Raw genomic sequence first — 113,387 nt, 5'->3', positions numbered from 1 at the left:
CAGCGCCCTGCAATCTTGCGCATGGTTTTTTTGTTTCCGGGGGGTCTGCCTTCGATCATCTCATGAAAGAAGATACCCATGTTTACCAAGCATTCCGTCGAGATCGACTGGGGTGGGCGTCCGCTCAGGCTGGAAACCGGCAAGATCGCCCGCCAGGCTGACGGCGCCGTCGTCGCCACCTATGGCGAGACCGTCGTGCTCGCGACCGTCGTCGCCGCCAAGGCGCCGCGCGAGGGCGTCGACTTCCTGCCCCTGACCGTCGACTATCAGGAAAAGACCTACGCCGCGGGCCGCATTCCCGGCGGCTATTTCAAGCGCGAGGGCCGTCCGACCGAGAAGGAGACGCTGGTCTCCCGCCTGATCGACCGCCCGATCCGCCCGCTGTTCGTCGATGCCTGGCGCAACGAGACCCAGGTGATCGTGACCGTGCTGTCGCACGACATGGAGAACGATCCGGACATCGTGGCGCTGGTCGGCGCGTCGGCCGCCCTGACCTTGTCGGGCGTTCCGTTCAAGGGTCCGATCGGCGCGGCCCGCGTCGGCTTCGCCAATGACGAATACATCCTCAATCCGACCCTCGACGAGATGGCCGACACCCAGCTCGACCTGGTCGTCGCCGGCACCTCGGACGCCGTGCTGATGGTGGAATCGGAGGCCAAGGAGCTCAACGAGGACATCATGCTCGGTGCGGTGATGTTCGGTCACCGTCACTTCCAGCCGGTGATCAACGCGATCATCGAGCTCGCCGAGAAGGCCGCCAAGGAGCCGCGCGACGTCGCGATCATCGACAACGGCGCGATCGAGAAGGAGATGCTCGGGATCGCCGAGCAGGACCTGCGCAACGCCTACGCGATTCCGATCAAGCAGCAGCGCTATGCTGCCGTCGGCGCCGTCAAGGAAAAGGTGATGGCCTACTTCTTCCCCGAGGGGCAGGAGCCGAAATACGACAAGCTCCGGATCGCCGCCGTGTTCAAGGAGCTCGAGGCCAAGATCGTCCGCTGGAACATCCTGGACACCGGCAAGCGCATCGACGGCCGTGACGCCAAGACGGTGCGCAACATCGTCTGCGAGGTCGGCGTGCTGCCCCGCGCCCACGGTTCGGCGCTGTTCACCCGCGGCGAAACCCAGGCGCTGGTCGTAACCACGCTCGGCACCGGCGAGGACGAGCAGTACATCGACGCGCTGTCGGGGACGTACAAAGAGACGTTCCTGCTGCACTACAACTTCCCGCCCTACTCCGTCGGTGAGACCGGCCGTCTCGGCGGCACCAAGCGCCGTGAGATCGGCCACGGCAAGCTCGCCTGGCGCGCCATCCACCCGGTGCTGCCGCCGCATCACGAGTTCCCCTACACCACGCGCGTGGTGTCGGAGGTGACCGAGTCCAACGGTTCGTCGTCGATGGCCACCGTCTGCGGCTCCTCGCTGGCGCTGATGGATGCAGGCGTGCCGCTGAAGCGGCCGACTGCGGGCATCGCGATGGGTCTGATCCTGGAAGGCAGCCGCTTCGCCGTGCTGTCCGACATTCTCGGCGACGAGGACCATCTCGGCGACATGGACTTCAAGGTTGCGGGCACCGAGAGCGGCATCACCTCGCTGCAGATGGACATCAAGATCGAGGGCATCACCGAGGAGATCATGCGGGTTGCGCTGGGCCAGGCCCGCGAAGGCCGCATCCACATCCTGGGTGAGATGTCCAAGGCGCTGACCGCCGCGCGCGCCGAGCTCGGCGAATACGCGCCGCGCATCGAGACCTTCAAGATCCCGACCGACAAGATCCGCGAAGTGATCGGCACCGGCGGCAAGGTGATCCGCGAGATCGTCGAGAAGACCGGCGCCAAGGTCAACATCGAGGACGACGGCACCGTGAAGGTCGCCTCCAACGACGGCGAGGCGATGAAGGCCGCCATCAAGTGGATCAAGTCGATCGCCTCCGATCCGGAGGTCGGCCAGATCTATGACGGCACCGTCGTCAAGGTGATGGAGTTCGGCGCTTTCGTGAACTTCTTCGGCACCCGCGACGGCCTCGTGCACATCTCGCAGCTCGCCGACAAGCGCGTGCAGAAGACCACCGACGTCGTCAAGGAAGGCGACAAGGTCAAGGTCAAGCTGCTCGGCTTCGACGACCGCGGCAAGACCCGGCTGTCGATGAAGGCGGTCGACCAGACCACCGGCGAGGATCTCGAGGCCAAGCAGAAGGACGCGCCCGCCGAGGCGCGCGAAGCCGCCGGCGAGTAAAGCCGGGGCACCATTCGAGTGAAACACAAAGGGCGGCTTTCGGGCCGCCCTTTTTTGTTGTCCTATCGGTCGCGCACCCTCGCGCGTCCCGGGTCACGGCTGCGGATGCAGAGGCCGTCACCCCGCTTAAGGTCACCCACATGCACCATCCTATCATCCGCCCTGCCCGCCCGGACGAATACGACGCCGTCGCCAGGCTCTGGATGGAGAGCTGGTGTTCGACGGGCCTGGAAACGCAGAGCGAGAGGCTGCTCGCGGTCCTCAGGGAGCGCGTGCCGCGCGAAGTCGCCGGCGGTTGGAGCCTGTATGTCGCCGACGACCGCGGCGGCCTCGCGGCGATGCTCGCGATCAACGTCCCCACGCTCTATCTCGACCAGCTGATGATCGCCCCGTCCCATCAGGGCCGCTCGCTCGGCCGCCGGCTGCTCGCCTTCACCCGCGAGCTGCTCCCCGACGAAGTGTGGCTGCGCTGCGCGAAGGGCAACGACAAGGCGTGGCGCTGGTACGAGCGCGAGGGCTTCGTGCTGGAAAAGGAGGAAGCTGACCCGCTGCACGGCCGGATCATGAAATACTATCGCTGGAAGCGTGACGGTCAGGCGGCGGCCTCCTGATCGCAGAGCGTGCAAGCGCAAATCTTGCGCGTGGCGACCGGAAACCGTTGCGTGCGCCTTCGCAGGCGAACTAAGTTCGAGTTCCCGACGACCTTGCATTCTCGAACCGTCCCCATGTCCGTGCCGCTCCTGCCGATCCGCCGCCTTGCGCTCGTCGTCCTCGCCGCTGCCTTCGCAACCGGGGCTTGGGCCCAGGCTCCGTCAGCAACGGCGCCCAAGGCCGCCCCCGCGGCCAAGAAACCCTCCGGAAAGACAAAGGCGATGGCGAAACCAGGCGCCATCGAAAGCGGTCCGTGCCGTCTTGGCGTCATTGCCGCACTCGGCGACCAGCTCGCCGTCAGCAAGTTCGGCCTCACCGTGTTTGAAATCGAAGAGGACGAAGTCACGTTGCCGGGATGGGGACTGGACGACCTCGCCATGGCGCGCGTGCGCGCGGCCACCGGCGGCGACCCGGCCGTGCACAGGATCGGCTATCCAAAAGGCGCGTTCGAGCCGTACTACCATCCGACGTCGCGCTTCCTGCCCGATCCGAAGGAGAGCCTGGCCTCGATCGTGCGCAACGTCACCACGAATGCCAACTGCGCACGCTACCTCGTCGTCACCAGGTTCGAGACGACCATTCCCAACACCACCCTGAGGCTCAGAGGCATCGGCGCCTACAATCAGGGGGTCGGATCGATCCTCAGGCACTCGCATCTGTTTGCGAACGTCAACATCACGCTCATCGACGGCCAATCCTACGAGAAGATCAGCTCGTTCTCGGCGGATACCGGCGCCAGGCTGGCCGAGACCATGAGGCTCACCGAGGATCCTCTCAACAAGCTCAACAATGCCGACTTCCCCGAGCCTCTCGCGGCTGCGGCCTCCAGCACCGTCCTGCGCGAGCGGCTGCGCACCCTGGTCGCGGCGAAGCTCGATCGCGACCTGCCGAGCTATCTGAAGATCGAATGATGCCGTCGCCCGCGTTCACACGGTTCGAACGAGCTTCATTGGCCCAATCCTCTCCCTTATGCGACGAGCTCTCCCAGTGACAATCTCTCGCCGACTGGCGCCGCTGTTCATGGCCGTGATCTGGTCATGCACCAATGCCCTGGCGCAATCGGCGCCGGCGCCGCTGAATGCCAAAACAACGCCAAAGACCGCGGGCACCGCTGCCAAGGCAGCCAAGCCCAACGCAGCCAAGCCGACGACGGCCCTCCGCGAGGGCGGACCGTGCGAGGTCGGGGTGATCGCCGCGCTCGGCGATGTCTTCACGGTGCAGAAGAACGGCATGACCCGCCTGGGCAACGAGTACGCCGAAGTGCCGGTGTCCTGGGGTTTCGACGACATCGTCTACACGCGTGTGAAGGCAGCCGCGGGTGATAGCGGGATCCGCCGCATCAGCGTCCCCAGGGGCGCATTCGATCCGTTCTATCAGTCGCCACCGGTCAAGGCCGAGAACGGGAAGCTCACGCCCATCGTCAGGAAGGTGGCCGGCACGGCAGGGTGCGCTCGCTACCTCGTGATCACCCGCCGGACCGACAGCGAACCCTCGACAAACGACGAGGTTACCGGCGTCGGTGTCATCAACCGGGGCGAGGGATTCGGCCGGATCAGCCACGTCTTCACCATGATCGATATCCAGCTCTATGACGGCGCGACGTTCGAGACGCGCGAGCCTGCCACGAGCTCCAGATCGCTGCTCTCACGGCTGACGTCCGGCGTCGGACCGCCGTCTCACGCCGGGGACGTCGACAACTCCGCATTCCCCGCTTCGCCGCCGGAGGCTGCGAACAACAATGTGCTGCGCGACATGGCGCGTTCGATGCTCAAATTCCGGCTCGACCAGCGCTTGCCGGCCTATTTCGGGCGCGAATAGAACGACGAGCTCGGCGCGTCACAGCCTGATCTTCAGCACCGCGTGGCCCGACTGCTGGACGAGACCGGACGATGTCGCGTTGATGCCATAGCGGATGCTGAGGTCGAGCCGGTCGTTGCCGGCGGCCACAAGACCAAGGCCCGCCGAATAGATCCATGGCGACAGGCCGAGGCCGTGGGTGACGAAGCTCTCGCCGCCGCCCGAGAACGTCGCGCGGATCTGCAATGGCTGATTCAGCGTGTTGTAGCCGACGCCTATATCGCTGGTCAGACGAATCTGCCTGGTGGGCGCGTAGACCGCTTTCAGCTGCGCCGTCGTCACGAGCTCCTGATAGATCTGAGGATCGACGTTGAGGCTGAAGCCGCCGGCACCGTTCTCGCCGTAGGAATTGCTGCGAACCGTGCCGTAGTCCAGGCGCAGTGCTGGAACGAGCGCGAATCCGTCCTGCAGCGGAATGCGCGTCTTGATGCCTGCGCCGGCATGGCCGCTGTAGGAGCGATAGCTGCCGCCGGCGGATGCGCCCATGAAGCTCAGCGACCGGTTTTCGCCGTTATCGGTCGATCCGCCATCGAGCTGATAGTCGAAGAGGACATCACGGGTGATCGCGTAGGCTCCATAGAGCCCGAGCTGATAGGAGGCGAGACCGAGACGGTTCGGCACGGCCGCGTCGCTTCCGGTGATCGTGTGATGAGAATAACCGAGAACGCCGCCAATGATGGCGCGGGACGAGACTGCGACGTCGGCGCCGAACGCCAGACCGCCGCCGGAGGCGTCATAGCCGGGAACGCCATCGCGTCCCGTCTGCTGCGCGGTGCTGCCGAGAGGCTGCATCCAGACATTGCGACCAGCGGCCCAGCCGATGCTGCCGACATCGTCGAGCCTGTTGGTCATCGTCTGCCGGAACGCCTGCTGGCTGACATGGGTCGCCTGCGAGGCCGCCCCGGTCAACACCGGCAATGTCTGCTTCACGGCAGCGCCGAGAGAAGGGCCGTCGAGATTGTCGAGTGCGGCAAAGCCTGAGACCATCGATCCGGTCCAGCCGGCCGACGTCATCGACAGCCGGTACAGCACGTCAGCCGCTTCCAGTCCGACGCGGCCGCCCGCAGACCGCAGCGTATCCGCATAAGGCCGGATCAGCGACATCGTCGCCAGTCCTCCGGTCAGGTTTCCGGTGAGGTCGTAGGTCGACACCAGCATCTGCGCGCCTGCGGCGTTGCCGCTCGCCGTGCCATAGAGGCTGGTCAGGGTGCCGCGCGAGAGGGTGTTGAACAGCACGCTGCCCTCGGGAGTCACCGAGCCGAGCAGCGTGAAGCCGGCCGCGGCGCTGCCGGGCGGCGCGACGCCCGCACCCCAGAAATAGCCGTTCTGATAGTTGGTGATGACGAAACGGCCCGGCGCCTGCGTGCCGAACAACGTCGGACTGACGATCCGCCAAGGCGTGCCGGCGGTCCACGCCCATTGCGGCACGGAGTTGGCCGGCACCGGTGCCGAGGGCGGCGGCGTGAAGGTCGCGGGATCATAGGGCAGCATGTAGGCCCAATGCGTCACCAGCAGGCTGTCGCCGGTGATCATCTGCATTTCCATGCTGGTCACGCCGTTGACGTTGCGCATATAGCCGAGTCCGACCGTCACGGTGCCGCCGCCGGTCGGCGTGAACAGCATGGTGATCTGGCCGCTGGTGGTGACGAAGCCCTGGATGGTCGAGGTGTCCGTCAGCAGCGCCAGCCCGATCCTGAGCTGCGCGACGCTGGTGCCGGTGAAGGCGCCGTTGGTCGCGGTGCCCAAGGTCCACAACGTCTGGTCACCGATCGGGACCGGATTGGAGAAGCCCGTCTTCGGCGACATGTACGCGAGCAGCTGCGCCGTCGGCACATACCAGCTGGTGTTGGAGATCGTGGAGTCCCAGACGCTCGATTGCGCCTGCGCCGGCCCGGCGCCCCCTGCCACAAGCGCAATGCCGGTCATCGCGCAGAGAGCGATGACACGGGCCTTCGAACGCAGCATCAATCGCCCCCACGACTTGTCTTGCTGCCGGCGCGAGCGGCTGGCTGACGGCCGCGGCCGATGCACCGGTCATGATGCATCGCAGCGTCGTCGCAACAACCAACACGAGTTGCGCCAATGCTTCCTGATTAGCCGTTCAGGAACATTGTCTTCAACTGGGAAAATTTGGGTCGATCGGGGGACGGAGTCTCGCGTTCCCCTGATACCGCCGATGCGCGCGGAGGTCAGTCCGCCTTGAGATCCTCGGGGCGCGGCATCGAGATCACGTTGTAGCCGGAATCGACGTAGTGGATCTCGCCGGTGACGCCGCCGGACAGCTCCGACAGCAGATAGAGCGCCGAGCCGCCAAGCTCCTCCAGGGTCACGCCGCGACCGAGCGGCGAGTGCTTCTGCTGGAAGGCGAACATGAAGCGGGCATCGCCGATGCCCGAGCCCGCCAGCGTGCGCACCGGGCCGGCCGAGATCGCGTTGACACGGATGCTGCGGCGGCCGTAGTCGGCGGCGAGATAGCGCACCGAGGCTTCCAACGCGGCCTTGGCGACACCCATCACGTTGTAGTTCGGCATCACGCGGTTGGAGCCGTCGAAGGTCAAGGTGATCATGCTGCCGCCGCTCTCCGGCATCAGCTCGGCGGCGCGCTTGGCGATCTCGGTGAAGGAGAAGCAGGAGATCAGCATCGTGCGCGCAAAATTCTCGCGCGAGGTGTCGGCGTAGCGGCCCTTGAGCTCGTTCTTGTCGGAGAAGGCGACCGCATGGACGACGAAGTCGAGCCCGCCCCAGGCCTCGCGCAATGTGGTGAACACGCCGTCGACGCTGGCGATGTCCTCGACGTCGCAAGGCAACACGTGCTTGACGCCGAGCTCGTCGGCGAGCGGACGGACGCGCTTGCCGAGCGCGTCGCCCTGATAGGTGAAGGCCATCTCCGCGCCATGCGCAGCCAGCGTCTTGGCGATGCCCCAGGCGATCGAATGGTCGTTGGCGATGCCCATGACCAGGCCGCGCTTGCCTGCCATCAGTCCCTGCATGATGTCTCTCCTTCGTCATGCCGGGATCGACCCAGCCAGGATGATCGTTCCGCCTTCGAGACGCCAATGGCCGGACATCGGTGCGAAGAATGAGCTTCGCGCTGCTGCCCGGCCATGACGCCGACGAAACCACTGCTGTTGGAAATCTTAGGCGTCGAGCTGCTTGAACACCAGCGTCGCGTTGGTGCCGCCGAAGCCGAACGAGTTCGACAGCACGGTGCCGAGCTTGGCGTTGTCGATGCGCTTGCGCACGATCGGCATGTCGGCGAAGGCGGGATCGAGCTCGGTGATGTTGGCGCTCTCGCAGATGAAGCCGTTCTTCATCATCAGCAGCGAATAGATCGCTTCCTGGACGCCGGTGGCGCCGAGCGAGTGGCCGGTCAGCGCCTTGGTCGCCGAGATTGGCGGACATTTCTCGCCGCGGCCGAACACCTTGCGGATCGCCTCGATCTCCGGCGGATCGCCGGCCGGCGTCGAAGTCGCATGCGGATTGATGTAGTCGATCTTCGTCTTCACGGTCGACAGCGCGAGCTGCATGCAGCGCTCGGCGCCTTCGCCCGACGGCGCCACCATGTCGTAGCCGTCCGAGGTCGCGCCGTAGCCCACGATCTCGCCGTAGATCTTGGCGCCGCGCGCCTTGGCGTGCTCGAGCTCTTCCAGCACGAGGACGCCGGCGCCGCCGGCGATCACGAAGCCGTCGCGCGTGACGTCATAGGGCCGCGACGCGGTCGCAGGCGTGTCGTTGTGCTTCGACGACATCGCACCCATCGCGTCGAACAGCACCGACAGCGTCCAGTCGAGCTCTTCGCAGCCGCCGGCGAACATCACGTCCTGCTTGCCGTACTGGATCATCTCGTAGGAATTGCCGATGCAATGATTGGACGTCGCACAGGCCGAGGAGATCGAGTAGTTGACGCCCTTGATCTTGAACCAGGTCGCCAACGTCGCCGAGGCCGTCGACGACATTGCCTTCGGCACGGCGAACGGACCGACGCGCTTCGGGCCCTTGGTGCGGGTGATGTCGGCCGCTTCCACCAGCGTGCGCGTCGATGGCCCGCCTGAGCCCATGATGATGCCGGTTCTGACGTTGGAGACGTCGGTCGGCTCCAGCCCGGAATCGAGGATGGCCTGCTCCATGGCGACATGATTCCACGCCGCCCCCTCGCCGAGGAAGCGCATGGCGCGGCGGTCGACCACATCGGCGGGATTCAGCGTCGGCGCACCTTGCACCTGCGAACGAAAACCAAGCTCGGCATATTTCTCGGCGCGGGAGATACCGGACTTCGCCTCGTACAGGCTGGCGAGCACCTCCTGGGTGTTGTTGCCGATCGATGAGACGATGCCCATGCCCGTGATGACAACCCGCCTCATGATGTCCGCCTCACCTTGCTCGTGTGTTGTGTTGCAGCCGTGCCTGCTGCACTGTCTGTGGTCGCAGCCTGCCGGTTCAAGTCGGCGCGGCGCCCTGCTTGAACAGGCCGACCTTCAGGTCCTTGGCGCGATAGATAATCTCGCCATCCATCGAAAGCCACCCGTCGGCAATACCGAGCACCAGCTTTGAGCGCATCACGCGCTTGATGTCGACGTTGTACACAACCTTGCGGGCGGTCGGCAGCACCTGGCCGGAAAACTTGAGATCGCCGAGGCCCAGCGCACGGCCGCGCCCCGCGCCGCCGGTCCAGCCGAGGTAGAAGCCGACCATCTGCCACATCGCATCGAGGCCGAGACAGCCCGGCATCACCGGATCATTCTTGAAATGGCAGCCGAAGAACCAGAGATCCGGCTTCACGTCGAGCTCGGCGCGGACGACGCCCTTGCCGAACTCGCCGCCGGTCTCGGAGATCTCGACGATCCGATCGAACATCAGCATCGGCGGCAGCGGCAGTTGTGCATTGCCGGGGCCGAACAGCTCCCCGCGGCCGCAGGCCAGCAGGTCCTCGTATTCATATGCGCTGCGCCGATCCAGCATGCTTGGTGGCCTTTCTCAACGATCCCCGGTGGAATTTGTGCCGCGCGACATGGACCCTTCCCGCGCGCCGCCCCCTTCCGCGCCGCGCTGGCCGGTCATCGCGTCGGCACGAAGGCTGGGCCATCGCACTTGGCGAACATGACCGCTGTCAGCGGCGGGCCTAACGACGCCTGGATTCGCGCACATGGCCATCACGGCCGGCGGCGCTCACCATGGCAGGGCAAATCGGGTCCGGGCGCTCTCTAACATAGAGGATTGCGGCGTCAATGCGCGTATCCAGGTAAATCGACGCAGCACCAGGGCCGGCGCCCGAACCGGGCGGCAAATGCAGTTTAGGAGCGTTCTAGATACGTTAGTTGCGATAAGCTTGCATCTGAATGGGTTTCTTCCTATATCGGTTGTGGATGAGAGCGAGATTGTGCGGTGCTTGAAGTGGATGTCAGCAACAACGCCTCGATGAGTGGTCATGACCGCGGCAACCCGGATCTCGGGAACGGCCGGCAGCCAGCACTCAATGGCTGCCCATGGCACGACGTCAACGAGATGCTGCAGGCGGCCGGGCTGCGCCCGACCCGCCAGCGCATGGCCCTCGGCTGGCTGCTGTTCGGCAAGGGCGCGCGGCATCTGACCGCCGAAATGCTCTATGAGGAAGCGACGCTGGCCAAGGTTCCGGTCTCGCTCGCCACGGTCTATAATACGCTGAACCAGCTGACCGACGCCGGCCTGCTGCGCCAGGTCAGCGTTGACGGCACGAAGACGTATTTTGACACCAACGTCACCGCCCACCATCACTTCTATCTCGAGAACAACCACGAGCTGGTCGACATCCCGGACCAGCATCTGGCGCTGTCGAAGCTGCCGGAGGCGCCCGAAGGTTACGAGATCGCCCGGATCGACATGGTCGTCCGGCTGCGCAAGAAGCGCTGAGCCTCCGGAAGGTCTTCATCGAAGCACCATGCCCGCACCCGCTGCGGGCATTTTTGTGTCGGGAGCGCGTCAGGATGGAGGTCAGCGCATTGCGCTGACCTGGGCCTTCAATTGACCTGCTCGTCGGCGTAGACGCCCCACAGCCGCTGCTGCTGGATCCAGCCTTCGAAACCATTGCCGAGCACGCGGCACCAGCCGTTGCCGCATTTCTTCACCTGCGCGACAACGCCGGCCTGCAGCCGCGCGGTGACCGCGCTGGTCGCGTCGGCGCTCTCGTAGATCGGGGCGAGATCGTCCTTGTTCTTCATCGTGACCACCGCCGTGCGGCGCCCCGACAGCAACGAGTGATAGACCCACCCCTCCGAGCCTTCGGAATCGCGCACGCGGCGCCAGTTCTCATATTCCGCAGTGATCTCGACCGGCAGGCCGGAGCGCGTATAGACCCAGGCCACGTCGTTGTCCTTGGTCGGACCGGCGCGAACGTTCACATGATCCGACTTCAGGCTGACATAGCGCGGCACCGGCAGGCCGCTGGTGGTGAGAACGGAGTCCTTCGCCGCAACGCCGCCCCTGCCGACGGCAACGTCGAACAGACAGACCAGCAGCACCACGACAGCACCGAAACGCCACAACGTCAATTTACTCAACTCACTCTCCCTCGAAAGGATCGACCCGCGCTCCGATCAAAGCGGATTACGTTGCGATCCTTCGCCCGATCCCCATCGAACCGCCCGGCTGCCCCCCTTCGTGCTCGGAGAGGGCTTGCCGAAAGCGCCAGTCCCGACCTGCCGTTGGCTTCTTGTCTTGGCCGGGCCTTCTGCTAGACAGGACCGAACACAAGCGGCCAGGAAGCGCCTGAGAATCGCTCGCGAAGCCCTGTCAGGGACGGATCGGCCCACCTGCGAGATCCGACACGACCAGTCCAGGGAAGCGCCGCTCTCAGGCGACGACGGTAGTTTCGGCGAACCCGGTTAATGAGGTCTGAAGGATCTCATGAGAGCAGCACATGTCAGGTAGGAAAAAGCCCCTCGTCGTGGTGACACGCAAGCTGCCGGACTCGGTCGAGACGCGCATGCGCGAGCTGTTCGACGCCAGGCTCAATCTCGACGACGAGCCGTTGAGCCAGGAACAACTCGCCGACGCCGTGCGCACCGCCGAGGTGCTGGTTCCGACCGTCACCGACCACATCAGCGCCGACATCCTCAATCAGCCCGATTGCAAGCTGCGCATGATCGCCAACTTCGGCAACGGCGTCGACAACATCGACGTCGCGGCGGCGGTGGCGCGCGGCATCACCGTCACCAACACGCCGAAGGTCCTTACCGAGGACACCGCCGACATGACCATGGCGCTGATCCTCGCCGTGCCGCGGCGGCTGATCGAGGGCGCCTCGATCCTCACCGAGGGCAAGAACTGGGCGGGCTGGTCGCCGACCTGGATGCTCGGCCACCGCATCGGCGGCAAGCGCTTGGGCATCATCGGCATGGGCCGGATCGGCCAGGCCGTGGCGCGGCGTGCCCGCGCCTTCGGCCTGCAGATCCACTATCACAACCGCCGCCCGGTCGCTCCCGTGATCGCCGACGAGCTCGGCGCTACCTACTGGGAGAGCCTCGACCAGATGCTGGCGCGGATGGACATCATCTCGGTCAACTGCCCGCACACGCCGGCGACGTTCCATCTGCTGTCGGCACGCCGGCTGAAGCTGATCCGCAAGGACGCCTACATCGTCAACACCGCACGCGGCGAGGTGATCGACGAGGAGACGCTGACGCGGCTGATCGAGGCCGGCGACATCGCCGGCGCCGGTCTCGACGTGTTCGAGCACGAGCCCGCGGTGAATCCGCGCCTGGTCCGGCTCGCCAAGGCCGGCAAGGTGACGCTGCTGCCGCACATGGGCTCGGCCACCATCGAAGGCCGCGTCGAGATGGGCGAGAAGGTCATCATCAACATCAAGACCTTCCTCGACAACCACCGCCCGCCGGACCGCGTGCTGCCGAGCATGTTGTAGGCCGGTCACTCGACCCCATAATCAGCGTCGCCGCTGCGAACGCAGGGACCCGTACCGCGTAATGCCCGCGTGGGACATCGCTGGTCGTCATCGTCTCGTTCACGCTGGTGGTTATGGGTCTCGGCTCAAGGCCGGGACGGCAGCTGGGTGCGGGGCGCCCGCGCGCTTCCGCCCCTCCCCGACGAACGCGACGAACGCCGCCAGCGCCGGCGGCGGTTGCCGGCGGCTCGGGTAATATAGATACGGTCCGGGGAACGGCGGGCACCAGTCGTCCAGCACGCTGACGAGGCGGCCTGCCGCCAGCGCATCGCGCACATGTCCCTCGAATGTCGCCCAGTAGCCGACCCCGTCGCAGGCGGCACGGAAGGCCAGACCGAGCTGGACCGCGATCAGCCGGGCCGGCGGCGCGATCCTGATCACCTGCCCGTCCTTCTCGAACTCCCAATCCAGCATCGCACCGGACGAGAAGCGCGTGCGAATGCAGCCATGCTGCAGCAGGTCGCGCGGATGCGCGGGACGGCCATGCTGCGCCACATAGTGCGGTGAGGCGACGATGGCGTAGCGCTGCGTTTCGCCGAGCGGCACGGCGATCATGTCCTGCGCCAGGTGCTCGCCATAGCGCACGCCGGCATCGAACCCGGCCTGCACGATGTCGACGAAGCCGCTGTCGGCGACGATCTCGAGCTCGATCAGCGGATAGGCCTGAAGGAACGGCGCGACCATCGGCGCCAGCACCAGATCGACCGCGGGCGGCGGCGCATTGATGCGCAGGCGCCCCGCCGCGACCTGCTGCTGGCCGCGCACCTGATGGATCGCCGCTTCGATCTCGCACAGCGCCGGCTCGAGCCGTGCCAGCAGCGCCTCGCCGGCCTGCGTCAGGCCGACGCTTCGCGTGGTCCGGTTGAGCAGCCGGGCGCCGAGCCGCTGCTCCAGCTCCTTGAGCCGCTGGCTGAGGCTGGATGCCGCGAGGCCCTGCTCGCGCGCAGCCCGGCGGAAATTGCCGCTGCGAGCCACGGCAGCGAAGGCTTGAAGATCACGGAGGTCCGGCTCGCTCATTGTTCGATATGTTGAACAGTCCATTCGAAATTGTCCAGCTTATCGAACCGAGGAAATGCGCCGATATCCGCGTTGTCCGGGCGGGCCAGCAGGCCGCCTGCGCCAGCAAGAGGAGATTGATCATGCAAACCCGCCAACTCGGCTCGACCGGCCCCGACGTTTCGGTCATCGGACTAGGCTGCATGGGCATGTCGGACTTCTACGGCCCCACCGACCGGTCCGAGAGCATCGCCACCATCCACGCCGCGCTCGACGCCGGCATCACGCTGCTCGACACCGGCGACTTCTACGGGATGGGCCACAACGAGATGCTGATCCGCGAGGCGCTGGCGTCCGCAGGTCCGCGCAACGTCCGGATCTCGGTAAAATTCGGCGCGCTGCGCGGCCCCGACAGGAGCTGGCTCGGCTATGACAGCCGGCCCGAGGCCATCAGCACCTTCCTGTCCTATTCGCTGCAGCGGCTCGGCGTCGACGCCATCGACATCTACCGCCCGGCGCGGCTCGATCCCAAGGTGCCGATCGAGGACACGATCGGCGCGATGGCCGAGCTGAAACAGGCCGGCTACATCAGGCATATCGGGTTGTCGGAGGTCGGTTCAGAGACGATTCGCCGGGCGCACAAGGTGCACCCGATCTCGGATCTGCAAATCGAATATTCGCTGATCTCGCGCGGCATCGAGAGCGACATCCTGCAGACCTGCCGCGAACTCGGCATCGGCATCACCGCCTATGGCGTGCTGTCGCGCGGGCTGATCAGCGGGCACTGGTCGAAGGACCGCGCCAACGCTGCCGACTTCCGTGGCCATTCGCCGCGCTTCAGTGGCGACAATCTCGATCGCAATCTCAGCCTGGTCGACACGCTGCGCAGCCTGGCAGGCGAGGTCGGCGCCACGCCGGCGCAAGTCGCGATCGCCTGGGTGGCCGCGCAGGGCAACGACATCGTCCCGCTGGTCGGCGCCCGCCGCCGCGACCGTCTCGACGAGGCGCTCGGCGCGCTCTGCGTCAAGCTCACCGAGATCCAACTCGCCGCGCTGGACAAGGCGTTCCCGATTGGTGTCGCCGCCGGAGAGCGCTATCCGGAGGCGCAGTTGGTGCATATGGACAGCGAGCGCGGTCAGCCGGGCTGAGCGTCATGCGAGTCCAGGTCGCGCAACAAACTCGGTGTCGTCCCCGCGAACGCGGGGACCCATACCGCGTGATGTCTGGAACAGGCAGATGACCCGTTCCGCGCGCCTCATTGCATACACGGAGTATGGTCCCGGATCGGCGCCCGACGACGCGTTGCGTCGCCGGGCTTGTCCGGGACGACAGTGAATTTGTGGCGCGCCTCTCGACTCAAGCGGCCGTCACTTCCGATGCGCGCTCAAGTCCGCAATGACAGGTCCATCACCGTTCAGCGGATTCGTCGGATCGCGCCCATAGCGCAGGGTCTCGAACCGCATCGTGCGCGCATCCAGCATCAAGAGCCGTCCCACCAGCCCCTCGCCGAAGCCGACGATCTCGCGGATCGCCTCCAGCGCCATCATCGAGCCGAGCATGCCGGCGAGCGCACCCATGACGCCGGCTTCGGCGCAGGCGGGCACCGTGCCGGGCGGCGGCGGCTCGGGGAACAGGCAGCGATAGGTCGGATTAAACTGGCCCTTCTCATTCCGCTCATGCGCGCGGATCGTCGTCAGCGACGCATCGAAGGTGCCGAGCGCGCCGGTGATCAGCGGCTTCTCGGCCAGAAAGCAGGCATCGGAGACGAGATAGCGGGTGTCGAAATTGTCGGAGCCGTCGAGCACGAGATCATAAGCGCCGATCAGATCGAGGGCGTTGTCGGCATTGAGCCAGGTCCGATGCGCCATGACGCTCACATGCGGATTGAGCGCGTTGATGCGCTCGGCAGCGCTCTCGACTTTGGGTCTGCCGATGTCGGGGGTCGCATGGATGACCTGGCGCTGCAGATTCGACAGCGACACGACGTCGTCGTCGACCACGCCGATCGTGCCGACGCCAGCCGCGGCGAGATACATCAGCGCCGGTGCGCCGAGGCCGCCTGCGCCGACCACCAGCACCGCAGCGCGCTTCAGCGCCGCCTGACCGGGACCACCGACATCGCGCAGCACGATGTGACGGGCATAGCGCTCCACTTCTTCGTCGCTCAGCATCGTTCCACCACGCCCTTCCGCTGCCGCACCGCTGTCAGCCCATTGCCGGCCCATGGCGAAGACGGCGGATCTCCGCACTGAACCCTCGCCGGATTGTGACCGACCAAGCAGATGTGCTTATTTAGCGGCGCGGCAAGAGCATCGGGATTTGTCATGAGACGGCTGGCCACGGCAACCTTCATCTGCGGGATCGCCGCATGCGCGTCGGCGCAGGCACAGACGCCGCAGGGCGCGTCGCCGGGCGCCAAGCCCAAGCCCGTCGCGACCCAGCCGGCGCGCCCGGGCGTGCAGGCTCCCGCCGACACCGCCAATGCGATGAGCCAGGCCGAGCGGCTCGCGCTGCAATCCGATCTCGCCTGGGTCGGCCAGTACAATGGCGCGATCACCGGCGACGTCAGCGAGCGCATGGTCAACGCGATCAAGGAATACCAGAAGCTCGTCGGCGGCAAGCCGACCGGCGTGCTGAACCCGCAGGAGCGCGCCGTGCTCGCCGACACCGCGCGCCGCAAGCAGGAGGGCGTCGGCTGGAAGCTCGTGACCGAGCCGGTCAGCGGCGCACGGCTCGGCATTCCCGCAAAGCTGGTGCCGCAACAGACCAGCGACGGCACCGGCTCGAAATGGACCTCGCCCACCGGCACCGTGCAGGTCGTGCTGTCACGCCGCAAGGAGGCGAACCCGACCACCGCGGCGCTCGCCGACCGCGAGAAGAAGGAGCCCGGCCGCACCGTCGACTACAGCGTGGTGAAGCCCGACTTCTTCGTGCTCTCGGGCCTGCAGAACCTGAAGAAGTTCTACATCCGCGGCACCTTTCGGGGCGACGAGGTGCGTATCCTGACCATCCTCTACGATCAGGCCACCGAGAACACGGTCGAGCCGGTCGTGATCGCGATGTCGAGCGCTTTCACCGCGTTTCCGTCGACATTGGCCGCGCAGCCCGCGCCACGGCGCCGCGTCGATTACGGCACCGGCATCATCGCTACCCAGGACGGCGCCATCATCGCCGATCGCGAGGTGACCGATGCCTGCGTGGCGATCACCATTCCCGGTTTCGGCCATGCCGAGCGCGTGGCCGAGGACAAGGAGCGCGGCCTGGCGCTGCTGCGCATCTACGGCGCGCGCGGCCTGAAGCCGCTGGCGCTGTCGGGCGGCAGTGCGAAATCGTCGGTCGACATCGTCGGCATCGCCGATCCGCAGAGCCAGGGCGGCGGTGCCGCGATCAGCACCGTCAAGGCGCAGCTCGCCGGCAATGGCGCCGGCGACGCCTCGCTGGCGCCGGCGCCCGGGCTCGGCTTTTCCGGAGCGGCGGCGCTCGACGGCGACGGCAAGTTCGCCGGTGTCACCTTGCTCAAGCCCGGCGTCCTCGCCGGCACGGCGCTGATCCCATCGACGCAGGTCGTGATGGTCAGCGCCGATGCGACGCGCGCCTTTCTCGCCACGCATGGCGTCAAGCCCGACGGAACCTCGCTCGACGCCAAGGCGGCGACGGTGCGCGTGATCTGCGTGCGGAAGTAGCGCCTGCGCCAAACCGGTCCGGCATCGCGATCATGCCGCCGCGCCCTGCGGCGCGGCGGCGTTTACGCAATGTTAAGCATGTCGTTTTAGAAAAAATTAAGGGCCCAACGGCGGCCGGCGGGGATCGGACGTGCAGCATCGCGACTGCATGGGATGATGCTCGGCGATGCCGATCGCTCGCCCGCGGCTCGCTGCCACTCAACTTCCTAGCACCTTGCTATCAACTCGGAACGGCTCCCGCCGTAGTCAACCGGTCTGTGCAGGCACAGGCCGAGCGTGAAATAGTTCGAACAGTTTTGTCGGCGTGCTGATTCGGACCACCGCGATCGCTCTTCATGAGTTGGATCGGGCCGGGACTGTCCTGAGCGAGAATAGCTCTGCACCGCGATCGCGATGCGCTCAGCTTTGGCGTTCTCATAAGTTCCGTCAACATCCGAAGGACTGTCTCCCGATGTACACGATCGTTTTGGCCACGCAGAAGGGCGGCAGCGGCAAGAGCACGCTGGCGATTGGTCTGGCCGTGGCGGCCCAGCAGGCCGGCCACAAGGTGCGCGTGATCGAGACCGACCGTCAGGGCACGCTGACCAAATGGCAGGCGCGCCGCGCCGCGAGCGAGCCGATCGTCGAAGCCGTCTACGATGCCAAGACGATCGAGCCTCGCCTCGAAGCGCTGGCCCGCGACGGCGTCACCCTCTGCGTGATCGACACCGGGGCCGGCATCACGGCATCCACAACGGCCGCGATCCGCCACTGCGATCTGTGCCTCATTCCGGCGCGTCCGAGCGTCGCCGACATCGAAGCGACGGCACCGACCTTGAGCGTCGTGCGCGCCTGGCGCAAGCCGTTTGCCTTCGTGCTCAACCAGGCCCCGATCCGCGGCGGCCATCGCGTCACCGATGCGACGACTGCACTCGACGCCGACGCGCCGCGCGACATCGCAGAAGTGCTGGCGCAGCCCTTCATCATGATGCGCAACGACCACCAGGACGCGCTCGCCGCCGGTCTCGGCGTCAGCGAATTCGATGCGGCCGGCAAGTCGGCGCAGGAGATTCGCAGCCTGTGGCGCTGGACCGCGGGCAAGCTCGCCGGCGACCACGTCATGCATGACGCTGGCGAGCTGAAGGACGCGAGCGAGCACGCCGAGGTCGAATTCCCGATCATGCTGACGCCGCCCGCCGAGGAAGCGAAGCTGCCGGTGACGCGGGCCTACCCGACCTGGGCCGACAATGGCATCAACTGGAAGGCGGGGCTGTAAAGGCGGGCTGTGGTCGTCATCGGATACGAGCTACCGCAAATGCGGTGCGCTCCCTCGCCCCGCAAGCGGAGCGAGGGAAACATCACCGACCGCGGGATCGAGTCCACCGAATCCAACCGGGCCTAGCGCTCTCCAGCCTCGCGCATCTCCAGCTGCTTGATCCGCGCATCGGCGCGACGCAGGCGGCGGCATAGCTCGCGATTGATGTTCTGCAGCACGATCACATAGGCGTGGATGTCAGCCTTGTAGAAGGCATACAGCTTTTGCGCCGTCAGCTCGTACAATACGGTCGGCGCTTCCGCGACGACGGTGGCCGATCTGTTCTGCATGTCGAGCAGGGTCATCTCGCCGAAGAAATCGCCGGGCTCGAGACGCGACATATGGATCGCAACGCCCGTCTCCAGGCGCTCGCTCACCTCCAGCGTGCCGCTGTGCACGACGAACATCGAACGACCCGCCTCGCCTTCGGCGACGACCACGGCGCCGCTCTCGAACTCACGCGCGACCAGCATCGAGACCAGCAGATCGAGGCTCGCATTGGGCAGGCCGCCGAAGAACGGCGTCGCGAGCAGGAATGCTTTCAGATCGGGCGAGCTGACAGCCATGGCGGCAGTATACCCCCACCCCCGTCCGTCACAAGCAGACTGGGGCAAGCCGGCCATGCCGGCTCGTCGGCCGCTGCATCACTTCTGGCACTTCGGGCACCAGAACGTCGACCGCCCGTTCTGCACGAAACGCTTCACCACGCCCTCGCAGCCATCCGTCCGGCACGGCTCGCCCTCGCGGTCATAGACCTGGAACGAGTGCTGGAAATAGCCGAGTTCGCCTGATGTCTGGCGGTGATCGCGCAGCGACGAGCCGCCGGCGCGGATGGCCTCGTTGAGCACGGCGTGGATCGCTTCCACCAGACGCCTGGCGTGATCCGTGGGCTCGCCCTTCTTCGTTGCCAGCGTTGCCGCCAGCCGTCGCGGCGACAGATGGGCGCGGAACAGCGCCTCGCAGACATAGATGTTGCCGAGGCCGGCGACGACGCGCTGGTCGAGCAGCGCCGCCTTGAGGCTGGTCTTCTTGCCGGCACAGGCGCGCGCCAGCATGGCGGCATCGAATTCGTTGCCGAGCGGCTCGGGCCCGAGATCCTTCAGGTGCGGCTCGGTCTCGATCTCGCCGCGGCCGATGATCTTCATGAAGCCGAAGCGGCGCGGATCGTTGAACACGATGTCGGCGCCGGACGACATGTGAAACACGACATGGTCGTGCACGCTGTCCTTGCCGCGCGGATAGTGAAACTCGCCCGGCGTCTCCTCGTGCTCCTGCTTGATCACCCGGAACGAGCCGGACATGCCCAGATGCATCAGCAGCACGTCGCCGGAGCCGAGGTCGGCCAGCAGATATTTGGCACGCCGGCCGAGACCCCTGACGGTCTGGCCCTGCAGGCGCTTCGCAAAATCGGGCTGGAACGGAAACCTGAGATCGCCGCGCCGGGCCTCGGCCTTGACGATGACGGCGTCTTCCATGACGGGCTGCAGCCCGCGCCGGACGGTCTCGACTTCGGGCAGCTCAGGCATGCCGGCTCATTTCACCTTTTGCATCCGCGACCATTCACCTTGTCCGACTGACGTGATAGCGCCTTGGCCGCATCAGCGCTATGGTGCCGTATCGGAGTAAGGGTGATGGATCAGCCGGACCAAACCACTCATTTCGGCTTCAGGGACGTGCCTCTGGGCGAGAAGCAGACGCTGGTGAACGACGTGTTTCACAGCGTGGCGTCGCGCTACGACCTGATGAACGACCTGATGTCGGGCGGACTGCACCGCGTCTGGAAGGACATCATGATCAACACGCTGAACCCGCCGAAGAGCGATGCGCCGTTTGCGCTGCTCGACGTGGCCGGCGGCACCGGCGACATCTCCTTCCGCGCCGCCAGGAAGGCCGGCGCCGGCTTCCATGCCACCGTGTGCGACATCAACAGCGACATGCTCGAGGTCGGGCGCCAGCGGGCGCTGAAGCAATATCTCGACGACAAGGTCTCGTTCGTCGAGGGCAATGCCGAAAAGCTCGCTTTTCCCGACCGCTCCTTTGACGCCTATACGATCGCCTTCGGCATCCGCAACGTGCCGCAGATCGAGCTCGCGCTCGCCGAGGCCTTCCGCGTGCTCAAGCATGGCGGCCGCTTCCTGTGCCTGGAGTTCTCCACCGTCGAGATGCCAGGGCTCGACAAGCTCTACGACCTGTTCTCCTTCAATGTCATTCCGCAGCTCGGCCGCGCCGTCACCGGCGATGCCGAGTCCTACCGCTACCTCGTCGAATCGATCCGCCAGTTTCCGCGCCCCAGCGCCTTCGCCGAGATGATCTCGGCGGCCGGCTTCTCCCGCGTGTCCTGGCAGACCCTCTCCGGCGGCATCGTCGCGCTTCATTCCGGCTGGCGTTTGTGATCTCCGCACTCACCCACATTACGCGGCTCGCCCGGGCCGCCTTCGTGTTCGCGCGCGAGGGCGTGTTCGGCGCCGTCGATCCGAGCCTGGCGCCGCCGCCGGGCCAGCTCGCGCTGAAGCTGGCGCGCCTCGTCGAGCGCCCCGGCGCCAAGTCCGGGCCAAGATTGTCGCGGGCGCTGGAGCGGATGGGCCCGGCCTATCTCAAGCTCGGCCAGTTCCTGGCGACGCGGCCCGACGTCGTCGGCGTCATCATGGCGCGCGACCTCGAATCGCTGCAGGACCGGCTGCCGCCATTCCCGCAGGCCGAGGCCGAGGCGGTCATCGCCACCGCGCTCGAGCGCCCGATCAGCCAGCTGTTCACGCATCTCGGTCCTCCGGTCGCCGCCGCCTCGATCGCGCAGGTGCATCGCGGCGAGGTCGAGCGCGACGGCATTCGTCGTCCAGTCGCGGTGAAGGTGCTTCGGCCGAACGTCGCCTCGCGCTTCCGCCGCGACCTCTCCGATTTCTTCTTCGTCGCCGAAAAGGCCGAGGCGCATTCGTCGGAGGCGCGGCGGCTGCGGCTGGTCGAGGTCATCAACACGATGTCGCGCTCGGTCGCGATGGAGATGGACCTTCGCCTGGAGGCCGCTGCGCTCTCCGAGATGGCGGAGAACATCAAGGACGATCCGGACTTCCGCGTACCCACGGTCGACTGGGATCGCACCGCCAACACCGTGCTGACGATGGAGTGGATCGACGGCATCGCGCTGAACGATCACGCCCGGCTCGCGGCGGCCAATGTCGATCTGCCCGACGTCGGCCGCAAGGTGATCCAGAGCTTTCTCCGCCACGCGCTGCGCGACGGCTTCTTCCACGCCGACATGCACCCGGGCAACCTGTTCCTGGACCAGCAGGGACGGCTGGTCGCGGTGGATTTCGGCATCATGGGCCGGCTCGGCATGAAGGAGCGGCGCTTCCTCGCCGAGATCCTGCTCGGCTTCATCACCCGCGACTATCGCCGCGTCGCCGAAGTGCATTTCGAGGCCGGCTACGTGCCGCCGCATCATTCGGTGGAGAATTTCGCACAGGCCATCCGCGCCATCGGCGAGCCGATCCACAACCGCACGGCCGAAGAAATCTCGATGGCCAAGCTGCTGACCCTGCTGCTCGAGGTCACCGGCCTGTTCGACATGCGCACCCGGCCGGAGCTGATCCTGCTGCAGAAGACCATGGTGGTGGTCGAGGGCGTCGCGCGCGGCTTCGATCCCAAGCTCGACATCTGGAAGGTCGCCGATCCCGTGGTGCGCGAATGGATCGAGCGTAATCTCGGCCCGCTCGGCCGCATCGAAGGCGCCGTGTCCGGCGTCGGCGACCTGGTCCGGCTCAGCGCGACCCTGCCCGTGCTCGCCGCCCGCGCCGCCGCCGTGCTGGAGCACATGGAGACCATGACCCGCGACGGCCTGCGCCTGTCGCCGGAAACCATCGCCGCCATGGGCCGCACCGAAGGCAAGAAGAGCCGCTGGCGCGCCATCGCGCTATGGGTCATCGCGCTGACCTTCATCGGCATTCTGTTCGCGGTGCTCAGGCTTTAGACTCGCAGCCTGGGCAAAGGCGCAGGGCCGCCGCCCATGGCGGCCGCTTTGCCCACCTTCCTCTGATTGCACTGCTGTCATTTTCTGCTAGCATTGCCTTCACAAGGGCAATGCTGGGGAGGCGGTCATGGCGAGCCTGACCATCCGCAAGCTGGACGACTCTCTCAAGACTTATCTGCGACTGCGCTCGGCGCAGAACGGGCGCTCCGTCGAAGAGGAAGTCCGGGTCATCCTGCGCGCGCTGATCGAGCCCGCCGATCCATCCGAGCCGCCGATGGCGCCGCCTGCTCCAGCCAACCTGTCCGCTCCGCTCGTCCCCCAGCCCGGCCAGGCGCGCGAGGCTCGCGTCACCCTGATCATCGGCGGCGGCATCGCCGCCTACAAATCGCTCGACCTGATCCGGCGGCTCAAGGAGCGCCACATCCACGTCCGCTGCGTGCTGACCAAGGCGGCGACGCAATTCGTGACCGAGCTCGCCGCATCGGCGCTGTCGGGAGATCGTGTCTTCACCGATCTTTTCGACGCGCGCAGCGAGTTCGACGTCGGCCACATCCGGCTCGCGCGCGACTGCGATCTCATCGTGGTGGCACCGGCGACCGCCGACCTGATGTCGAAGATGGCGCACGGCGCCGCCGACGACCTCGCCAGCGCCATCCTGCTCGCGGCGAGCCGGCCGATCCTGCTGGCGCCGGCGATGAACCCGATGATGTGGAGCAATCCGGCGACGCGCCGCAACGCCGCGACCCTGCAGCGCGACGGCGTCCAGATGATCGGGCCGAACGCCGGCGAGATGGCGGAGAAGGGCGAGGCCGGTGTCGGCCGCATGGCCGAGCCGACCGAGATTGCGGACGCCGTCGTCGCCATGCTCAAGCCGCCTGTGCCGCGCCCGCTCGCCGGCCGCCGCGTACTGATCACCGCGGGCCCGACCCACGAGCCGATCGACCCGGTGCGCTACATCGCCAACCGCTCCTCCGGCAAGCAGGGCTTTGCGATCGCCGCCGCCGCGCAGGCCGCCGGCGCCGACGTGCGGCTGATCGCAGGACCGGTGGAGCTTGCCGACCCCAGGGGCGTCAGCGTCACCCACGTCGAATCGGCGCGGCAGATGCTCGACGCCGTCGAGGCCGAGCTGCCCGCCGACGTCGCGATCTTCGCCGCGGCGGTGGCCGACTGGCGCGTCGCCAATGAGGGCGGCCAGAAGCTGAAGAAGACGGACAAGGCGATCCCGCCGCTGACGCTGGTCGAGAACCCCGACATCCTCGCCACGATCTCGAAGCTGAAGGAGAAGCGGCCTGGTCTCGTCATCGGCTTCGCCGCCGAGACCGAGCACCTGATCGACAACGCGAAGGCAAAGTTCGCCCGCAAGGGCTGCGACTGGATCGTCGCCAACGACGTCTCGCCCGCGACCGGTGTGATGGGCGGCGACCGCAACACCGTACATCTCTTGACGAAGGACGCCGATGGCGTCCATGTCGCGTCCTGGCCGATCATGACCAAGGACGAGGTCGCGACTGCGCTCGTCGCCGAGATCGCCAGAACCATGGGACCCGTTGCGTGACACAGACGATCGCGATCGACGTGCAGATCCTGCCGCATGGCGAGGGCCTGCCGCTGCCGGCCTATCAGACCGCACATGCCGCGGGGCTCGATCTGCTCGCCGCGGTTCCGCCCGATGCGCCGCTCGTCCTTGCGTCAGGCAGCCATGCGATGGTGCCAACGGGACTGTCGATCGCGCTGCCCGACGGCTACGAGGCCCAGGTGCGGCCGCGTTCGGGGCTCGCTGCGCGGCACGGCGTCACAGTGCTGAACTCACCGGGCACAGTGGACGCGGACTACCGCGGCGAGATCTGCGTGCTGCTGATCAACCACGGCAAGGAACCGTTTACGATCCGCCGCGGCGAGCGCATCGCGCAGATGGTGATCGCCGCCGTCGCGCGCGCCGAGCTCAGCCTCGCGACAACCTTGACGACGACCGCGCGCGGCAGCGGCGGCTTCGGCTCGACGGGCCGTTGAACTACGGGCTGGCCACTGTTCCGACTCGAAAGAGTCGATCGGCGGACGCATTTTCCTCAGGCGCAACCATCGTTCACGGTCTGGACTCTTACCGCTGGAGTCCCGAAGCGGTTATGGTTGATTGATTCGTGAGACGGCGCGGTCGACGCGATCGGCGCCCGGAACTTCGTGCGGTTTGGGGCAAATATGTCGGGCGTGATCGTGGTGATGCGTCAGACGCTGCTGTCGTGCACGTCACTTGCGCGCAAGGGCCTGATGGGTCTCGCTGCGACTGCGCTTGCGCCGGCGACACCGGGCTTCGCAGGCGATGGCGTGCCGCCGGATGCGATCACGACGCTGTTCGAGCTGAGCCGTCCTGATATCGCCGAGGTCACGGCGATGCTGGCGCTGCTCGGCTTCTCCGTCGTCGCCGCGGTCGCGCTGGTGCGCACGCGTCTGGCGGCCGGCCGGAAGGAAGCGCGGCTGCGCGCCGACGTCGCCGGGCTGCAATTGCAGGCCGATCGCTACCGTGCGCTGCTGTTCGCCGAGCCGCAGATCCTGATCGCCTGGCCGGCCGGCGGCCACCGCCCGCAGATCTCCGGCGACACCTCGATGCTGGTACCGCAGGATCAGCCGCAGCGCATTCTCGCCTTCGGAACCTGGCTGCCGCCGGAGCCCGCGCTGCAGCTCGACCGCGCCGTCGACGCGCTGCGCGAGGCGGGCGAGGGCTTCATGCTCAATCTCACCACCTCGCACGGCCATGCCATCGAGGCGATGGGCCGCGCCATCGGCGGCCAGGCCATCGTGCGCATCCGCGAATTGTCCGGTCTGCGCCGCGAGCTCGCCGAGACGCAGCTCCGCTTCAAGGCGCTCGGCGAGGAGACGGAGTCGCTGCGCGCGCTGGCAGCGGCGCTGCCGTGGCCGATCTGGGCACGGCACGCCAATGGCGCCCTCGCTTACGTCAACACCGCCTATGCCCGTGCCGCCGATGCCCGCGACGTGCCGGACGCGATCGGCCGCAACATCGAGCTGCTCGACTCGGCCGACCGTATCGATCTGCAGCGCGCGCTCGCCACCAACGGCCGTTTCGAGGGCCGGCTGCCGATCGTGACCGGCGGCGAGCGCCGCATGTACGACGTGCGCGCCTTCTTGCTGGGAAACGGCAGCGCCGGCGTCGCCATCGACGCCAGCGAGGCGGCGGCGCTGGATGCGGCCGTGGTGCGGATGCGGGAAGCACACCGGCGCACGCTCGATCAGTTGTCCTCGGGCGTAGCCGTGTTCGACGGCCAGCGCCGGCTCGCCTTCTACAACGACTCCTATCGCCGGCTGTGGCGTCTCGATCCCGCCTTCCTGGACAGCCAGCCGGATGACTCGTCGGTGCTCGACCGTCTTCGCGCCGCGCGCAAGTTGCCCGAGCAGGCCGACTTCCGGGCCTGGAAGGCCAAGCTTCACGAGGCCTATCGCGCCGTCGAGGCCGCCAAGGACACCTGGTTCCTGCCCGACGGCCGCGCGCTGTCGGTCGTCACCACGCCGAACCCGGAAGGCGGCGTCACCTATCTGTTCGACGACGTCACCGAGAGCTTCGCGCTTGCCCGCCGCTTCGACGGCTTGATCCGGGTCCAGCGCGAGACCCTCGACAGCCTTGCCGAGGGCGTCGCGGTGTTCGGCTCGAACGGCCGGGTCGAGCTGTTCAATCCGGCCTTCGCCAAGATGTGGCGGCTGTCGCCGGATCAGCTGCGCGAGCATCCGCATATCGACACCGTGGAATCCTGGTGCCATCAGCTCTATGACGATGCGGTCGCCTGGCGCACCATCCGCGAGGCGATCACGTCGATCGAGAACCGGCTCGACGTTGCGCTAAAACTCGAGCGCAAGGACGGCAGCGTGCTCGACTGCATGAGCCGCCCGCTGCCCGACGGCGCGACCATGCTGACCTTCCAGGACATCACCGACACCGAGAATGTCGAGCGAGCCCTGCGCGAGAGCAACGAGGCGCTCGAAGCCGCCGGCCAGATGAAGATCGACTTCGTCCACCACGTGTCCTACGAGCTGCGCGCGCCGCTGACGACGATCATCGGCTTCGCGCATTTCCTGTCCGATCCGTCGACCGGGCCGCTGACGCCGAAGCAGGCCGAGTATCTCGACTACGTCACCAAATCCACCAACGCGCTGCTGGCGCTGACCAACAACATTCTCGACCTCGCCACCATCGATGCCGGCGCCATGAAGCTCGAGCTCGGGCCGGTCGACGCCGCCAAGGCGATCGAGGCCGCCGCCGAGGGCGTGCAGGACCGGCTTGCCACGGATCGCATCCGATTGACGATCGCGGTGGACCCCGACGTCGGCTCCTTCGTCGGCGACGAGCGCCGCGTCGTGCAGGTGCTCTACAATCTGCTCGCCAATGCCGTCGGCTTCTCGCCGCCGGATTCGAGCGTCGTCGTCAGCGCCCGCCGCACCGACCACAGCGTCATCTTCGCGGTCACCGATTCCGGCCCCGGCATTCCGCCCGAGGTGAAGGACAAGGTGTTCGAATGGTTCGAGAGCCATTCGCAGGGCTCGCGCCATCGCGGCGCCGGCCTCGGACTGTCGCTGGTGCGCTCCTTCGTCGAGCTGCATGGCGGCAGGGTGCGGATGGATTCGGTGGTCGGCAAGGGCACCACGGTCACCTGTGACTTCCCGACCGACCACGTCGCGCAACGCAACGCCGCGGAATGACGGACCAGCTGACATTCACCACCACGCTGGCGGATGAGACCGCCACCGCCGCCCTGATGGCCGATCTCGCGCTGCTGATCGGCCCGGGTGCACTGATCACGCTCACGGGCGATCTCGGCGCCGGCAAGACGGCGGCGGCGCGGGCGATGATCCGCTATCTCGCCGGCGACGACGAGCTGGAGGTGCCGAGTCCGACCTTCACTCTGGCGCAGAGCTACGACCTGCCGAGCTTCCCGCTGGTGCATGCCGATCTCTATCGCATCAGCGACGCATCGGAGCTCGAGGAGATCGGCCTGTCGCCGCTGCCGGAGGCGACCGTCGTGCTGATCGAATGGCCGGAGCGCGCCGGCGGCACTCTCCCGCTGGATCGCGTCGACATCGCGCTGCGCCACGATCCATCGCAGGGCGACACCGCCCGCAGCGCCGAGATCACCGGCGGCGGCAAGGCGGCCGCGGTGGTTGCACGGCTGAAAGCCTTGCGCGAATTCCTCGCCGAGGCCGGGCACGCCAAATCGCGCCGCGAGCGCATGGCCGGCGATGCCTCGACCCGCTCCTATGCGCGGCTCCACAAGGGCGAGCGCGTCTCCATCCTGATGAACTCGCCGAAGCGGCCCGACGGCCCGGCGATCTACAACGGCAAGCCCTATAGCGGCGCCGTGCATCTCGCCGAGGACGTCCGCCCATTCGTCGCGATCGCCGCCGCCTTGCGCGGGCGCGGCATCTCGGCGCCGAAGATCAACGACGCCGATCTCGGCCACGGCTTTCTCATCACCGAGGATCTCGGACGCGAGGGCGTGATCGAGGGCGACCCGCCACGACCGGTCGTGGAGCGCTACGAGGCCGCGACCGATCTGTTGGCCGCGCTGCACGCGCAGGACGTCCCCTCGGTGCTGCCGCTGGCGCCGCAGGTGACCTACGAGGTCCCGACCTTCGACGTCGAAGCCATGCTGATCGAGATCGGCCTGATGCTCGAATGGTACCTGCCCGACCGTGGCGTGGAGCTGTCGCAGGTGCGGCGCGCCGAATTCCTGGAAATATGGCGCGAGTTGCTGGAGGCGCCGCTCGCATCTAAGCCGACCTGGGTGATCCGCGACTACCACTCGCCCAACCTGCTCTGGCTGCCCGCGCGCGAAGGCATCGCCCGCGTGGGCGTGATCGACTTCCAGGACGCGGTGATGGGACCGCCGGCCTACGACGTGGTCTCGCTGGCGCAGGACGCCCGGATCGACGTGCCGGCAGAGCTCGAGCGGGCGCTCCGAGAGCGCTACATCGCCGCACGCCAAGCGGCGTCGACGGACTTCGACGCCGACGCATTCAGCGCCCACTACGCGGTCATGTCGGCCCAGCGCAACACCCGCCTGCTGGGTACCTTCGCCCGCCTCAACCGCCGCGACGGCAAGCCGCAGTACCTCAAGCACCAGCCTCGCATCTGGGACTATCTCCACCGGTCGCTGGCGCACGCGGCGCTCGACCCAGTCCGCGACTGGTACGCGGCCAACGTGCCGCCACCGGCAGGGGTGGCTTAAGGCAGCGTCTCGCAGCACCACCGGTGCGCTCCCCCTCCCCCTTGCGGGGAGGGGAGCCGATCGCCGCCGTGGAGAGAGAACGCGCCAAAACCGCGCACCTCCGTGGCTTTACCGGTTCTTAGCCATCCCCCTTTACCTTGCGCCCGTGGCGCCGGTTGCGCGCCGCGCGTGAATGGAGGTTGCGATGGCAGAGCGGATGAAGGGCGAACGCGTCGTCTTCGAGCGCGGCATCCCGGCTTTCATGATGGGCATCGACGGCACCTGGCGGCGCAACTGCACCATCGAGGACGTCTCGGAGACCGGGGCGAAGCTGACGGTCGAGGGCTCGGTCGAAGGCCTGCACCTGAAGGAGTTCTTCCTGCTGTTGTCGTCGACCGGCTTGGCCTACCGGCGCTGCGAGCTGGCCTGGGTCAATGGCGACCAGATCGGCGTCACCTTCCTGAAGCAAGGCAAGAAGAAGACCAACAAGCGCGCCGCGGCCGAAGCCTGACCGAGCCACGACTGCGGCATCTTGCATTCACGATGGCCGGGCAGCCGTCGCATATTCGTCATCGGCCCGGGCTATCGCAACCGGCCGAGACGATAGATGTTTTTGCGTGGTATGATTCGCACATGCCACCGTTGATCGAGATGCCCTGAAGATGCCCGTCAAGCCGCACAAAGCCATGGTCCTCGCCGCCGGTCTCGGATTGCGCATGCGCCCACTGACGGAGACGATGCCCAAACCGCTGGTGCGCGTCGCCGGTCGCCCGCTGCTCGACCATGTGCTCGACCGCCTCGCCGAGGCCGGCGTCACCGAAGCCGTCGTCAATGTCCACTATCTCGCCGACCAGATCATCGCGCACACGGCCGCGCGCAGCACGCCCCGCGTGATCATCTCCGACGAGCGCGACCAGGTGCTCGGCACCGGCGGCGGCGTCGTCAAGGCGCTGCCGCTGCTCGGCCACGAGCCGTTCTTCCACGTCAACTCCGACACGATGTGGATCGAGGGCGTGCGCCAGAACCTGTCCCGGCTCGCCGACGCGTTCGATCCGGAGCGCATGGACATCATGCTGCTGATGGCGCCGACCGCGACCTCGATCGGCTACGCGGGTCAAGGCGACTACGCGATGCTCGCCGACGGTACCTTGCGCAAGCGGCGGGAGCATCAGGTGGTGCCGTTCGTCTACGCGGGCGCCGCGATCATCTCGCCGTCGATCTTCGACGGCGCGCCGAACGGCGAGTTCTCGCTGACGAAGATGTTCGACAAGGCGAACGAGCAGGACCGCCTGTTCGGCCTCCGCCTCGAAGGCGTCTGGATGCATGTCGGCACGCCAGCCGCGGTGGCGGAAGCGGAAGAGGCTCTGATGGAGAGTGCGGCGTAGCGGACTGCCCGACGGGCGAATCAGGTCGGCGCGTTGCGCGATTTGCTCCACCTCGTCGGCGCCGACCCTGCGCTGGGATCACTCAAATCATCTGCGTCGAGAAACGATTTTCGTCCGCACATTCAACCCGATCCCGCTCGTCGCGTCCGACGCGCACAAGATTCTTCTTTCGCTTTTACAGAATTCATGTTCTCTCATGCGCATCCCGCCTCGTTGCGAGGGGCGTATCGCGGTCGTCACGGACGTTGAGCGCGGGATGCGATGGCCTGTCAGGATTGCAGCGTGCTTTCGGGTGCGCGGACGAACGGTTCGGGCAGGACGGCGAAATCGTAAGGTCCCGGCATCCCGATGCTGATGCCAAGCTCGCGCCGCTGCTGACGCCGCGCGCGGGCGACGGTGGCTACAAGCCGGCACACCGAGGAGAGGACGTATAAGCCGTAACACCGTCGCGCAGGGAAGGCCGGGTCGTTCCGGCTGAACCTGTGGTTCCTGCCCCGTGCACTCTTTCACGCACGGGGGCCACGGGCCTCAGCCGAGGCCCGGCCTTCCCTGCGCCCTTGCTTCGGATGAGGGCGAACGATTTGCATCACTCGGGCGCGATGGCGTCGCGAGGGCACAGGGGTTTGTCTCCGGCGCGAGATCTGTACCCACAATGGAGGACGATGCTGGGCGTCCCCGTCATTGCGAGCGGGTGGGCAGCTTGGCTTTCCAGACTCAGTCGTCCGGCGAAAGCGGGCGATGACGGCGGGGGTGAATGGGTCCAGCCGGGCTCATCCGCGCGGCGCGCTCTGAGCCCGCGACAAAGGCCACGCACCTATCAACACCCGTCCACACCCCGGATATGACCTCCGCCCGATCGCTCCCTATATAGACGGCACAGCAACCCGAATCTCAGGCCATGCGCGTCTTCACCGTTCCCATCTCGGCGCCGTTCCTGCGCAGCGTGATCGCCGCGCTGGTCGACGGCCGGCTGGTCGACGGCTTCGAGGCACGCAGCGATCCCGCCCGGCTCGCGACCGCGACGCTGTATCTGCCGACGCGGCGCTCCCTGCGGGTGGCGCGCGAGATGTTCCTCGACGAGCTGAAGACCGATGCCGCGGTGCTGCCGCGCCTGGTCGCGCTCGGCGACATCGACGAGGACGAGCTCGCCTTCGCGGAGGACCGCGACGCGTTCCTCGGGCCGGCGCCGCTGGAGATTCCGGAACGGCTCGACGACCTGCAGCGCCGGCTGACCTTGGCGCGGCTGGTCGCGGCCTGGGCCAAGACGCCGGTGTCGGCGCCGCTCGTGATCGGCGGGCCCGCCTCGACGCTTGCGCTGGCCGGCGACCTCGCGCGGCTGATCGACGACATGGTGACGCGCGGCGTGTCCTGGGATGCGCTCGATGCGCTGGTGCCGGATCAGCTCGACAAATACTGGCAGTATTCGCTCGAGTTCCTGCGCATCGCGCGGACGGCGTGGCCGGCCTATCTGCAGGAGATCGAACGCATCGAGCCGGCGGCGCGGCGCGATCTGCTGATCGCGGCCGAAGCGGCGCGGCTGTCGGCGCATCCCGATGGTCCCGTCATTGCCGCAGGCTCCACCGGCTCGATGCCGGCGACGGCAAAATTCCTGCTCGCCGTCGCCAAGCTGCCGCATGGCGCGGTGGTGCTGCCTGGGCTCGACACCGATCTCGACGAAGCCGCGTGGAATTCGATCGGCGGTGCCAAGGACCGCGCCGGCCGCGTCTTGACGCCGCCCGCGGTCAATCATCCGCAATATGCCATGCACCTGCTGCTCAAGCGCTTCGGCCTGGAGCGGCGCGACGTGATCCGCCTCGCACCACCCGGCCGTGGCGGCCGCGAGGTGCTGATCTCAGAAGCGATGCGGCCGTCGGAAGCCACCGCTGTCTGGCACGAGCGCCTGCGCCAGTTCGACATCGCCGCCAACATTGCCGAAGCGATGGACAATCTCGCCGTCGTCGCCGCGCCCAACCCCGAAATGGAGGCGCTGGCGATCGCCATCGCGATGCGCGAGGCGCGCCATCTCGGCAAGTCCGCTGCGCTGGTGACGCCGGACCGCGCGCTGGCGCGCCGCGTGATGGCGGCGCTGACGCGCTGGCACCTGACGTTTGACGATTCCGGCGGTGACGCGCTGTTGGAGACGCCGGCCGGCATCTTCGCGCGCCTCGCCGCCGAAGCCGCCGCGCGCGGACTGGAGCCGCCGACTTTGCTGGCGCTGCTCAAGCATCCGCTGTGCCGGCTCGGCCGCGCCGCGAATGGCTGGAAGAGTGCCATCGAGACGCTGGAGCTCGCGGTGCTGCGCGGCACGCGGCCACAAGCCGGAAGCAGCGGGCTCGCGCGCGACTTCGCGCGCTTCCGCGACGAGCACACCAAGCTGCACCAGGGCGAAGCATCATCGCTGCACAAGGCCGAGCCGCGCGCGCGTCTCAGTCCCGAACAGCTCGACCGCGCCGGCGCGCTGATCGCGCAATTGCAGACGGCCCTGGCGCCGCTGGAAAACCTAGCCTCGCCGCGCCCGCAGGATTTCGCCGAGCTCGCCGCGCGGCATCGTGAGGTGTTGATCGCACTCTCGACAGACGATGTCGGTCTCAGCACCGCGTTCACCGATCGCGACGGCGCGGCGCTGGCGCGCTGCTTCGACGACCTGCTCGCGTCCGGCGAGCGCTGCGGCCTGATGGCGCCGCTGTCGGACTATCCGGACCTGTTCCATACCGCCTTCTCCGATCGCGCGGTGCGCCGCCCCGAGCGCCACGGTGCGCAGCTGCAGATCTACGGTCCGCTCGAAGCGCGGCTGATGCAGGCCGACCGCATGATCGTCGGCGGCCTGATCGAGGGCATATGGCCGCCGGCGCCGCGCATCGATCCCTGGCTCAGCCGCCCGATGCGGCATCAGCTCGGCCTCGACCTGCCCGAGCGCCGCATCGGACTATCGGCACACGATTTCGCACAACTGCTGGGCGCGCCCGAGGTGATCCTGACGCACGCCGCAAAGTCGGGCGGCGCGCCGGCCGTGGCCTCGCGCTTCCTGCACCGTCTCGAAGCCGTCGCCGGCGCCGAGCGCTGGAAGGCGGCGACCGCGCGCGGCGAGACTTACGTCCGCTATGCCGAGGTGCTCGACCAGCCCGCCGCGGTGAAGCCGGTCGAACAGCCGGCGCCGAAGCCGCCGCTGGCAGCGCGGCCGCTGCGCATGTCGGTGACCGCCATCGAGGACTGGCTGCGCGATCCCTACACCATCTTCGCGCGCTACATCCTGCGGCTCGATCCGCTCGATCCCGTCGACATGCCGCTGTCGGCCGCCGATCGCGGCTCGGCAATCCACGAGGCGATCGGCGAATTCACGCAGACCTATGCTGATGCCCTGCCGCTGCATCCGGCGCATGCGCTGCGCGTGATCGGCGAGAAGCACTTTGCGCCGCTGATGGAGCGGCCCGAGGCGCGGGCGCTGTGGTGGCCGCGTTTCCAGCGCATCGCCGGCTGGTTCGCGGCGTGGGAGACCGCGCGGCGCGCGCAGATCGGCGCGATCACCGCGGAGATCCGCGGCGAGATCGGCATTCCCTTGGATCAGGGCCGCACCTTCATCCTGTCGGCGCGCGCCGACCGCATCGAACAGCGTGCCGAGGGCACCTACGCCATTCTCGACTACAAGACTGGCCAGCCGCCGACGGCCAAGCAGGTGCGCATGGGGCTGTCGCCGCAGCTCACACTCGAAGCCGCGATCCTGCGCGAAGGCGGCTTCGACGGCATTCCCGCCGGCAGCCTGATCAGCCAGCTCGTCTATGTCCGCTTGTCCGGCAACAACCCGCCGGGCGAAGAGCGCATTCTCGAGCTGAAGATCAACAAGAGCGACCCGCCGCAACATCCGGACCAGGCCGCGCAGGAGGCGCGCGAAAAGCTCGAGGCATTGATCCGCAGCTTCGAGGACGTCAATCAAGGCTACACCTCGCTGAACCTGTCGATGTGGGCGAACCGCTACGGTAGCTATGACGATCTCGCCCGTATCAAGGAATGGTCGGCGGCCGGCGGCCTGGGGGTGGAGGAATGGTGAAGGTGCCCCGCCCCATTCCGCAGGCCGTGCGCGAGGCGCAGACGCGCGCATCGAACCCGGCTGCCTCCGCGTTCGTGTCGGCCAATGCCGGCTCGGGCAAGACGCATGTGCTGGTCCAGCGCGTGATCCGGCTGCTGCTCGACGGCGTGCCGCCGGAGAAGATCCTCTGCATCACCTTCACCAAGGCCGCGGCCGCCAATATGGCCGAGCGCGTGTTCTCGACGCTCGGCCATTGGGTGACGCTCGACGACGACGCGCTTGACAGCGCGATCCAGTCCACCGGCATTCCCAATCCCGACAAGAAGCTGCGGGCCTCGGCGCGAAAACTGTTCGCCAGCGCGCTGGAGACGCCGGGCGGACTGAAGGTGCAGACCATTCACGCGCTGTGCACGCGGCTGCTGCAGCAGTTCCCGTTCGAGGCCAACGTGCCGGCGCGGTTCTCGGTGCTCGACGAGCGCGATCAGACCGAGATGATGGAGCGCGCCAATCTCAAGGTGCTGCTCGACGCCGCCCGCGCGCCCGACAGCGCGGTCGGCCGCGCGCTGCAGGTGGCGATGGCCAATGCGGCGGATTCGACCTTCAAGGACGTCGTCCGCGAGGCCTGTCTGAGCCGCGATCACTTCATGGCCTGGACCGATGGCGCCGGCCGCGTCGAGGTTGCCGCGCAACATCTCGGCGAGGTGCTCGGCATCAGCGCCGGCGAGACGCTGGAAGCCATCGAGCGCGACATCGTCGACGGCCCCAATCTGCCACTGAGGGATTGGGCCGATATCGCCGCGCGGCTCGACGGCGGCGCCAAGACCGACCAGAAGCAGGCGGAGCAACTCCGCGCCGCACTGGCGTTCTCGGGCGCCGATCAGGTCGATGAATATCTCCGCGTATTCTTGACCGAGGACAAGGAGCCGCGGAAGTCCCTGCTCACCAAGAAGTTCGCCGACGCCAATCCCGGCATCGCCGGCCTCTTCGAATCGGAGGCGCGCCGGCTCGATCGCCTGATCGAAAAGCGCCGCGCGGCGGTCGTGCGCGATCGCACCGAGGCGCTGTTGCAGATCGCGACCGCCGCCGCCGCGAACTATCGCCGCGAAAAAGAAGAGCGCGGCCTGCTCGACTACGACGACCTGATCGACAAGACGCTGGCGATGCTGAACCGCGTCTCCGCCGGCTGGGTGCACTACAAGCTCGACCGCGGCGTCGACCACGTGCTGATCGACGAGGCGCAGGACACGAGCCCACGGCAATGGGACATCGTCGCCCATATCATCGAGGAGTTCACCGCCGGCGCCGGGGCGCGCGACGGACTCACGCGCACGATCTTCGCGGTGGGCGACGAGAAGCAGTCAATCTTCTCGTTCCAGGGCGCCGACCCGCACGAGTTCGATGCGCGCAGGCGTCAGTTGCAGAAGCGCTTCACCGATGCCGGGCTGCTGTTCGATCCGGTGTCGTTCACCTATTCGTTCCGCTCGGGCCCGACGGTGCTGCACGCGGTCGACCACGTGTTCCGCGAGCGCGACGTCTACAGCAGCATTCACTCGCCTGACATCGGCCACCCCATCCACAACGCGCTGACCGATGCCGGACCGAGCATGGTCGAGCTCTGGAGCCTGTGCGAACGCGACGACCGCAAGGAGATCGAGGGCTGGCGCGCGCCGTTCGACGGCGTCTCCGTCACCAGCCCCGAGGTGAAGCTTTCCAGGCGCATCCAGGCAGAGATCAAGCGGCTGATCCAGACGGGCACGATGACGGGCCATGACGGCGCGCGGCGGCGGCTGAGCTATGGCGACATGCTGATCCTGGTGCGCCGGCGCGGCAACGCCTTCGATGCTGTCATCCAGGCGCTCAAGCACGCCGGCATCCCCGTCGCCGGCGCCGACCGGCTGAAGCTGACCGAGCACATCGCGATCATCGACCTGATGAACCTCGCCGACGCGCTGCTGCTGCCGCAGGACGATCTGGCGCTGGCGACCGCGCTGAAGAGCCCGCTGTTCGGGCTCGACGACGACGATCTGTTCAAGCTGGCGTGGCAGCGTCGCGGCTCGCTACGCGACGCACTGACGGCGCACGCCGCTGACGAGGCGCGGCTGCAGGCGGTCGTACGGCGCTTGCAACAATGCGAGCGCCGCGCCGCGGAGGACACGCCATTCGCCTTCTATGCCTGGCTGCTCGGCGGCGATGGCGGCCGGCGCCGCATCCTGGCGCGGCTCGGCCACGAGGCCAATGATGCGCTCGACGAGTTCCTCGAGCTCGCGCTGTCCTACGAGCGCAAGGCGCCGGCCTCGCTGCAGGGCTTCGTCGCCTGGCTGCGCGCCGCTGACACCGAGGTGAAGCGCGACATGGAGATCTCGCGCGACGAGATCAGGGTGATGACCGTGCATGGCGCCAAGGGCCTCGAGGCGTCCGTCGTCTTCCTGGTCGACACCACCTCGTCGCCGGCGGATTCGCAGCGGCTGCGGCTGATCCACGTGCCGCATGGCGAGCAAGAGATCGTGGTCTGGGCCGGGCGCAAGGCCGACGATCCGCAGCCCGTCGCGGCGGCACGCGTGGCGATGCTCAAGGAGACCGAGGACGAGTATCGCCGGCTGCTCTATGTCGCGATGACCCGCGCCGCGGATCGGCTGATCATCGGCGGCTGCATGCCGGGCAACATGAACAACGTCCGCGGCGGCAGCTGGTACGATCTGATGGCGCGCGGATTGGACGCCGCCGGCCTGCAGGTCGAGGTGATCGAAACCGAGGACGGGCCGGTCAAGCGCTATGCGCGGGCCGAGGACATCGCGGAAACCGCTGCTGACAAAACGCGGCCCATGGTCGAGACGGCCGTCGAACTGCCGGCGTGGCTGCGCACGGCGGCGGTGGAGGCGCCCGGCGAGGTCGCTGTGCTCCGGCCGTCCGATCCATCCGCCGACGAGCGGCCGGTGCGCACGGGCGAATCGCTGGCGGCGCGCAGCCTCGCGATGCAGCGCGGCACGCTGGTGCATCGCCTGCTGCAGTCGCTGCCCGACGTGGCGCCGGAGCGGCGGCGTGATGCCGCGCTGCGATATTTGATTCGCAACGCCGCCGACTGGCCGGAGGACGAGCGCGTGGGGCTTGCGGAACGGGTGCTCGCCGTGGTCGAAGACCCGCGCTTTGCCGCGGTGTTCGCGGCCGGGAGCCGGGCGGAAGTCTCGATCGTGGGCCGCCTCGCACTGGCCGGCCAGCCTCCGGCACTGGTCTCCGGCCAGATCGACCGCCTGGTGGTCACCGGGACCGAGGTGCTGATCGTCGACTTCAAGACCAACCAGCAGCCGCCCTCGGGACTCGCCGACGTGCCCCCGGCCTATGTCCGGCAGCTCGCGCTGTACCGCGCCGTGCTTGGCCAATTGTACCCCGGACGAAACGTCCGCGCCGCGCTGCTCTGGACCGAAGCCGCTGAATTCATGGAGCTTCCGGCCTCCGCGCTGGACGCCATGCTGCCATCCCAGCACGTCTGAGCGAGCCCGCTTGACCCGGCATCACGCCATTCCTACTTTGACGCCCACGCAGAAGCGGCGCGTCCGCGCCGCTCCCTCCAACCGAACGAGGTAATTCCATGGCCGTTGGCAAGGTTTCCGACGCCGATTTCGAAAGCGAAGTGCTCAAGGCCGACGGCCCGGTCGTGGTCGACTTCTGGGCCGAGTGGTGCGGCCCGTGCCGCATGATTGCGCCGGCCCTCGACGAGATCTCGAGCGCGATGGGCGACAAGGTCAAGATCGTCAAGCTGAACGTCGACGAGAGCCCGAAGACGGCCTCGAAGTACGGCGTGATGTCGATCCCCACCCTGATGGTGTTCAAGGGCGGCGAGATGGCCTCGCGCCAGGTCGGCGCCGCGCCGAAGGCGAAGCTGCAGCAGTGGATCTCGTCGGCGGTGTGACGCTTGCGGAACAATGATTTTTGTCGAACGGCCGGCGGAATCGCCGGCCGTTTGCGTTGAGGGGTGTGATCCAGCGTTTTCGGATGTCGCCATGCCCGCCCGCGCCCATCGCTCGCCCTCCCGCAAATCCGGCCTGCTGGCCATGGAGGCGCGCTCGGTGGATGCGATCCCGCGCGGCGAGGACTGGCAATACGAGCCGAAATGGGACGGCTTCCGCTGCCTGCTGTCGCGCGACGGCGCAACGGTGACGATGCAGTCGAAGGCCGGCGAGGACCTCGCGCGCTACTTCCCCGAGGTCGTCGCCGCGGCGCGCGAGCTCGAGGCGACGAGCTTCATCCTCGACGGCGAGCTGGTGGTGCCGCAGGCGAAGTCGTTCTCGTTCGATGCATTGCTGCAGCGGATTCATCCCGCCGCCAGCCGGGTGAAGAGGCTATCGGTGGAGACGCCGGCGCTGTTCCTGGCCTTCGATCTGCTGGCGAGTGGCAAGAAGGAGCTAGTGACGCACACGCTGCACGAGCGGCGGCCGGCGCTGGAAGCATTCGCGAAAGCGAACTTCGCGGATCATCCGACGTTCCGGCTGTCGCCGGCGACGACGCGCTTCGCGACCGCGCAAGACTGGCTGGCGCATTCCGGCAGCGGCTCGGACGGGGTGATCGCCAAGCGGACCGACCTGCCCTACCAGGCCGGCAACCGCGACGGCATGCAGAAGATCAAGCGCTATCGCTCAGCCGATTGCGTCATCGGCGGCTTCCGCTACGCCACCAACAGGGGCGCGAACGGACGCAGGCTGGTCGGCTCGCTGCTGCTCGGGCTCTACGACGATGACGGTCTGCTGCATCACGTCGGCTTCACCTCCGCGCTCAAGAAGGACGAGAAGCCCGCACTGACCGACAAGCTCGAGCCGCTCATCTCGCCGCCCGGCTTCACCGGCAATGCGCCGGGCGGGCCGAGCCGCTGGTCGACCGAGCGCTCGGCGGAATGGTGTCCGCTGAAGCCGAAGCTGGTGATCGAGGTCTGCTACGACCATTTCTCCGGCGAGCGCTTTCGCCACGGCACCTCGATCCTGCGCTGGCGCCCGGACAAATCGCCGAAGCAATGCACCTTCGAGCAGCTCGAGCAGAAGGTCGCCGATCCCTTGAAGCTGCTCGCGTGAGGTCAGCGGATCCAGCCGGTCGCGAGAACCGAGGCGAATTCGACATCACCATTGGCGCGGGCCAGCGCGGCCATCGGCTGATGATCATAGGGCACGTGGCGGAACGTCACGCTCCAGCCTGCGGGCTTAAGTTCAAGGATCGCATAGCGGGCGTCGGGCGTGCCGGCTTCCATCACATGCGGATGCGGTAAGTTGTAGGAATAGCCAGGGCTGCCCACGCTACCGGGATTGACGATCAGCCGCCCGTCGCGAAGCCGCACGGCGCGCGCGGTGTGGGTATGGCCACAGAGGATCAGTGACTGCGGGATGCCCTCGGCCGTTGTCTCGATTGCATCGAGCGGAGCGCATGTGACCGCGCCATCCGGCGCGACGCTCTCGAGCCAGTAGACGTTATCGTCCTCAGGCGTGGCGTGACAAAGGAAGACCTCGTCGCGATAGATGGCCGTCGGCGGGATCGTGCCGAGCCAGTCGAGATGCTTGGCTACGAGCTGCGCGTAGGCCGGCCGCTCCCAGGCGCCCATCCTCTCCGGCGGCCGATCGATCAGCCAGCGGTCGTGATTGCCGCGCACATGGACGGCATCGAGCGGCATCAGCAAGTCCATCGTCTTGCGCGCATCGAGCGGGCCGCTCGCCATATCGCCGAGATTGACAATGTCATCGACGCCTTGCGCGCGGATGTCGGCCAGCACGGCTTCGAGCGCGAGGTGGTTGCCGTGGACGTCTGCGATCGCGGCAAAGCGCATGCGCTATTCCCCTCAGGTCGGCGGCGTGCCGTTGAGGTCGAGCACGTGGCCCGCGAGATAGAGCGACCCCGTGATCAGGATACGCGGCGGGACCTCATAGGCAAGCCGCGCGATGCCGGCGAGCGCCGACGCGACGCCATCGGCGATCTCGACGCGCATGCCGAGCGTGCGCGCGGCGGCGGCCAGATCAGCCGGTGCCATCGCCTTGCTCTCGTTCGGAATCGGCACGACGATGATGTGGCGCGTCAGGCCGGCGAAGTTGGCCAGGAAGCCCGCGGCATCCTTGTTGCCCATCATGCCGACGATGACGACGAGCTGCCGCGACACGCGCTCCTCGAGGTCGCCGATCGCGGCCGCGACGACGCGACCGCCCTCGGCGTTGTGGCCGCCGTCGAGCCAGATCTCCGCGCCTTGCGGCGCGATCGCGGTGAGCGCGCCGTTCGACAGCCGCTGCATGCGCGCCGGCCATTCGGCGCCGACGATGCCGTCCTCGAACGCCTTGGTGGTGAGCTTGAAATGATCGACCGCCCGCAAGGTCGCGATCGCCAGGCCCGCATTGTCGAACTGATGCCGGCCGAACAGTTTGGGTGCCGGAAGATCGAGGAGACCGCGATCGTCCTGATAGACCAGCCGGTTGCGCTCGACATTGACGTGCCAGCTCTCACCGGCCGCAAACAGCGGCGCGCGCTGGCGCCTGGCCTCGCGCTCGATCACGGCCATGGCATCGGGCTCCTGCGCCGCCGAGATCACCGGGCAGCCACGCTTGATGATGGCGGCCTTCTCGGCCGCGATCAGCGCGCGGGTGTCGCCGAGGAACTCCATGTGGTCCATGCTGATCGGCGTCAGCACGGAGGCCGCGACCTGCTCGACAACATTGGTGGAATCGAGCCGGCCGCCGAGACCGACTTCGAGCAGCACCGCATCGGCTGGATGCCTTGCGAACAGCACGAAGGCCGCGACGGTCTTGACCTCGAAGAAGGTGATCGGCGCGCCGGCGTTGACCCGCTCGCACTCCAAGAGCGCGGAGATCAGCTCATCGTCCTCGACCAGGACACCACCGCCGACCTGGCCGAGCCGATAGCTCTCGTTGATGCGCACCAGCCAGGGCGAGGTGAAGACGTGGACGCGCAGCCCCGCGGCCTCGAGCATCGCGCGCAAATATGCGACCGTGGAGCCCTTGCCGTTGGTGCCCGCGACATGGATGACCGGCGGCAGCTTGCGCTCGGGATGACCGAGCTGCGCCAGCAGCCGGTGCATGCGCTCCAGCCCGAGCGAGATCCGGCTCGAATGCAACACAGAAAGCCGCGTGATCAGCTCGTCGAGCGACGGTCTTGGCTGGGCGGCAGAATCGTTCACGCGCTCGTTGCGACCGCCGGCGCTTCCGCGGTTTCGGCGGGCTTGGCCGGCGGCGGCAGCTGCGGCGCGGGCTTGGCGTGTTCAACGGCCGGCGCCTTGGTCAGCAATCGGCACAGCCGCGCCAGCGTCGGGCGCAGGTCATGACGGTGCACGACCATGTCGACCATGCCGTGGTCGAGCAGGTATTCAGCGCGCTGGAAACCTTCGGGCAGCTTCTCGCGAATGGTCTGCTCGATCACCCGGGCGCCGGCGAACCCGATCAGCGCGCCGGGCTCGGCAATGTGGACGTCGCCGAGCATCGCGTAGGACGCGGTGACGCCGCCGGTGGTCGGATTGGTCTGCACGACGATGTAGGGCAGCTTGGCCTCTCGCAGCATCTGCACGGCCACGGTCGTGCGCGGCATCTGCATCAGGGACAGGATGCCTTCCTGCATGCGCGCGCCACCGGAGGCCGCGAATACGATGAACGGCGACTTCTTCTCGACCGCGAGTTCGAGCCCGCGCACGATGGCTTCACCCGCGGCCATGCCGAGCGAACCGCCCATGAAATCGAAATCCTGCACGGCGATGACGACGCCCATGCCTTCCAGCTTGCCGAAGCCGACCTTCACCGCATCGTTCATGCCGGTCCGCGCCCGCGCATCCTTGATGCGGTCGGCATAGCGGCGCTCGTCACGGAATTTCAGCGGGTCGGGTGTGACCTCGGGCAGCGCGACGTCGAACCAGGTCTCGTTGTCGAACATCGACTTCAGCCGCGCCACGGCGCCCATGCGCATGTGGTAATTGGAGCCCGGAATGACGAACTGGTTGGCCTCGACGTCCTTGTAGAACACGAGCTGTCCGGAATCCGGACACTTGATCCAGAGGTTCTCCGGCGTCTCACGGCGCAGGATGTTGCGGATCTTCGGCCGGACCACGTTGGTAAGCCAGTTCATGTGTCGCTCCGTGTTGCGGTCGCCCGGATATATGGCGGGACGGCGGGGTCACGGCAAGACGGCCGCGACGCCCGGTCGAATAGTGGTTGACGGCCTATTCCGCGGCCTGTTGCGCCCCGTGCACGCCCCTTGCCAGCGCAGCGGCCAGATCGGCGACGGCGCTCACGGTCTTGGCGGTCGCGCGGCCCTCGGCGTCCAGGCTGGCGCGGAGCGCGTCAACCAGGGCGGTGCCGACCACAGCGCCGTCGGCATTGGCGGCGATGGCGCGGGCGGTCTCCGGTGTCCGGATGCCGAAGCCGACGCAGACAGGCAGCGCCGTATGCCGCTTGATCCGGGCCACGGCGGCACCGACGGCGGACGAATCCGCCGCCGCCGCGCCGGTGATGCCGGTGATAGAGACGTAGTAGACGAAGCCCGAGGTGTTCGCGAGCACCGCCGGCAGCCGCTTGTCATCGGTCGTCGGCGTCGCCAGCCGGATGAAATTCAGCCCCGCCTTCAGCGCGGGAATGCACAGCTCGCTGTCTTCCTCCGGTGGCAGGTCGACGATGATCAGGCCATCGACGCCGGCGCTCTTCGCATCATCGAGGAACTTGTCGACGCCGTAGATGTAGATCGGGTTGTAGTAGCCCATCAGCACGATCGGCGTCGCCGCGTCGCCCTCGCGGAAGCTGCGCACGAGCTGCAGCGTCTTCCTCAAGGTCATGCCGGCCTTGAGCGCGCGCAGACCCGCCGCCTGGATCGACGGACCATCGGCCATCGGATCGGTGAACGGCATGCCGATCTCGATGATGTCAGCGCCAGCCTGCGGCAGCGACTTGACGATCGCGAGCGAGGTTTCAGGATCAGGGTCGCCTGACATCACGAAGGTGACGAACGCCGAGCGGCCTTCTTGCTTCAATTGCGCGAAGCGCGCATCCATCCGGCTGGTCACGATGCCTTGGCCCTTCCTCGCAAGATGTCGCCCACCTGCGGCACGTCCTTGTCGCCGCGGCCGGACATGTTGACCACCATCAGATGGTCCTTCGACTTCTTCGGCGCGAGCTCCATCACCTTGGCGATCGCGTGCGCGGGCTCCAGCGCCGGAATGATGCCCTCGAGCCGCGACAGCAGCTGGAACGCCGCCAGCGCTTCCTCATCGGTCGCCGACAAATAGTTCACGCGACCGACCTCGTGCAGCCAGGAATGCTCCGGCCCGATGCCGGGATAATCGAGACCGGCCGAGATCGAATGCGCCTCCTCGATCTGCCCGTCCTCGTCCATGAGCAGATAGGTGCGGTTGCCGTGCAGCACGCCGGGGCGGCCGCCGGCGATCGAGGCGGCGTGCAGATGCGTCAGGCCATGGCCCGCCGCTTCCACGCCATAGATCTCGACCGAGGGATCATCGAGGAACGGATGGAACAGGCCCATCGCATTGGAGCCGCCGCCGATGCACGCGATCAGCGAGTCCGGCAGCCGGCCCTCGGCCTCCTGCATCTGCGTGCGGGTCTCGTTGCCGATCACCGACTGGAAGTCGCGCACCATCATCGGATAGGGGTGCGGACCGGCGACCGTGCCGATGCAGTAGAACGTGTTGTGGACGTTGGTGACCCAGTCACGCAGCGCCTCGTTCATCGCATCCTTCAGGGTCTTGGCGCCGGACTGCACCGGCACCACCTTGGCGCCGAGCATCTCCATGCGGATCACGTTGGGCTGCTGCCGCTCGACGTCGACCGCGCCCATGTAGACGACGCAATCGAGCCCGAAACGCGCGCACAGCGTCGCGGTCGCCACGCCGTGCTGGCCGGCGCCGGTCTCGGCGATGATGCGCTTCTTGCCCATGCGGCGCGCGACCATGATCTGGCCGAGCACGTTGTTGACCTTGTGCGAGCCGGTGTGATTGAGCTCCTCGCGCTTGAAGTAGATCTTGGCGCCGCCGAGATGCTCGGTCAGGCGCTCTGCGTAGTACAGCGGCGAGGGCCGGCCCACGTAGTTCTTCAGATAGCCGTTCATCTCGGCATGAAACGCGGGATCGGCCTTGGCCTCCGCATAGGCCTTTTCCAGATCGAGGATCAGCGGCATCAGGGTTTCGGCGACGAAGCGGCCGCCGAAGATGCCGAAGTGACCGCGGTCGTCCGGACCGCTGCGGTAGGAATTGGGAATGGCTGTCGTCATTGAACGCTCAACTCTTCAGCGGCCCGCGCCGCGCGAATGAAATCCCGGATCATGTCGCAATCCTTCACACCCGGCGCCCGTTCGACGCCAGATGACACGTCGACGCCGCCCGCGCGGGTGATCCGCACGGCCTCCGCGACGTTGTCGGCGCTCAGACCGCCGGAGACCATGAACGGGCGATCGAGCTTCACGCCCTGTAGCAGACGCCAATCGAAGGTGGCACCGAGGCCGCCGGGGCGGGTCGCCTCCTTGGGCGCCCGCGCATCGAACAGGATGCGGTCGCACACGTCGGCATAGCTCGCCAACGGCGCGAGATCGGCGTCGGTCGCGACCGGAATGGCCTTCATGATGGGTAGGCCGAAGCGCTGCTTGAGGTCGCGGACGCGCGCGATGCTTTCGCGGCCATGCAGCTGCAGGAGATCAGGCCGCAGCGTCTCGACGATGTTTTCGATCATCGCGTCGTCGGCATCGACGGTCAGCGCCACCTTGAGCGCGCGCCCCCTGACGTCACGACCCAGCTCACGCGCGGCCGTCAGGCCGACATGGCGTGGGGACGGCGGAAAGAACACGAAGCCCACCATGTCGGCGCCCGCGTCGAGCGCCGCAGCGAGGGTGTCGGGCGTGGTCAGGCCGCAGATTTTGACGAGCAGGGACATCAATGAACAACGCACGTCCGGGCGGAAAGGATCACCAGAAGCCGGCGGCTTCCAGGGCCGCCGAGCTTTCGCGCCTTCTACAACGCGGCGCCCTGCTTGTCTCGCCCATAAGGGGCGAAAAGCCGCGCCGGCGCAGCCGGAACCAGAGATTGCGCAGAGCCCTGTTTTGCACGCGCCGCGGCGCTCAACTGCGCCACCTGCGCGCGGGCCGCTTCGGCATCGGCCTGATGGCGGCGCGCGGCCCGCCGCCAGCGGCGCTGGCCGATCCAGGTGGCACAGCCACCCGCGATCACGCCCAGGATCGCGACGGCGATGATCAAGGCGAACAGCGGGACCGACGCCGAGAGCGCCGGATCAGTCGCGTTGAAGGGATCAAACGACACGGTAACGAAATGCCGATTGGCGACCGCGAAGATGACGAACAGCACCAGCAGCGGAAGGACGACCACGACAGTGAAGAATTTTCGCATGCGCTCGCTCGTGTCGGTCAGGCCGGATTCGCCTCGAAATCAGCCGCAGACGATTGGCACGGCCGGCGCGAGATGCTTCAATCGTCGGCGTCGTCAGCCGCGGCGCCGGCGGGATTGTCCCGGTTCAGCCGCTCGCGCATTTCCTTGCCCGTTTTGAAGAACGGGACGCTTTTCTGGTCCACCGGGACATGAGCTCCGGTCCGTGGGTTGCGCCCGGCGCGGGCCGGCCGATGCTTGACCGAGAAGGCGCCGAAGCCGCGCAACTCGACGCGGTCACCGCGGGCGAGCGCCGCGACGATCTCATCGAGGATCGCATTGACGATGTTCTCGACATCCCGCTGGTAGAGATGCGGGTTGTGCTCGGCGATACGCTGAACAAGCTCGGATTTGATCATCGAGAAAATGTACCCGGGGAGACAAGTCCCATTTCCGTGAAAATATGCTGGACTGTCAAGACGCTAAATCATTCATCGCGGCCGTGAATCGGGGTGCGGGGCCCGGTACGGGGTCTCGCCACGGCACACGCGAAGCGGGAAGATTGCCCTGGGAATGGTCTTTGCGGGTTCAATTGCCCGGCGCGGGCGTCCAGAGCGCGAGCATGCCGTCGAGACCGATCCGGTCCACCGCCTGGACCACGCCGGTGCGCTCGATCTGGCGGGCGATTCCGGAGAGGCCGACGGCGTCGAGCGCGATCGAGGTGGCCGTTCGCAGGAAGGTGAGATCGCCGAACCGCGGCGTGAGCTTGTAGTCGCGCACCGGAAGGTCCTTCTTGACGTTCTTGTTGGCGACGAGCCAAGCGACCGCGGTCTTCTCGTCGCCGAGCTCGTCGATCAGCTTCAGGTCGATTGCCTGCCTGCCGGTGAAGACGCGGCCATCGGCCACCTTCTCCAACTGCTCATCGTTCATGGCGCGGCGGTCCTTCACCAGTCCGCGGAACCAGGCATAGGAATCCTTGACCAGGGCGTCGAGCGCCGCACGCGCTTCCGGGCTGGTCGGCTCGTAGCCGTTGGGGGCGGCCTTCAGCGGCGAGGATTTGACCTCCTCGATCTTCACGCCGACCGTCTTCAACAGCTCGCCGACATTGGGATATTGAAACAGCACGCCGATCGAGCCGACCAGCGAGCTCTGCTGCGCGACGATGTGGTCGGCAGCGATCGCGCCGATGTAGCCGCCGGACGCCGCGAGGCCTTCCACGACGACGACCAGCGGCTTCTTCGCCTTCAGCCGGACCAGCGAATCGTAGAGCTGCTCGGAGCCGGCGGTGGTGCCGCCCGGCGAATTGATGTGAACGATGACGGCTTCGGCCGAGGAGTTTTCGAGCCGCTCCAGCGCCTCGACGCGCTCATGGTCGCTGCGGATCAGGCCCTCGATATTGACGCGAGCGATCGAGCCGGAGGTCGAGAGCACGGTGCGGCCGCGCGGCGACATGGCGAGACCGATGGCGGACAGAGCCGCAATCGCGATCAGCACCGCGACGACGCGCCAGAACGTCAGCTTGCGGCGCAGCCTGCGGCGATCGACGATCACATCCGAATCAAGCGACATGGGCAGCTCCTGGAAGTCTCGGCGCGTTTTGCATCCGCAGCCTGAATATCTCGTTATCCGATTACATCAATCGCGGCGCAATTTGAAGAAAGGAAGGCTTGCGGCGAGGCCGGATCCGCGCGGCCGGCACGCGCGTCCTTGCCTCGCCGGAACAAAAAAGCCCCGGCTTGCGCCGGGGCTTTGATCTGATCGCAGGACGCGAAGACTTACTTCGAGTCGCGGTTCTTGAGCGCGGTGCCCAGGATGTCGCCCAGCGTGGCGCCCGAATCGGACGAGCCGTACTGCGCGATGGCTTCCTTCTCTTCCGCGACTTCCAGCGCCTTGATCGACACCTGCACCTTGCGGGCCTTCTTGTCGAACTGGATCACGCGGGCATCGACCTTCTCACCGACGGCGAACCGCTCGGTGCGCTGGTCGTTGCGATCGCGCGCCAGCTCGGAGCGCTTGATGAAGGTGGTGAAGTCGGTGCCGGTGATCTTGACGTCGATGCCGCCGTCCTTGACGTCGAGCACCTCGCAAGTGACGACCGCGCCCTTCTTGACATCGCCCGGCTCGGCGAAGGGATCGCCTTCGAGCTGCTTGATGCCGAGCGAGATGCGCTCCTTCTCCACGTCGACGTCGAGCACCACGGCCTTGACCATGTCGCCCTTCTTGTAGTTGTCGATGACCTGCTCGCCCGGCAGCTTCCAGTCGAGATCCGACAGATGGACCATGCCGTCGACGTCGCCTTCGAGACCCAGGAACAAGCCGAACTCGGTCTTGTTCTTGACCTCGCCCTCGACCACCGAACCCGTCGGATGCTTCTCGACGAAGACCTCCCACGGATTGCGCATGGTCTGCTTGAGGCCGAGCGAGATGCGGCGCTTGACGCTGTCAACCTCGAGCACCTGCACTTCGACCTCCTGCGAGGTCGACACGATCTTGCCGGGGTGCATGTTCTTCTTGGTCCACGACATCTCGGAGACGTGGATCAGGCCTTCGATGCCCGGCTCGAGCTCGACGAACGCGCCGTAGTCGGTGATGTTGGTGACGCGGCCGTGGAAGCGGGCCTGCAGCGGGTACTTCGCCTCGATGCCCTGCCACGGATCGTCCAAGAGCTGCTTCATGCCCAGCGAGATGCGGTGCGTCTCGTGGTTGATCTTGATGATCTTGACCTTGACCGTCTGACCGATGCTGAGCACCTCGGTCGGATGGTTGACACGGCGCCAGGCGATGTCGGTGACGTGCAGCAGGCCGTCGATGCCGCCGAGGTCGACGAACGCACCGTAATCGGTGATGTTCTTGACGACGCCGTCGATGACCTGACCCTCTTCGAGGTTCTGCACCAGCTCCTGGCGCTGCTCGGCGCGGGTCTCTTCCAGCACGGTCCGGCGCGACACGACGATGTTGCCGCGGCGACGGTCCATCTTGAGGATCTGGAACGGCTGCGAGTTGTTCATCAGCGGCGCGACGTCGCGGATCGGACGGATGTCGACCTGCGAGCGCGGCAGGAAGGCCACGGCACCGTCGAGGTCGACGGTGAAGCCGCCCTTGACCTGGTTGAAGATGACGCCGTTGACCTTTTCGTTGTTCTGGAACGCCTTCTCGAGCTTGCCCCAGCTCTCTTCGCGACGCGCCTTGTCGCGCGACAGCACCGCTTCGCCGAGTGCGTTCTCGATACGATCGAGGAACACTTCGACCTCGTCGCCGACTTTCAATTCACTGTCACGGCCGGGCCCGGCGAATTCGCGCAGCGCCACGCGGCCTTCGGTCTTCAGGCCGACGTCGATGACGGCCATGTCCTTCTCGATCGCAACAACCTTGCCCTTGACGACAGAGCTTTCCTGCAGGTTGCCCTTCGTGAAGGACTCGTCCAGCATCGCGGCGAAATCATCGCGGCTGGGATTGTAGGAAGAAGCAGAGATACTCGAAGCCATTTGTTCTCCAGATGCGGACATTCTCGCCAGCTTGGGTTGATCGGCGCATCGAATGGACAGTGCCTGGAGGTCCACAAATCCCCAGACGTCCGCGCGATGCGCGATAAGCGCAAACGACGCGGGCCGGCAGTGCCTGCACATGCGATACGTATGAAGTGCGTCCGGATGATCGGACTCGATTGAACCGCAATCGAGCTATCGACGGTCAAGGGCGGGAGCGGGCATTCCTCCAATGACGCCGGCGGAAATCAAACCCGCTGGCGGCCCGCTCGAACGGCCTCGACGATATCGATGGCGGCCCGGACGCCGCCTTCTATATCCAAATGGGAGTTGTCAAGCAAGTAAGCATCCGGGGCTTGTTTTAAAGGCGCGACGGCCCGGTTCTGGTCACGCTCGTCGCGCGCCAGGATGTCGGCCAGAATGGCCGCCTCATCGGCCGGTTCCCCACGTGAAAGCGCCTCGAGGGTGCGACGATGCGCCCGGATGCGGGGATCGGCGACGACGTAGATCTTCACCTCGGCGTCCGGGCAGATCACGGTTCCGATGTCGCGGCCGTCGAGCACGGCACCGGGCGGCCGGCTTGCGAACTGGCGCTGGAAAGCCACCAGCGCTTCGCGCACTTTCGGCAACGCCGATACCACCGAGGCCACGGACCCGACCTGGTGCGACCTCAGCGCCGGATTGTCGAAGCTAGAGGGATCCAGGCTCATGGCGACGTCCGCTGCCCGCGCCTCGTCCTTGAGGTCGATGCCGGCGGTCAGTAGCGCATGCGCGACCGCCCGGTAGATCACGCCCGTATCCAGGTGCCTGAGGCCGTAATGCGCCGCGAGACGCTTGGCCAGGGTGCCCTTGCCCGAGGCCGCCGGGCCGTCGATGGCGATGATCATGCGAAATCCGCGCCCGCCTTGCACATCAGCGGGATGAAATCGGGGAAGCTGGTGGCGATGAAGGCGGTGTCGTCGACCCTGACCGGCTTGTCGGACGCGAGACCCATCACCAGGGCGGACATCGCGATGCGGTGGTCCATGTGGGTCGCGACGATGCCGCCGCCCGGCACGTGACCGCGGCCCTCGACGATCAGATCGTCGCCGGTGATCTCGACCTTGACGCCGTTGACACGCAGCATGGCCGCGGTGGCCTCGAGCCGGTCGGATTCCTTGACGCGCAGCTCATGCAGGCCGCGCATGATGGTCGTGCCCTCGGCATAGGCGGCGGCGACGGCCAAGACGAGATATTCGTCGATCATCGACGGCGCCCGCTCGGGCGGCACCACGACGCCGCGCAGCTTCGAGGCGCGCACGCGCAGGCGGGCCATCGGCTCGCCGGCATCGCCGCGGACGTCGTCCTCCTCGATCGAGGCGCCCATCTCGCGCAAGGTCGTGAACAGGCCGGTGCGCAGCGGGTTGGTCATCACGTCCGACAGCACGAGGTCCGAGCCGTCGACGATCAGCGCGGCGACCAGCGGGAACGCGGCCGAGGACGGGTCGGCGGGAACGATCACTGGCGCACCACGCAGCTCCGGCTGGCCGGTCAGTGCGATGCGGCGGCCATGAGACCCTTCCGGCGTGGTCACGATCTCCGCGCCGAAATGCTTCAGCATCAGCTCGGTGTGGTCGCGGCTGGCCTCCTGCTCGATCACGGTGGTCACACCGGGCGCGGCGAGGCCCGCGAGCAGCACCGCCGACTTGATCTGGGCCGAAGCCACCGGCGTGCGGTACTCGATCGGCACCGGGTTGCCGGCGCCCTGCAGGGTTAACGGAAGCTTGCCGCCCTCGGCGCTGGCGGTCACCTTGGCGCCCATCAGCACCAGCGGGTCGAGGATGCGCCGCATCGGACGGCTGCGCAGCGAGGCATCACCGTCGAAAACGGCCGTGATCGGGCAACCGGCCACGGCGCCCATCACCAGCCTGCAGCCGGTGCCGGAGTTGCCGAAATCGAGCGGCGCGCTCGGCTGGGCGAAGCCGCCCACCCCGACGCCACGGACGGTCCACGCGAAATCGCCGGTGCGCTCGACCTTGGCACCCAGGGATCGCATCGATTTGGCGGTGTTGAGGACGTCCTCGCCCTCCAGCAGGCCGGAAATCCGGGTCTCGCCGACCGACAGCGCCCCCAGGATCAGTGCCCGGTGCGAGATCGACTTGTCGCCAGGCACGCGAATCGTGCCCGAGAGGGGCCCTGAGGCGCGTGATTCCAGGGGAGTCGGGGCGATTGACGTGCTCACGGCAGGATCCTCGTGTTTCGGACGCGGCAGGTATCACAGCCCCCGCCCTCCGTCACGAGCGGTGATTTTCCCGTTGACAGCGCTATTGACAGCGGCGCGGCAACTAGCCAAGTGAGACACCGCTTTTCAGACATTGCCAGGACGCCTGCACGTGGCCAAATCCGAGCTCGGAACCAAACGCATTTGCCCGACGACGGGCAAAAAGTTCTACGACCTCAACAAGAACCCGGTGATTTCGCCCTACACCGGCGAGGTCGTGCCGATTGCGCCGATCGCGCCCACCCGCGCCATGCGCGGCGAGGCTGCGCGCGCTGCTGCGGCGGCCGACGTGGTCGAGCCCGCGGAGGCCGAGGAGCTGGTGCCGCTCGAGGAGGCCGACGCCGAGGAGAACTCCGGCAAGGTCAAGGCCGTCGTTCCCGAATCGGAGGACGACATCGAGATCGACGAGACGCTCGACGATGACGAGGATGATGACTCGACCTTCATCGCCGACGAGGAAGAAGGCGACGAGGACGTGACCGACATCATCGGTGATGTCGGCGGCGACGAAGAATAATCGTCGAAGACACTTGAGATCAGCCGCGAACTGTGGTTCACGGTGCTCCCCGGCGGTCACCCAGACCGCCGGCTCGGTTCAGGGGCCATAGCTCAGCTGGGAGAGCGCTTGCATGGCATGCAAGAGGTCGGCGGTTCGATCCCGCCTGGCTCCACCAGCCTTCGCTCGCTTCGCGAGCTTCGGCTCGGCAAGCCACCCCAATCTGCCGGTTGCGCGAAGTGAGCGAAGGCTGTCGCGCCGTAGTCTGGACGCCGAAGCCCCCTTGGGCGGAGGCGGGAAGGCGAAGGCGGACTAGGCTCCGGGCCATGATGCCCTTCATCAATCGACTGAGCAGTTCAGCCCATCCAAGCTCTGGACGCCACGCAGCACGACCTGCCACATTCGCGCCCGTGAAGGGTCGAGGGCGGCCTGCGATGAAGTTCGTTTACATCCTGGAAAGTCTCAACGGCGAGCATTTCTACGCAGGCATCACCGACGACGTTCCGGCCCGCGTCACGAAGCACAATGCCGGTGAAGTCCCGCACACATCGAAGTTTCGGCCTTGGCGGCTCAAGACCTACGTTGCCTTCAGCGATGTGAAGCAGGCATTTGCCTTCGAGAAATATCTCAAGTCGGGTTCAGGCCGGGCTTTCGCGAAGAAGCGCCTTTAGAGCCCCCTCACCCCTCCACAACCGCATCGAGCCGCTCCCGCAGGCGCACCAGCTTGCCGTGCAGGTCGGCCAGCTCGGCGATCGAGCAGCCCGTCGCATCCAGGATCGCGGGCGGCACGATCGACCTTGCCTTGTCGCGCAGGCCCGCGCCCTGGGCGGTGAGGGTGACGATCACCTGACGCTCGTCCTCGGCCGACCGGGTCCGCTTGATCAGGTGCGTAGCCTCCATCCGCTTCAGCAGCGGCGTCAGCGTGCCAGAGTCGAGGAACAGCCGCGCGCCGATGTCCTTCACCGTCAAGCCGTCCTGCTCCCACAGCACCAGCATGACCAGATATTGCGGATAGGTCAGGCCAAGGCGGTCGAGCAGGGGCTTGTAGACGCGGTTGAAGGCGTGCGCGGTCGAATAGACTGCGAAGCAGAGCTGGTTGCCGAGCTGGAGCGGCAGGTCTGCCGCGGACTTCTTTCGCATCGAGGTCACCACAGGTCGATCCTATCGGCATCTTGAGCCCGCACGCCTCGGATCGACAACCGGCCCGGCGCACCGATCACGAATTTTCTACCGAACAATTATATTGTACACAATCTAATTGTGTGCAATATGGTCGCGCTGAATTCGTCCATCCAACCAGGAGACACCCATGTCCGTGAACGTGCTCTACAAGACCAGCGCCAAGGCCACCGGCGGCCGCGACGGCGAAGCCGCGACCCTCGACGGCTCGCTCAAGGTCAAGCTTTCCACCCCGAAGGAGCTCGGCGGCGGCGGCGGTGCCGGCAACAATCCGGAGCAGTTGTTCGCGGCCGGCTACGCAGCCTGCTTCATCGGCGCGATGAAGTTCGTCGGCTCGCAGGGCGGCCCCAAGGTTCCCGCCGACACGTCGGTGACCTCGACGGTCGGCATCGGCCCGCGCTCCGAAGGCGGCTTCGGCATCACCGTCGAGCTCGCAGTGTCGCTGCCCGGCCTCGCCAAGGCCGACGCCGAAGCGCTGGTCGCCAAGGCGCACGAGGTGTGCCCCTATTCCAACGCCACGCGCGGCAATGTCGACGTCAAGCTGAGCGTCGTCTGAGCTTCAATTCCGTCATGCGGCAGGACGGCCTCCGTTGTCCTGCCGCATGGCAGCCCTCCGTTTGCGCCGCCGCCGCAGCAATGCTTAATGATCGCGAGCTGAAACCAACCTCGCGACATCCGATGACACCCCAATTTGCTCCCGGCGCCATGGCCGGCCTGCGCGTGATCGATCTGACGCGCGTGCTCGGCGGCCCCTATTGCACGCAGATCCTGGCCGATCACGGCGCCGACGTGATCAAGGTCGAGCCGCCGGCCGGCGACGAGGTGCGTGACTGGGGTCCGCCCTTCCACGATGAGGACGCCGCCTATTTCGTCGGGATCAACCGCAACAAGCGCTCGATCGGCCTCGATCTCGCCTCCGAGGGCGGCCGCGTCGTGCTGATGCGGATGCTCGAGACGGCCGACGTGCTGATCGAGAACTTCAAGCCTGGCACCTTGGAGAAATGGGGCATCGGCAGCGACACGGTGCGCGAGACATTCCCCAAGCTGGTGCACTGCCGCATCTGCGGCTTCGGCGCGGATGGCCCGCGCGGTGGCAATCCCGGCTACGACGCGATCATCCAGGCGATGACCGGCATGATCGCGGCGACCGGCTCGCCGCAGAGCGGACCGATGCGGATCGGCGTGCCGCTGGTCGACATCACCACCGGACTCTATGCCGCGATCGGCATCCTGATGGCGCTGTCGGAGCGGCAGCGCTCGGGCATCGGTCAGTTCCTCGAGGTCACGCTGTATGAGACCGGTCTCGCGATCATGCATCCGCATACCGCAAACTACTTCATGCATGGCAAGCCGCCGTCGCTGACCGGCAACGAGCACCCGAACCTCGTTCCGTATGCGATCTTCGCGACCAAGACCGACGATATCTTCATCGGCGTCGGCAATGACGGCACCTTCCGCAAGCTCGCCAAGGAGATCGGCCGCCCCGAACTCGGCACCGATCCGCGCTTCGCCCGCAACAAGGATCGCGTCGCCAATCGCGAGGCGCTGCGCGCCGAGCTTGCCGCCGTGTTCAGCCAGTTCGAGGCGGAGCCGCTGTGCGACCGGCTGCTCGCGGCCGGTCTGCCGGCAGGACCCGTGCAGAAGATCGACCAGGCGCTGACCAATCCGCACACGATCTACCGCGGCGATGTCATCGAGAAGGACTGGTACAAGGGCGTCGCGTCGCCGATCCGGCTCGAACGCACCAAGCCGAGCCTGCGCTCCACCCCGCCGAAGTTCAGTCAGCACGCGCAGGAGGTGCTGACCGAGTTCGGTTACACGCCGAGCGAGATCGAGGCGCTGCTGTCCCAGGGCACGGTGTGCGCCGAGCGCAAGCGCTGAGGCGCCATCAGCCTGTCGTCTCTCACCGCCAGCGCCGGCCGGGGCATCGCCCCGCGGCACCGTCTCCCGCAAGTCGCTGCGTTCCGCCGCGATGAACGCGCTTTCCGCTGACGATCCAACCGGTTATACATTCACGAAACTGTCATCTCGCGCTGCTACGGCCGCGACGCCGATGACGTTTCACGGGAGGTATTCTTTAATGTCACTTCGCCAATTCTGGACGGCCGCGACTGCGGCAGTCACGCTGGTCCTGAGCGCCGCAGCCCCTGCGCATGCCGTGACCGAAATCCAGTGGTGGCATGCGATGACCGGCGCCAACAACGACGTCATCGTCAAGCTCGCCAACGATTTCAACGCCTCGCAATCCGACTACAAGGTCGTCCCGACCTACAAGGGCAACTACGCCGACACGATGAATGCCGGCATCGCCGCCTTCCGCGCCGGCAATGCGCCCCACATCATGCAGGTGTTCGAGGTCGGCACCGCCACCATGATGGCCGCCACCGGCGCCGTGAAGCCGGTCTACAAGCTGATGCAGGACGCCGGCGAGACGTTCGACCCGAAGAGCTATCTGCCTGCGATCACGGGCTACTACTCGACCTCCAAGGGTGAGATGCTGTCGTTCCCCTTCAACTCGTCCTCCACGGTGATGTGGGTCAATCTCGACGAGCTGAAGAAGGTCAACGCCGAGATCCCGAAGACCTGGCCCGAACTGTTCGAGACCGCCAAGAAGCTGAAGGCGGCCGGCCATGCGACCTGCGGCTTCTCGGGCTCGTGGGTCACCTGGGTCAATCTCGAGCAGCTCTCCGCCTGGCACAACGTGCCGCTGGCCAGCAAGGCGAACGGTCTCGACGGCTTCGACACCGTGCTGGAGTTCAACGGTCCGCTGCAGGTCAAGCATCTCGAAAACCTGGTCGAGCTGCAGAAGGACAAGACCTACGACTATGCCGGCCGCACCAACACCGGTGAGGGCCGCTTCACCTCGGGCGAATGCCCGATCTACCTGACCTCGTCGGCGTTCTTCGGCAACGTCAAGGCCCAGGCCAAGTTCGCCTTCACCGCCGCGCCGATGCCGTATTATCCGGACGCCAAGGGCGCGCCGCAGAACTCGATCATCGGCGGCGCCTCGCTCTGGGTGATGGGCGGCAAGAGCGCGGACGAATACAAGGGCGTGGCGAAGTTCCTGACCTTCCTCTCGGACACCGATCGTCAGGTCTACATCCACAAGGCCTCGGGCTATCTGCCGATCACCAAGGCGGCCTACGCCAAGGCCAAGGCCGAGGGCTTCTACAAGGATCAGCCCTATCTGGAGACGCCCCTGCTCGAACTGACCAACAAGGAACCGACGGAGAATTCCCGCGGCCTGCGTCTGGGCAACATGGTGCAGCTGCGTGACGTCTGGTCGGAGGAAATCGAGCAGGCCCTGGCCGGCAAGAAGACCGCCAAGCAGGCGCTGGACGCCGCCGTCGAGCGCGGCAACCAGATGCTGCGCCAGTTCGAAAAGACGGCCGTGAAGTGAGGCCATGAGCCGGCAGGCCGCCCCGCGGCCTGCCGGTTCGCCGACCGACCATGCAGAAGAACGCCATCTTTCAGTCAAAACTGCTGCCGTTCGTGCTGGTCGCTCCCCAGCTCGCGATCGTGCTGATCTTCTTCTATTGGCCCGCGATCCAGGCCGTCATCCAGTCGTTCCTGCTGCAGGACGCGTTCGGCCTGTCCACGAGCTTCGTCTGGTTCGAGAACTACGCCGACCTGCTCAGCCAGCCGGACTATTTCCAGGCCATTCTCCGCACCTTCGGCTTCTCCTTCGCGATCGCGCTCTCGTCGCTGTCGGTCGCACTGCTGCTCGCGGTCATGGCGGATAAGCCGTTGCGCGGCGTCACGCTGTACCGGACGCTGCTGATCTGGCCCTATGCCGTGGCGCCGCCGGTGGTGGGCGTGCTCTGGATCTTCATGCTCCACCCGTCGCTCGGCGTGATCTCGCGCTATCTGCGCGCTGTTGGCATCGACTGGAATCCGCTGCTCGACGGCGACCAGGCGGCGCTGCAGATCATCCTCGCGGCCGCCTGGAAGCAGATCTCCTACAACTTCCTGTTCTTCCTCGCCGGGCTGCAGAGCATCCCCCGGAGCGTGCTCGAGGCGGCCGCGATCGACGGCGCGCGGCCGATGCGGCGGTTCTGGACCGTGACCTTCCCGCTGCTGTCACCGACCATCTTCTTCCTGCTGGTCATCAACATCGTCTACGCCTTCTTCGAGACCTTCGGCATCATCGACACGATGACCCGCGGTGGTCCTGGCAAATCCACCGAGACGCTGGTCTACAAGGTCTATACCGATGGCCTGCTCGGCGGCAATCTCGGCTCGTCGGCCGCACAATCCGTCGTTCTGATGGTCATCGTCATCGTGCTGACGGCGATCCAGTTCCGCTTCGTCGAGCGCAAGGTGACCTACTGATGGTCGAGCAAGAAGGCATTCGACGCTACGTCGCGCACGCCATCCTGTGGATCGGAATCGCGATCGTCGCGTTCCCGGTCTATCTCGCATTCGTCGCCTCGACGCAGGACAATGCGGTGATCGCCAACGGGCAGATGTCGCTGCTGCCTGGCGGGCACTTCCTGTCGACCTACTATCAGACGATCTTCGTTGGCACGAGCGGCTCGACCCGCGAGCCGGTTGCGACCATGCTTTTGAACTCGCTGGTCATGGCGCTGCTGATCGCCGTCGGCAAGATCGCGATCTCGATCATCTCGGCCTATGCGGTCGTCTACTTCCGCTTCCCGTTCCGCATGGCGATCTTCTGGCTCATCTTCATCACCCTCATGCTGCCGGTCGAGGTGCGCATCTATCCGACCTACAAGATCGTCGCCGACCTCCACATGCTCGACAGTTATGCCGGGCTCGCGCTGCCGCTGATCGCGTCCGCCACCGCCACGCTGCTGTTCCGCCAGTTCTTCATGACGGTGCCGGACGAGCTGCTGGAGGCGTCCCGCATCGACGGCGCCGGGCCGTTCCGCTTCTTCTGGGACACCCTGCTGCCGCTGTCGCGCACCAACATGGCGGCGCTGTTCGTGATCCTGTTCATCCTCGGCTGGAACCAATATCTCTGGCCGCTGCTGATCACGACGCGCGACGACATGCAGACCATCCAGATCGGCATCCGCAAGATGATCACGACGACCGACGCGCTGACCGAGTGGCCGATCGTGATGGCGACGGCCGTGCTCGCGATGCTGCCGCCGGTGTTCGTCGTCGTCGTCATGCAGCGCCTGTTCGTCAAGGGGCTGGTGGAGACGGAAAAGTGACGAAGGGGCGAATAGCGAATGGCGAGTGGCGAATAGGGATGTTCGCGCAACGGCTCGCTTCGTCCCCTTCCCTATTCGCCACTCCCCATTCGCTATTCGCTAGGTAACCACCAATGGCCAACGTCACCCTCCGCAACGTCCGCAAGGTCTACCAGGGCGGCTTCGAAGCCATCAAAGGCGTCGATGTCGATGTCGGCGACGGTCAGTTCTGCGTGCTAGTCGGGCCGTCGGGCTGCGGCAAATCCACCCTGCTGCGGATGGTCGCGGGGCTCGAGACGATCACCTCGGGCGAGATCGACATCGGCGGCCGCATCGTCAATGCGATCGAGCCGGCGGATCGCGACATCGCGATGGTGTTCCAGAACTACGCGCTCTATCCGCACATGACCGTCTACAACAACATGGCCTACGGCCTGCGCAATCGCGGCATGGCGGAAAAGGAGATCAGGACGCGGGTCGAGGACGCCGCACGCATCCTCGAGCTCGGCACCATGCTCGAGCGGAAGCCGCGCCAGCTCTCCGGCGGCCAGCGCCAGCGCGTGGCGATGGGCCGCGCCATCGTGCGCCAGCCCAAGGTGTTCCTGTTCGACGAGCCGCTCTCGAACCTCGACGCCAAGCTGCGCATCGCGATGCGGGTCGAGATCCGCAAGCTGCAGCGCCGGCTCAACACCACCGCGATCTACGTCACCCACGACCAGCTCGAGGCGATGACGCTCGCCGACATCCTGGTGGTGATGAACGGCGGGAAGGTCGAGCAGATCGGCAATCCGCTCGAGATCTATCAGCGTCCAGCCACCACCTTCGTCGCGTCCTTCATCGGCGCGCCGCCGATGAACCTGATGCCGACCGATGGCGTGCGCGCCCAGTTGCTCGGCGCCGACGCGGTTCCCCAAGAAGCGGGCCAGCTCGGCATCCGGCCTGAGGATTTCCAGCTTGGCGACACCGTTCCGGCGGGCGGGATCGGGCTCGACCTCCGCGTCGAGGCGATCGAGCATGTCGGCGCCGAGACCTATGTCTACGGCGCACGCCAGGACACGGGCAGCGATGACCGGCTCTCCGCGACCGCCAACGACATCATCGTGCGGCTGCCGGGTACCGCCGCGCCGGAGATCGGCGCACGGATTCGCGCCGTGGCACCGCGGGCCAAGCTGCATCTGTTCTCGGCCGACGGCCGTCAGCGGCTGTCCGTTTAAACCCTTCCACAGACAGGCTGTTCCGGCGCATTCGGGGTGCTTGAACGCGCCCCGGATCGTGCCCATATTGCTGCTCAAGGGGTGCCGTCAGGGCCCTGATACATCAAAGTCGCTTCGAGAGGACTTTGTAAACCATGTCTCGTGTTCCTTCGCTCTCCAGTCCGTTCCTGCTGGGCTTCGACGAGATCGAGCGCGTGCTCGACCGCGTCGTCAAAGGTGCCGACGGCTATCCGCCCTACAATATCGAGCGGTTCGAACGCACCAATGGCCAGCCCGAGCGTCTGCGGATCACGCTGGCGGTGGCGGGTTTCACCCGCGACCAACTCGATGTCACCATTGAGGAAAACCAGCTCGTCATCCGCGGCCGGCAGCAGGACGACAAGACCAGGCAATACATTCATCGCGGCATCGCCGCGCGCCACTTCCAGCGCACCTTCGTGCTGGCGGAGGGAATGCATGTGCTTGGTGCGGACCTGAAGAACGGGCTGTTGTCGGTCGATCTGGCCAGGCCAGAGCCTGAGCGGATCGTTAAGACAATAGCGATCAATGAACACGAATAATGGTTTGATGGAACGAGTAGCGGACTCGACCGCTTGAGTCTCAGAAGGAGTCGAGACCATGACTGAAGGTAATGTTGCGTCGGAATCCCCCGTCTCCCTGGAGTCGCTGGCGACCTTGGGCGAGGGCCACATCGCTTACGTGAAGCAGATCCGCTCCGAGGACGTACCGGGACTGTTTCCGCAGGCGCCGCACATCGCGCCGGGACTGAAGCTGTTCGCCTTGCATGCCGCCGACGGCACGCCGATCATGCTCACCGACAGCCGCGAAGCGGCGATCGCGAATGCGTGGAGTCACGAACTCCAGGCCGTGAGCGTCCACTGACGCAAAGGCCGAGCCGCAGCGCTGACAACGGCCGCTTCTCGTGAGACTCAACGCTCATTGAGACGCGATGCTCACGAGGAGCATGCAGCTCACGGACTGACACGAGGGCGGTCCCTGGAAACGGGGACGGCCCTTTTTTCTGCTCGTAACGATGGCCGCGCATGACCTTGATGACGACACCCATGAGCCCGGCCGGACTGCGTGCAGATCCTGCGCTTGCGGACGCGCTGCTCGCGCTCAACAATGCGCATGCCTCCGAGCTGTCGTGGCTCACGCCCGAAACGCTCATGCAGCTGCTCGATCGGGCATGGCTGGCCTGGCGAATTGGCAGGGCCGATGCGCTGATGATCGCGCTCGACCACGCCGCCGTCTACGATAATCCCAATCACCGCTGGTTTCGCGCGCGCTACGATCGGTTCGTCTATGTCGACCGCATCGTGGTGGCGCCGGCCGCCCGCGGCCGGGGCCTGGCGCGGCAGCTCTATGAGGAGCTGATTCGGGAGGCGACCGCGGCGGGCCACGACCGCATCGTCTGCGAGGTCAATCTGGATCCGCCCAATCCGCAGTCGGACGCGTTTCATGCTGCGCTCGGCTTCGCGCCGCTGGCGACGGCCGGCATCCATGGCGGCGCCAAAACGGTGCGCTACATGGCGAGATCATTGCGATAGCCGGCCAAGGACGAAGCGGCTGCTGAAGTGCGTTTGAGAAATTTGTTTCCGTCGATGTCCGGAACGGTCGATTTGACAACCAGATACAATCCGACCCGGTTTAAGGCGAAGGTGTCCAATCCTTAAGTTGTCCCTGTTGCGGCACGCGCTAGTCCGATGTGTGACGAGCATGTGTAGGGATGGCAGATGCATGGATCACGGCTTGATGCAGGCGTCTTTCGAGAGCTTGCGCTCGGGACCCTACCCAACCGGCACGTCTTTCTTGACAGTCCTCCGCCTGGGCCCAGCCCTTACTACGTCATCTGCAACAGCGTGCCGAAAGCGGGGACGTACCTGCTGGTCGAACTCGTCAGAGCGCTGGGCGGTCATGTCGATGTCGGCTATCACACCTACACGTCATCGATCAGCAAGCTGAATCCCGACGGTTCGCTCGACTACGGACGCGCGCTTCCGGCCCCGCTCTGGGCGTCGGCCCTGCGCTCCGGCTACTCCTGCGCCTCGCACACCGAGTATTGTCCGTATCTCGAGCAATACCTCCTGGGCAGACCGGAACACAAGATGCTGTTCATCGTCCGCGATCCCCGCGACATCGTCGTGAGCTGGGTCGACTTCGTCTACCACTCGGCGGCCTATCCGAAGATGCGGAAGTGGAACGCCTATCTGCGGTCGGCCGGATCGGCCGCTCACCCCGATGACGCCTCCCGAATCACATCGACCCTCCTCTCCTTGCCCCGATCGGGCATCAAGAAGTTCATGAGCTGGCTGGACTCGCCAGCCTGCCTGACCGTGAAGTTCGAAGAGCTCTATTCAGAGCTCGCGATCGACGATGTGGCGCGGTCGTCGTTTCCTGTCCTCAACCGCATCTGCGACTACCTGGGACTTCCGCGCAAGACGGCCGCGGAGCTCGATGTGCTCGGCCGCGGCCTGACGTCGTCGGGACGCGGCCGGAAGGTCGGCATCTACAGGGAGCGAATGACGCCGCATCATTTCGACCTGCTCCGCAGCGAGGCATTCCAGGAGCTCGTCGTCGAGTTCGGCTACGAGCCGACGCCGTTGCACACGCCCGCGCGGACGAACGGGTTCGGGGCCGCGCGGAGGCTCGCCAGCAGGCTTTGTCGGTCCTTGCGGGGCGGCGCGATACGACGTCAGGCGGCGGAAGCGGGCGGCAGCGCCAACACCGAATAGATCGCCTGGGCGTCGCGCGAGGCACGGAGCTTCTTGGCGACATCCTGGTCGCGGAGCAGCCGGGCGATCCGCGCCAGGGCCTTCAGATGGTCGGCGCCGGCGCCTTCCGGCGCCAGCAGCAGGAACACCAGATCGACCGGCTGGCCGTCCATGGCCTCAAAATCGATCGGCCGCTCCAGCCGGGCGAACAGGCCGAACAACTTCTCCAGCTTCGGCAGCTTGCCGTGGGGAATCGCGACGCCATACCCGACGGCCGTGGTTCCGAGCTTCTCCCGCTGCAGCAGCACTTCGAACACGTTGCGCTCGTTCTGCCCGGTCAGCGCGGCCGCGCGCGCGGCAAGCTCCTGCAGCGCCTGCTTCTTACTGATGACCTTCAAAGCCGGCACGATCGCCTCGGGTGCGACCAGATCGGTAATCGGCATAGGGCGTTCCGAGGTGATTGAACCGTCAGGGTGCGAAATAGGTCGGGACAGACCGGCGTCAAGAAGCTGAGGCGGCAGGCGGGCTTAACCCGTGTCCGATGGGTGGGCTTCTACCCCAACGCAACGGCCGTGCCAACACCCGCAAGCGCGTTCCCGCAGCCTATCCTTAAAGATCGCCGGAGCGTGGCGGCCTGAAGGCGCCAGCGCCCCAACCGCTTGATCGCATCCCTTCATTGCCGTGGCGTGACGTCGCAACCGGTCCGCCAACCACCTGATCGGGAACCGGTTTTCGTGCCGCCGGGAGATCCCTGGAAGGCGTCCGCGCGGCTACGGTTTCACCGCCGGCGGATCGACCCAGCCGATATTGCCGTCGGCGCGGCGGTAGATGATGTTCACCCGGCCGCTGGAACCGTGCTGAAACACCATGCAGGGCGCGCCCGAAAGATCGAGCTCCATCACGGCTTCGGACACCGACAGGCGCTTCAACGCCGTGGTGTTCTCGGCAATGATCACCGGGCTGTAGCCGGTGATCTCCTCGTCGCCCTCGGCCGGCGCCTCGATCACGTAGCTCGGCGCATCCAGCACCGCGCCGTCGAGATTGGCGAGCGCCGCATTGGCGGCGTGGGATTTGCGCCCCGAGCGGTCCTTCAGCCGGCTCTTGTAGCGGCGCAGGCGCTTCTCGATCATCAGGAGCGCCTGGTCGGCGCTGGCATAGGCGTCCGGCGCGTTCGATTCGGCCTCGAGGGTGATGCCCGAATCGAGGTGCAGCGCGCAATCGGTCTTGAACCCGAAACCGTCCTTGGAGAGCGTGACATGGCCGGAATAGTTGCCGTCGAAGTATTTTCGCAAGACTTCGTCGGTGCGCTCGCTGACGCGCCCACGCAGCGCTTCGCTGACGCTGATGCTCTTTCCGGAAATCCGCAGGGTCATGTGTCGCCTCGATTCATGTGAACCAAGTATGACACTAAGCCTATTTGGTTAAGGCGCAATCGCGGGGCACGGTCAAACTGACGCGGCATCCCGGGTGCGGTCGGCGCTGGCGGGAGCCGAGAGGGCATGCGCCAGCATGCTCTGCTTGTCGCGGCGGCGCTGCACCGAGGACGGGATCCGCATCGCCTCCCGGTATTTCGCGACCGTGCGGCGGGCGATGTCGATGCCGGCGGTCCGCAGCTTCTCGACGATGGTGTCGTCGGAGAGAATTGCGGAGGGATCTTCCGCATCGATCAATTGCTTGATGTGATGGCGCACGGCTTCCGCCGAATGCGCCTCGCCGCCATCAGCCGATGCGATCGAGGCGGTGAAGAAATATTTCAGCTCGAACGTGCCGCGATTCGTCGCCATGTATTTGTTGGCGGTGACGCGCGACACGGTCGATTCATGCATCTGGATCGCATCCGCAACGGCCTTCAAGTTGAGCGGCCGCAGATGCGCGACACCGTGGGTGAAGAAGCCGTCCTGCTGGCGCACGATTTCGGTCGCCACCTTCAGGATCGTGCGGGCGCGCTGATCGAGCGCGCGCACCAGCCACGTCGCATTCTGCAGGCAGTCGGTGAAGTAGGACTTGTCGCCGTCCTTGCGGATCGTCTTCGACAGCTCGGAGTAATAGTGCTGGTTCACCAGGACGCGCGGCAGCGTGTCGCTGTTGAGCTCGACCAGCCAGCCGCCGTCGGGACCCGGGCGCACGTAGACGTCGGGCACCATGGTCTGTGTGCGCGTGGTGCCGAACTTCAGCCCCGGCTTCGGGTCGAGCCTGCGGATCTCGCCGATCATGTCGACGAGGTCCTCGTCGTCGACGCCGCACAGCTTGCGAAGAGCGACGAAGTCGCGCTTGGCCAGGAGATCGAGGTGCTCAACCAGCGCCTGCATCGCCGGATCGTAGCGATCGAGCTCGCGCAGCTGGATCGCGAGACATTCGCTCAAATTGCGGGCGCAGATGCCGGGCGGATCGAAGGTCTGCAGCACGCCGAGCACCGCATCGACGTCGGCCTGCTCGGCGCCGAGGCGGTCGGCGGCCTGGCCGAGATCGGCGGGCAGATAGCCGGCCTCGTCGACGAGATCGATCAGGTACTGGCCGATCATGCGGTCGGCCGGCGCGGTGAAGGCCACCGCCGCCTGCTCGGCGAGATGATCCGACAGCGTGGTCTCGGCCGCGACAAAGGCTTCGAGATTGTAGTCCTCGTCGCCCGAGGCGCCACCGCCCCATTCGGTGTAGGTGGTCGGCGCGGCGTCCTGCGCGTTGCGCGCCGCGGCCTCCGCCGGCTCCTCGGAGAACACGTTGTCGAGTCCGGTGTCGAGCGTCTGTTCGATCTCCGTACGGGTGCCGAGATCGCGGCTCATCCAGTCTTCCTGGGCGCCCTCGAAGCTGTCGCCGCCGCTGCTGCCGGCCTCGCCGAAATCGTCGCCGCCGGTCTCGCCACCTTCCGGGAACTCGGCGCGCTCGGACATCTGCTGCTCGCCCGCGACCGGCGTTTCCGGACCGTCGCTGGCCCGCTCCAGCAGCGGATTGCGCTCCAGCTCCTCTTCGACGAACGTGGAGAGGTCGAGATTGGACAGTTGCAGCAGCTTGATCGCCTGCATCAGCTGCGGCGTCATCACCAGCGACTGCGACTGGCGGAATTCTAATCTCTGCGTCAACGCCATGGGAGCAAGAACATTCCCTTACTGGTCCAATTCTTGCTTATCCTAATCCGCGCGCGATGTACACGGCTTGACGAATAAGAAAAACGGAGTATGGCGCGCGCGGAAGACGCCGTTACCGGCCCGCGAGGACTCGCTGGAAACAGCGTTGATCGTAGTGGTTCCGTCGCCTGTCGCGATCGCGACAACAGCCTGCGAATACCGCGTCGGCAATCCTACAGCCGGAATTCCTCACCGAGATACAGCCGGCGCACGTCGGGATCGGCGACGATCTCCTCCGGGCTGCCTTCGGTGAGAATCTGCCCCGCGTACACAATGTAGGCGCGGTCGGTGAGGCCGAGCGTCTCGCGGACGTTATGGTCGGTGATGAGCACGCCGATGCCGCGGTTGGTGAGATGGCGCACCAATTGCTGGATGTCGCCGACCGCGATCGGATCGATGCCGGCGAACGGCTCGTCGAGCAGCATGTAGTTCGGGCGCGTCGCCAGCGCGCGGGCGATCTCCACGCGGCGACGCTCGCCGCCGGACAGCGCGATCGACGGCGACTTGCGCAGCCGCGTGATGGTGAATTCTTCCAGCAGCGCGTCGAGCTCGCGCTCGCGCTTCTTGCGCGAGGGCTCGACCACTTCGAGCACGGCGCGGATGTTCTGCTCGACGGTGAGGCCGCGGAAGATCGAGGCCTCCTGCGGCAGGTAGCCGATGCCGAGCCGCGCGCGCTGATACATCGGCAGCCGCGTCACGTCGTGGCCATCGAGCTCGATGGCGCCACGATCGGCCTTGATCAGGCCGGTGATCATGTAGAAGACGGTGGTCTTACCGGCGCCGTTCGGCCCGAGCAGGCCGACGGCCTCGCCGCGGCGGACATAGATCGACACTCCCCGCACGACCTGGCGGCTGCCAAAGCTCTTCTCGATCGAATGCACGGCGAGGAAGCCCGGCCGGCGCAGCAGTTGCGGACCGCCCCCCGCGCCATTGTTGCGCGGCTTGGCCGGCATCGGCTGCGAGGCCGGCCGCTTGCGCTGGATCTGCTCGGTGTTCTGCGGCGAGCGCGGATTGATGCGCGGCACCGTTTCATCGCGCACGGAGTCGGCGAGCGCGGCGAGCGGATCATCGCTGTAGGAATTGCCGAACGGATCGTCCATGGCCGTGATGTCGTCGCGCCGGCGCGAGGAGCCTCGCTGGCCGCGCTTGGCGGGACGCCCACGAAACATGCCGAGTAGATCCACCATCCCCGCTTCGCTTACGCCCTTCGAGGCTGCCCGTCATCGACCGCAGCGCTGGCTCGCCCGCTCACCGCGAGCGAACGCATCTCACCTCTCGCGGATCACAGGGAGCGCGAGGCCGGCCAAAGCGCGGCAGGCCGCGCTTCGGAGTTTGTCGTCTGACGGCGAAGTCGCGGTCGCCACGCAGGCGACCGATCGCAAGATCGCAATCGTGTCCGGCATCACTCTTTCGCAGCCACGCAACGGGTTCCACGGCCTCCCGTTGCATCGGCCCTGCGACAGAACCGCCCGCTCGCTAGATAGAGGCAGCAACGGCGCGGTTCAACTGGGCCGCCGGCGTTTTGCTAAATAATTGAAGTCACTTCGATTTGCCTGGACCGAGCTGCAGCGGCGCGGCGCTGCCCGGAGCCGAGGCCGTCGACGAACCGCAGCCGCCGCCGGCGCCGGCGCCCGCGCCCGCCTGCGGCAGCAGCACCTGGACGCCGCGCCCGCTGTCGGATTCGACGCGCGACACGCCGGTGGTCATGTCCACCGTCAGCCGGTCGCCGCGCATCACGTTCTTGCACTGGGTCAGCACCACGCCGCCCTGCATCGAGATCATGTTGGTCTTGGTGTCGTAGACCGCGGTCTCGCCGGTCACGACCTGGTCCTTCTGGGTCACCTTGACGTCGCCGCGCGCCTCGAGACGGCGGATCGCCGAGCTGCCGTCCGGCCCAGGCGTCGCCGCCGGCGTGGCCTTGGTCGCCTTGGCGCCGCCCGGCTGGGCGCCGCCGTCGTAGAACACCACCAGCGACTTCGAGGTCATGGTGGTGTCGCCCTGCACGACCTTGACGTTGCCGGTGAAGGTCGCCTCCTTCTTCTTGTCGCGCATCTCGAGCGCGGCGGCCTCGATCTGGATCGGCTGGTCGCGATTCTGCGAGAACCCCTGCAGCGCGTTGGGCACGCCGGTGGTCGCGCTCTGCGCCTGCGATGAGTCGGCAAGCGCGAGCAACGCCAGCGCGGCGAAGCCGGCGCCGCGAATCGCTACGGGAATGAAACGGCACGTGGTCATGAGGTCACTTCACGTTGCGGGCCGGACGGCCGGGATCGGCGCTCGCCGTCGTGGCCGGAGCGGCATTCATGTTGTCGAGGTTCATCATCACATTGCCCTCGAAGCGGATGACCTCGCCATTGTCGGTGATGCGCAGGCGGTCGGCGGAGAGCGTGCCGTTGGTGAGCTTGACGTCGACGCGCTCGTCCGAGCTCACGGTGCCCTTGGCCATGTCGACCGAGGCCCGGCTCAGCCGCGCCTCGTAGCCCGTCGACGTCGTCAGCAGGATATCCTTCGTCAGCTCGAGCTGCTGCTGCTTGGTGTCGAACACGCCGGTATTCGCCTTCAACGTCACCGTCGACTGATCCTCCATCAGCACCTTGGCGCGGAGGATGTTGAGCTCGACGTGATCGGGATCGGTGAGGTCCTGCACCGCGCTCCGGGCGACGAGATCATACGGCCGCTGGTCCGGCGTGAAGCCGGTGAGATGCGGCGTCTCCATCGTGATCTTGCGGCCGGAGATGACGAGGTTGCCGGTGAGATTCGGGGTGTTGATCTCCATGTGGAACGGATTGAACAGCGCGATGCCGATCACGACCGCCATCGCCAGTCCCACCGCCGCCGGCACCGCGACCCGCAGCACGCGCACGAAGCGGCTGTGGCGCGCCGCGACCGCGAAGCGCGCCTGCAGGGTGGGATCATAGGCGGGGTTGTGGACCGAGTTCACCAGGGCTCCGACGGACACGGGGAGGCGCGCGAAACAGCGCCCATCCTACCATGGACGCCTTCACCATTGCAGCCTGGAACTGGCGCGAAATCGCGACGCGGGGCGGCTTGCGATCATTACGAGACATTAATGATCGTGAACGCGCCCGCGATTCGCCGGCTTCAGGAATGCGCGAAGATGTCCTCGGCCTCGAATCCGCCCAGATCGAGCGTCGCGCGGTGGGGCAGGAACGCGAAACAGGCCTGCGCCAGCGCCAGCCGCCCTTCGCGCGCCAGCATCCCGTCGAGCTTTTCGCGCAGCGCATGCAGATGCAGCACGTCGGAGGCGGCATAAGCGAGCTGCGGCTCGCTGAGCTGCTCGGCGCCCCAGTCGCTCGACTGCTGCTGCTTGGAGAGATCGACGTTGAGCAGCTCGCGCACGAGATCCTTCAGGCCATGGCGGTCGGTATAGGTGCGCGCCAGCCGCGAGGCGATCTTGGTGCAATAGACCGGCTGCGGCATCACCCCGAACGCGTGAAACAGCGCCGCGACATCGAAGCGCGCGAAGTGGAAGATTTTGGTGATGTCCGGGTTGCCGAGCAGCGCCTTCAGGTTCGGCGCGTCGGTGTGCCCCTTGGGAATCTGCACCACGTCGGCCGAGCCGTCGCCGGGCGACAGCTGCACCACGCACAGCCGGTCGCGGTGCGGATTGAGCCCCATCGTCTCGGTGTCGATCGCGACCGACGAGGTATAGCGGGAAAGATCAGGCAGGTCGCCGCGGTGCAGGCGTACGGTCATGGCTCTCAAAACCTCGTCGAATCGAAATCGGACGCGACGGGCCGGAGCAACGCCGCGGGAAGCGCTCGGGAACCGGCTGTAGCCCGGCGCTGGTAACCAACCGGCAAACGCGCCGGGCCGGTCCGGAGATCAGCCGTGGGAATGCCAGCCCCGCCGCCCGGGCGCAAGGGCCGGACAGGGCCAGGTGATCGCATCTCAAGTGATCGCATCTGAGGCGGCGCCGGCAGTGTCTCCGCGGCCGTTCGAGGCGGCGCCGTCGTCATTGAGGGCGGTCGACCCGCTGGTTGCATCGCGCCAGATCGCACCCGATCGATCGATGCAACTCTTGCATTGATCGATGCCGCCTTTGGCTTGGACAGAAATAGCCACTGGCCCTACGCGTGATATTGTCGCAGGACTTCGCATCTGGAGCGCAGCGACCCAAGGCGGTCTGCAGCATCTGCCCAACAACGACATAATCAACTGAGGAGGAAGCCAAGATGAAGGCACTTACAGGTATCATTGCGGCCGCTGTGCTGGCGGTCTCGTCGCCGCTGGCGACCGCGCGCGATTTCCGCTCCGCCGACGTGCACCCCGCCGATTATCCGACCGTTGAAGCCGTCAAGTTCATGGGCAAGCAGCTCGCTGCCGCGAGCGGCGGCAAGCTCGGCGTCAAGGTGTTTCCGAACGGCGCCCTCGGCTCCGAGAAGGACACGATCGAGCAGCTCAAGATCGGCGCGCTCGACATGATGCGGATCAACTCCTCGCCGCTCAACAATTTCGTGCCGGAGACCGTCGCGCTGTGCCTGCCCTTCGTGTTCCGCGACACGCAGCACATGCGCAACGTCCTGGACGGGCCGATCGGCGACGAGATCCTGGCGGCCATGGAGCCCGCCGGCCTGATCGGCCTCGCTTATTATGACAGCGGCGCGCGCTCGATCTACACGGTCAAGGCGCCGGTGAAGTCGCTCGCCGACCTCAAGGGCCTGAAGATCCGCGTCCAGCAGTCCGACCTCTGGGTCGGCATGATCCAGAGCCTCGGCGCCAACCCGACCCCGATGCCCTATGGCGAGGTCTACACCGCGCTCAAGACCGGCCTCGTCGACGCCGCCGAGAACAACTGGCCGTCCTACGAATCCTCGCGCCACTTCGAGGCCGCCAAGTTCTACAACGTCACCGAGCACTCGCTGGCGCCCGAAGTCCTCGTGATGTCCAAGAAGGTCTGGGACACGCTGAGCAAAGAGGATCAGGCGATGATCCGCAAGGCGGCAAAGGAATCCGTGCCGGTCATGCGCAAGCTCTGGGACGAGCGCGAGCAGACCTCCCGCAAGACCGTCGAGGCCGCTGGCGTCCAGGTCGTGACGATCGCCAACAAGCAGGAATTCGTCGACGCGATGAAGCCGGTGTACCAGAAGTTCGCTGGCGACGAGAAGCTCTCGAGCCTCGTCAAGCGCATCCAGGACACCAAATAAGAGTAGCGACGCAAAAATCGCGACTTCAAAGACATCTACCAAGAACAACAATCATACGGTCCGGCGTCGCCATCAGGCGGCGCCGCAGGAAAGCCAGGGGAGGGACGGGAATGACAGATCCACATGTCGGAGACCACGAGCAGCAGGAGGGACGTCCGTCGACCGGCCTGCTCTCGCGGATCAACGCCGTCATCGCGCGCGTCGGCATGTATCTGTCCGTCGCCGGCCTGCTCGTCATCGTCACCATCGTCTTCTACCAGGTGTTCGGACGCTACGTTCTCAACTCCAGCCCGACCTGGACCGAGAACCTGGCGCTGGTCCTGATCCTCTATGTCACGCTGATCGGCGCCGCCGTCGGCGTTCGCGACGCCGGCCATATCGGCATGGACAGCCTCCTCGTGATGCTGCCGGATCATATGCGTGAAAAGATCGAGCTCGTCATCCACGTGCTGGTCGCGATGTTCGGCGTCGCGATGGCCTACAACGGCTGGATCCTCGGCGCCTCCGTGGGCACCGTGAAGATCGCCAATCTCGGCCTGCCCGAAGTCGTCCGCTACGTGCCGCTGATCGCTTCGGGAATCCTGATCGTCATGTTTTCCATCGAGCACATCATTGCTCTCTTGCGCGGCGAAGAGGTCGTCCCCTCATGGAACTGATTATTCTCGGCGTCACCTTCTTCGGCTTCCTGGTCCTCGGCGTTCCCGTTGCGTTTGCGATCGGCCTCTCGGCGATCTGCACCATCCTCTATGAAGGCCTGCCGGTTGCCGTCATCTTCCAGCAGATGATGTCGGGGATGAACATCTTCTCGTTCCTCGCCATCCCGTTCTTCGTCTTCAGCGGCGAGCTGATGCTGCATGGCGGCGTCGCGGACAAGATCGTGCAGCTCGCCAAGAATCTCGTCGGTCACATCCGCGGCGGGCTCGGCATGTCGAACGTCGTCGCCTGCACGCTGTTCGGCGGCGTCTCCGGCTCTCCCGTGGCCGACGTGTCGGCGATGGGCGCGGTGATGATCCCGATGATGAAGAAGGAAGGGTTCGACACCGACTACGCCGTCAACGTCACCACCCACGCCTCGCTGGTCGGCGCGTTGATGCCGACCAGCCACAACATGATCATCTATGCGCTCGCCGCCGGCGGCAAGGTGTCGATCGGCGCGCTGATCGCCGCCGGTCTTCTGCCGGCGCTCGTGCTGATGGTCTGCATGCTGGTCGCCGCCTACGCGGTCGCCGTGAAGCGCGGCTATCCCGCGGGCAAGTTTCCCGGCTGGGCGGAGGTGTTCCGCTCGTTCGCCGCGGCGCTGCCCGGCCTCTTGATCGTCGGCATCATCCTGGCGGGCATCCTGTCCGGCGTGTTCACGGCCACCGAGTCCGCGGCCGTCGCCGTCACCTACACGATCCTGCTGACGTTCTTCATCTACCGCACGATGACCTTGCAGAACTTCCTGCGGGCCGCCGCCAAGGCGGTCAAGACGACCGGCGTGGTGCTGCTGCTGATCGGCGTCTCCACCATGTTCCAGTACCTGATGGGATTGTACGAGGTCGCCGATTTCGCCGGCGACCTGATGAGCAAGGTGTCGACGCAGCCCTGGATGATCTTCCTGCTGATCAACGTCATCCTGTTCCTGCTCGGCACGTTCATGGACATGGCGGCGACCATCCTGATCTGCACCCCGATCTTCCTGCCGATCGCGATGAAGGCGGGCATGGATCCGGTGCAGTTCGGCATGCTGATGCTGATCAACTGCGCGCTGGGCCTCAACACCCCGCCGGTCGGCACCACGCAGTTCGTCGGCTGCGCCATCGGCGGCATCTCGGTCGGCGCCGTCATGCGCACCATCCTGCCGTTCTACGCCGCCCTGATCGCCGCTTTGATGTTCGTGACCTACGTGCCGGCGTTCTCGCTGTGGCTGCCGCGGCTGCTGATGGGGTATAAGGGATAGCGGTCTGAAGGTTCGCCGGCTTCGGCCGGCGAACCTTGGCCGCATCCCGATGCGTTCGGTCCCGACTTGCCGCTAGCGCTCGCGGAGCTTCGACACCCGTCGTCCGCAGCAACCCGCGCGAGCGAGCATGGCCGCACTCTCGCATTTCCTGAATCTCGATCTCGTCCTGAAGTCGAAGTCCGACTTCTCGCCGCTGATCGCGCATCTGCATCAGAACGCGCATGTCCTGCATCATGAGGAGCATGAGCAGGAGTTTCTGCTGGTGCTGGAGATCAACGATACAGGATCCCCGCATCCGACCACATCCACCGAGCAATTCCTTACGCTGATCGAATCGCTGCCCCAGACCCCGAGGGAGCTGTGGGACAGCTGCACGTCGCGCACGTTCTCCTATGGCTTCGAAGGCGGCCGCGACTTCCCCGCGCTCGACACCACCATCCCCGCCGACCTGCTGCTGCGGATCGCAACGCTCGGCGCGGCTATCGGCATCACCGTGTATCCTTTTCGCAACCCACCCGGTCCCGAGCGCAAGGACGAACCAGATGCGCTCCCCTGACGGTCAGATCGCCAGGCTCGGCGACGAGATCCGTGTCACCGGCATGAGCGGTAGGATCGTCTGCTCGATCGACACCTGCGACTATTCAGACGACTATCCGGAACGGGACTGGGCCAACCTGCAGCGCGGCGCCATGGTCGATTGAACAGGCAGGTCCGAATGAAGAGGAACTTGCAATGGGGGCGATCGGATTTATCGGGTTAGGCGTCATGGGCGAGCCGATGTGCCGCAACCTAGCCCTCAAGTCAGGCGTCCCGGTGCTCGGCTTCGATCGTGCGGACGCGCCGCTGCAGCGCCTCGCCGCCGTCGGCGTCAAGCGTGCCGTGTCGCTCGCGGAGCTGGCGCGCCAGACCGACGTGATCTTCATGGCGTTGCCGAGCGGCAAGCATGTCCAAGCCGTATGCGACGGCGACGACGGCTTGCTCCGCCACGTCGAGGCGCGTCACACCATCGTGGACCTCGGCACCTCGCCGGTGCAGGCCAGCCGGGAGCTCGCCGAGCGTTTCGCGGCCGAGGGGGCCGCCTACGCGGATGCGCCGATCGCCCGCACCCGGCAGGCGGCCGAGGACGGCACGCTGAGCGTGATGGTGGGGGCCGACGCGGCAACGTTCGAAAAGCTGCGGCCGCTGATTGCGATGTTTGCGACTGACATCACCCATTGCGGCGGCGTGGGCGCCGGCCAGGTCGTGAAGATCCTCAACAACATGGTGCTGATGCAGACCGTGGTGGCGCTCGGCGAAGCGCTGGAGACTGCCAAGCGCGCTGGCCTTGATGCCACGCTGCTGTTCGAGACCCTGGCCAAAGGCTCGGCCGACAGCTTCGCGCTGCGCAACCACGGCATGAAGGCGATGCTGCCCGACACATATCCGGAGCGCGCGTTCTCGACCGAATATGCGCGCAAGGACATCGGCTATGCTCTCGATCTCGCCAGGTCCGTGCAGATCGACCTGCCGGGCGCGGAGCTTGCCGACAGGCGACTCGGAGAGGCGATCGAGGCGGGCTATGGCGATCTGTATTGGCCGGTGCTGGCGCGCGTGATCGCGGCATCACGCACGGCATGACCCGCCCATCGGGCTTTGTCGGCCTCCCCTGGACGGGCGAACTGCGCCTGTGACGGCCAGCTGACAACGGCATCCTCTGTCGTCGCCGATAAGCTCGCCGACGCAACGCGTCGGCGGGCGCCGATCCGAGACACATGGTCACCGGCTGCGACGAGTCGCGCGGAACGTACCGCCTGCGCGGTATGGGTCCCCGCGTTCGTGGGGACGACACCGGCGGTGAAGCGAAAGCTCTGCGCCGAACTCACGTGCTAATCCTGTGCGCCAATGCAAGTTGATTGGTGAGGTTGCTCCTAAGCCAGCTCGGGGCGTAGTGCTCACCACCATCATTGTGAGGAGCGAAGCGACGAAGCGATCCCGGGCGACACCCGTGGCTCTGGATTGCTTCGTTCGCAATCACGGTGGAGATGGCATGCCTGTCATGCGCAAATCGCCCGTCGTGCCAGTCTGTCGCAACATTCTCCCTTGCGCCGTCGGGCAAATCACCTGCACATTTCCGCGCGTCCCTGCTGCCGCATGAGGGGCGTGTCGCGACCGTCACGAGACGTTGGCAGTGGGATGCGATGGGCGTGTGTCGTTGCAGCGTGATCAGTTCGCGCGGACGAACAAGGATGCACGCACGGTCAAGTCGCGCGGTCCTGATATCCCGACGCTGATATCAACTCATGACGAAGCTTTCGCTTCGCGTGGGGATGGTGGCCACCAAGCCCGGCGCACCAGGGAGAACGCGAAGCAGCCGTTAAAACCAATCGCGCAGGGAGGGCCGGATGATCCGGCGCGTACCTGTGGTTCCTGCCGCCAGCATTTTCCTTCGCTGGCGGGCCATGGGTGCGGTCGGCACCCGGCTCTCCCTGCGCCCTCATGATTTCGAGGGCGAGACGATCGGCATGGCTCGGGCGCAAAGCGCGCCGCGAGGCTGATAGGTCTTGCCCTAAACGAGAAAGACCACGGCGGTCATGGTGATCACTCAACACGAAGGCGGTGCCCACCCTCCCCTGGAGGGGGAGGGTCGCCTCACGGAGAGCGAAGCGAAACGTGAGGCGGGGTGGGGTGATCTCTCCTCTGGCGCTGGCGTGCGTGGAGAGATCGCCCCACCCCGCTCGCCCGCTTCGCGTGCGATCGACCCTCCCCCTCCAGGGGAGGGTGGAGGCTCGCAGCCGGCAGCAGCGGCTACATCACGGGCGTTGAAAGGAGGATTATCGGCTGGCTCGGGGACGAGCGTGTCGCTGATGTCGCGAAGACATCAGCTAAATCGATGCCACCCAATCAGATCGCGAGGCGCATCAGCGCCGTCGTCTGTCACAGAGTTCTGTGCGGGGGAGGTCACCACCAAAAATGGTGCCCAGGAAAGGACTCGAACCTTCACGGCCGTTAAGCCACTGGCACCTGAAGCCAGCGCGTCTACCAATTCCGCCACCTGGGCATGGGGGCGCTGTGTACGGATCGAACGGGCGCTTGTCAAACCGCTGAACGCCCAAGATGACAATTTTTCTCACCCCATGCGCAAAAACACGGCTCCCTTTTCCGCGGTGCGGGCGATGGGCTATACAGCGGCCCAGGATGGCGGGCCGCGGGGTGCGAATCGCCGCTGACAGCTATCTCGTCCGGGGCGGACCGACCGCCCGGCAATCCCAGGACTCATTCCATGGCATCGAATCTGGACACATTGGTTACCGTCTTCGGCGGCTCCGGCTTCGTCGGGCGCAACGTGGTCCGGGCGCTGGCCAAGCGCGACTACCGCATCCGCGTCGCGGTGCGCCGGCCGGAGCTCGCCGGCCACCTGCAGCCGCTCGGCCGGGTCGGCCAGATCCACGCCGTACAGGCCAATCTGCGCTATCCCGACTCGGTCGCATCGGCGCTGCGTGACAGCCATGTCGCGATCAACCTCGTCGGCGTCCTGACCGAGAGCGGCGCGCAGACCTTCGAGGCCGTACAGGCCGAGGGCGCCGCCACCGTCGCCAAGGCGGCGGCCGCCGCTGGCGCCCGCATGGTGCACGTCTCGGCGATCGGCGCCGACGCAGAGTCGGCGTCGAGCTATGCCCGCGCCAAGGCGGCCGGCGAGGCCGCCGTGCTGGCCGCGGTGCCCGAGGCCGTGATCATGCGCCCCTCGGTCGTGTTCGGCCCCGAGGACCAGTTCACCAACCGCTTTGCGGGGCTCGCGCGGATCTCGCCGTTCCTGCCGCTGATCGGCGGCGGCGAGACGAAGATGCAGCCGGTCTATGTCGGCGACGTCGCCACCGCGGTGGCCGATGCGGTCGACGGCAAGGCGCAGCCGGGCGCGACCTACGAGCTCGGCGGGCCCGAGGTGCTGAGCTTCCGGGAAATCCTGAAAATCATCCTCGACATCACCGACCGCGACCGCGCGCTGCTGCCGCTGCCGTTCGGGCTCGCCAAACTGCAGGCCGCAATCCTGCAGTTCGCGCCGGGCCCGCTGAAGCTGACGCCGGACCAGGTCGAGCTCTTGCGCCACGACAACGTGGTGTCGGAGGCGGCAAAGGCGGCCGGGCTGACCTTGCAGGGCCTCGGCATCACGCCGGATTCACTCGAGGCGATCGCCCCGCAATATCTGTGGCGCTTCCGTCCGTCCGGCCAGTTCCAGCGCAAGAACGCGTGAGGCCACGACTGCTGGTCCTCGTCATTGCGAGGAGCGAAGCGACGAAGCAATCCAGAGTCCCGGACACCACACTGGATTGCTTCGCTTACGCTCGCAATGACGGTGGATGGAGCTGGGGCTCAGCTCACTTCCCCAGCGCCAGCGCGATCAAGCCGAGGGTGCCGACGATGACGCGCCACCAGGCGAACAGCACGAAGCCGTGGCGGGTGACGTAGCCGAGGAAAGCCTTCACCACGATCATCGCGGTGATGAAGGAGACGACGAAGCCGATCGCGATCAGACCGAGATGGTCCGCCGTCATCTCGGCGCGGCTCTTGTAGAAGTCGTAGACGAAGGCGCCGACCATGGTCGGGATCGCCAGGAAGAAGGAGAACTCCGCGGCCGAGCGCTTGTCGCCGCCGAGCAGCATCGCCGCCACGATGGTGGCGCCGGAGCGCGACACGCCGGGGATCATCGCCGTGCACTGCGCGACGCCGATCCACAGATACATCATGAGCGGATAGCGCGTGGCGTCGTGCTCTCGCGGCTTGAAATCGATCTGATCGACCCACAGCAGGATGGCGCCGCCGACGATCAGCGAGAAGCACACGACCCAGGGATCGAACAGGAGCGCCTTGATGTACTTGCCGGCGATGAGGCCGATGATGACCGCGGGCAGGAAGGCGATCAGCACGCCGATGATGAAGCGGCGGTCGTCAGGGTTCGTCAGCGCGCCGATCGCGACGCGGTACAGCTTGAAGAAGTACAGCGCAACGATGGCGAGGATGGCGCCGAGCTGGATCAGGATCGCAAAGCTCTTCCAGAACCCCTCGTCGCCGAGCCCGAAAAAGCGCTCGGCGAGCAGCAGATGGCCCGTCGAGGATACGGGAAGAAACTCGGTGACGCCCTCGACGATGCCGAGAAGCACCGCCCGCAGCGTATCTGACATCATTGATCGGATCCTGGATGGCCGGCAAAACGCCGCCCTTCTCGCCTATTCGGCCCGCGCCCGCAATTGCAAAAAGCGCTCGAACCAGCCACATCCGATGAATGAACCGGCGTGTGATCGGCCATGCGAATCAGAACGGGGCAATGCCGGACGGCGGATCGGGCGCGCTGATCGCTGTTCCCGAAAGCGTCGCTTCCCGCATGACCGCCCGTCGCCCTACTGCTTACACTTTCGCCGACCATGCGCTAATGGTCCGATTCGCGAGCGCACCCGCGCGCCGGTATCGGGACGAGGCGTCGGTGCGAACCGATGGTTGATTGTTCGTTAAGCGCCGTAGCCGCGGAATCGTCGAAAGGCTCCATGTACACGCTCTACCACCATCCCTTCTGCCCGCATTCACGCTTCGTCCGGCTGGTGCTCGGCGAATACGGGCTCGATCTGCGCCTGGTGGAGGAACGCGCCTGGGAGCGCCGCGAGGCGTTTCTCGTGCTCAACCCCGCGGCCACCACGCCGGTGCTGTCGGTCGAAGGCCTGCCGCCGGTGCCCGGTGTCGGCGTGATCGCCGAATTCATCGACGAGACCTGCGGGCCCGAGATGGGTGATCGCCGGCTGATGCCGGCCTCGGCGGCCGAGCGCATCGAGGTGCGCCGACTGATGGACTGGTTCAACACCAAGTTCTTCGAGGAGGCCTCGAACCTGCTGGTCACCGAGCGCATCTACAAGCGCTTCATGAGCGAGGAGGATGGCGGCGGGCCGCCGTCGACCGACGTGATTCGCGCCGCCAAGACCAATGTGCGCTATCATCTCGCCTATATCGGCTGGCTGGCGCAGCGGCGCAATTTCCTGGCCGGCGACCGCCTGACCTATGCCGACCTCGCCGCCGCCGCGCATCTGTCGGCGATCGACTATCTGGGCGACGTGCCATGGATCGAGGACGACGCCGCGAAGGCGTGGTACGCGCGGGTGAAGTCGCGGCCGTCGTTCCGGCCGCTGCTCTCCGACTGGCTGGCGGGCGTGCCGGCGTCGCGCACCTATGTGGATCTGGACTTCTGAGCGCCGCTAGGCCCGCGCCGGAGACGTTGAAGGCGGCGCTGGCCGCCGAGGCGCAACGGCTGGGCTTCGATGTCGTCGGTATCACCGCTCCGGTCATGAGCGCCGAACGGGCCGCTGCGTTCGAACGCTTCCTCGCCGCCGGCCAGCACGGCGACATGGACTGGCTGGCGCGCGAGCCGTCCCGCCGCACCGATCCCACCACGCTGTGGCGCGAGGTCCGCAGCATCATCATGCTCGGCGTCAATTACGGCCCCGACGAGGACCCGCGCGCGGTCCTGTCCCGGCGCAGCAATGCTGCGATTTCGGTCTATGCCCGCGGCGACGACTATCACGACGTCATTAAGAAGAACCTCAAGGCGCTCGCCCGCTGGCTGGTCGCGCAGGCCGGTTGTGATGTGAAGGTGTTCGTCGACACCGCGGCCGTGATGGAGAAGCCGCTGGCCGAAGCGGCCGGGCTCGGCTGGCAGGGCAAGCACACCAACCTGGTGTCGCGCGACTTCGGCTCCTGGCTGTTCCTCGGCGCCATCTACACCACGCTGGCGCTGCCGGCGGACGCGCCGGAGCGCGATCATTGCGGCTCGTGCCGGGCCTGCCTCGACAGCTGCCCGACCGCGGCGTTCCCGGCCCCCTACAGCCTCGATGCGCGGCGCTGCATCTCGTATCTGACGATCGAGAACAAGGGGCCGATCCCGCGCGAGTTCCGCAAGGCGCTGGGCAACCGCATCTATGGCTGCGACGACTGCCTCGCCGCCTGCCCCTGGAACAAGTTCGCGCAGGCGGGACGCGAGGCGAAGCTGGCGGCGCGCGACGCGTTGCGCGCGCCTTCGCTGGCGGAGCTGGCGGCGCTCGACGATGCCGCGTTCCGCGCACTGTTCGCGAAATCGCCGATCAAGCGCATCGGCCGCGACCGCTTCCTGCGCAACGTGCTGATCGCGATCGGCAACTCCGGCGATGCGGCGCTGACGTCGTCAGCCGAGCGGCTGGCCGCCGATCCGAGTCCGCTGGTGCGCGGTGCCGCCGCCTGGGCGCTCGCTGGGCTGCTCGACGAGGCTGCTTACGCGCGACGTGCGGAGGCCGCGCTGACGTCAGAGACCGACGAGAGCGTCCGCGCGGAATGGCAGGCGCGATGCTGAAGCGGGCCGCGTCAGCCCATCTCGCCGACGGCGGCCAGCATGCGCGTGATGTCCTGCGGACGCGACAGCCGGTGGTCCCCGTCCTGGATCATGGTCAGCACCACGTCTTCGGCCGGCAGGCGGTGGGTCAGTGCGAACGCATGCTGCCAGGGGACGTCGCGGTCCTGCGCGCCCTGCAGGATGCGCACCGGGCAGCCGACCTTGATGGCACCGCCGAGCAGCAGATGGTTGCGCCCGTCCTCGATCAACGCCCTGGTGATGGGATAGGGCTCGCCGTACTCCGACGGACGCATCCAGACGCCGTTGGCCTCGATCTCGGTCCGGACCGCCGGCGCAAAGCCCTTCCACATCAGCTCCTCGGTGAAATCGGGCGCCGGGGCGATCAGGACCAGGCCCGCCAGCGTTGCTTCGGCCGGCTCCTTGAGCAGCTCGCGCGCCAGCAGCAGCGCCATCCAGCCGCCCATCGAGGAACCGATCACGACCTGGGGTCCGCGGCAGAATTGCCGGAACACCGCGACGCTCTCCTCGAGCCAGCGGCTGATGGTGCCGTCGACGAAGCGTCCGCCGGATTCGCCGTGCCCGGAATAGTCGAAGCGGACGCAGGCGCGGCCGCGCTCGGCGGCCCAGGCGTCGAGGGCCAGGGCCTTGGTGCCTTTCATGTCGGAATTGAAGCCACCGAGCCAGAACAGCCCGGGCGGACGGCCTGGCCGCGCCCGCACCGCGATCCGGCGCGACGATTCGCCCGCGCCGACGGTGACGAAGACGGGCGGATCGGCATTTTCTGCAGCAGGGTTCATGGATCGTTACTCGCTGTCGGGTGTTGTGTGGGCGAACCGGCCGTTTCCGTCAATCGGCGCGGCCCGACGCGGCCGCTTGCGAAAGCGCGCCGCGCACTCTATGTCCCCCGGCGGAACCACGAGGGCCCGAAAAAGCGCGAGTTTGATCGCATTTCTCGGCCGTGTGGCTTCCTTGGGGGAATGCATCGACGCGCAAGTCTCGCGCATGCGACGCAGGAGCCGCGACGACCGGGCGGAATTTCGACGCACCGGACCGTTGCGACCTTGCCCGCGAAAGCATCTTCCTTCAAACTAGCCGCCTTCTTCCACAACCTTGGAGCACTACCCATTCGCCGCCCCAATCGAGCCCCGCCCGCTGCCGTCAAAGACGGGCCGCGTACCAATGATGAGATTCGCAATGCGCAGATCCAGCTGATCGATGCCGAAGGCACCAACCGTGGTGTCGTCGAGACCGTTGTCGCGATCAAGATGGCCGCTGATGCCGGCATGGATCTGGTCGAGATTTCGCCGAACAACTCGCCTCCCGTCTGTAAGATCATGGACTACGGGAAGTACAAATATTCGGCGCAGAAGAAGGCCGCCGAGGCCCGCAAGAAGCAGAAGGTCGTCGAGATCAAGGAGATCAAGCTCCGCCCAATGATCGACGACCACGACTACGACGTGAAGATGCGCGCGATGCAGCGGTTCTTCGAAGAGGGCGACAAGGTCAAGATCACGCTGCGCTATCGCGGCCGCGAAATGGCGCACCAGGAGATCGGCACCAAGCTGCTCGACAAGGTGAAGTCCGACGTGGCGGCGTTCGCCAAGGTCGAGCAGGACGCCAGGTTCGAGGGACGTCAGGTGGTCATGGTTCTGGCGCCGCGCTAGGTCCAGCACGCCGACACCTGAAGCCGGGCCCGCCACGCGTTTGGCGGGCTTTTCTCTTGGGGCGTCCGTCAGGGCCGCTCTTGCGGGCCCGGGTCAGGACCGCGTCGCCTGCCACCGCCCCCTGCAGGTCCCGGACGAGCCTTTTCCGCTCCAGCGACCGACGCCGGACGTGGCGCCAAGCCGGCCGGTGCCGCTGGCCGAGGCGCCACCCTGGGATACCCGCACGGTGACGGCGCCGCCGCGGCCAACCGAGCCGGTAATGTTGGCGGTGCTGTTCGAGAGGACCCGGCCGCCGCTGATCCGGATCGGGAAGCTGTAGCCCTGGTCGCAACTGCCGGCCTCGGTGATGATGAGCACGGTCCAGGCGCCATCGAAGCCGGCAGCGTACGCGGGCCTTGCCGTCAGGCCCGCGAGGCCCGTCAGCAGCGCGGTCGTGAAGGCGGCGGAGATGGCGCGGCGAATGAGGCGGGTCATGGTCGATCCTCGACTGTCATGGTCGGCTGATCATGGGTCGGAATAGCTGATTCCGTGGTTCGACGTTGCCAACGGGCTTTGTCTCTGGCATAAGCGCGGCCTTCGTCGCCCGGCTGATCAAGGGCTGCCGTGGCGATGTTTCTGTGCGGGTGGGTCCTCGTTTGGACCCGAAACCTGAGCACAACCAACGCTCTAACGAGCATTTTCGCCGGATGGCGCCGCTTTTGCGGGCGGCTTGCCGTTGGCATCAAGGAGAGCCAAATGCCCAAGCTGAAGACCAAATCCGGCGCCAAAAAGCGCTTCAAGGTGACTGCCACCGGCAAAGTGATGCACGCCCAGCGCGGCAAGCGCCACGGCATGATCAAGCGGACGAAGAAGCAGATCCGGCAGCTGCGCGGCACCCGCGTGCTGTTCAAGACCGACGGCGACAACGTCAAGAAGTACTTCTTGCCGAACGCCTGACCGGCCTCTCGCTTCCGAACCCTGGCCGCCTCAAAGCCGCGGCTGATCGTCATCTCTGAATCCAAGGATTTCCGGCATGTCTCGCGTCAAACGCGGTGTGACCGCCCACGCCAAGCACAAGAAAGTCTTCAAGGCCGCCAAGGGCTATTACGGCCGCCGCAAGAACACGATCCGTACCGCCAAGCAGGCCGTCGAGAAGGCCGGCCAGTATGCGTTCCGCGATCGCAAGCGCAAGAAGCGCACCTTCCGCGCGCTCTGGATCCAGCGCCTGAACGCCGCCGTGCGTCCGTTCGAGCTCACCTACAGCCGATTTATCGACGGCCTGTCGAAGTCCGGCATCACCGTCGACCGCAAGGTGCTGTCGGATCTCGCGATCAACGAGCCCGCCGCGTTCCAGGCGATCGTTGAGAAGGCCAAGGCGGCGCTCGCCGCCTGATCGCCTCCGCATCGTGAGGATTTCAAAAGCGGCCGATGCTCTCGGCCGCTTTTTGCTATCCGGCAACATGCCTGCTTTCGCTTGACCCGTGTCGCCCGCGCGGCGACAACCCAGCCGCCTTTTGTCCCGCGGAGATTTTGACCGTGTCCGACCTCGCTACGCTCGAAACCTCGATCCTCGACCAGATCGCCGCCGCCGGCGATGAGGCCGCGCTGGAAGCCGTCCGCGTCTCGGCGCTCGGCAAGAAGGGCTCGATCTCGGCGCTGCTGGCGACGCTCGGCAAGATGTCGCCGGACGAACGCAAGACCCAGGGCGCGGCGATCAACTTCGCCAAGGACAAGGTCACGCAGGCGCTGGCCGCGCGGCGCGACGTCCTCAAGGCCGCCGCGCTCGACGCCCGTCTCGCCGCCGAGACCATCGACGTCACCCTGCCGCTGCAGGATTCGCCGGCCGAGACCGGCCGCATCCATCCGCTCAGCCAGGTGATGGACGAGCTGACCACGATCTTCGCCGATATGGGCTTCTCGATCGCGGAAGGTCCCGATGTCGAGACCGACGACTACAACTTCACCAAGCTGAACTTCCCGGAAGGCCATCCGGCGCGGGAGATGCACGACACGTTCTTCTTCAATCCGAAGCCGGACGGCTCGCGCATGCTGCTGCGAACCCACACCTCGCCGGTACAGGTGCGGACCATGCTCAGCCAGAAGCCACCGATCCGCGTGATCTGCCCGGGCCGCACCTATCGCATCGATTCGGACGCGACCCACACGCCGCAATTCCACCAGGTCGAGGGCCTCGTCATCGACAAGGGCTCGCATCTCGGTCACCTCAAATGGATCCTGCATGAGTTCTGCAAGGCGTTCTTCGAGGTCGACCACATCAACATGAAATTCCGGCCGTCGTTCTTCCCGTTCACCGAGCCGTCGCTCGAGGTCGACATCCAGTGCCGCCGCGACAAGGGCGAGATCCGCTTCGGCGAGGGCGAGGACTGGCTGGAGATTCTCGGCTGCGGCATGGTGCACCCGAACGTGCTGCGCGCCTGCGGCATCGATCCCGACGAATACCAGGGCTTTGCCTGGGGCATGGGCATCGACCGCATCGCGATGCTGAAATACGGCATGAGCGACCTGCGCCAACTGTTCGAGGGCGACGTCCGCTGGCTGTCGCACTACGGCTTCAAGCCGCTGGAGGTCCCGACCTTGGCCGGAGGGCTGAGTTCGTGATGAGCCTCGCCCTCTCTCAGCAAACGCTCGAACTCCCTCTCCCGCTTGCGGGGGAGGGCTGGGGTGGGGGTCTCTCCGCGCAGGAGGTGTCGATGGACGACGAGAAGCCCATCTGGACAGTCTCGCCGAAGCTTCGAACGAATGCGCGCGCCCTCCGCCAAAACTCGACGGATGCCGAGAGAATATTATGGTCCGAGCTGCGCGGCCATCGCCTGCTCGGCGCGGGCTTTCGCCGTCAGGTCCCGATCGACCGCTACATCGTCGACTTCGTCTGCCACACCGCACGTCTCGTCATCGAGCTCGATGGCGGACAGCACTTCTCAACTGAAGGCGAACAGCGCGACGCTTCACGCTCAGCTGCGATCGAAGCCAAAGGATTTCACATCCTGCGCTTTGCCAATAACGACGTCCTGGCCAATCGCGCCGGCGTTCTTGAAACCATTGCCGCTGCCATTGCGGCGAGAGCCCCCACCCTGACCCTCCCCCGCAAGCGGGGGAGGGAACGGGACTGAATCAGCGGAAAGAGCCATGAAATTCACGCTGTCCTGGCTGAAGGACCATCTCGACACCGACGAGTCGGTCGAGACGCTCGCCAACAAGCTCACGATGATCGGCCTCGAGGTCGAGCATCTCGAGGACAAGGCGAAGCTGCTCGCGCCGTACAAAATCGCGCGCGTCGTCTCCGCCGAGCAGCATCCGAATGCGGACCGGCTGCGGGTCTGCATGGTCGACACCGGCGACGGTGGCGCGCCGGTGCAGGTGGTGTGCGGCGCGCCGAATGCGCGCGCGGGACTGGTGTCGGTGTTCTCGCCGCCGGGCACCTACATCCCCGGCAAGAACATCACGCTGTCGGTCGGCACGATCCGCGGCGTCGAGAGCCGCGGCATGCTGTGCTCGGCGGCCGAGCTGCAGATCTCCGACGATCACGACGGCATCATGGAGCTGCCGGCGGATGCGCCGATCGGCACCCCCTACGCCGAATGGGCCGGGCTCGGCGATCCCCAATTCGAGATCAACCTGACGCCCAACCGCCAGGACTGCACCGGCGTGCACGGCATCGCCCGCGACCTCGCCGCCGCCGACATGGGCAAGCTGAAAGATCCCGGCATCAAGCCGATCAGAGGCGAATTCCCTTGCCCCGTGAAGGTCAAGGTCGAAGACGAGAAGCTATGTCCCGGTTTCGCGCTGCGGCTGGTGCGCGGCGTCAAGAACGGACCATCGCCGAAATGGCTGCAGCAGCGCCTGACCTCGATCGGACTGCGTCCGATCAACGCGCTGGTCGACATCACCAACTACATGACCTTCGACCGCGCCCGCCCGCTGCACGTGTTCGACGCCAAGAAGGTCAAGGGCAATCTGGTCGTCCGCCGCGCGCGCGATGGCGAAAGCTTGCTGGCGCTGGATGGCCGCACCTACACGCTCGACAATGCGATGTGCGTCATCGCCGATGACGCCGGTGTCGAATCGCTCGCCGGCATCATGGGCGGCGAGGCTTCGGGCTGCGATGAAGGCACCACCGACGTGCTGATCGAATCGGCGCTGTGGAACGAGATCAACATCGCCCAGACCGGCCGCAAGCTCGGCATCAATTCCGACGCGCGCTACCGCTTCGAGCGCGGCGTCGATCCGGCCTTCATGGTGCCGGGCCTGGAGATGGCGACCAAGCTCGTGCTCGACCTGTGCGGCGGCACGCCATCGGAGACTGTCGTCGTCGGCAATCCGTTCGGCGATGACCGCATCGTCGACTTCCCGTTGACCGAGGTGAAGCGGCTGGCGGGCATCGAGGTGCCGCTGACCGAGATGCGGCGGATCCTGACGCATCTCGGCTTCGTGGTCGCCGGCAACGGCCCCGTCGTGAAGGTCGCGGTGCCGTCCTGGCGCAGCGACGTGCACGGCAAGGCCGATATCGTCGAGGAAGTCGTGCGCATCGTCGGCGTCGACAAGGTGCCGATGACGCCGTTCGAGCGCGGCGACGCCCCGCGCAAGCCGGTGCTGACGCCACTGCAATTGCGCACGCGGCGCGCCAAGCGCGCGCTGGCCGCGCGCGGCATGGTCGAAGCCGTGACGTGGTCATTCATCTCCAAGCCGGCCGCCGAATTGTTCGGCGGCGGCAAGGCCGAGCTCGCGCTCGCCAATCCGATCGCGGCCGATCTCTCGGACATGCGCCCAAGCCTGTTGCCGGGCCTGACCGCGACGGTGCAGGCCAATGCCGATCGCGGCTTCGGCGATGCGGCGATCTTCGAGGTCGGGCAGGTCTTCAAGGGCGATGGCCCGACGGATCAGTTCGTGGCCGCGAGCGGCATCCGCCGCGGCATCGCGCCGGCGAAGGGACTCGGCCGGCACTGGACCGGATCGCAGCCGGCCAGTGCCTACGACGCCAAGGCCGATGCGCTCGCGGTGCTCGCGGCGGCCGGCGCGCCGATGGCGTCGCTGCAGATCGTCGCCGGCGGGCCGGCCTGGATGCATCCGGGGCGCTCCGGCACGATCCAGATGGGCCCCCAGAACGTGCTCGGGCATTTCGGCGAGCTGCATCCGCGCACGCTGGAGGCGCTGAAGGCGGACGGGCCGCTCATCGCCTTCGAGGTGATCCTGGATCGCATTCCGGCGGCCAAGGCGAAGCCAACGCGCGCCAAGCCGGTGCTGGAGCTCTCGGCATTCCAGCCGGTGTCGCGCGACTTCGCCTTCATCGTCGATCGCAAGGTCAAGGCCGGCGACATCGTCCGCGCCGCGCAGGGCGTCGACAAGAAGCTGATCACCGATGTCACCGTGTTCGACGTCTACGAGGGCAAGGGCATCGAGGACGGCAAGAAGTCTGTCGCGATCGCGGTGACCTTGCAGCCACGCGACAAGACGATGACTGACGAGGAGATCGACGCCATCGCGGCGAAGATCACGGCCGACGTGGCCAAGAAGACCGGCGGCACGTTGCGCGGATGAGCCTCTCCGGGCTCATCCCTGCCGATCTCAGCCTGTTCGCGACGATCGCGCTGGCGATCGTCGCCTTCATTGCCGCAACCGCGCGCGGCTTCTCCGGCTTCGGCGCGGCGCTGATCTTCATGCCGCTGGCGAGCAGTTTTGCGACGCCCCGTCTCGTTGCGCCCCTCCTGCTCGTGATCGACTTCGTCTCGATGGCCCCGATGGTGGCGCCGGCCTGGCGCGAGGCCGACCGCAAGGCCACCGCGGTGATCGTCGCGGGTGCGTTGGTCGGCGTGCCCGTGGGCACCTATTTCCTCAGCCGGCTGGACCCGGTCACCGTCCGCTGGATCATCACCGGTTTCGTGATCGCGCTGCTTGCGCTGCTGCTGTCCGGCTGGCGCTATCGCGGCAGGGAGTACACCGCGCTCTCGGTCGCTGTCGGCTGCATCTCCGGATTCTGCAGCGGACTGGCGCAGACCGGGGGCCCGCCGATCGTCGGCTACTGGCTGGGACGCCCGATCCCGCCAAAGATCGCACGGGCGAACATCGTGCTGTTCTTCGGCGCATCGGACTTCTTCGCGATGGTGAGCTACGCAATGAGCGGGCTGATCACCTGGGATTCGCTGAAGCTCTCGCTGCTGATCGGGCCGGTCTACGCGCTTGGTGTCGCGTTCGGCGCGTCGCTGTTCGGTCGCGCCAGCGAGCAGGTGTTCCGCGCCATCTGCTATGCGCTGATCGCAATCGCCGTGATCGCCGGCCTGCCGGCCCTCGACGGCGTGCTCGGGCGAGGTTAGCCTTCCAGCAACGAAGCAGACAGGGAGGCCACCGTGATCCATCGGCGAACAATGCTCAAGCTCGCGCTGGGAACGGCCGGCGCCATCGCGGCGCCCGCGGCGTTCGCGCAAGGCGCGAAGACCGGCACGCGGATGGTCTTCCTCGGCACCAAGGGCGGCCCGCGCGTCGGCGTCGGCGCTTCGAATCCGGCCAATCTCGTCGTCGTCAACGGCACGCCGTTCGTGATCGATTGCGGCATGGGCGTCAGCCGTCAGCTCGTCAGCGCTGGGGTTCCGATCCCATCGATCAAGTACATCCTGATCAGCCATCACCATTCCGATCACAATCTCGAATACGGCAATCTGTTCTACAACGCCTGGGCCGCAGGATTGTCGACGCCGATCCAGTCGTTCGGACCGAAGGGCCTGGAGGCGATGACCAGGAGCTTCTGGGAAACCAACAAGTTCGACGTCGAAACCCGCATCGCGGACGAAGGCCGGCCAGATCCGCGGCCACTCCTGGTCGCGAAGGATATCGACGCGGACGGCGTCGTGCTGAAGACGGCGGACGTGACGGTGACCGCGTTCCGCACGCCACATCCGCCGATCACCGACAACTTCGCGTACAAGTTCGAGACGCCCGAGGGCACGATCGTGTTCTCGAGCGACACGGCCTATAACCCGAAGCTTGCAGAGTTTGCCAAGGGCGCCGACGTGCTCGTGCATGAATGCCTCTATGTGCCCGCGGTCGATCGGCTGGTCGCCAAGACGAAGAACGGCTCGACACTGAAGAAGCACCTGCTCGACAGTCACACGACCACGGAAGACGTCGGACGCATCGCCGCGGCTGCTGGCGTGAAGGTGCTGGTGCTCAGCCACTTCGTGCCCGGTGATGATCCCGAAGTGACGGACGAGGACTGGACGCGGGACGTGAAGAAGAACTACACGGGCCGCATCGTGGTCGCGAAAGACCTGATGGAATTGAAGCTGCCGGTGTAGCCAAGGCTGGGCGTGCTTCAATCGGCAACTCGCCTGCATCAGCCGTAGGGTGGGCAAAGGCGCAGCCGTGCCATTCACGCTTGAGATCGCAGTTGCGCCGTGCCCACCCTCTTGCTGATGAGCTTGCGGATCGACGGTCAATCCTCCGGCGAGGCCGAGCGCACCTTGCCACGACGGCGCGGTCGTTGCCGCTCACTGCTCGGCTCCGGTTCGGCGTCCTTGATCGCGCCGATCCGGCGCAGCGCGGCTTCCGCGGCGCGCTCGCCGGAGTCCCAGGCGCCGTCGACCGTGCCCCACAGCGCTTCGTGCGTGGCCTCTCCCGCAAGAAACAGCGGACCCAAGGGCTCGCCCAATATTTTGCGGGCGCCCTGGCTGCCGGGCGTGGCCGCCGACATCGCGCCGAGCACGCCCGGCGCCAGGTTCCAGCGCGTCGCTGCGGACGACTTCACCGCTGCGGCGGCCTCGCTTCCAAACAGCTTGCCTATCCACTCCCTGGCGAAGTCGACCATCGCCGCCTCGCCCTGCGCTGATAGTTCGCGGCCGAAGGCGCCGGCAACATCGACGGTACAAAGCGACGATCCGCCGATATTGGCAAGCAGCAGACCTGTGCGACTGGAATTGCTCTGCTCGATGATGACCTCGTCCCGCGACAGGCCGAGCGGATTGCCCGCCAGCATCAGCGCAATGTGATCATAGCTGCCGAGGTTGAGCTTCGCGGCGGCGTCGAGCTGCCGCTTGGGCAGCTCGGGCGCGAACTTGATGGCGCCTGATGTCAGCACGTTGGTCGACACCGTGAGGATGACGGCGCGCGCCGCGATTCGTCCCGCCGGCGTTTCCACCGCGACGTCGCGGTTGGCCCACACGACGCGCGTTGCTGGAGTCGACAGCGACAACGGCAACGATTCGCCGAGCCTGGCGATGAACGTGCCCAGCCCCTGGCGGCAGGCCAGCGGCGCGCTGCGATCCTGCGCACGCGCCTTGTCCATCGCGGAGAGATCGGCGAGATCCTTCCCGGTCGCGCTGGCGCCGAGCACGAACGCGGTGGTGCTGGTCCAGTCGCCCAGATCTTTCGGCAGCGCCGCGGCGCAGGAGGTGTCGAGCTTGCCGCGCGCCGCCTCGTCGATGGCGCGATTGGCGCGCACCAGCCCCGCCAGGAACTGCTCGGTCTCGCCGGGCCGCGCATTGCGCCGGCCGACGCGGATCTTCTGCCCGACGGGAGCCGCGACGAGATCGAGTCCGAGACCGCGCGCGAGCCTGCTGATGGGATTGCCGTCGGCGTTGAGCAACCAGCGGGCGCCGCGATCGAACGGCACGCCGAAGGTGGCTGCATCCGTGCGGCAACGGCCGCCGAGCTGTGGCGCGGCCTCCAGCACCACGACCTTGCGATTGGCCGCGACGATGCGGCGGGCCGCGGCGATTCCCGCCGCACCCGCCCCGATCACGACAATGTCAGCCTCTCGTGGAACAGCCGCCTGCGCAGCGCGGCCGTCGATGGGCAGCACGGCCAGCGCCGCGGAAGCGGAGAGGAAGCCGCGGCGCGTGACATTCATGACATGGTTTCCGAAAGCTTTGAACCAAACGAATACCGTCGAATTTGCCGCATCTGCCGCGCTGCGGCAACCGGGATGGTAAACGTGATACCGTGCAGAACGCGTCGACTATGAACCAAATTGCAACCGCAATCGACCATCATGGAAGAAGGGAAAAAAGCCGGCGACCGGCCAAGGTCGCCCGGGGAGCGTTATGGGTATCGTGCTCGATCAGATCGGCAAGCTGATTGCCGCCTATCTCCAGAAGGAGATCCCCGGCTATGAGCCGTTCACGCCGAGCGATCCGGACTATCTGCGCAAGGACGTCCAGCCCGGCGACGTGCTGCTCGTCGAGGGCAACAGCCGCATCTCCGGCATCATCAAATACCTCACGCAGTCGACCTGGTCGCATGCCGCGCTCTATGTCGGACCGATCGATGGCGCCGTCGAGCCCGACGGGGAGCCGCACGTGCTGGTCGAGGCCTATGTCGGCGACGGCGTGATCTCGGCGCCGCTGTCGAAATATTTCGCCTATCACACCCGTGTGTGCCGTCCGGTCGGTCTGACGTATGAGGACCGGCACACGGTGTGCCGCTACGCCATCAATCGCATCGGCTTCGGTTACGACACCAAGAACATCATCGACCTGATGCGCTATCTGATCCCGATGCCGATTCCGCAACGCTGGCGGCGGCGCATGATCGCGCTGGGCTCGGGCGATCCGACCAAGATGATCTGCTCGGCGCTGATCGCGCAGGCCTTCGATGCGGTGCGCTACCCGATCCTGCCCAAGATCACGCGGGCGCCATCGCGGCGCGCCAAGCGCGAGATCCTGCACATCCGTGATTCCTCGCTCTACATGCCGCGCGACTTCGACATCTCGCCCTATTTCGAGATCGTCAAGCCGACCATCGTCAATGGATTCGACTACACGACCCTGCATTGGGCCGACAAGCAGAAGCCGCTCGCGGAGGTAGCGGGCGAGTTCGCCGTGTTTCCAGGAGCCATCACAGCGCCGCCGCTCGTTCCTGAGACGGCTGACGAAGAGGCGACGCAGCAGGCTGCGGCTGAGGAAATAGTTGCGAAGCTCGGCGAACGGCTCGTGGTCAACGAGCATTTTCTCGTCGCCGAGCCGGTACGAAACGTCGCGCCACGTCCGACCGCACGACGCCGCAACAAGGTGGCGGTCTGACCTGGGCTGACCTCAGCGATCCGACCGGCCGATCACATCCATCAACTCCGCGATCTTCTGCCGTTGATCGGCCTTGTCGCCCGACGCGATGGCGTGCTCGACGCAATGGGCGACGTGGTCGCGCAAGATCTCCTCCTCGACCCGGCGCAACGCCGCCCGCACAGCGGAGATCTGGGTGACGATGTCGATGCAGTAGCGGTTGTCCTCGACCATTTTCGACAGGCCCCTGACCTGCCCTTCGATCCGACTCAAACGTTTCTGACAGGATGTCTTGATGTCCTCGCGCATGGAGCCTATATACCCCTACAGGGTATAGGTTTCAAGAGGCTGAGCGATGTCGGAAACCAGACACGAGCATGGCGGCGCGGCGGCCGGCGAGGGCGGATGCGGCCGTGGATCGCGCGCGCGCGCGGTGGAAACCGGACACGAACAGGTCTCCGCCGACAGCTGTTGCAGCGATCGTGCCGGCGCGGCACCTGCCAGCGATTCGGGGGCCTGCTGCGGCGGCTCGGACCACGCTGCGCCTGAACCAGCGAAGGTAACGGATCCGGTCTGCGGCATGTCGGTCGATCCCGCGACCTCGAAGCATCGCTTCGGGCATCAGGGACAGACCTTCCATTTCTGCTCGGCCGGCTGCCGCGCCAAGTTCGCCGCCGATCCGGCCAAGTATCTCGCAGCCGCCGTTGCGCCGGCAGCCATGGGGTCGTGCTGCGGCGGCCACGTTCATCACGCGCATCAGCATGGCGAGACGGCAAAGGTCATCGATCCCGTCTGCGGCATGAGCGTCGATCCTGCGACCTCGAAGCATCGTTTCGACCATCTGGGTCATACCTTCCATTTCTGCTCGGCCGGCTGCCGCACCAAGTTCGCGGCCGAGCCGGACAAATATCTCGGCGAACGCGAGCCGCCGCCGGAGATGCCGGCAGGCACGATCTACACCTGCCCGATGCATCCCGAGATCCGTCAGGAAGGCCCAGGCACCTGCCCGATCTGCGGCATGGCGCTGGAGCCCGACGTCATCAGCCTCGACGATGCGCCCAATCCCGAGCTCGCCGACATGACGCGACGATTCTGGATCGGCGCGGTGCTGGCAGCTCCAGTGGTCGTGCTGGAGATGGGCGGCCACCTCGTCGGCGGCCACGGCCTGATCGATCCCGTGCTGTCGAACTGGATCCAGTTCGCGCTGGCGACGCCGGTGGTGCTGTGGGCCGGATGGCCGTTCTTCGTGCGCGGCTGGCAGTCGGTCCAGACCCGCAATCTCAACATGTTCACCCTGATCGCGATGGGCACGGGCGTCGCCTATGTCTACAGCGTCATCGCGACCTTCGCGCCGCAGGCGTTTCCGCCGGCCTTCCGCGGCCATGGCGGCGCGGTGGCGGTGTATTTCGAGGCGGCCTCGGTCATCACCATCCTCGTGCTGCTCGGCCAGGTGCTGGAGCTGCGGGCGCGCGAGGCGACCTCGGGCGCCATCAAGGCGCTGCTGCAGCTGGCGCCGAAGACGGCGCGGCGGCTCGACACCGACGGCAACGATCATGAGGTGGAGATCGCCGAGCTCGCGGTCGGCGACCGGCTGCGCGTCCGTCCCGGCGAGAAGGTACCGGTCGACGGCGTCATCCTCGAAGGCCGCTCGTCGCTCGATGAATCGCTCGTCACCGGCGAGTCGATGCCGGTCACCAAGGACGAAGGCGAGCGCGTCATCGCCGGCACCTTGAACCAGACCGGCAGCTTCGTGATGCGCGCCGACAAGGTCGGCCGCGAGACCCTGCTGTCGCAGATCGTGCAGATGGTCGCCGATGCGCAGCGCTCGCGCGCGCCGATCCAGCGCCTCGCCGACCAGGTCGCGGGCTGGTTCGTGCCGACCGTGATCGCTGCTGCCATTGCCGCGTTCGTCGCGTGGTACGCGTTCGGTCCCGAGCCGCGCTTCGCATTCGGCCTCGTCGCCGCCGTGAGCGTGCTGATCATCGCCTGTCCCTGCGCGCTCGGTCTTGCGACACCGATGTCGATCATGGTCGGGGTCGGCCGCGGCGCCCAGGCCGGCGTGCTGATCAAGAGCGCCGAGGCGCTGGAGCGGATGGAGAAGGTCGATACGCTGGTCGTCGACAAGACCGGTACCCTGACCGAGGGCAAGCCGAAGGTGACCAGCATCGTCACCGCTCAGGGCTTCGACGAGGCCGACGCGCTGCGGCTGGCCGCCAGCGTCGAGCGCGCCAGCGAGCATCCGCTGGCCGAGGCCATCGTCCGGCATGCCGCGGAGCGCAACATCAAGCTCGCCGACGTCAAGAACTTCGACGCGCCGACCGGCAAGGGCGCGCGTGGCGAGGTCGACGGCAAGGCGATTGTGCTGGGCAATGCCACCTATCTCGCCTCGCTCGGCATCATCACCGATACGCTCGGCGTCGAGAGCAAGCGGCTGCGCGAAGATGGCGCCACCGTGATCACGATGGCCGTCGACGGCAAGCCGGCTGCGCTGTTTGCGGTCGCCGATCCGGTCAAGGCGTCGACGCCGGAGGCGCTGAAGGCACTCGCGGCCGACGGCATCAAGGTGATCATGCTGACCGGCGACAACCGCACCACGGCCACCGCGGTCGCGCGCAAGATCGGCATCACCGAGGTCGAGGCCGAGGTGCTGCCCGAGCAGAAGAGCGCCGTGGTCGCGCGTCTGCGCGCCAGCGGCAAGATCGTCGCGATGGCCGGCGACGGCGTCAACGATGCGCCGGCGCTCGCCGCGGCCGACGTCGGCATCGCCATGGGCACCGGCACCGACGTTGCGATGGAAAGCGCCGGCATCACGCTGCTGCAGGGCGACCTCGGCGGTATCGCGCGGGCGCGAAAACTGTCGGCGGCGACGATGCGCAACATCCGCCAGAACCTGTTCTTCGCGTTCATCTACAACGCCGCCGGCATCCCGATCGCCGCCGGCATCCTCTACCCCGTGTTCGGCATCCTGCTGTCGCCGATCATCGCAGCCGCCGCGATGTCGCTGTCGTCGGTCAGCGTGGTCGGCAACGCGCTGCGGCTGCGGGCGACCGATCTTTGATACGATGCCGGCGGACTTGCCGAAGCCCGCCGGCATGTCTACCTCTGCCGCGGGCTTTGCAGCGAGGGACCCCCGCCATGATCGACGCCGCCATCAAGGCGATTTCGCAGATTCTGTCGCCGCCGATGCGCTCGATCCTGTGGCGCTCGATCGGGCTGGCGCTGGTGCTGGTCACGGTGCTCGCGATCGGGCTGCAGCGGCTCCTGACCTGGCTCGCGACTGCCGGCGAGGGCTGGGCGGAGGCCATGCTCGGGCCGAACTCGCACGGCACCCTGGAGGTGCTGACCTGGATCATCTCGATCGCCGCCGGCTTCGGCGTGGTGTTCGGCGGCATCATGCTGATGCCGGCGATCACCTCGGTGATCGCGAGCCTGTTCGTCGACGACGTCGCCGACCTGGTCGAGCGCGAGCATTATCCGGCCGAGCGCCCCGGCGTCGCCCTGCCCTTCGGTGTCGCCATCATCGAGGGCCTCAAGGCCGCCGGCCTCACCATCCTGGTCTATCTGGTCGCCCTGCCCTTCGTGTTCCTCGCCGGCGCCGGCTTCGTGATCTTCTTCCTCGCCACCGCGTGGCTGCTCGGCCGCGAATATTTCGAGCTCGCCGCGATGCGCTTCCGGCCGCCGGCGGAGGCCAAGGCGATGCGGCGCGACAATGCGATCACGGTGTTCACCGCGGGACTGATCATCGCGGCCTTCGTCACCATCCCGATCGTGAACCTGGCGACGCCGCTGTTCGGCATGGCCTTCATGGTCCACCTGCACAAGCGCCTATCCGGACCGCGGCCCGAGCTGATCGAGCCGTCGCCGGAGCGCCGGCTGCGCAGCCTCTAGCGCCATCATCCGCGGCGACAGGCTCGTCGCCTTGCTGCGGGCGAAGGGGATCAGCAGGAAGCCGAGCAGCGCGACACCAGCGAGCAGCGACCAGGCCTCGTTGACGCACAGCGCCAGCGAGGCCTTCTCCACCAGCGGCCGGACATAGGCGATCGCCTGCTCCTCCGAGACGCCGCGCGGCCGGTTGCGCAGCAGCTCCGGCGCGAGCCCGATCGCCTTGGCCGCCGCGGTATCGCCGGCCAGCAGGCGGTCGCGAAACGCCTGGGCATGCATGGCGACGCGGCCATAGAGGATGGTGTCGATCAGCGCGATGCCGATGGCGCCGCCGAGATTGCGCATCAGGTTGAACAGCCCGCTGGCGTCGGCGACCTCGGCCTGCGGCAGGTCGCCGAGCGCGATCCGCGTCGGCGGCAGCAGGCAGAACATGATGCCGACGCCGCGCACCACCTGCGGCCAGAACATCTCCTGATAGTCCGCGGCCGGCGGCTGGAGCGCGCTCGCGGCCAGACCGGAGCCGAACAGCACGAAACCGAACGCCGTCAGGAGACGCGCGTCGACCTTGCCGTCCAGCGCCGTCACCATCGGAGCAGCGATCAGTTGCGCCACGCCGGTGACCAGCATGATCTTGCCGATCTCGAACGCATCGTGCCCGCGCACGAAGGCGAGGAACACCGGCATCAGGTAGACCGAGCCGAACAGCCCGATGCCCAGACAGAAGCTCGACAGGCAGCCGAGCGTGAACGACCGCCGCTGAAAGCTGCCGAGCCGCAGGATCGGATGCGGTGAGGTCAGCAGGCGCTGGACGAGCAAGGTGAGGCACGACGCGCTCAGCACCAGGAACGCGATGCAGTTCGACGACAGCCAGCCGCCCTTCGGCGCCTCCTTCAGCCCGAGCTCGAGGCTGGCCAGGGACACCGCGAGCAGCAGCAGCGCAAACAGGTCGAGCTTGTCGAGCTCCGCGAGGTCCATGCGTTGCTTCGGCAGCAGGCCGGGCGTCGCCAGCGCGGCGACGAGGCCCGGCACGATGTTGATCAGGAACAGCCAGGGCCACGACCAGGTGTTGGTGATGAACCCGCCGACGACCGGGCCGATGGTCGGCGCGAGCACCGCGACCACGCCGCCGATCGTCGTCGCGACCGCGTGCAGGCGCGGTGGAAACAGCAGGAACACGGCGGAGAACACGACCGGAATCAAGAGACCACCGAAGAAGCCCTGCAGCACGCGGAACGCCAGCAGCGTGTGAAAATCGCCGCTGAACGCGCAACCGAGCGAGGCGGCGGTGAAGATGCCGACGGCGCCGACGAACAGCCAGCGCAACGTGAACACCCGCGTGAGCAACCCGGTCAGCGGAATGGCGATGATCTCGGCGATCAGATACGCCGTCTGGATCCAGCTCATCGCCTCCGGCGTGATGCCGAGCGCCTCCTGGATGGTCGGCAGCGACGTCGCCACCACCTGGATGTCCAGGATCGCCATGAACATGCCGACGCACATCAGGATGAAGCCGAGCCAAGTGGCGAGGCTCGGACGATCCTGCGGCTCGGCCGATGCGCTCATGCGGTCTGGCCGCCGCCGATGCCGGTGAGTGCTTCCGATTCGGCGCGGATGCGGATGAACAGCACCGCCGCATTCAGGCCGGAGAAGATCAGGGCGATCAGCGGCAGATGCAGCGCCAGCGGCAGCAGCGCGATCTCGGCTGCGACCACCAGATAGTTCGGATGCGAGATGTAGCGATAGGGACCATCGGTGACGAGGGGCGTCCCCGGCAGGATGATGATGCGCGTCGTCCAGCGCGGACCGAGCGTCGCCAGCACCCACCAGCGCAGCCCCTGCAGCAGCACGAAGCCGCTCAAGAGCCACGGGTCGACCTCCTGGTCGGCGCCGAGCAGCCACAGCGATACCAGCCAGGCCGCATGCATCGAGATCATCAGCGGATAATGATCCGCCCCGACCTCGACCGCGCCCATGGCGCGCAGGCGCTTGGTGTTGTGGCGGGCGAGCACGAGCTCGCCGAGCCGCTGCATGGTGACGAGGGCGAGGACGAAGGCGGCGAAGGTCATGCGGCGTGCCTCAATGAAACGCAGCTTGCGGTGAACCCAGGTCCGAGCGCAGTGAGCACCGAGCGCGGCGGCAAGCCCCGGGCGCGGGCGCGCTCCAGCACGAACAGCACCGTCGGCGCGGACATGTTGCCGTAGTCGGCGATGATCTCGCGCTCATGATCCAGCGTGCCCTGATCCAGCGACAGCGCGCGCTCCAGCGCCGTGATCACCTTGGCGCCGCCGGGATGGCAGACGAAGCGGTCGACGTCGGCAGGCGCGAGCTTCATCCGGTCCAGGATCTCGTTGACCGCGGGGCCCATGTTCTCGGTGACGAAGTCCGGAATGGTGCGCTGGAAGATCACGCCAAAACCTTCGGGATCGACGCTCCAGCCCATGATGTCGAGCGTATCGGGCCACAGCTTCTCGCCGGTCGCCTCGACGCGGATAGCGCCGCCATCGCCGGCGCGCAGGATCGCGGCCGCCGCGCCATCGCCGAACAGGCTCAGCGCGACGATGTTGGCCTTCGTCAACTCATCATGGCGCACGGCGAGCGTGCACAATTCGAAGGTCACCAGCAGCACGTTGGTGCCGGGCCGGGCCTGCGCCAGGCGCGCGGCGATCGACAGGCCCGAGACCCCACCGGCGCAGCCAAGCCCGAACACCGGCACGCGCGACACGTCCGCGCGAAAACCCAGGCGGCCGGCGACGCGCGCTTCCAAGGTCGGCGTCGCGATCCCCGTCGAGCTCACGGTGACGATGGTGTCGATGTCGGCGGCGTTGAGATCGGCCTGCGCAAGCGCCTTGTTCGCCGCGTCGACGAACAGCGCCTCGGCGCCTTCGAGATAGGCTTCGGTGCGCTCCGGCCAGCCGCGCCGCTCCATGTACCATTCGATCGGCTTGACGCCGTAGCGCTGGCGGATGCCGGTGTTGGCGAACAGGCTCGCCATCGTGTCGAACTGCGGGAAGCGCGGCGCCAGCACCACGCGTGCGGCCTCCATCACTTCGTTCTGGCGAAGCTGATGCGGTGGCACCGAGGTCGCGAGCGACACGAGTGCGGCAGTGTTGTCCATGCGGCTGATCCTTCAACGTCCCGGCGCAGAAAGGTCCGAGAACGCGGGAATCGTCACGCGCCACTCACATCGCCCCGGATTACGGGTGTCATCTTATGTCCAATGCGGGCGGCGATGTGGCCCGGCCATGGTGAGACGGCGTCGCGGCGTGACACAATAGTGACTGTCAAACGCGTTCTCAGGCGAAACCGTTCGTCACGCACGACGTATCAGGCCGTCTTCTCGGGCCAGCGGCAGAGGTCCTTGATCAGGCACAGCTCGCAGCGCGGCTTGCGCGCCAGGCACGTGTAGCGGCCGTGCAGGATCAGCCAGTGATGGGCATGCAGCATGAACTCGGCCGGGATCGCCTTCTCCAGCCCGAGCTCGACCTCCAGCGGCGTCTTGCCGGGTGCTAAGCCGGTGCGGTTGCCGACGCGGAACACATGGGTGTCGACCGCCATCGTGTGCTCGCCGAACGCCATGTTGAGCACGACGTTCGCGGTCTTGCGGCCGGCACCGGGCAGCGACTCGAGCTCGGCGCGCGTACGCGGCACCTCGCCGCCGAACTCGCTGATCAGCTTTTGCGACAGCGCGATCACGTTCCTGGCCTTGGTGCGGTAGAGGCCGACGGTCTTGATGTAGTCGCGGAGTTTGTCCTCGCCGAGCGCGATCATCTTCTGCGGCGTGTCGGCGACGGCGAACAGCGGCCGCGTCGCCTTGTTGACGCCGGCGTCGGTCGCCTGCGCCGACAGCACCACGGCGACCAGCAGGGTGTAGGGGTTGAGGTGCTCGAGCTCGCCCTTCGGCTCCGGATTGGCCTGTGCGAAGCGGCTGAAGGCCTCGCGGATCTCGGCCGGGGTCCAGGGCCTGGCCGCCTTCGACGCTGTCTTGACCGGCCGGGCAGGGCTCTTCGGCTTGGCCGTCGGAGCCTTCTTGGCGGCCCGTTTCGAGGCGGCCTTGGGGGCTGACTTGGGCCCGGCCTTGGGAGCGGCCTTCTTCAAGGGGCTGCGAACCGGCGCCGGTTTGGCGCGTTGGGGGCGGGTGATTTTGGCCATGATCCGGGTATACTGAGGCCCCATGACGCCAGGCAATGCTTTTGCGTATCAGGAGACCGGCACCGACGCCGCTGATCCCGAGCTGTTCGCGGCCCGGCTGACGCCGCATCGCTCGCTCAACCGCACCGGCTTTCTGGTGCTGATGGTCGTGGTCTGCGCCATCAGCTTCATCGGCGGCATCGCCTCGCTCATGATGGGCGCCTGGCCGGTGCTCGGCTTCTTCGGCCTGGATGCGCTGGCGATCTACTGGGCCTTCAAGGTCAACTTCCGCCGCGCCAACGCCTATGAGGACGTGTCGATTACGCTCACCGAACTGCGCCTGCGCCGCGTCAGCCACAAGGGCCACGTCATGGAATGGCGCTTCAACCCGCTCTGGGTGCGGCTCGACCAGGAGACTCACGAGGAGTTCGGTATCGAGCGCCTCTACCTGGTGGCGCGCGGCCAGCGCGTCGCCATCGCGAGCTTTTTGGGCCCGGAGGAGAAAGCCAGTTTTGCGAAGGCCCTCACGGCCGGGCTGCAGGCCGCGAAGCGCGGGCCGGTGTACAACCCGCTGTAGCGCGTCCAAGGGCACTGACTGCGGGCAGCTCTACCCAGGCGAAAGCGCCGCTAACACCCTCCGGCGTCGTTCCGGGGCGCGCGCAGCGCGAGCCCGGAACCCATACCCACAGGACCTTGTGTGGGGCACGCGGGTAGTGGGCATCTCGCCTCACACGTCTTCTCGTGGTTATGGATTCCGGGCTCATCGCTGCGCGATGCCCCGGAATGACGGAGCAAGCCGGGAAACTCCTGTTTCAAGCCGAAGCCGATCGCAACGCCCCTAGCCTCCCGATCGGAAATCGGGTGGAGTCCGCGCCCCGGCCGCCCTACATCCGGATCATGATGACCCTCGCCATTCACGATTCCGCCCTGGCCAAGCCGGGCCCGCAACAATCGGCCGCGCTGCGCGACTACGATGCGGTGCGCCGCGCGATCGCTTTCATCTCGGAACACTGGCGGCGGCAGCCGACCATCGAGGACATGGCCGACGCCGCCAGCCTGACGCCGGACGAGCTGCACCATCTGTTCCGGCGCTGGGCCGGGCTGACGCCGAAGGCGTTCATGCAGGCGCTGACGCTCGACCACGCCAAGGGTCTACTGAAGAGCTCGGCCAGCGTGCTCGACGCAGCGCTCGACTCGGGGCTGTCAGGCCCCGGCCGGCTACACGACCTGTTCGTCACCCATGAAGCGATGTCGCCCGGCGAATGGAAGACCGGCGGCGCCGGCACCACCTTGCGCTACGGCTTCCACCCCTGCCCGTTCGGCATCGCGCTGGTGATGGCCACCCCGCGTGGCCTCGCTGGCCTCGCCTTCGCCGACCCCGGCGAGGAGGCTGGCGCGCTCGCCGACATGAAGAGCCGCTGGCCCCGCGCCACCTATATCGAAGACGTCCCCGGCACCGCCGGCCTCGCCCAGCGCATCTTCGACAAGACCCTGTGGCGGCCCGACCAGCCCTTGCGCGTCGTCCTGATCGGCACCGACTTCGAGGTCCGCGTCTGGGAGACCCTGCTCAAGATCCCCATGGGCCGCGCCGTCTGCTACTCGGACATCGCGACCCGGCTGGAGTCGCCGAAAGCCTCGCGCGCGGTGGGCGCGGCGGTCGGCAAGAACCCGATCTCGTTCGTGGTGCCGTGTCATCGCGCGCTCGGCAAGACCGGCGCGCTGACGGGCTATCATTGGGGGCTGACCCGGAAGCAGGCGATGATCGGGTGGGAGGCCGGGCAGGTGGGGATGGGGTAGAGCGGCGAGGCCGCTGCTACTCTCGCTGTCACCGTCCGCGAACGCTGACGATCCAGTAAACACCGACGTCTCGAGTCTCGCGACCGTCACGGCGTACTGGATGCCCCGCCTTCGCGGGGCATGACGACTGAGAAACTACGCAGCTTTTCGTACGACACGAATTCCAGTCAGGCGCCGCGATCTCAGTCTCACCCTCCCCTGGAGGGGGAGGGTCGATCGCGCGCGAAGCGGGCGAGCGGGGTGGGGTGAGCCGCGGAAACCGGTGCGAGTGGAGAGATCACCCCACCCCGGCTCACATGCGCTCCGCGCATCTGAGCCGACCCTCCCCCTCCAGGGGAGGGTGACAGCGGGGCTCGCCTCGGCTGCTCTCAATTCTCTGCCCTTGAGAACGGGCAGAGGGAGCGCAGCGTCGATACGGCGGGGGCTGGGCTTCAACTCATGGGGATGCGATCACCCATGAGCAGTGGAATCTTGCGACGGTCCTAGCCCGCCAGGTCCAGCTTCGACTCCACCGTCGAGTCGGCGTTCAGGCGATAGATGATCGGCACGCCAGTCGCCAGCTCGCGCTTCAGGATGCCTTCCGGCGTCAGCTTCTCCAGCACCATGATCAGGGCGCGGAGCGAGTTGCCGTGGGCGGCGACCAATGTGCGCTGGCCGCGGAGAACGCCGGGGAGGATCTCCTGGACGTAGTAGGGCAGCGCGCGGGCGAGCGTGTCCTTGAGGCTCTCGCCGCCGGGCGGCGGGACGTCGTAGGAGCGGCGCCAGATGTGGACCTGCTCCTCGCCCCATCTGGCGCGGGCGTCGTCCTTGTTGAGGCCGGAGAGGTCGCCATAGTCGCGCTCGTTGAGCGCGAGGTTCTTGGCTGTCGGCAGGCCGGTCTGGCCGAGCTCGGTCAGGATCAGGTCGAGCGTGTGCTGGGCGCGCGTCAGCACCGAGGTGAAGGCGACGTCGAAGACCAGTCCCTGCGCCTTCAGCTTGCGCCCGGCCTCCTTGGCCTCGGCCACGCCCTGCTCGGTCAGGTCCGGATCCTTCCAGCCGGTGAACAGGTTCTTCAGATTCCACTCGCTCTGGCCGTGGCGCACCAGCACCAGGAGACGTTCGCTCATCAGTTCGCTTCCATCGACGTTGAACTAGAACAGGTCCTTGAGGCCGAGCACGTCGTCCATCGTGTAGTAGCCCGGCGGCTTGCCATGGGCCCACAGCGCCGCCTTCAGCGCGCCATGGGCGAAGATCATGCGGTCCTCGGCCTGGTGGGACAGCACCAGCCGCTCCGAGGGACCGGCGAAGATGACGCTGTGATCGCCCGCCGCCGTGCCGCCGCGCAGCGAGGCGAAGCCGATGTCGCCGCTGCGGCGCTCGCCGGTGATGCCGTCGCGGCCGCGCGCGGAATGCTCGTCGAGCGCGATGCCGCGGCCCTCGGCGGCGGCCCGGCCGAGCATCAGCGCCGTGCCCGAGGGCGCGTCGACCTTGTGCTTGTGGTGCATCTCGAGGATCTCGATGTCGAAGCCGGCATCGAGCGACTTCGCCACCTGCTTGACCAGCGCCGCCAGCAGGTTGACGCCGAGGCTCATGTTGCCGGACTGCACGACGATGGCGCGCTTGGTGACGCTCCTGATGACGGCGTCGTCCGACGCGGACAGGCCGGTGGTGCCGACGACGTGGACGATGCCGCGCTGGGCGGCGATGGCGACATTGGCGATGGTCGCGGCCGGGACGGTGAAATCGAGGATGCCGTCGGCCTCGGCCGACATGCTCCAGAGGTCGCCCGACAGCTTGATGCCGTTGGCGGGCAGGCCGGCGAGGGCGCCGGAGTCCTTGCCGATCAGCTCCGAGCCGGGGGCTTCGAGCGCGCCCGCCAGCACGGCGCCGTCGGTCTCGGCGATCGCGCGCACCAGGGCGCGGCCCATGCGGCCGCCGGCTCCGGCAACGATCAAGCGCATCTTGGACATGTCAACTCCTCTGCCCCTTCAAGGGCTATAGCCGGGGCTGATAGCGGCGGCAACCGAGCGAGGCCACGTCGACGGTGGCCGGGGCGGGCGGCGATCAGGGCTGCGGGCCGTCATAGCCCTCGATGATCACCAGATCGCCTTGCGAATGCGGCGCGCGCATCGCCACCAGCCGCTGGTATTCAGGGGAATTGTAGCACGCCAGCGCGGTCGCGTAGTCCTTGAACTCGATCACGACGTTGCGCGAGCGCGAGGTGCCTTCCTTGGTCTCGTACTGGCCGCCGCGGACCAGGAATTTGGCGCCGTACTGGTGGAACACGGCGCCGTTCTGCGCGACGTAGTCCTTGTAGCCGTCCATGTTGTGCACGTCGATCCGCGCGATCCAATAGGCCTTGGGCATCCCTGTCGTCTCCTTGCTCTCTGGCGCGCTTGCTCAAGCTCGGTTGGTCTTGCCGACCAGCGCGACGGCGCTGGCGATGTCGGCGACGATGCTCTCGGCGGCCGCCACCGGATCGGCGGCGCCGGTGACGGGACGGCCGACGACGAGGCGGTCGGCGCCGCCGGCGATCGCCAGCGCCGGGGTCATGATGCGCTTCTGGTCGCCAACGTCCGATCCCGCCGGGCGGATCCCGGGGGTCACGAGCTGCATATCAGGGCCGACCAGCGGGCGGATGAGCTGGGTCTCCTCCGGCGACAGGATCAGGCCGTGGATGCCGATCTCCTTGGCCTGCCTGGCGCGGTGCGCCACGAGTTCCTTGACACCCATGGCGTAGCCGGCGGCGGCGAGATCGGCATCGTCGTAGGACGTCATGACGGTGACGGCGAGCAGCTCGAGGCTGGAGCCGGCGGCGCCGGCGAGCGCCGCCTTCATGCTCTGGGAGAAGCCGTGCACGGTGAGGAAGCGGGCGCCAAGCCTGGCGATCTGCCGGGTGGCGCGCTCGACGGTGTTCGGGATGTCGTGCAGCTTGAGGTCCATGAACACATGCTTGCCCTCCGCCGCGAGCCGTTCGGCGAGACCGAGGCCGCCGGCATAGGTCAGCTCCATGCCGATCTTGTAGAACGTCACGGCGTCGCCGAGCCGTGCGATCATGGCTTCGGCCTCCGCCACGCTCGGCAGATCGAGCGCCACGATCAGGCGGTCGCGGGGAGCAATCTCGGTCGGCATGTCACCTCACATCGTATGTTGCGCTGTTGCGATCAGCTCCCGCACCAGCGCGTCGAGCGCCGTGATGTCGGCGGGCAGTTTGAGCCGGTCCATGTCGTTGTAGGCCTTGTCGGCGAAGGCCAGCGCAAGCTGGCTCGGGATCACCGTCGCGTTGCAGGCCGTCAGCATCAGCCGCAAGGCCGAGAGCGCACGCACGCCGCCAAAGCGGTTCTCGGAGGCGGCGGCGATCGCAAACGGCCTGTTGCGGAACACCGCGCCGCGGCTGCCCGGCGGCTCGTCGACGCGCGAGATCCAGGTGATGGCGTTGGTCAGCAGCGGCGGCACCGAGGCGTTGTATTCCGGCGTCACCAGCAGCACGGCATGATGGACGCCGATCATGCGCGTCAGATTCACGGCGTGAAGCGGAATGCCCGATTGCGCCTCGAGGTCGGCGTCGTAGATCGGCAGCGGGAAGTCGGCGAGCGAGATGCGGGTGATGTCGGCGCCGGCCTGCACGAACTGATAGGCGGCGGCCGCGGCGAGCTTCGCGTTGTGCGAGCCGGCTCGCGTCGAACCGGGGATGATGAGCATCTTCAGCGCGGACATCGTGAGGTCGGTCAACGACCCGCCACGAAGGATCGCGGCCGCCGGTCAGGGCTTGCGATACACCCAGACGCGCGCTGGCGGAAGATTCATCCAGATGCGCTCGGAGGCCTGCGTGGTAACGCCGGGCAGCGACTTCGGAATCGGCGGCACGACGGAGTAGGTGAACTGCACGAACGGCGCATTCGGCGACATCGCCGCGAACGCATCGCGGATCAGCTTCATGCGGGTCAGCATCGGCTTGGTCACGAGCGGCAGGCCGGAGACGACGGCCGAGGCCGGGGCGCCGAGCACGTTCCAGAGCGTGTCGCGAAGGCGATAGGCGTCGCCCTGGACCACCTTGGCCTGCGGGTAGCGGTCGCGCAGCAGGGCGCAGAAGCCCGGATTGTACTCGACCAGCACCAGCCGCTTCTGATCGACGCCATGTTCGACCAGCGCATTGGTGATCGCGCCGGTGCCCGGTCCGAGCTCGATGACGGGGCCTGTCCCGTGCGGATCGACGTACTGCGCCATGGTGCGGGCCAGCAGTCGGCCCGACGGCATGACGGCGCCCATGTGCAGCGGCTTTTCGATCCATGAGCGGAGGAAGCGCACTTCGTCGTCCAGACGGAGAGGCTTTTTCGACGCACGCACGGACGTTTGCAGGGGCATCTCAGTACCAGACGGGACCGTCTTCACGGCGATGTCAGAAAAGAGTCACAAAGACGTATAGGGCGCAGGCGGGGCGGTCAAGCCGAACCGTAACGTACGATTAAGGCTGGCGGGCCCGCGCTCTTACAGTTGCATTCGATAATTTTTTGCATGTGCGGAGCAGCAAATTCGCTCGAAATCGACATTCCGATGCCAATCAGCGAAAGCACCAGGTCCCGCGGTTCTGCACTCACGGCTCAGCTCGCCGCCTTGCCGAAGAAGTCCTTGACCTTGGTGAAGAAGCCGGCGGCCTCGGGCTGGGTCGCTCCTGAGGACAGCTTCTCGAACTCGGCCAGCAATTCCTGCTGCTTCTTGGTCAGGTTCTGCGGCGTCTCGACAACGATCTGGACATACATGTCGCCGGTCTGGCGCGAGCGCAGCACCGGCATGCCCTTGGCCGCGATCCGGAACCGGCGCCCGGACTGCGCACCGGCGGGAATCTTCACCTTGGTCTTGCCCTTGTCGATCGTGGGCACCTCGAACTCGCCGCCGAGCGCCGCGGTCACCATCGAGATCGGCACCCGGCAGTGCAGGTCGGCGCCGTCGCGCTGGAAGAACTCGTGAGCCGTCAACGACAGGAAGATGTAGAGATCGCCCGGCGGCCCGCCGCGCAGGCCCGCCTCGCCCTCGCCGGCGAGACGGATGCGGGTGCCGTCCTCGACGCCCTGGGGAATGTTGACGGACAGCGTGCGGTCACGGGTGACGCGGCCGGAGCCGGAGCATGACGGACAGGGGTCCTCGATCATCTGGCCGCGGCCGTGACAGCCGGGGCAGGTCCGCTCCAGGGTGAAGAAGCCCTGCGCCTGCCGCACGCGGCCGGCGCCGCCGCACATCGCGCAGGTCTTCGGCTTGGTGCCGGCCTTGGCGCCGGTGCCGGAGCAGGATTCGCAGGTCACCGAGACCGGAATTTCGATTTGTGCGGTCTTGCCCTGGAACGCCTCTTCCAAGGTGATTTCCATGTTGTAGCGCAGATCGGCGCCGCGCTCGCGTCCGGTGCCCCCACGGCGCTGCCCGGCCATGCCGAACAGGTCTTCGAAGATGTCGGAGAACGAGGAGGCGAAGCCGGCGCCGAAGCCGTGCGCCCCGCCCATGCCGCCCTGCTCGAAGGCGGCGTGGCCATAGCGGTCGTAGGCGGCGCGCTTGTCGGCGTCGCGCAGCACCTCATAGGCCTCGTTGATTTCCTTGAATTTCACTTCGCTGGAGGCATCGCCCGGATTCTTGTCCGGGTGCCACTTCATGGCCAGCTTGCGGAAGGCGGCCTTGAGTTTGCTCTCGTCGGCGTCGCGCTCGACTTCCAGGGTCTCGTAGTAGCAGCGCTTGGTGGACATCAATCAAACCCGCCCGAACTTCGCCCAACAGGAACGGCTGGCGCGATCGCCGCGCGCGTTCCGGGTCAATGAAAATGACCCCCATCCAACGAGCCGCTGAAAGCGCTCTTTGGCATGGGGGTCATGGTCACTACCTCTGCCTCAGTTAAGCAGATTTCTTCTTGTCGTCGTCGACCTCGGTGAACTCCGCGTCGACCACGTCATCCTTGGCGGCGTCGCGGGCCGCATCGCTCTCGGCCTGCTGCTTGTACATGGCCTCGCCGAGCTTCATCGACGCCTGGGCCAGCGTATTGGTCTTGGCCTTGATCGCCTCGGCATCGTCGCCCTTCAGCGCTTCCTTGAGATCGCTGACGGCATCCTCGATGGCACGGCGTTCGGTGTCGGCGACCTTCGAGCCATGCTCGGCCAGAGCCTTCTCGGTCGAGTGCACCAGCGCGTCGGCATGGTTCTTGGCGTCGACCGCCTCGCGGCGCTTCTTGTCCGCCACGGCGTTGGCCTCGGCGTCCTTGACCATCTTGTCGATGTCGGCCTCCGACAGACCACCCGAGGCCTGGATGCGGATCTGCTGCTCCTTGCCGGTGGCCTTGTCCTTGGCCGACACGTTGACGATGCCGTTGGCGTCGATGTCGAACGTCACCTCGATCTGCGGCATGCCGCGCGGGGACGGCGGAATGCCCATCAGGTCGAACTGGCCGAGCATCTTGTTGTCGGCCGCCATTTCGCGCTCACCCTGGAAGACCCGGATGGTGACCGCGTTCTGATTGTCCTCGGCGGTCGAGAACACCTGGCTCTTCTTGGTGGGGATCGTGGTGTTGCGGTCGATGATGCGGGTGAACACGCCGCCCAAGGTCTCGATGCCCAGGGACAGCGGGGTCACGTCGAGCAGCAGCACGTCCTTGACGTCGCCCTGCAGCACGCCGGCCTGAATGGCCGCACCGATCGCCACGACCTCGTCGGGGTTGACGCCCTTGTGCGGCTCCTTGCCGAAGAACTGCTTCACCATCTCCTGGATCTTCGGCATGCGGGTCATGCCGCCGACCAGCACCACTTCGCCGATCTCGCCAGCGGTGAGGCCGGCATCCTTCAGCGCCTTGCGGCACGGCTCGATGGTCTTCTCGACGAGGTCGGCCACCAGCGCCTCGAACTTGGCGCGGGTCAGCTTCATCGTCAGATGCTTCGGACCGGACTGGTCCGCGGTGATGAAGGGCAGGTTGATCTCGGTCTGGGTGGTCGACGACAGCTCGATCTTGGCCTTCTCGGCAGCTTCCTTGAGGCGCTGCAAAGCGAGCTTGTCGTTGCGCAGGTTGATGCCCTGCTCCTTCTGGAATTCGTCGGCGAGGTAGCTGACCAGACGCATGTCGAAGTCTTCACCGCCGAGGAAGGTGTCGCCATTGGTCGACTTCACCTCGAACACGCCGTCGCCGATCTCCAGGATCGAGACGTCGAAGGTGCCGCCGCCGAGGTCGTACACCGCGATGGTGCCGGCCTTGGTCTTGTCGAGGCCGTAGGCGAGCGCGGCCGCGGTCGGCTCGTTGATGATGCGCAGAACCTCGAGGCCCGCGATCTTGCCGGCGTCCTTGGTGGCCTGACGCTGGGCGTCGTTGAAATAGGCGGGGACGGTGATGACGGCCTGGTCGACCTTCTGGCCGAGATGGGCTTCCGCGGTCTCCTTCATCTTCTGCAGGATGAAGGCGGAGACCTGCGAGGGCGAATAGGTCTTGCCGTCGGCCTCGACCCAGGCGTCGCCGTTGCCGGCCTTGACGATCTTGTAGGGGACGAGCTTCTTGTCCTTCTCGACCATCGGGTCGTCGTAGCGGCGGCCGATGAGGCGCTTGACCGCAAAGAAGGTGCGCTCGGGGTTGGTCACGGCCTGGCGCTTGGCCGGCTGACCGACCAGACGTTCGCCGTCGTCACTGAAGGCGACGATCGACGGCGTGGTGCGCATGCCCTCGGCGTTCTCGATGACTTTCGACGATTTGCCGTCCATGACGGCCACGCACGAATTCGTGGTGCCGAGATCGATCCCGATGACCTTTCCCATGGTCTCATATCCTTCTTTTTGCGGCAGGTTGGGTGGGGCCCTGACGGCGCCCCCATCCAAAACCCCCTCAGATCAAATGCTCGCGATATTGCGACGATGAGCGTCATATAGGAGGGGGGGAGTGGCCCGCAAGGACCGGACCAGGGGTTCGACCCCACGAAAATCACGGCCGCCGCCCAAGGTCATCATGGAGACATCAGAGCGGCCCATCGGGCCCGGCGGCGACGCGGAACGGCGGCTCGGACCGGAGGCGACTGCGCGGGTCCACCTGTCGGCACATCGAACGGCTGGTGCGAAATGCAGGGTGCGATCGCCGACAAGTGCGACAGACCCGGTACCGCTGATCTGCCCCAACGACCGAAATGCGTTGTTAACCCACGGGCCCTAGCCTGCCGCACTCCTGGGACGGGAATGAGGCATGGTCATCGACACCGATTGGGGCTTTCCGCAACGCGCGCGCGAAGCCGGCCAGGCCACGTTCCCGGGACTGCTGATCTGCGCCATCGTGGTTGCAGCGGCGTGGCTGCGGTACGTCCTTCCCCTCAATGTCGACGTCAGCTGGTGGCTCCTCGTCAGCGAGCGCATGCTCGATGGCCAGCGACTCTACGTCGACATCCTCGAGACGAATCCGCCCATGGCGGGATCGGTCTATCTTCTGGCGGTCGCACTGGCGCGTGCGATCCATCTCAGGCCCGAGCTGGCGACGAATATCCTGATCTTCGCACTGACCGCGGCATCCCTGACGCTGGTGTGGCTGGTGCTGCGGACATCGGCCCTGCGCCATCGGCTCGCGGACGGCCGGCTGGCGGCGTGGACGACCGCCCTGCTCCTGATCGCGCCGATGTATGATTTCGGCCAGCGGGAACATCTGGCCCTGATCACGATATTGCCGGCGATCGCGGTGTATATCCTGCGCGCCGAGGGCGAGCGGGTAGCCCCGACGGCCATCCTCATCGCCGGGCTCAGCGCCGGCCTCACGATGAGCTTCAAGCCCTATTTCGCCTTCAGCGTCGGCTTCTGCATTCTCGCCGCCGCCGCGCAGGCGCGCGACTGGCGCGTGCTGCTCGCGCTGGAGAACTGGATCGCCGCGGCCCTGGTGCTGCTCAACGCGGCGTGCATCTACCTGTTCTTTCCCGAATATTTCACGGTCATCTATCCGCTGGTCCGCGACGTCTATCTGCTTCTGAAGGCGCCCGTACCGACCATCCTCGTCACTCTGCCGATGGGCCTGTGGCTCGCCGCGGCAATCATCGTCCTCCTCCTGCAGCGCCGGCAATACGAGCGCGACGCGGCGTCCTTCACCACGCTGGCCGGATCGCTCGGCTTCCTGGTGTCGTTCGTCGCGCAGCAGAAAGGCTGGGGCTATCACGCCTACCCCATGGTCGCGCTGGCGCTGCTGGCCGCCGGCCTTGCGCTGTCGGCGATCGACAGCAGCCGCGACGCGCGACGCTGGCCGCGTGCCGCCACCGCTCTCGCCGGCGCCGTGCTGTTCGTGCAGACCTGCTTCTGGTTCAATGGCAGCGTCGACGTCCGGCAGATCGAAGCCCAGGTGGCGCGGCTCGGTCCGCACCCGAGCATGCTGGTGCTCAGCGCGGCTGCGGTCATCGGCCACCCCATGGTGCGGACCCTCGATGGCACCTGGATCTCGCGCCAGGAGGCGTTCTGGGTCCGGGAAATCGTTCGCCGCTCGCAACAGGACGGAACCATCGATTCACAGACGGCGCAGAGGCTCGCGCCCTACGTGGAACGCGAACGCGCCGGGATCGTCGCCGACTTCCGGAAACAGCCGCCCGACGTCGTCCTGATCGACAATCAGAACAGCGACTGGGGCGATTGGGCGCGTTCCGACCCCGAACTCAGGGCTCTGCTGGAGCCCTATGTGCTGGTACAGACCGTCGACGGCGTCGAAATCCTGAAGCGCAGCTAGCGCTGGACCATCCTGAATCCGCCTTTCGAGGCGAATTATCCGCGAAATGCGCCCCCGCGGGGGTCCCGCCAATCGCCGCAGGCGATCAAAACCGCGCGCCCGGCCTGTTGCGGGGGGCGTAAAGCCGCTAAAAGCGTGCCCGCCGAAGACCACGCTGGCGAGGATCCCGACCGCCTCGGCACGAGGCCTCGGTCAACGAGGCAATGTTGATGATGATCGTTCGATTTTTCGCCGCGGCCACCCTGCTGATGTCGCTGCTGCACCCCGCATTGGCCGCCGACGCCATATTTCCGCCCGGCGTCCGCATCGGGCTCGCGCCCCTGGTGGGGCTCGCCAAGGCCAAGACGTTCTCCGGCTTCGAAACCGAGGACCAGAGCGTCAAGGTGCTGCTGACCGAACTGCCGGCGGCCGCCTATGGCGAGGTGAAGAATGCGTTTACCGCCAATCCCGCCGGGACCGGCAGCGTCAAGCCGGAGAGCATCGAGACCGCTGCCGGCACCGCCTACTACACGGTGGAGAACGGCCGGGATGGCGCCACGCCAGTGCGGCGCTACTCGATGATCCTGCCCGGCAACGGCTTCTCCGGCTACGTGGCCGTGCAGATCCCGGAGACCGCGAGCCGGATCTATACCGACGATGCCGTGCGCCAGATGTTCGCCTCCGCCGTCGTCCGCAAGGACGTTCCGGTCGACGAGCAGCTCGCGATGATGCCGTTCAAGGTCACCGACCTCTCCGGGTTCAAGACCATCCGCACGCTCGGGCCGGGCGCCCTGATCCTGGCCGATGGCGAAGAGGACAAGGGCTTCGAGGCCGCGCCCTTCGTGGTGATCGGGCTGGTGGCCGGCGTCGCCCCGGAGGCAGGCGACCGCGCGCGCGTCGCGCAGCAGGCGGCCACCACCATTCCGGGCGTCCGCGAAGCGCGCATCACGATGTCCGAGCCGATCCGCATCGACGGCCAGCCGGCCTATGAGACCCGGATCGACGCCACCAGCGGCAAGGACAATACGCCGGTGACGGTGGTGCAGTGGCTGCGCTTCGGCGGGCCGAACACGTTGCGGATCATCGGCAGCGCGCCGCGCGACCAGTGGTCGGCGGCCTTCCCGCGCTTCCGCGCCGTCCGCGACGGCATCCAGCCGAGAGGCTGAGACCAGCCCGGCATCGGACGTCGTGATCACGTCGGCCACTCGCCGTGAGACGGACTACAAAGTCGCGGTGACAAACAAGAAGCCACGGGCATCGTTGCCCGTGGCTTGTTCATTCGATCGACAGGACGGCAGCGGGACGCCTGCCTAGGCTCGCCGTCAGGCGGCGCTGTTCGACTGATCGTTGCTCGCCGCCGGCGCCGCCTTCGCGCCACCCTTGGACACGCCGACCAGCGCGGGGCGCAGCACGCGCTCGCCGATCATGAAGCCGGCCTGCACGACCTGCACCACGGTACCGGACGGCACCGACGGATCCGGGACCTCGTACATCGCCTGCTGGAAGTTGGGGTCGAACTTCTGTCCCGTCGGATCGAACTTCTTGACGCCGTTCTTCTCCAGCGTGTTGAGCAGCGAGCGCTCGGTGAGCTCGACGCCCTCGATCAGCGACTTCAGGCCCGCATCGGCATTGGCGCGTGTCTCGGCCGGCACGGCATCGAGCGCGCGCTGCAGATTGTCGGCGATATCGAGCACGTCACGGGCGAAGCCGGTGATGCCGTACATGCGCGCATCGGCGACTTCACGGGCCGTCCGCTTGCGCAGGTTCTCCATCTCCGCGAGCGTGCGCAGCATCTTGTCGCGCGCGTCGGCCGCCTCCTTGGCAAGGGCCTCGGCCGAGCCGGCCTCAGGATCATCGGGCATGATGTAGGGCTTGGAGACGACGGGTTCGCTGGCCTGCGCCGGGTTTTCCGGATCATTCTTATGCAGGTCGGGATCGGTCATGGACAGACTCGCAAGTTCGGCTGACGGGTTTGGGGGATATGGGGCGGGATATCGTGCTTTGGGCGTCGAAAATCAAGCGCAGCCTGACCATTGCGCCCGGAGGCGCTGTCCGCGGGTGAACCAAGTCACGCGTCAGCCACCCAGCAGCCGGCTGACCAGACGCGCGGCATAATCGACCGTCGGAATCACCCGGGCATAGTTGAGCCGGGTCGGACCGATGACGCCGAGCACGCCGACGATGCGCCCCGTGGCGTCGGAATAGGGCGACACGATCGTCGACGAGCCCGACAGCGAGAACAGCTTGTTCTCCGAGCCGATGAAGATGCGGACACCTTCCGCGCTCTCCGCCCGTCCGAGCAGATCGACGACGCCGCGCTTGGTCTCGAGATCGTCGAACAGCCGCCGGACACGCTCGAGATCTTCGAGCGCATGCAGGTCCTCGAGCAGGTTGGCGTGGCCGCGCACGATGAGCTGCCGCTCGTCGCTGTCCCCTCCGGACCAGCTCGCGACTCCGGCGGCGATCACCTTCTGCGTCAACTGATCGAGCTCAGCACGGTCATGCGCCAGCGCGGTCTCGAGCTCGAGCCGCGCTTCCGCCAGCGTCCGTCCTCTGATGCGGGCATTGAGGAAATTGGACGCCTCGGTCAGCGCCGACGACGGCACGCCCGGCGGCAGG

Annotated in this window: 105 protein-coding genes and 2 tRNA genes (1 of these 107 only partly in view); 58 read left to right on the top strand and 49 right to left on the bottom strand. The window is 66.6% G+C overall.

Features of this window, described 5'->3' with window-relative positions:
• Positions 1–78 precede the first annotated feature (78 nt).
• The 4 genes from pnp (at position 79) to ACQR13_RS02900 (ending at position 4,704) form a co-directional block, all read left to right on the top strand.
• Entirely contained in the window at positions 79–2,235 is a 2,157-nt protein-coding gene (gene pnp, locus ACQR13_RS02915) for a polyribonucleotide nucleotidyltransferase (protein WP_315716921.1), read from the top strand.
• A gap of 140 nt (positions 2,236–2,375) precedes the next feature.
• A complete protein-coding gene (locus ACQR13_RS02910; RefSeq protein WP_316173531.1) occupies positions 2,376–2,846 on the top strand; it encodes a GNAT family N-acetyltransferase in 471 nt (156 codons plus the stop codon).
• Positions 2,847–2,960: 114 nt separating this feature from the next.
• The gene (locus ACQR13_RS02905; RefSeq protein ID WP_316173529.1) at positions 2,961–3,797 is read left to right on the top strand and encodes a hypothetical protein; all 837 of its coding nucleotides are present in this window, start codon (positions 2,961–2,963) and stop codon (positions 3,795–3,797) included.
• Positions 3,798–3,906: 109 nt separating this feature from the next.
• Positions 3,907–4,704: a hypothetical protein gene (locus ACQR13_RS02900; protein WP_434862567.1), complete on the top strand. Its 798-nt coding sequence runs from the start codon at positions 3,907–3,909 to the stop codon at positions 4,702–4,704.
• A gap of 18 nt (positions 4,705–4,722) precedes the next feature.
• On the opposite strand, the gene ACQR13_RS02895 is transcribed toward ACQR13_RS02900, so the two are convergent.
• The 4 genes from ACQR13_RS02895 to fabA form a co-directional block, all read right to left on the bottom strand.
• Positions 4,723–6,708 carry an autotransporter outer membrane beta-barrel domain-containing protein gene (locus tag ACQR13_RS02895; protein WP_434862566.1) on the bottom strand — a complete coding sequence of 662 codons (1,986 nt, stop codon included), beginning with the start codon at positions 6,706–6,708 and terminating at the stop codon, positions 4,723–4,725.
• A gap of 224 nt (positions 6,709–6,932) precedes the next feature.
• A complete protein-coding gene (fabI, locus tag ACQR13_RS02890; RefSeq protein ID WP_315751773.1) occupies positions 6,933–7,733 on the bottom strand; it encodes an enoyl-ACP reductase FabI in 801 nt (266 codons plus the stop codon).
• 147 nt (positions 7,734–7,880) lie between these two features.
• Positions 7,881–9,104 (bottom strand): beta-ketoacyl-ACP synthase I, encoded by a 1,224-nt coding sequence (fabB, locus tag ACQR13_RS02885; RefSeq protein WP_315716915.1) that lies wholly within the window; start codon positions 9,102–9,104, stop codon positions 7,881–7,883.
• A 76-nt stretch (positions 9,105–9,180) separates the two neighbouring features.
• Positions 9,181–9,702 (bottom strand): 3-hydroxyacyl-[acyl-carrier-protein] dehydratase FabA, encoded by a 522-nt coding sequence (fabA, locus tag ACQR13_RS02880; RefSeq protein WP_315716914.1) that lies wholly within the window; start codon positions 9,700–9,702, stop codon positions 9,181–9,183.
• Positions 9,703–10,158: 456 nt separating this feature from the next.
• Here fabA and irrA point away from each other — a divergent pair, with 456 nt between their 5' ends.
• Entirely contained in the window at positions 10,159–10,629 is a 471-nt protein-coding gene (gene irrA / locus ACQR13_RS02875; RefSeq protein ID WP_315716966.1) for an iron response transcriptional regulator IrrA, read from the top strand.
• Between the two features lie 107 nt (positions 10,630–10,736).
• Here irrA and ACQR13_RS02870 read toward each other — a convergent pair whose 3' ends face one another.
• Positions 10,737–11,222, bottom strand: a complete 486-nt coding sequence (locus ACQR13_RS02870; RefSeq protein ID WP_409977910.1) for an SH3 domain-containing protein — start codon at positions 11,220–11,222, stop codon at positions 10,737–10,739.
• Between the two features lie 413 nt (positions 11,223–11,635).
• Between ACQR13_RS02870 and ACQR13_RS02865 the strand changes: the two genes are divergently transcribed.
• On the top strand, positions 11,636–12,637 hold the full coding sequence (locus ACQR13_RS02865) for a 2-hydroxyacid dehydrogenase (RefSeq protein WP_315716913.1): 1,002 nt from the start codon (positions 11,636–11,638) through the stop codon (positions 12,635–12,637).
• 111 nt (positions 12,638–12,748) lie between these two features.
• Here ACQR13_RS02865 and ACQR13_RS02860 read toward each other — a convergent pair whose 3' ends face one another.
• Complete coding sequence (locus ACQR13_RS02860; protein WP_315751772.1) at positions 12,749–13,693, bottom strand: LysR family transcriptional regulator; 945 nt, start codon at positions 13,691–13,693, stop codon at positions 12,749–12,751.
• A gap of 122 nt (positions 13,694–13,815) precedes the next feature.
• On the opposite strand from ACQR13_RS02860, the gene ACQR13_RS02855 reads away from it, so the two are divergent.
• A complete protein-coding gene (locus ACQR13_RS02855; RefSeq protein WP_315751771.1) occupies positions 13,816–14,820 on the top strand; it encodes an aldo/keto reductase in 1,005 nt (334 codons plus the stop codon).
• 219 nt (positions 14,821–15,039) lie between these two features.
• Here the strand turns inward: ACQR13_RS02855 and ACQR13_RS02850 are convergent, their stop codons facing one another.
• On the bottom strand, positions 15,040–15,843 hold the full coding sequence (locus tag ACQR13_RS02850) for a HesA/MoeB/ThiF family protein (protein WP_315751770.1): 804 nt from the start codon (positions 15,841–15,843) through the stop codon (positions 15,040–15,042).
• A gap of 153 nt (positions 15,844–15,996) precedes the next feature.
• Here ACQR13_RS02850 and ACQR13_RS02845 point away from each other — a divergent pair, with 153 nt between their 5' ends.
• The gene (locus ACQR13_RS02845; RefSeq protein ID WP_315751769.1) at positions 15,997–17,355 is read left to right on the top strand and encodes a peptidoglycan-binding protein; all 1,359 of its coding nucleotides are present in this window, start codon (positions 15,997–15,999) and stop codon (positions 17,353–17,355) included.
• A gap of 451 nt (positions 17,356–17,806) precedes the next feature.
• The gene (locus ACQR13_RS02840) at positions 17,807–18,610 is read left to right on the top strand and encodes a ParA family protein (RefSeq protein WP_315751768.1); all 804 of its coding nucleotides are present in this window, start codon (positions 17,807–17,809) and stop codon (positions 18,608–18,610) included.
• A 122-nt stretch (positions 18,611–18,732) separates the two neighbouring features.
• Here the strand turns inward: ACQR13_RS02840 and ACQR13_RS02835 are convergent, their stop codons facing one another.
• Both ACQR13_RS02835 and mutM read right to left on the bottom strand, forming a co-directional pair.
• Positions 18,733–19,215: a Crp/Fnr family transcriptional regulator gene (locus ACQR13_RS02835; protein ID WP_315825656.1), complete on the bottom strand. Its 483-nt coding sequence runs from the start codon at positions 19,213–19,215 to the stop codon at positions 18,733–18,735.
• Positions 19,216–19,293: 78 nt separating this feature from the next.
• On the bottom strand, positions 19,294–20,175 hold the full coding sequence (mutM, locus tag ACQR13_RS02830; RefSeq protein ID WP_434862565.1) for a bifunctional DNA-formamidopyrimidine glycosylase/DNA-(apurinic or apyrimidinic site) lyase: 882 nt from the start codon (positions 20,173–20,175) through the stop codon (positions 19,294–19,296).
• A gap of 105 nt (positions 20,176–20,280) precedes the next feature.
• On the opposite strand from mutM, the gene ubiE reads away from it, so the two are divergent.
• From ubiE to ACQR13_RS02770, 12 genes are all read left to right on the top strand, one after another.
• The gene (gene ubiE / locus ACQR13_RS02825) at positions 20,281–21,042 is read left to right on the top strand and encodes a bifunctional demethylmenaquinone methyltransferase/2-methoxy-6-polyprenyl-1,4-benzoquinol methylase UbiE (RefSeq protein WP_434862564.1); all 762 of its coding nucleotides are present in this window, start codon (positions 20,281–20,283) and stop codon (positions 21,040–21,042) included.
• Positions 21,039–22,613: a 2-polyprenylphenol 6-hydroxylase gene (ubiB, locus tag ACQR13_RS02820; RefSeq protein WP_316166363.1), complete on the top strand. Its 1,575-nt coding sequence runs from the start codon at positions 21,039–21,041 to the stop codon at positions 22,611–22,613. The genes ubiE and ubiB overlap by 4 nt, the downstream gene beginning before the upstream one ends.
• Before the next feature lie 127 nt (positions 22,614–22,740).
• A complete protein-coding gene (gene coaBC, locus ACQR13_RS02815; RefSeq protein WP_434842492.1) occupies positions 22,741–24,168 on the top strand; it encodes a bifunctional phosphopantothenoylcysteine decarboxylase/phosphopantothenate--cysteine ligase CoaBC in 1,428 nt (475 codons plus the stop codon).
• Positions 24,165–24,623, top strand: coding sequence for a dUTP diphosphatase (gene dut, locus ACQR13_RS02810; protein WP_315751765.1), 459 nt, complete (start codon positions 24,165–24,167; stop codon positions 24,621–24,623). The genes coaBC and dut overlap by 4 nt, the downstream gene beginning before the upstream one ends.
• 186 nt (positions 24,624–24,809) lie before the next feature.
• On the top strand, positions 24,810–27,317 hold the full coding sequence (locus ACQR13_RS02805) for a PAS-domain containing protein (RefSeq protein WP_434862563.1): 2,508 nt from the start codon (positions 24,810–24,812) through the stop codon (positions 27,315–27,317).
• The gene (tsaE, locus tag ACQR13_RS02800; protein WP_434862562.1) at positions 27,314–28,843 is read left to right on the top strand and encodes a tRNA (adenosine(37)-N6)-threonylcarbamoyltransferase complex ATPase subunit type 1 TsaE; all 1,530 of its coding nucleotides are present in this window, start codon (positions 27,314–27,316) and stop codon (positions 28,841–28,843) included. The genes ACQR13_RS02805 and tsaE overlap by 4 nt, the downstream gene beginning before the upstream one ends.
• Positions 28,844–29,027: 184 nt before the next feature.
• Complete coding sequence (locus ACQR13_RS02795; protein ID WP_315716899.1) at positions 29,028–29,333, top strand: PilZ domain-containing protein; 306 nt, start codon at positions 29,028–29,030, stop codon at positions 29,331–29,333.
• Positions 29,334–29,484: 151 nt separating this feature from the next.
• Positions 29,485–30,207 (top strand): nucleotidyltransferase family protein, encoded by a 723-nt coding sequence (locus ACQR13_RS02790; protein ID WP_315716898.1) that lies wholly within the window; start codon positions 29,485–29,487, stop codon positions 30,205–30,207.
• Positions 30,208–31,105: 898 nt separating this feature from the next.
• Positions 31,106–34,252, top strand: coding sequence for a double-strand break repair protein AddB (gene addB, locus ACQR13_RS02785; RefSeq protein ID WP_315716897.1), 3,147 nt, complete (start codon positions 31,106–31,108; stop codon positions 34,250–34,252).
• Positions 34,246–37,719, top strand: coding sequence for a double-strand break repair helicase AddA (gene addA, locus ACQR13_RS02780; protein ID WP_434862561.1), 3,474 nt, complete (start codon positions 34,246–34,248; stop codon positions 37,717–37,719). Before addB ends, addA begins: the two co-directional genes overlap by 7 nt.
• Before the next feature lie 98 nt (positions 37,720–37,817).
• Positions 37,818–38,138, top strand: coding sequence for a thioredoxin (trxA, locus tag ACQR13_RS02775; RefSeq protein ID WP_015663255.1), 321 nt, complete (start codon positions 37,818–37,820; stop codon positions 38,136–38,138).
• Between the two features lie 142 nt (positions 38,139–38,280).
• On the top strand, positions 38,281–39,291 hold the full coding sequence (locus ACQR13_RS02770) for an ATP-dependent DNA ligase (RefSeq protein ID WP_434862689.1): 1,011 nt from the start codon (positions 38,281–38,283) through the stop codon (positions 39,289–39,291).
• A gap of 2 nt (positions 39,292–39,293) precedes the next feature.
• On the opposite strand, the gene ACQR13_RS02765 is transcribed toward ACQR13_RS02770, so the two are convergent.
• From ACQR13_RS02765 to aroA, 12 genes are all read right to left on the bottom strand, one after another.
• On the bottom strand, positions 39,294–40,034 hold the full coding sequence (locus ACQR13_RS02765; RefSeq protein WP_316173511.1) for a metallophosphoesterase family protein: 741 nt from the start codon (positions 40,032–40,034) through the stop codon (positions 39,294–39,296).
• A gap of 12 nt (positions 40,035–40,046) precedes the next feature.
• Positions 40,047–41,390, bottom strand: coding sequence for a bifunctional folylpolyglutamate synthase/dihydrofolate synthase (locus ACQR13_RS02760; RefSeq protein ID WP_315750460.1), 1,344 nt, complete (start codon positions 41,388–41,390; stop codon positions 40,047–40,049).
• Positions 41,387–42,325 (bottom strand): acetyl-CoA carboxylase, carboxyltransferase subunit beta, encoded by a 939-nt coding sequence (accD, locus tag ACQR13_RS02755; RefSeq protein WP_315716893.1) that lies wholly within the window; start codon positions 42,323–42,325, stop codon positions 41,387–41,389. The genes ACQR13_RS02760 and accD overlap by 4 nt, the downstream gene beginning before the upstream one ends.
• A gap of 94 nt (positions 42,326–42,419) precedes the next feature.
• Positions 42,420–43,256: a tryptophan synthase subunit alpha gene (gene trpA, locus ACQR13_RS02750; RefSeq protein ID WP_315716892.1), complete on the bottom strand. Its 837-nt coding sequence runs from the start codon at positions 43,254–43,256 to the stop codon at positions 42,420–42,422.
• Entirely contained in the window at positions 43,253–44,476 is a 1,224-nt protein-coding gene (gene trpB, locus ACQR13_RS02745) for a tryptophan synthase subunit beta (RefSeq protein ID WP_315716891.1), read from the bottom strand. The genes trpA and trpB overlap by 4 nt, the downstream gene beginning before the upstream one ends.
• Positions 44,473–45,132 (bottom strand): phosphoribosylanthranilate isomerase, encoded by a 660-nt coding sequence (locus ACQR13_RS02740; protein ID WP_315750461.1) that lies wholly within the window; start codon positions 45,130–45,132, stop codon positions 44,473–44,475. The genes trpB and ACQR13_RS02740 overlap by 4 nt, the downstream gene beginning before the upstream one ends.
• Before the next feature lie 77 nt (positions 45,133–45,209).
• Positions 45,210–45,602, bottom strand: coding sequence for a lipopolysaccharide assembly protein LapA domain-containing protein (locus ACQR13_RS02735; RefSeq protein WP_315750462.1), 393 nt, complete (start codon positions 45,600–45,602; stop codon positions 45,210–45,212).
• A 77-nt stretch (positions 45,603–45,679) separates the two neighbouring features.
• On the bottom strand, positions 45,680–45,997 hold the full coding sequence (locus tag ACQR13_RS02730) for an integration host factor subunit beta (RefSeq protein WP_315716888.1): 318 nt from the start codon (positions 45,995–45,997) through the stop codon (positions 45,680–45,682).
• A 169-nt stretch (positions 45,998–46,166) separates the two neighbouring features.
• A complete protein-coding gene (gene sppA, locus ACQR13_RS02725; protein ID WP_315750463.1) occupies positions 46,167–47,147 on the bottom strand; it encodes a signal peptide peptidase SppA in 981 nt (326 codons plus the stop codon).
• Between the two features lie 206 nt (positions 47,148–47,353).
• On the bottom strand, positions 47,354–49,063 hold the full coding sequence (gene rpsA, locus ACQR13_RS02720) for a 30S ribosomal protein S1 (protein WP_316193805.1): 1,710 nt from the start codon (positions 49,061–49,063) through the stop codon (positions 47,354–47,356).
• Positions 49,064–49,311: 248 nt separating this feature from the next.
• Positions 49,312–49,950 (bottom strand): (d)CMP kinase, encoded by a 639-nt coding sequence (cmk, locus tag ACQR13_RS02715; RefSeq protein WP_316193804.1) that lies wholly within the window; start codon positions 49,948–49,950, stop codon positions 49,312–49,314.
• The gene (gene aroA, locus ACQR13_RS02710) at positions 49,947–51,284 is read right to left on the bottom strand and encodes a 3-phosphoshikimate 1-carboxyvinyltransferase (protein ID WP_316173509.1); all 1,338 of its coding nucleotides are present in this window, start codon (positions 51,282–51,284) and stop codon (positions 49,947–49,949) included. The genes cmk and aroA overlap by 4 nt, the downstream gene beginning before the upstream one ends.
• 151 nt (positions 51,285–51,435) lie before the next feature.
• On the opposite strand from aroA, the gene ACQR13_RS02705 reads away from it, so the two are divergent.
• The 3 genes from ACQR13_RS02705 to ACQR13_RS02695 all read left to right on the top strand — a co-directional run bounded on the left by ACQR13_RS02705 (position 51,436) and on the right by ACQR13_RS02695 (position 52,490).
• Positions 51,436–51,840, top strand: coding sequence for a TIGR02300 family protein (locus ACQR13_RS02705; RefSeq protein ID WP_315716883.1), 405 nt, complete (start codon positions 51,436–51,438; stop codon positions 51,838–51,840).
• 81 nt (positions 51,841–51,921) lie between these two features.
• Positions 51,922–51,997, top strand: a tRNA-Ala gene (locus ACQR13_RS02700).
• A gap of 148 nt (positions 51,998–52,145) precedes the next feature.
• A complete protein-coding gene (locus ACQR13_RS02695) occupies positions 52,146–52,490 on the top strand; it encodes a GIY-YIG nuclease family protein (RefSeq protein ID WP_315750466.1) in 345 nt (114 codons plus the stop codon).
• A gap of 7 nt (positions 52,491–52,497) precedes the next feature.
• Here the strand turns inward: ACQR13_RS02695 and ACQR13_RS02690 are convergent, their stop codons facing one another.
• Complete coding sequence (locus ACQR13_RS02690; RefSeq protein ID WP_315750467.1) at positions 52,498–52,959, bottom strand: MarR family winged helix-turn-helix transcriptional regulator; 462 nt, start codon at positions 52,957–52,959, stop codon at positions 52,498–52,500.
• Positions 52,960–53,128: 169 nt separating this feature from the next.
• Between ACQR13_RS02690 and ACQR13_RS02685 the strand changes: the two genes are divergently transcribed.
• From ACQR13_RS02685 to ACQR13_RS02640, 10 genes are all read left to right on the top strand, one after another.
• The gene (locus tag ACQR13_RS02685; RefSeq protein ID WP_009026309.1) at positions 53,129–53,554 is read left to right on the top strand and encodes an organic hydroperoxide resistance protein; all 426 of its coding nucleotides are present in this window, start codon (positions 53,129–53,131) and stop codon (positions 53,552–53,554) included.
• 122 nt (positions 53,555–53,676) lie between these two features.
• The gene (locus tag ACQR13_RS02680) at positions 53,677–54,879 is read left to right on the top strand and encodes a CaiB/BaiF CoA transferase family protein (RefSeq protein WP_434844655.1); all 1,203 of its coding nucleotides are present in this window, start codon (positions 53,677–53,679) and stop codon (positions 54,877–54,879) included.
• A gap of 199 nt (positions 54,880–55,078) precedes the next feature.
• A complete protein-coding gene (gene ugpB / locus ACQR13_RS02675; RefSeq protein WP_315716880.1) occupies positions 55,079–56,398 on the top strand; it encodes a sn-glycerol-3-phosphate ABC transporter substrate-binding protein UgpB in 1,320 nt (439 codons plus the stop codon).
• A 50-nt stretch (positions 56,399–56,448) separates the two neighbouring features.
• Positions 56,449–57,330: a sn-glycerol-3-phosphate ABC transporter permease UgpA gene (gene ugpA / locus ACQR13_RS02670; RefSeq protein WP_315716879.1), complete on the top strand. Its 882-nt coding sequence runs from the start codon at positions 56,449–56,451 to the stop codon at positions 57,328–57,330.
• Positions 57,330–58,178, top strand: a complete 849-nt coding sequence (ugpE, locus tag ACQR13_RS02665) for a sn-glycerol-3-phosphate ABC transporter permease UgpE (protein WP_315716878.1) — start codon at positions 57,330–57,332, stop codon at positions 58,176–58,178. The genes ugpA and ugpE overlap by 1 nt, the downstream gene beginning before the upstream one ends.
• Positions 58,179–58,291: 113 nt before the next feature.
• Positions 58,292–59,371 carry a sn-glycerol-3-phosphate import ATP-binding protein UgpC gene (locus ACQR13_RS02660; RefSeq protein ID WP_315750470.1) on the top strand — a complete coding sequence of 360 codons (1,080 nt, stop codon included), beginning with the start codon at positions 58,292–58,294 and terminating at the stop codon, positions 59,369–59,371.
• Between the two features lie 134 nt (positions 59,372–59,505).
• Positions 59,506–59,931, top strand: coding sequence for an Hsp20 family protein (locus ACQR13_RS02655; protein ID WP_006613108.1), 426 nt, complete (start codon positions 59,506–59,508; stop codon positions 59,929–59,931).
• 58 nt (positions 59,932–59,989) lie between these two features.
• Entirely contained in the window at positions 59,990–60,253 is a 264-nt protein-coding gene (locus ACQR13_RS02650; RefSeq protein ID WP_009026315.1) for a DUF1150 family protein, read from the top strand.
• Between the two features lie 161 nt (positions 60,254–60,414).
• The gene (locus ACQR13_RS02645; protein ID WP_315750471.1) at positions 60,415–60,921 is read left to right on the top strand and encodes a GNAT family N-acetyltransferase; all 507 of its coding nucleotides are present in this window, start codon (positions 60,415–60,417) and stop codon (positions 60,919–60,921) included.
• Positions 60,922–61,233: 312 nt separating this feature from the next.
• The gene (locus tag ACQR13_RS02640; protein WP_316170021.1) at positions 61,234–62,106 is read left to right on the top strand and encodes a hypothetical protein; all 873 of its coding nucleotides are present in this window, start codon (positions 61,234–61,236) and stop codon (positions 62,104–62,106) included.
• Here the strand turns inward: ACQR13_RS02640 and ptsN are convergent.
• The 7 genes from ptsN to ACQR13_RS02605 all read right to left on the bottom strand — a co-directional run bounded on the left by ptsN (position 62,067) and on the right by ACQR13_RS02605 (position 68,921).
• Positions 62,067–62,528 carry a PTS IIA-like nitrogen regulatory protein PtsN gene (gene ptsN / locus ACQR13_RS02635; protein WP_315716874.1) on the bottom strand — a complete coding sequence of 154 codons (462 nt, stop codon included), beginning with the start codon at positions 62,526–62,528 and terminating at the stop codon, positions 62,067–62,069. The genes ACQR13_RS02640 and ptsN overlap by 40 nt on opposite strands.
• 327 nt (positions 62,529–62,855) lie before the next feature.
• On the bottom strand, positions 62,856–63,458 hold the full coding sequence (hpf, locus tag ACQR13_RS02630; RefSeq protein ID WP_315741249.1) for a ribosome hibernation-promoting factor, HPF/YfiA family: 603 nt from the start codon (positions 63,456–63,458) through the stop codon (positions 62,856–62,858).
• 72 nt (positions 63,459–63,530) lie between these two features.
• Complete coding sequence (gene rpoN, locus ACQR13_RS02625) at positions 63,531–65,168, bottom strand: RNA polymerase factor sigma-54 (protein WP_316201870.1); 1,638 nt, start codon at positions 65,166–65,168, stop codon at positions 63,531–63,533.
• 212 nt (positions 65,169–65,380) lie between these two features.
• Positions 65,381–66,394, bottom strand: a complete 1,014-nt coding sequence (gene lptB, locus ACQR13_RS02620) for an LPS export ABC transporter ATP-binding protein (RefSeq protein ID WP_315741251.1) — start codon at positions 66,392–66,394, stop codon at positions 65,381–65,383.
• A gap of 352 nt (positions 66,395–66,746) precedes the next feature.
• A complete protein-coding gene (locus tag ACQR13_RS02615; RefSeq protein ID WP_315825671.1) occupies positions 66,747–67,439 on the bottom strand; it encodes an LptA/OstA family protein in 693 nt (230 codons plus the stop codon).
• Positions 67,440–67,443: 4 nt separating this feature from the next.
• Complete coding sequence (gene lptC / locus ACQR13_RS02610; protein ID WP_315716868.1) at positions 67,444–68,145, bottom strand: LPS export ABC transporter periplasmic protein LptC; 702 nt, start codon at positions 68,143–68,145, stop codon at positions 67,444–67,446.
• 161 nt (positions 68,146–68,306) lie between these two features.
• Positions 68,307–68,921 carry a ribonuclease D gene (locus tag ACQR13_RS02605; RefSeq protein ID WP_315716867.1) on the bottom strand — a complete coding sequence of 205 codons (615 nt, stop codon included), beginning with the start codon at positions 68,919–68,921 and terminating at the stop codon, positions 68,307–68,309.
• Positions 68,922–69,400: 479 nt separating this feature from the next.
• On the opposite strand from ACQR13_RS02605, the gene ACQR13_RS02600 reads away from it, so the two are divergent.
• The 6 genes from ACQR13_RS02600 (at position 69,401) to ACQR13_RS02575 (ending at position 73,928) form a co-directional block, all read left to right on the top strand.
• Positions 69,401–70,372 carry a TRAP transporter substrate-binding protein gene (locus ACQR13_RS02600; protein ID WP_434862560.1) on the top strand — a complete coding sequence of 324 codons (972 nt, stop codon included), beginning with the start codon at positions 69,401–69,403 and terminating at the stop codon, positions 70,370–70,372.
• 110 nt (positions 70,373–70,482) lie between these two features.
• Positions 70,483–71,028, top strand: coding sequence for a TRAP transporter small permease (locus tag ACQR13_RS02595; RefSeq protein ID WP_315716865.1), 546 nt, complete (start codon positions 70,483–70,485; stop codon positions 71,026–71,028).
• A complete protein-coding gene (locus ACQR13_RS02590; protein ID WP_315716864.1) occupies positions 71,019–72,311 on the top strand; it encodes a TRAP transporter large permease in 1,293 nt (430 codons plus the stop codon). Before ACQR13_RS02595 ends, ACQR13_RS02590 begins: the two co-directional genes overlap by 10 nt.
• Positions 72,312–72,438: 127 nt before the next feature.
• A complete protein-coding gene (locus tag ACQR13_RS02585) occupies positions 72,439–72,867 on the top strand; it encodes a hypothetical protein (RefSeq protein WP_315750476.1) in 429 nt (142 codons plus the stop codon).
• A complete protein-coding gene (locus ACQR13_RS02580) occupies positions 72,854–73,012 on the top strand; it encodes a hypothetical protein (protein WP_315750477.1) in 159 nt (52 codons plus the stop codon). The genes ACQR13_RS02585 and ACQR13_RS02580 overlap by 14 nt, the downstream gene beginning before the upstream one ends.
• Before the next feature lie 31 nt (positions 73,013–73,043).
• Positions 73,044–73,928 carry an NAD(P)-dependent oxidoreductase gene (locus tag ACQR13_RS02575; protein ID WP_315750478.1) on the top strand — a complete coding sequence of 295 codons (885 nt, stop codon included), beginning with the start codon at positions 73,044–73,046 and terminating at the stop codon, positions 73,926–73,928.
• A 1,333-nt stretch (positions 73,929–75,261) separates the two neighbouring features.
• Here ACQR13_RS02575 and ACQR13_RS02570 read toward each other — a convergent pair.
• A tRNA-Leu gene (locus ACQR13_RS02570) sits at positions 75,262–75,348 on the bottom strand.
• A 222-nt stretch (positions 75,349–75,570) separates the two neighbouring features.
• On the opposite strand from ACQR13_RS02570, the gene ACQR13_RS02565 reads away from it, so the two are divergent.
• A complete protein-coding gene (locus tag ACQR13_RS02565; RefSeq protein WP_316173498.1) occupies positions 75,571–76,539 on the top strand; it encodes a complex I NDUFA9 subunit family protein in 969 nt (322 codons plus the stop codon).
• 124 nt (positions 76,540–76,663) lie between these two features.
• Here ACQR13_RS02565 and ACQR13_RS02560 read toward each other — a convergent pair whose 3' ends face one another.
• Positions 76,664–77,470 (bottom strand): undecaprenyl-diphosphate phosphatase, encoded by an 807-nt coding sequence (locus tag ACQR13_RS02560; protein ID WP_434842480.1) that lies wholly within the window; start codon positions 77,468–77,470, stop codon positions 76,664–76,666.
• A gap of 357 nt (positions 77,471–77,827) precedes the next feature.
• Here ACQR13_RS02560 and ACQR13_RS02555 point away from each other — a divergent pair, with 357 nt between their 5' ends.
• Complete coding sequence (locus ACQR13_RS02555; protein WP_315716854.1) at positions 77,828–78,520, top strand: glutathione S-transferase family protein; 693 nt, start codon at positions 77,828–77,830, stop codon at positions 78,518–78,520.
• Positions 78,469–79,653 (top strand): tRNA epoxyqueuosine(34) reductase QueG, encoded by a 1,185-nt coding sequence (queG, locus tag ACQR13_RS02550; protein WP_434862688.1) that lies wholly within the window; start codon positions 78,469–78,471, stop codon positions 79,651–79,653. Before ACQR13_RS02555 ends, queG begins: the two co-directional genes overlap by 52 nt.
• Before the next feature lie 11 nt (positions 79,654–79,664).
• Here the strand turns inward: queG and ACQR13_RS02545 are convergent, their stop codons facing one another.
• On the bottom strand, positions 79,665–80,450 hold the full coding sequence (locus tag ACQR13_RS02545; protein WP_434862559.1) for an alpha/beta hydrolase: 786 nt from the start codon (positions 80,448–80,450) through the stop codon (positions 79,665–79,667).
• Between the two features lie 327 nt (positions 80,451–80,777).
• Here ACQR13_RS02545 and infC point away from each other — a divergent pair, with 327 nt between their 5' ends.
• Positions 80,778–81,317, top strand: a complete 540-nt coding sequence (infC, locus tag ACQR13_RS02540; RefSeq protein WP_315716960.1) for a translation initiation factor IF-3 — start codon at positions 80,778–80,780, stop codon at positions 81,315–81,317.
• Positions 81,318–81,410: 93 nt separating this feature from the next.
• Here infC and ACQR13_RS02535 read toward each other — a convergent pair whose 3' ends face one another.
• On the bottom strand, positions 81,411–81,791 hold the full coding sequence (locus ACQR13_RS02535; RefSeq protein WP_434862558.1) for a hypothetical protein: 381 nt from the start codon (positions 81,789–81,791) through the stop codon (positions 81,411–81,413).
• A gap of 261 nt (positions 81,792–82,052) precedes the next feature.
• Between ACQR13_RS02535 and rpmI the strand changes: the two genes are divergently transcribed.
• From rpmI to ACQR13_RS02500, 7 genes are all read left to right on the top strand, one after another.
• Complete coding sequence (gene rpmI, locus ACQR13_RS02530; RefSeq protein ID WP_008539890.1) at positions 82,053–82,253, top strand: 50S ribosomal protein L35; 201 nt, start codon at positions 82,053–82,055, stop codon at positions 82,251–82,253.
• A gap of 76 nt (positions 82,254–82,329) precedes the next feature.
• Positions 82,330–82,689 (top strand): 50S ribosomal protein L20, encoded by a 360-nt coding sequence (gene rplT, locus ACQR13_RS02525; protein ID WP_012040570.1) that lies wholly within the window; start codon positions 82,330–82,332, stop codon positions 82,687–82,689.
• A gap of 143 nt (positions 82,690–82,832) precedes the next feature.
• Positions 82,833–83,915: a phenylalanine--tRNA ligase subunit alpha gene (gene pheS, locus ACQR13_RS02520; RefSeq protein ID WP_434862557.1), complete on the top strand. Its 1,083-nt coding sequence runs from the start codon at positions 82,833–82,835 to the stop codon at positions 83,913–83,915.
• Between the two features lie 92 nt (positions 83,916–84,007).
• Entirely contained in the window at positions 84,008–84,427 is a 420-nt protein-coding gene (locus ACQR13_RS02515) for an endonuclease domain-containing protein (RefSeq protein WP_315716850.1), read from the top strand.
• 16 nt (positions 84,428–84,443) lie between these two features.
• Positions 84,444–86,852, top strand: coding sequence for a phenylalanine--tRNA ligase subunit beta (gene pheT / locus ACQR13_RS02510; protein WP_434862556.1), 2,409 nt, complete (start codon positions 84,444–84,446; stop codon positions 86,850–86,852).
• Positions 86,849–87,625 carry a sulfite exporter TauE/SafE family protein gene (locus ACQR13_RS02505; RefSeq protein WP_316173489.1) on the top strand — a complete coding sequence of 259 codons (777 nt, stop codon included), beginning with the start codon at positions 86,849–86,851 and terminating at the stop codon, positions 87,623–87,625. Before pheT ends, ACQR13_RS02505 begins: the two co-directional genes overlap by 4 nt.
• Positions 87,626–87,658: 33 nt before the next feature.
• Complete coding sequence (locus tag ACQR13_RS02500; RefSeq protein ID WP_434862555.1) at positions 87,659–88,603, top strand: MBL fold metallo-hydrolase; 945 nt, start codon at positions 87,659–87,661, stop codon at positions 88,601–88,603.
• Positions 88,604–88,740: 137 nt separating this feature from the next.
• Here ACQR13_RS02500 and ACQR13_RS02495 read toward each other — a convergent pair whose 3' ends face one another.
• Positions 88,741–90,153, bottom strand: coding sequence for a flavin monoamine oxidase family protein (locus ACQR13_RS02495; RefSeq protein ID WP_434862554.1), 1,413 nt, complete (start codon positions 90,151–90,153; stop codon positions 88,741–88,743).
• Positions 90,154–90,346: 193 nt separating this feature from the next.
• On the opposite strand from ACQR13_RS02495, the gene ACQR13_RS02490 reads away from it, so the two are divergent.
• Positions 90,347–91,324, top strand: coding sequence for a YiiX/YebB-like N1pC/P60 family cysteine hydrolase (locus ACQR13_RS02490; RefSeq protein WP_315716844.1), 978 nt, complete (start codon positions 90,347–90,349; stop codon positions 91,322–91,324).
• A 12-nt stretch (positions 91,325–91,336) separates the two neighbouring features.
• On the opposite strand, the gene ACQR13_RS02485 is transcribed toward ACQR13_RS02490, so the two are convergent.
• Entirely contained in the window at positions 91,337–91,612 is a 276-nt protein-coding gene (locus ACQR13_RS02485) for a metal-sensitive transcriptional regulator (RefSeq protein WP_315716843.1), read from the bottom strand.
• Between the two features lie 271 nt (positions 91,613–91,883).
• On the opposite strand from ACQR13_RS02485, the gene ACQR13_RS02480 reads away from it, so the two are divergent.
• The gene (locus ACQR13_RS02480; protein ID WP_434862553.1) at positions 91,884–94,361 is read left to right on the top strand and encodes a heavy metal translocating P-type ATPase; all 2,478 of its coding nucleotides are present in this window, start codon (positions 91,884–91,886) and stop codon (positions 94,359–94,361) included.
• Positions 94,362–94,438: 77 nt separating this feature from the next.
• Positions 94,439–95,191, top strand: coding sequence for a sulfate transporter family protein (locus ACQR13_RS02475; RefSeq protein WP_316193796.1), 753 nt, complete (start codon positions 94,439–94,441; stop codon positions 95,189–95,191).
• Here the strand turns inward: ACQR13_RS02475 and ACQR13_RS02470 are convergent.
• From ACQR13_RS02470 to nth, 4 genes are all read right to left on the bottom strand, one after another.
• A complete protein-coding gene (locus ACQR13_RS02470; RefSeq protein ID WP_434862552.1) occupies positions 95,129–96,748 on the bottom strand; it encodes a DHA2 family efflux MFS transporter permease subunit in 1,620 nt (539 codons plus the stop codon). The genes ACQR13_RS02475 and ACQR13_RS02470 overlap by 63 nt on opposite strands.
• Positions 96,745–97,251, bottom strand: a complete 507-nt coding sequence (locus tag ACQR13_RS02465) for an isoprenylcysteine carboxyl methyltransferase family protein (RefSeq protein WP_316203420.1) — start codon at positions 97,249–97,251, stop codon at positions 96,745–96,747. Before ACQR13_RS02465 ends, ACQR13_RS02470 begins: the two co-directional genes overlap by 4 nt.
• On the bottom strand, positions 97,248–98,300 hold the full coding sequence (locus ACQR13_RS02460) for a type III polyketide synthase (RefSeq protein WP_434862551.1): 1,053 nt from the start codon (positions 98,298–98,300) through the stop codon (positions 97,248–97,250). Before ACQR13_RS02460 ends, ACQR13_RS02465 begins: the two co-directional genes overlap by 4 nt.
• 209 nt (positions 98,301–98,509) lie before the next feature.
• Positions 98,510–99,334, bottom strand: a complete 825-nt coding sequence (gene nth, locus ACQR13_RS02455; protein WP_315825679.1) for an endonuclease III — start codon at positions 99,332–99,334, stop codon at positions 98,510–98,512.
• A gap of 22 nt (positions 99,335–99,356) precedes the next feature.
• Here nth and ACQR13_RS02450 point away from each other — a divergent pair, with 22 nt between their 5' ends.
• Together ACQR13_RS02450 and ACQR13_RS02445 are read left to right on the top strand one after the other, a co-directional pair.
• Positions 99,357–99,890 carry a DUF2244 domain-containing protein gene (locus tag ACQR13_RS02450; RefSeq protein WP_434862550.1) on the top strand — a complete coding sequence of 178 codons (534 nt, stop codon included), beginning with the start codon at positions 99,357–99,359 and terminating at the stop codon, positions 99,888–99,890.
• 320 nt (positions 99,891–100,210) lie between these two features.
• A complete protein-coding gene (locus tag ACQR13_RS02445; RefSeq protein WP_315750496.1) occupies positions 100,211–101,110 on the top strand; it encodes a bifunctional helix-turn-helix domain-containing protein/methylated-DNA--[protein]-cysteine S-methyltransferase in 900 nt (299 codons plus the stop codon).
• A gap of 482 nt (positions 101,111–101,592) precedes the next feature.
• On the opposite strand, the gene ACQR13_RS02440 is transcribed toward ACQR13_RS02445, so the two are convergent.
• The 8 genes from ACQR13_RS02440 to dnaK form a co-directional block, all read right to left on the bottom strand.
• Positions 101,593–102,216 carry a 2,3-bisphosphoglycerate-dependent phosphoglycerate mutase gene (locus ACQR13_RS02440; protein ID WP_315716834.1) on the bottom strand — a complete coding sequence of 208 codons (624 nt, stop codon included), beginning with the start codon at positions 102,214–102,216 and terminating at the stop codon, positions 101,593–101,595.
• 24 nt (positions 102,217–102,240) lie between these two features.
• Positions 102,241–103,059, bottom strand: a complete 819-nt coding sequence (gene dapB, locus ACQR13_RS02435) for a 4-hydroxy-tetrahydrodipicolinate reductase (RefSeq protein ID WP_315716833.1) — start codon at positions 103,057–103,059, stop codon at positions 102,241–102,243.
• Positions 103,060–103,153: 94 nt separating this feature from the next.
• A complete protein-coding gene (locus ACQR13_RS02430; protein WP_315716832.1) occupies positions 103,154–103,456 on the bottom strand; it encodes a DUF1330 domain-containing protein in 303 nt (100 codons plus the stop codon).
• Positions 103,457–103,489: 33 nt separating this feature from the next.
• Complete coding sequence (pyrF, locus tag ACQR13_RS02425; protein WP_434862549.1) at positions 103,490–104,221, bottom strand: orotidine-5'-phosphate decarboxylase; 732 nt, start codon at positions 104,219–104,221, stop codon at positions 103,490–103,492.
• A gap of 6 nt (positions 104,222–104,227) precedes the next feature.
• Positions 104,228–104,806, bottom strand: a complete 579-nt coding sequence (locus tag ACQR13_RS02420) for an NADPH-dependent FMN reductase (RefSeq protein ID WP_315825824.1) — start codon at positions 104,804–104,806, stop codon at positions 104,228–104,230.
• A 45-nt stretch (positions 104,807–104,851) separates the two neighbouring features.
• Complete coding sequence (locus ACQR13_RS02415) at positions 104,852–105,454, bottom strand: class I SAM-dependent methyltransferase (protein WP_315716829.1); 603 nt, start codon at positions 105,452–105,454, stop codon at positions 104,852–104,854.
• A gap of 236 nt (positions 105,455–105,690) precedes the next feature.
• On the bottom strand, positions 105,691–106,821 hold the full coding sequence (dnaJ, locus tag ACQR13_RS02410; protein WP_315716828.1) for a molecular chaperone DnaJ: 1,131 nt from the start codon (positions 106,819–106,821) through the stop codon (positions 105,691–105,693).
• Positions 106,822–106,966: 145 nt separating this feature from the next.
• Complete coding sequence (gene dnaK, locus ACQR13_RS02405; RefSeq protein ID WP_315716827.1) at positions 106,967–108,862, bottom strand: molecular chaperone DnaK; 1,896 nt, start codon at positions 108,860–108,862, stop codon at positions 106,967–106,969.
• A gap of 418 nt (positions 108,863–109,280) precedes the next feature.
• On the opposite strand from dnaK, the gene ACQR13_RS02400 reads away from it, so the two are divergent.
• Positions 109,281–110,789 (top strand): hypothetical protein, encoded by a 1,509-nt coding sequence (locus tag ACQR13_RS02400; protein WP_434862548.1) that lies wholly within the window; start codon positions 109,281–109,283, stop codon positions 110,787–110,789.
• 209 nt (positions 110,790–110,998) lie between these two features.
• Complete coding sequence (locus ACQR13_RS02395; protein ID WP_315716825.1) at positions 110,999–111,934, top strand: hypothetical protein; 936 nt, start codon at positions 110,999–111,001, stop codon at positions 111,932–111,934.
• Positions 111,935–112,090: 156 nt separating this feature from the next.
• Here ACQR13_RS02395 and grpE read toward each other — a convergent pair whose 3' ends face one another.
• Entirely contained in the window at positions 112,091–112,711 is a 621-nt protein-coding gene (gene grpE, locus ACQR13_RS02390; RefSeq protein ID WP_315716824.1) for a nucleotide exchange factor GrpE, read from the bottom strand.
• 132 nt (positions 112,712–112,843) lie between these two features.
• Positions 112,844–113,387: the 3' end of a heat-inducible transcriptional repressor HrcA gene (gene hrcA, locus ACQR13_RS02385; RefSeq protein ID WP_315716823.1), read on the bottom strand. It continues 545 nt past the right edge of the window; 544 of the gene's 1,089 nt are visible here — the last part of the coding sequence; the start codon falls outside the window, past its right edge; the stop codon is at positions 112,844–112,846.

It is taken from the genome of Bradyrhizobium sp. HKCCYLRH3059 (assembly GCF_051168035.1).
Taxonomy (GTDB): Bacteria; Pseudomonadota; Alphaproteobacteria; order Rhizobiales; family Xanthobacteraceae; genus Bradyrhizobium.
This window is presented reverse-complemented; position numbering and strand designations above follow the sequence as displayed.

Coding starts and splice junctions, on each gene's coding strand:
- pnp (WP_315716921.1), top strand. CDS start 79: ATGTTTACCAAGCATTCCGTCGAGATCGACTGGGGTGGGCGTCCGCTC.
- ACQR13_RS02910 (WP_316173531.1), top strand. CDS start 2,376: ATGCACCATCCTATCATCCGCCCTGCCCGCCCGGACGAATACGACGCC.
- ACQR13_RS02905 (WP_316173529.1), top strand. CDS start 2,961: ATGTCCGTGCCGCTCCTGCCGATCCGCCGCCTTGCGCTCGTCGTCCTC.
- ACQR13_RS02900 (WP_434862567.1), top strand. CDS start 3,907: ATGGCCGTGATCTGGTCATGCACCAATGCCCTGGCGCAATCGGCGCCG.
- ACQR13_RS02895 (WP_434862566.1), bottom strand. CDS start 6,708: ATGCTGCGTTCGAAGGCCCGTGTCATCGCTCTCTGCGCGATGACCGGC.
- fabI (WP_315751773.1), bottom strand. CDS start 7,733: ATGCAGGGACTGATGGCAGGCAAGCGCGGCCTGGTCATGGGCATCGCC.
- fabB (WP_315716915.1), bottom strand. CDS start 9,104: ATGAGGCGGGTTGTCATCACGGGCATGGGCATCGTCTCATCGATCGGC.
- fabA (WP_315716914.1), bottom strand. CDS start 9,702: ATGCTGGATCGGCGCAGCGCATATGAATACGAGGACCTGCTGGCCTGC.
- irrA (WP_315716966.1), top strand. CDS start 10,159: ATGAGTGGTCATGACCGCGGCAACCCGGATCTCGGGAACGGCCGGCAG.
- ACQR13_RS02865 (WP_315716913.1), top strand. CDS start 11,636: ATGTCAGGTAGGAAAAAGCCCCTCGTCGTGGTGACACGCAAGCTGCCG.
- ACQR13_RS02860 (WP_315751772.1), bottom strand. CDS start 13,693: ATGAGCGAGCCGGACCTCCGTGATCTTCAAGCCTTCGCTGCCGTGGCT.
- ACQR13_RS02855 (WP_315751771.1), top strand. CDS start 13,816: ATGCAAACCCGCCAACTCGGCTCGACCGGCCCCGACGTTTCGGTCATC.
- ACQR13_RS02850 (WP_315751770.1), bottom strand. CDS start 15,843: ATGCTGAGCGACGAAGAAGTGGAGCGCTATGCCCGTCACATCGTGCTG.
- ACQR13_RS02845 (WP_315751769.1), top strand. CDS start 15,997: ATGAGACGGCTGGCCACGGCAACCTTCATCTGCGGGATCGCCGCATGC.
- ACQR13_RS02840 (WP_315751768.1), top strand. CDS start 17,807: ATGTACACGATCGTTTTGGCCACGCAGAAGGGCGGCAGCGGCAAGAGC.
- ACQR13_RS02835 (WP_315825656.1), bottom strand. CDS start 19,215: ATGGCTGTCAGCTCGCCCGATCTGAAAGCATTCCTGCTCGCGACGCCG.
- mutM (WP_434862565.1), bottom strand. CDS start 20,175: ATGCCTGAGCTGCCCGAAGTCGAGACCGTCCGGCGCGGGCTGCAGCCC.
- ubiE (WP_434862564.1), top strand. CDS start 20,281: ATGGATCAGCCGGACCAAACCACTCATTTCGGCTTCAGGGACGTGCCT.
- coaBC (WP_434842492.1), top strand. CDS start 22,741: ATGGCGAGCCTGACCATCCGCAAGCTGGACGACTCTCTCAAGACTTAT.
- ACQR13_RS02805 (WP_434862563.1), top strand. CDS start 24,810: ATGTCGGGCGTGATCGTGGTGATGCGTCAGACGCTGCTGTCGTGCACG.
- tsaE (WP_434862562.1), top strand. CDS start 27,314: ATGACGGACCAGCTGACATTCACCACCACGCTGGCGGATGAGACCGCC.
- ACQR13_RS02795 (WP_315716899.1), top strand. CDS start 29,028: ATGGCAGAGCGGATGAAGGGCGAACGCGTCGTCTTCGAGCGCGGCATC.
- ACQR13_RS02790 (WP_315716898.1), top strand. CDS start 29,485: ATGCCCGTCAAGCCGCACAAAGCCATGGTCCTCGCCGCCGGTCTCGGA.
- addB (WP_315716897.1), top strand. CDS start 31,106: ATGCGCGTCTTCACCGTTCCCATCTCGGCGCCGTTCCTGCGCAGCGTG.
- addA (WP_434862561.1), top strand. CDS start 34,246: ATGGTGAAGGTGCCCCGCCCCATTCCGCAGGCCGTGCGCGAGGCGCAG.
- trxA (WP_015663255.1), top strand. CDS start 37,818: ATGGCCGTTGGCAAGGTTTCCGACGCCGATTTCGAAAGCGAAGTGCTC.
- ACQR13_RS02770 (WP_434862689.1), top strand. CDS start 38,281: ATGGAGGCGCGCTCGGTGGATGCGATCCCGCGCGGCGAGGACTGGCAA.
- ACQR13_RS02765 (WP_316173511.1), bottom strand. CDS start 40,034: ATGCGCTTTGCCGCGATCGCAGACGTCCACGGCAACCACCTCGCGCTC.
- accD (WP_315716893.1), bottom strand. CDS start 42,325: ATGAACTGGCTTACCAACGTGGTCCGGCCGAAGATCCGCAACATCCTG.
- trpB (WP_315716891.1), bottom strand. CDS start 44,476: ATGACGACAGCCATTCCCAATTCCTACCGCAGCGGTCCGGACGACCGC.
- ACQR13_RS02740 (WP_315750461.1), bottom strand. CDS start 45,132: ATGTCCCTGCTCGTCAAAATCTGCGGCCTGACCACGCCCGACACCCTC.
- ACQR13_RS02735 (WP_315750462.1), bottom strand. CDS start 45,602: ATGCGAAAATTCTTCACTGTCGTGGTCGTCCTTCCGCTGCTGGTGCTG.
- ACQR13_RS02730 (WP_315716888.1), bottom strand. CDS start 45,997: ATGATCAAATCCGAGCTTGTTCAGCGTATCGCCGAGCACAACCCGCAT.
- sppA (WP_315750463.1), bottom strand. CDS start 47,147: ATGTCGCTTGATTCGGATGTGATCGTCGATCGCCGCAGGCTGCGCCGC.
- rpsA (WP_316193805.1), bottom strand. CDS start 49,063: ATGGCTTCGAGTATCTCTGCTTCTTCCTACAATCCCAGCCGCGATGAT.
- cmk (WP_316193804.1), bottom strand. CDS start 49,950: ATGATCATCGCCATCGACGGCCCGGCGGCCTCGGGCAAGGGCACCCTG.
- ACQR13_RS02695 (WP_315750466.1), top strand. CDS start 52,146: ATGATGCCCTTCATCAATCGACTGAGCAGTTCAGCCCATCCAAGCTCT.
- ACQR13_RS02690 (WP_315750467.1), bottom strand. CDS start 52,959: ATGCGAAAGAAGTCCGCGGCAGACCTGCCGCTCCAGCTCGGCAACCAG.
- ACQR13_RS02685 (WP_009026309.1), top strand. CDS start 53,129: ATGTCCGTGAACGTGCTCTACAAGACCAGCGCCAAGGCCACCGGCGGC.
- ACQR13_RS02680 (WP_434844655.1), top strand. CDS start 53,677: ATGACACCCCAATTTGCTCCCGGCGCCATGGCCGGCCTGCGCGTGATC.
- ugpB (WP_315716880.1), top strand. CDS start 55,079: ATGTCACTTCGCCAATTCTGGACGGCCGCGACTGCGGCAGTCACGCTG.
- ugpA (WP_315716879.1), top strand. CDS start 56,449: ATGCAGAAGAACGCCATCTTTCAGTCAAAACTGCTGCCGTTCGTGCTG.
- ugpE (WP_315716878.1), top strand. CDS start 57,330: ATGGTCGAGCAAGAAGGCATTCGACGCTACGTCGCGCACGCCATCCTG.
- ACQR13_RS02660 (WP_315750470.1), top strand. CDS start 58,292: ATGGCCAACGTCACCCTCCGCAACGTCCGCAAGGTCTACCAGGGCGGC.
- ACQR13_RS02655 (WP_006613108.1), top strand. CDS start 59,506: ATGTCTCGTGTTCCTTCGCTCTCCAGTCCGTTCCTGCTGGGCTTCGAC.
- ACQR13_RS02650 (WP_009026315.1), top strand. CDS start 59,990: ATGACTGAAGGTAATGTTGCGTCGGAATCCCCCGTCTCCCTGGAGTCG.
- ACQR13_RS02645 (WP_315750471.1), top strand. CDS start 60,415: ATGACCTTGATGACGACACCCATGAGCCCGGCCGGACTGCGTGCAGAT.
- ptsN (WP_315716874.1), bottom strand. CDS start 62,528: ATGCCGATTACCGATCTGGTCGCACCCGAGGCGATCGTGCCGGCTTTG.
- hpf (WP_315741249.1), bottom strand. CDS start 63,458: ATGACCCTGCGGATTTCCGGAAAGAGCATCAGCGTCAGCGAAGCGCTG.
- rpoN (WP_316201870.1), bottom strand. CDS start 65,168: ATGGCGTTGACGCAGAGATTAGAATTCCGCCAGTCGCAGTCGCTGGTG.
- lptB (WP_315741251.1), bottom strand. CDS start 66,394: ATGGTGGATCTACTCGGCATGTTTCGTGGGCGTCCCGCCAAGCGCGGC.
- ACQR13_RS02615 (WP_315825671.1), bottom strand. CDS start 67,439: ATGACCACGTGCCGTTTCATTCCCGTAGCGATTCGCGGCGCCGGCTTC.
- ACQR13_RS02605 (WP_315716867.1), bottom strand. CDS start 68,921: ATGACCGTACGCCTGCACCGCGGCGACCTGCCTGATCTTTCCCGCTAT.
- ACQR13_RS02600 (WP_434862560.1), top strand. CDS start 69,401: ATGAAGGCACTTACAGGTATCATTGCGGCCGCTGTGCTGGCGGTCTCG.
- ACQR13_RS02595 (WP_315716865.1), top strand. CDS start 70,483: ATGACAGATCCACATGTCGGAGACCACGAGCAGCAGGAGGGACGTCCG.
- ACQR13_RS02590 (WP_315716864.1), top strand. CDS start 71,019: ATGGAACTGATTATTCTCGGCGTCACCTTCTTCGGCTTCCTGGTCCTC.
- ACQR13_RS02585 (WP_315750476.1), top strand. CDS start 72,439: ATGGCCGCACTCTCGCATTTCCTGAATCTCGATCTCGTCCTGAAGTCG.
- ACQR13_RS02580 (WP_315750477.1), top strand. CDS start 72,854: ATGCGCTCCCCTGACGGTCAGATCGCCAGGCTCGGCGACGAGATCCGT.
- ACQR13_RS02575 (WP_315750478.1), top strand. CDS start 73,044: ATGGGGGCGATCGGATTTATCGGGTTAGGCGTCATGGGCGAGCCGATG.
- ACQR13_RS02565 (WP_316173498.1), top strand. CDS start 75,571: ATGGCATCGAATCTGGACACATTGGTTACCGTCTTCGGCGGCTCCGGC.
- ACQR13_RS02560 (WP_434842480.1), bottom strand. CDS start 77,470: ATGATGTCAGATACGCTGCGGGCGGTGCTTCTCGGCATCGTCGAGGGC.
- ACQR13_RS02555 (WP_315716854.1), top strand. CDS start 77,828: ATGTACACGCTCTACCACCATCCCTTCTGCCCGCATTCACGCTTCGTC.
- ACQR13_RS02545 (WP_434862559.1), bottom strand. CDS start 80,450: ATGAACCCTGCTGCAGAAAATGCCGATCCGCCCGTCTTCGTCACCGTC.
- ACQR13_RS02535 (WP_434862558.1), bottom strand. CDS start 81,791: ATGACCCGCCTCATTCGCCGCGCCATCTCCGCCGCCTTCACGACCGCG.
- rpmI (WP_008539890.1), top strand. CDS start 82,053: ATGCCCAAGCTGAAGACCAAATCCGGCGCCAAAAAGCGCTTCAAGGTG.
- rplT (WP_012040570.1), top strand. CDS start 82,330: ATGTCTCGCGTCAAACGCGGTGTGACCGCCCACGCCAAGCACAAGAAA.
- ACQR13_RS02515 (WP_315716850.1), top strand. CDS start 84,008: ATGGACGACGAGAAGCCCATCTGGACAGTCTCGCCGAAGCTTCGAACG.
- pheT (WP_434862556.1), top strand. CDS start 84,444: ATGAAATTCACGCTGTCCTGGCTGAAGGACCATCTCGACACCGACGAG.
- ACQR13_RS02505 (WP_316173489.1), top strand. CDS start 86,849: ATGAGCCTCTCCGGGCTCATCCCTGCCGATCTCAGCCTGTTCGCGACG.
- ACQR13_RS02495 (WP_434862554.1), bottom strand. CDS start 90,153: ATGAATGTCACGCGCCGCGGCTTCCTCTCCGCTTCCGCGGCGCTGGCC.
- ACQR13_RS02490 (WP_315716844.1), top strand. CDS start 90,347: ATGGGTATCGTGCTCGATCAGATCGGCAAGCTGATTGCCGCCTATCTC.
- ACQR13_RS02485 (WP_315716843.1), bottom strand. CDS start 91,612: ATGCGCGAGGACATCAAGACATCCTGTCAGAAACGTTTGAGTCGGATC.
- ACQR13_RS02480 (WP_434862553.1), top strand. CDS start 91,884: ATGTCGGTCGATCCCGCGACCTCGAAGCATCGCTTCGGGCATCAGGGA.
- ACQR13_RS02475 (WP_316193796.1), top strand. CDS start 94,439: ATGATCGACGCCGCCATCAAGGCGATTTCGCAGATTCTGTCGCCGCCG.
- ACQR13_RS02470 (WP_434862552.1), bottom strand. CDS start 96,748: ATGAGCGCATCGGCCGAGCCGCAGGATCGTCCGAGCCTCGCCACTTGG.
- ACQR13_RS02465 (WP_316203420.1), bottom strand. CDS start 97,251: ATGACCTTCGCCGCCTTCGTCCTCGCCCTCGTCACCATGCAGCGGCTC.
- ACQR13_RS02460 (WP_434862551.1), bottom strand. CDS start 98,300: ATGGACAACACTGCCGCACTCGTGTCGCTCGCGACCTCGGTGCCACCG.
- nth (WP_315825679.1), bottom strand. CDS start 99,334: ATGGCCAAAATCACCCGCCCCCAACGCGCCAAACCGGCGCCGGTTCGC.
- ACQR13_RS02450 (WP_434862550.1), top strand. CDS start 99,357: ATGACGCCAGGCAATGCTTTTGCGTATCAGGAGACCGGCACCGACGCC.
- ACQR13_RS02445 (WP_315750496.1), top strand. CDS start 100,211: ATGATGACCCTCGCCATTCACGATTCCGCCCTGGCCAAGCCGGGCCCG.
- ACQR13_RS02440 (WP_315716834.1), bottom strand. CDS start 102,216: ATGAGCGAACGTCTCCTGGTGCTGGTGCGCCACGGCCAGAGCGAGTGG.
- dapB (WP_315716833.1), bottom strand. CDS start 103,059: ATGTCCAAGATGCGCTTGATCGTTGCCGGAGCCGGCGGCCGCATGGGC.
- ACQR13_RS02430 (WP_315716832.1), bottom strand. CDS start 103,456: ATGCCCAAGGCCTATTGGATCGCGCGGATCGACGTGCACAACATGGAC.
- pyrF (WP_434862549.1), bottom strand. CDS start 104,221: ATGCCGACCGAGATTGCTCCCCGCGACCGCCTGATCGTGGCGCTCGAT.
- ACQR13_RS02420 (WP_315825824.1), bottom strand. CDS start 104,806: ATGTCCGCGCTGAAGATGCTCATCATCCCCGGTTCGACGCGAGCCGGC.
- ACQR13_RS02415 (WP_315716829.1), bottom strand. CDS start 105,454: ATGCCCCTGCAAACGTCCGTGCGTGCGTCGAAAAAGCCTCTCCGTCTG.
- dnaJ (WP_315716828.1), bottom strand. CDS start 106,821: ATGTCCACCAAGCGCTGCTACTACGAGACCCTGGAAGTCGAGCGCGAC.
- dnaK (WP_315716827.1), bottom strand. CDS start 108,862: ATGGGAAAGGTCATCGGGATCGATCTCGGCACCACGAATTCGTGCGTG.
- ACQR13_RS02400 (WP_434862548.1), top strand. CDS start 109,281: ATGGTCATCGACACCGATTGGGGCTTTCCGCAACGCGCGCGCGAAGCC.
- ACQR13_RS02395 (WP_315716825.1), top strand. CDS start 110,999: ATGATGATCGTTCGATTTTTCGCCGCGGCCACCCTGCTGATGTCGCTG.
- grpE (WP_315716824.1), bottom strand. CDS start 112,711: ATGACCGATCCCGACCTGCATAAGAATGATCCGGAAAACCCGGCGCAG.